The organism is Niallia sp. FSL W8-1348 (genome assembly GCF_038006745.1).
GTDB lineage: Bacteria > Bacillota > Bacilli > Bacillales > Cytobacillaceae > Niallia > Niallia alba.
Window position 1 is genome coordinate 3207571 of record NZ_JBBOVV010000001.1, and the last position, 115343, is coordinate 3322913.

The following is a 115343-nucleotide window of genomic DNA, read 5'->3' on the forward strand; positions in this document are numbered from 1 at the left end:
CGAAGCAAGACCAGCATACCTGTATCATAATCAAAGATAATGGAACAGGAGTCGCAAAAGAAAAAATAGAGAATATTAACAAATTATTGAAAACGCCTTCTTCTGAAAATAAGCTAGAGTCCTCTATTGGAATACATAATGTAAACGCAAGATTGCGCTCCTTTTTTGGAGAAACTTACAGTATGACGTTAAAGACGAATCAATTAGGAGGATTAACAATCGAAATCTTGTTTTAAAGGAGAGGATAATCCTTGTATAAAGTTCTGCTTGTTGATGATGAATACATGATCGTAAGAGGTTTGCAAAAGCTCATACCGTGGGAAGAACTTGGATTTGAAATTGTCGGTACGGCTGGTAACGGACAAGAAGCATTGGAATTTGTAAAAAGGCAAAAAGTAGATATCGTAATAACGGATGTAACAATGCCGATTCTTTCTGGGATCGACTTTTTGAAGCAGTCACAAAAAGAGTCGATTTTTTTTCGTTTTATCGTGTTGTCTGGTTATCAAGAATTTGAATATGTAAAAGAAAGTATTCAAATGGGAGCTGAGAATTATTTAATTAAACCAATTAACAAGGAAGAATTAATGGAAACGTTAAAAAAGTGCATCAAGGAATTTGAAGAGGAAAAGCTGAGAATGCAAGGAGAAAAGTTTTTATTTGAACACCTGCTGAAACGTTGGGTTCATGATGACATTGACTATATGGATTTAAAGAAGATGCTGGCAACCTTTGATAGCTATACAGAGACAAGTCAGTTTCAGGTTCTTATCTTTACCTATGAGAAGGAATATCATGACGCTGTCTATCAGCTGCTACAAAAAAGAAAGGACCTGTATTTTTTTCATCATTACGAGGAAGGGCAATGGGTCATTATCTACTTTGGCGAAAGAATGGGGATTGATCGTTTAATAAAATTGATTCAAGTTCTTTATCGTCAAAAAAAGGTTGCCTTTGGCAGAGGGGAAGAAGTAAAGAGGATGGCCGATGTTTCGATTAGTTATGAACATGCGAAGAGTAGCTTATATCTTTGTGCTTTTTACGAACGGCAGCAACTCCTTGCAGATTCGAAAACAATGGCCTTGTTAAATGAAAGTTTACCTAATTTGTCATTCTCAGCGTTTAAAAAAGCGCTAGGGATAAGAAATATAGATACGATCGAAAAAGAAATAAAGCAAATTTTTGCTGGGCTGATGGAAGCTGCTGCTTCTCCAGAATACACCCGCTATATTATCTTTCTGGTGTTTATGGATATTTATCGGGAGCTTGAAATTCAAGATGAATTAATTTATGAAGAGATGGTTGAGAAAATAAATAAAGCAAGTTCCTTTAAGGAGCTTCAAATGTTGATTACAGATCTTATGTATAATTTAAAGTATAAGAAATTCAAAAGGGAATACAGCAGCAATGTGCAAAATGTCCTGCAAATAATTCAAGAAGAGTTTCGAGAAGATTTAACATTAAAGTCTATTGCGGAAAGGCTACACTTAAATGTCATGTATCTAGGCCAGATTTTCAAGAAAGAAACAAATAAAAGCTTTTCCCAATATTTAAATCATTATCGAATAAAGCTAGCACAGAATTTATTACTCCATTCAGAATTGAATATAAATGAAATATCTGAAAAAATTGGCTATATGAGCCCAGGTTATTTTTATAAAAACTTTAAAAAGTATTGTGGGATTTCCCCGAAGGAGTTTAGGGACAGCTATCAGCAATTATTTCAGCCGATTGATGAGTAAGGAAAGAGATGCCATCGCTGTAACTTGTTTAAATTCTTCAGCGATGGAAATGGAAGAGTTAGTGGAAGCTTATCTTCTTCATTTTAAGTGATGATAGATTGAAATTTTTACAGTAAGTATATTATTATATATAAGAAATAAACTAAAAACCAAGGAGCGGTAACTCCTTACGAGTGGTATACTAAATATTTATTTAGAAGACCTATCCTTTTGCTTTGGTCGGCGCGGGGTAGGTTTTCGTTTGTTCTTTTTTCTGCTTGCTAAGCGATTAGCAAAGCCAGCAGAAAGAGTAGTAAAAAAGATTTTTGCCACATCTCTGAGTAAGTCCAATACGAAATCCATTAGTATGTCACCTCCTTTCCCTCTTAATCAGGAAAAGAGTGCATACCACCCGCACCTTTATAGTTGTGTAAATATTAAATCATAGTACATTTATATTTAGAGCAAAGAAAAAGGTTGAGACATAACTAAATAGCGGCTGCTTTCGCATACTTTTTACAAGAGGAAATATAATTAGTTGGAAAAACAGAGCAGCCGGAATACGCGCAGACTCCTGTGGGATTAGCGAGACAGTCTGAGACCCCGGAGGCGAAGCTGAGGAGGCTTAAGCTTAGCCCCACGGAAAGCGAAGTGTATTCCGGCTGCGGGGGAACCGCACTAAACTTCATGGAAACCTCCTTTTAAAAACAAATAAAAAACCAAACAATTATACGGAACTTTCATTAGCATCTTCGTATAATTGTTCGGATTTATCCTTGGCTGGAATACTTATGTCCCAGCCTTTGATTAAACATTGCTTTTATATTCGGAGGCGGCACTGTCTGTCGACAAGGAATAAGGTAAATCTGTTTCTGCATAGTCTTTATTTGGCGGTACAATGCCAAGCTGAAAGTCGATTGTGCAACCTTTTATAAGTAAATCATGTTCTAAAGTTAGTTTGTTGTATGTTGCGTTATTAACGGTAACCTGATGAACAAAACTAAATTGTGGCTGGTTGAACTTAGTTGAAATCTCGAATTTCTTATCATTTGGAAGATGAATCGTAATGGAATCAAAGATAGGAATTCCAATTACATATTCGCCAGTTCCAGGGCAGACTGGATAGAAGCCCATACTGTTGAAAATGAACCAGCCAGACATACTGCCGTTATCCTCATCACCAGGATAGCCAGTTGGACTACTAGTAAATAACTGTGTCATTAATTGCTTTAATAATACTTGAGATGAAGCAGGATCACCAGCGTAGGTAAATAAATACGGCAAATGAAAGCTCGGCTGATTGGATATGGCAACTTGGCCAAAATCGATTGCCGCCATTTCGCTCATTTCATGTATTTCAAATCCATAGCCTTTTGTTTCAAAAATTGGTTCTTGATTACAAAGCTGTACTAATTTTTCTCTAAAAGGCTTATTACCTCCATAGGTATTAATTAACCCAGCAAAATCATGAAAAACAGCAAAACTACTTTGCCAAGCACTTCCTTCTGCATAATCCTGTCCCCAGCTAAAGCAATTAAAAGGTTCTTCCACTCTGCCTTGTTTATCTTTAGCGCGCATAAATCCTGTTTCTTCATGGAAAATATTAAGATAATTATAAGCCCGTTTTTCAAACATTTGCTCCATTTCTTTATTTCCTAATTCTTTCGCTACCCTGCTAATACAAAAATCGCTATAGGCATAATCCAGTGTATGATTAACACTTTCATGATGGTTGGAAGGTATGTAGCCGTATGTATCATAGTCTTCGATACCTTGCCGTCCGTAAGTAGGCTTTGAGCTTACAGTAGAAGCTGTTTTAACCATTGCTTCAAATAACTCGGGAATGATATCACGAGCAATCCCTTTTTGGGATGCATCAGCAATAACAGCATCAATTAATGTGCCTGGCATTAGACCTCGTTCATCTGGTGATAGCCATTTTGGCAAAAAGCCAGTTTCTCTATAACTGTTTAGAAATCCTCGCAACATTTCCTCGTATTCATCTGGAATAAGAAGAGAATATAGAGGATAGACGGTCCGAAATGTGTCCCAAAAGCCGTTATTTGTATATAGGACACCAGTTTTTACCCTTTTGCTTGTTGTATCATAATGAATCGGCTCGCCCTGTTGATTTATTTCATAAAATTTTTGCGGAAAAAGAAACATACGGTACATACAGTGATAAAAAGTTTTAACTGCTGAAAAATCTTGGTTTTTTACTTCAATTTTATTTAAATAATATTCCCATGCATCTGCCGCTTGCTTTTGGAGTGTATCAAAAGAAAAAGGGGCCAGCTCTTGGTTTAAATTCCACTCTGCTTGATTACTGCTAATAAAAGAAGTTGCAAGTCGGGTTTCTAGCGGTTCCTCCTGGTTTAATAAGAAGCGAATCAAAAAGTGCTGATCCTCACCAGATGCTGAAAGAGCTGGAGTAAATGGATTATCCCCTTGGAAAAATCCGGTATGCTCTTGATCAATGGGATGATTAAAAGTCATGATAAAATACATCTTAAAATTAGGATCTTCACAGCCAGCAAAATTAGAGACATAACCGCTTATCTGTTTCTTATTACTATCTAGTGAAATTTCCCCTTTACCTGGGAGATGTAGTGACAGACCTGGTAGATTGGAATCTCTATAATTGGAACGAAGAATGGAGCCATACGTAGTAGGAACTAGTTCATTCTTAATTTGATAGCGAGCCTGTGTTATTTGTAAATAATGTGGTTGAAATATGGCACTTTCAGGTCGATAGGAACTTTGATAATGGTAAATATCTGCATTTTGAAAAGCACCTGAAAGAGGTGTTAGTAATAAATGGGAGAAATCACCCATCCATGGGCTTGGCTGATGAGTTAATCGAAATCCTTGAAACACCCGATCTCTTGGATGAAAGAACCAACTTCCATTAGTGTGTTTAGTTTGTGGAACAAAGAAATTCATACCAAATGGAAAACCAGTATAGGGAAGGGTATTCCCATTTGAATAGCTATGTTGATTCTCCGTACCTTGTCTTGTATCCATTAATTCTAGCATAGACACCTCTCCTTAATTAGTGGATTCTCTAATCATCATTTCAATAGGAACTACTACAGAATGAATATCTTGGTTGTTATCGATTAATTGAATAAGTTGTTTGGCTGCTTGATACCCAATCTCCTCGAAACTTTGGGCGATGGTGGATAACCCTGGATCAACAAGCTCAGCTGCTTGGATATTATCAAATCCAATAATGGAAAAGTCTTTAGGAATTTGATAGCCACATCTTTTAATTTCTTTCATTAAATGAATTGCATTAATGTCGTTCTCTACTATAAGTCCTGTAATTTGCTCTTCTTTCATTTGATGGATAAAGCTACTGTTATCCTCATCTGGATTTACTACTTTGGAGTCATGATATTCTAAATTTGCTTGGTGTATTGCTTTTAAATAGCCTAAATACCGTTCTCGGATAGTAGAACTTCTTTCTAAATTCTGTGTGGTATAAAAAATAATTTTCTTATGCCCATGGTTAATCAAATGTTGAGTGGCTAGATAGCCACCTTGCATATTGTCTGATGTGATAAAGGGAAATGGGATGCTTTCAATTTTTTTATCAAGCACGACAACCGGAAATTTTTCGAGATATAAGGTATAAAGAATATCTAAATGCGATGTTCCAGCCTCTGGATAAAGGAGGAGACCAGCATACATAGATGATAATTTTTTTGCATCGAGTTGGCTTAAGTAAGCATTTGTTTGTATTTGAACAGTATAGGATGTGTTCGCAATAAAACGGCTAATTCCTTGCGCATAATCTCCTAGTCCGGGATTATTGGGAAAAGGAAGAATAAAGAGAATGACATTAGAATGAGGCTGCTGTTGTTCTGCAACAAAGCTTCCTCTCCCTTGGATTCGTTCGATTAATTGCTTATTTTCTAATTCGGTTAAAGCTCTTTTGGAAGTTATACGACTAACATTGTATTGTTTAGATATTTCTAATTCAGTTGGTACTTGATCCCCTGGCTTTAAATCACCAGCTTGAATTTGTGCCAGTATGTCTGTGACGATCTTTTGATAAAGTGGTTCTTTTTTCATCATAAACTCCTTAAATGATATATCAAATTTATTATAACATGAAAATACTTTCCGTAAAGATTTAAATGGAAAGAAAAGACTGTTTTTAATGATTTTAAATAAAGGAAATAGTTCTGTTCATTGATATCTATCCACTTTTTTTCATAAAATAAGAAAAAGAAAGATTAGACAATAACGAGATTTAAAATTAAAATGATTTTAAATGATATATCAAATTCGAGAGGGGTTTAAAAAATGTCATATCAAAAAACGGCAATGTCATCAGTTAGAGAGTTTATGAAAATGATCACGGAAAAATGTGGAGATGAACATGCGGATTGGGCAGTTAATTTTAATACTTGCTTTGCTAATACATTAGAAACAACAGTTGAAAAGCTGGAGGACGGAACGACTTTTCTTCTTACTGGTGACATCCCGGCGATGTGGCTTAGAGACTCAACTGCACAGGTTAGACCGTATTTAGTGCTAGCAGAAGCGGATGAAGAAATGGCTAATATGATTGCAGGTCTAATCGAAAGACAATTTCAGTATGTTTGTTTGGACCCTTATGCTAACGCTTTCAATAAAGAGGCGGATAATGCTGGACACCAAAGTGATTTAACGACAATGAATCCATGGATTTGGGAAAGAAAGTATGAAATTGATTCATTGTGCTATCCGATTCAACTTAGTTATTTGTTCTGGAAGGCAACAGGGAGAACGAATCAATTTAATCATACATTTCAGGAAGCAGTTCAAAAAATAATTGAAGTATGGACGATAGAACAAGATCATACGAATTCAGCGTATATGTTTGAAAGAGTAACAGACAGAAAAGAAGATACTCTGGTAAACAAGGGAAGAGGACCAGAAGTTGTACCAACTGGAATGACTTGGTCAGGTTTTAGACCAAGTGATGATGCTTGTGTTTATGGTTATTTAGTGCCTTCAAATATGTTTGCTAGTGTAGTTCTTGGTTACTTAATAGAAATATATGAAACTGTTTTGAAAGAAAACACTTTTGTCCCTAAATTTAAAAAGTTACAAGCAGCTATACAAAAAGGGATTGAAGAGTTTGCTGTTGTGCGTAATAAAAGTGGAGAAGAAATTTACGCCTATGAAGTAGATGGAAAAGGCAACTTTAATATAATGGATGATTCGAATATTCCTAATCTATTGTCTGCCCCGTATCTTGGATATGTAGAGGCGAATGATGAACGATATAAAGCAACGCGCCGGACAGTGCTTAGTAATGAAAATCCTTACTATTATAAGGGGAAATATGCAGCAGGTATAGGAAGTTCTCATACACCAGAAAATTATATCTGGCCAATTGCGCTTGCGATGGAAGGACTTACGACAACGGATAAAAAAGAGAAAGAAAGAATACTAGATTTACTCGTATCATGTGATGGGGGAACTCATTTAATGCATGAAGGCTTTGATGTAGATGACCCTTCACAATATACAAGAGAGTGGTTCTCATGGGCGAATATGATGTTTTGCGAACTTGTAATGGATTACTTTGATATTCGAGTGAAGAAAGAATAATAGTTAGGGGCAGTAAATGAAAAAAAGAGGAGCGCTGGAGATGAAAAAAGTGTATATTGTGTCTCATAGTCACTGGGACAGAGAATGGTATTTGCCTTTTGAGCAGCATCGGATGAGGTTAGTTCAGTTAATCGATGATTTACTAGAGTTATTTGAAACAGATCCTGATTTTGATAGTTTTCATTTAGATGGACAGACGATTATACTTGATGATTATCTCGAAGTGAAACCGCAAAATGAATGGAAGCTAAAAAAATATATTCAAGAGGGGAAATTAAAAATTGGTCCCTTTTACATTTTACAAGATGATTTTTTGATTAGCAGTGAAGCGAATGTGCGCAATTTATTAATTGGCTTGGAAGAATGCAAAAAATGGGGTTCACCTGTTAAACTAGGTTATTTTCCTGATACTTTTGGTAATATGGGGCAAGCGCCACAAATTCTCAAACAGTCTGGTATGGAGGTAGCAGCCTTTGGCAGAGGCGTTAAGCCTACTGGATTCAACAATATTGTTATCAAAGATGATCACTATAGTTCCCCATTTTCAGAGATGTGGTGGGAAGGACCGGATCAATCATCTGTTTTAGGAATTCTTTTTGCCAATTGGTATAGTAATGGAAATGAAATTCCAGTAGACAAAGCAGGTGCAAGGCTATTTTGGGATCAGAAAATAAACGATGCACTTCAATATGCATCAACAGATCATCTATTGTTTATGAATGGCTGTGACCATCAACCACTTCAAAAAGATATAACGAAAGCCATTGAAGTTGCAAATGAATTATATCCAGACATAACCTTCATACATAGTAATTTTGATGAGTATATGAAGGCTTTAAAGCAGGATATTCCTGATAACTTGCACACCGTTAAAGGAGAGTTAACGAGTCAAGAAACAGATGGATGGTATACATTAGCAAACACTGCATCGTCAAGAGTTTATCTAAAACAAAGAAATACTGATGTAAGTAGACTGTTAGAAAATATTGCAGAGCCGCTAGCTACTATGGCGTATAACGATAAGGGGGAATATCCGCATGAAATGTTTCAGTTTGCCTGGAAGCAGTTAATGCAAAATCATCCGCATGATAGCATTTGTGGTTGTAGTGTGGATGCGGTGCATCGTGAAATGATGACTCGTTTTGCTAAAGCAGAGGAAGTTGGAAAGTTTATACAAAGTGAAGCGTTGAATAAACTTGCAGAACAAATTGATACTACCCATTTTCCTGATGAAAGCCATCCATTTATTGTCTTTAACACAGCTGGTAGTGCCAAGACGGGTACTGTAGAAATAGAGGTAGAGTGGAAACGGCTACCGTTTTCCAATGGTCGACCAGATGAGTTGTATCGTGAGCTAAAAGAAGAAAAACTGCCAGCTATGAAGGTAATCGATGAACAGGGAGTGGAGATTCCGGCCAGAATGATTCATACGGACATACGTTTTGATTATGATCTCCCCAAGGATCGTTTTCGTCAGCCATTTATCGGTGCCTATGTGCTTGTTGAGCTTGAGCTAGATCAAATGAGTCCATTATCGTGGAAGACATATGCTCTCATCGAAGGAGTGCCGCAGCAGAATAAATATGTTAGTATTGTCCAAAATAATGGGCGGATTTTAGAAAATGAATATGTAAAGGTGCAAATAGAATCAAACGGTACACTAACTATTTTGGACAAATCTACGAATAGTTCGTACACTAATTTTCTCGTTTTTGAGAATACTGGAGATATTGGCAATGAATATATCTATAAAATGCCAAAAGGAGATGAAGCAATTTTATCTTCGGCAGGGAATGCAAAAGTCGAGATTGTCTCTGATGTTGTATCGTACGGGGAAGTGCTCATAATCCAACAAATGGTCATTCCTGAATCAGCTGATGAAAGCTTATTGGAGGAACAAAAGGGATTGATTGAATTTAGAGAACGTAATGCGGGACGTTCGAAAAAGTTGAAAACATTGGAGTTAAAAACAAAAATAAGATTAGAACGCAATAGTAATCAACTTTTGTTTGAAACTTCCTTTGATAATCAAATGAAGGATCACCGATTGCGTGTTCTTTTCCCGACAGGAATTCATGTAGCAGAGCACGAAGCAGACAGTATTTTTGAAGTGGTGAAAAGACCGAACCAAGTGAATACAAGCTGGGAAAATCCAACGAATCCGCAGCATCAGCATGCCTTTGTCAATTTAAATGATGAACTTCGCGGTGTAACGGTTGCGAATTATGGATTAAATGAGTATGAAATAATCGATGATGTTATCGCGGTAACGCTGATGCGAGCGGTTGGAGAATTGGGGGATTGGGGGTATTTCCCGACACCAGAAGCCCAGTGTTTGGGAGAGCAGATAGTGAAATTTGCAGTAGGGTTTCACGGTAGTATGGATAAACTAGAATCCTATCATGCAGCTATTAACTTTCAAATTCCTCTTTCTAGTGTCCAAACAGATATCCATCAAGGGGATTATCCGGCAGAATATGAGTTTATTCAATTAGAAGGGAATGCCTTCCGATTAACGGCGTTCAAGCAGAAGGAAAATAGTAATGAAATAGATCTGCGTGGCTATAATTTAACAGCTGAAAAACAGCCTTTATCTGTATTATATAAAGGAAAATGTCCGAAAAGAGGAAATCTATTAGAAGAAATAGAGAAAGAAGTATTTGATTCCAAGCAAATAACAGAAGAGGAAATTTGTACATTTATTTGGGAATGAAAGTGCAAGGAGTGTTTTACCGTTTGTAATACGGGAAACACTCCTTTTTTATTTTGTTTTTTAGAGGAATAATTTACCTTTTTTTGAAGTCTATAAAAAATAGGTCAAGCAATTATTCTAGACTTTTCCATTGCAAGTAATTATATTATATAACATCTGGTCTCTTGGGAGGGATGTTAGACAAATGAAGAACAAAACAGATTTTCTCATCTTGTTATTGGCAGTAAGCTGTGGAGCTTTAGTCGCTAATATTTATTATACCCAGCCGATTATTCAATATATTTCTGATGATTTACATATTCCGTCAAATGTTTCTGGATTGTTAACTACTTTAACGCAAATTGGTTATGGGGCTGGATTATTTTTCTTAGTGCCTATGGCAGACCTGTATAAAAGTAAGCGAATAATTATTTTATTATTGGGTGTGACAATTCTTTCTTTGGTAGGTGCTTTATTTTCGACAAACGGTATGCTCTTTTTGTTCGTTGTCACTATCATCGGTATTGGCGCAAGTGCTGCCCAAATGTTGGTGCCGTTAACGATGAAAATGGTACCTAAAGAACAAGTGGGGAATTATATTGGAAAAGTGATGAGCGGTCTTTTGATTGGAATTATGGTGGCACGGCCCTTTTCTATCGCCGTTACGGATTGGCTGGGCTGGCGAATGGTATTTCTTTTTTCGTTATTTTTCCTAGTTTCTATATTGCTATTATTATTAAAATTCTTACCGAATTTTGAAGTAGAATCTAATCTTGGGATAACCTATCCAGCTTTATTGCGTTCGATGGTAAGGGTTCTGAAAGAAACACAGCCTTTACAACAAAGAGCATTTTATCATGCTTGTATTTTTGCTACTTTTAGTCTGTATTGGACGGTTATGCCGATTCTATTAAGATCCGAATCTTTGCATTTCTCTAATAATGAAATTGCGCTAATCGGCTTTGTTGCCATTGCTGGTGCGTTATTGACCCCATATATTGGGAAGTTAGCAGATAAAGGGTATATTTTTTTTATGACAAATGTATCAATGGGATTAGTAATCTTATCTATCTTTCTCTTATTTTTTGTAAGGGATCACTCTGGTATAAGCATTGCCCTTATTGTAATCTCTGGACTCGTCTTAGATATCGGTGTAGCAGGAAATATGCTATTAGGACAAAAGGTGATTTTTAGCTTAAACCCGGCTATTAGAAATAGATTAAATGGGCTGTATATGACTATTTTCTTCTTAGGGGGAGCTTTTGGTTCTTGGATAGGAAGCTATAGTTATTATCAATTCAGTCCAGAGACAGCTTTATTGTTTGCGATTGCTTTTCCGTTTCTCGCTCTCATTGTTCATATTTGGAAAGGAAACCGAGCATTTACGAAAGCGATTGGGTAACTTTCAAGCCTCCTTTTTATTAGAGAACTTGACCTATTTTTGATGGTCAAGTTTTTTTATGGGCTTTTTCTTTCCTTATCCAAATTATGTGAAGTTTATAAACCTTTTGAAACAATCTTTGTGAATTTTTATCATATATTTTCAAAAAAATGGTACATTAGCGCTATAATAATTGTAATATCAATACATAGAGAAATGGAAATAACAGGAGAGAAGGGAGATAAAATGGTAGGTGAAAGAATAAGACAACTGCGCATACATAAACAGCTGACGCAAAAGGAATTAACGGAAGGAATATGTTCTATCACTTATTTAAGTAGGATTGAAAATGGGCAAATCAATCCATCAGCAGAATTTTTAAGGAAAGTATCGAAAAGACTTGGCTATGATTTAACGGAATTAAGTGTTCCGAATAGAGATGAAAAGACATTAGAAATTGTGGAAAACTATAAACAAAGTGAAAAAATATCGGAGGAAGATCTTTCCTATCTGCTTGTTCAGACATATGAATTAAATTCTACAAAAATTAATCTACATCTTTATGGAGTTTTGTTGAGATACTATACGACAAAAGGAGAAATAGAGCAGGCTAGAAGCATTTTTAATTTATCTAAAAGATTTATTTCTGGAGAAATAAGTGAGGGTTTAGAGGAAGAATATTTTTATTATTTTTTGGCGTGTGGTAACTATTTTTATTACTTCCAAGATTTTGAACGTGCAAATCACTATTATTCAAAAGGCGAAAGTTTACTAATTGATCGAGATAATTTAGATGCTGCGAAACTATACTATAATCTCAGCTTGGTTAAGCAAAGAACGTATGATAACCAGGAAGTAAGTCTTTATTATTCCCAAAAGGCTTATGATATTTTTAAAAATTATGGGGAGAAAAAATACATTATTACTGTATTAATTACACTTGGTGTTCAATATCAATTAAATAACGAATTAGATACTTCGATGGATTGTTTGAAGAAGGCAGAAGCTATTATAGTGGAGGATAAAGAGAGTGAGAAGTTTGTGAACTATATTGCAATGATTCAACATAATATGGGAAGAATCTTTGAAAGAAAGAGGGATTATCAGGGGGCTGTCACATATTATTTAAAAAGTATAGAATTATTTGAAAGTCATTCGTCAGAGCAACAAAATGTTTATCCATTAAAAAGATTAGTAGAAATTTATATAGAGCTAAAGGATTGGGTTTTAGTAGATAAATATTTAGAAAAGGCAATTTTTATTACAGAAAAACATGGGTTAAAGTATGATTATATTCTACTTAATATCATAAAGTTTTCGGTGAAAAAATTGCAAGGAAATGAAAGTTCTTATGAAAAGGGAATGCAGAAACTTCTTGATACAGCTATGCAATTAAATCAAGGTGCACTAATTCGAAGAATTACGAAAGAACTTGGAAGTCATTTTTATGAAAAAAAAGCCTATAAAAAGGCAGCAGATCTATTAATGAAAGCACTTGATTACGAAAATTAACAAAGAAGTACTCCGTCGTGATAACTAGTTTGTTAAATAGTAGAGGAAAAAAACTATTTAAATACTAGAAAATTTAATAGAATTTTACTTCTTTCACTAAACAATTCCTTTGCGTTAAATTAATAGTAATAAAATATTATGAATTGGAGTTGTTTACATTGAAAAAAGTAGTATTCGCTATTCTAGCTCTTGTAATCTTAACTTTTGGGACTAATTTAGATAAAGCATTTGCTGAGGCTGAGGCACAACCAGGTCCGTTAAGTATTATTAAGGTAACCACGGAGTAAATTGTAAATGGTGGAGATGAATAATCAGTTGATGCAACGGATATTTGTAACTTATCAAGATCAAATGAATTGTGATTATTTACAGCCATCAACTTCTCATATCGTAGCATGTTCAATTGAAAAACACCAAAAAAGTATGTTGAAAACAAGAGATTCACTTTTTCATAAAAATACGCTCGCACAAATTTTATTCGAAGTATTTGATAAGTTTGATTCAGAACTTATTAATGACATTTCTCCTTTGATTATAAAGCTAAATCAAGATGTTGTTACAGGGATACCCAAAAATGGAATTTATAAGTTAGATGTTGAAAATGAAATTTTTGTTCAATTAGATCAGCTTGGAAGTAATCATTACCAAGAGATCTCAATCCATCAAAAGCAACTTGGAATAAAGTCAAATCTAGGAATATCGTATAAACTTTTAAGAAAAGATAAAGAGACATTGGATATGTTAATTAAGGTAATGAAAAAGCTAAATTATTACCTTTCCTTACATGGAGGTGTGGAATCGACGATCGCAATTGCTGATTTATTATCGGAACAACAAGAGAGAAAACTATTGTTGCCGCCTTATATTTTTGTTCAGTGGTTGTATCCCACAGATAGTTTTAGAGATTCATTAATTTCATAGTGTAGAAAATCAGTGATTATGAGGGCGAGTTTGCAATATAGGCATACCGCCTTTTTACTATGGAGGATATTATGAAAAAGAAACTTGGTATAGCTCTGCTTATAATTATTGTTCTAATGATTACTGTAACTACTAAAATTGGCCATTCGGAAAATGAACTTACTATTGATACTATCAATCATCCAGATTTTTTAAAGGATAAACAAGCGGTAGTCTATTTATCGACAACAGCTGATCAAGATATGAATAATAAAGGGATTAGCTATGCAGTTTTTATCGATGACCAAGGAAAAGCATGTGGCTTTCAAATGGCTGGCTTAGAATTAGGAAGCATGGCAATAAGTGATAAACAACTGTTAATAGAAGACAAGCATACAATGAGGTTGATTGGAGAAAAGAATGCTGTAATCGATAGGAAATATCAACATACAGGAGAAAGAACAGGTTATTTAGCAAAACAGGATATCTTTTTCTCTATATATAATTCCGGAACTAATAGCACGGATGGCTATAATTCCAATATTTATTGGGGAAATGACGAAGGATTTCGAGGGGGGAATCTTCCTTATTATATATTGTCATCTGGTTCAACAGAGGAGGAAATTTTTCTTTTAACTGCTGATTTAGAAAAAAATGAATATACGTTAAGGAAAGTGGTTTTGAAAAATAATCAATTAGAAAAAAATGATATAAAAAAATTAGAAATAAAGAAAGGATATCAGTATGCTCCATTAGCGCCTATTTTGAGTGATAATCTCCATTATTATATATTGCTTTCTGAAGTTTCAAATGATAATAGAGAAAATACCGTTTTATTTCTACTTAATAAGAAAACGTTGGAACAAACGAAAGTGGAGTTAAATACGGGGTACATGACAAATGATCCAGCAGCTTTTTCAATTAATTCTAAAAATGGAGCTTATTTGTGGAGAGATGTCTTTTTCTATGTAAATGGCATAGGGGAAGTATTTGCTGTAAGTAAAGATGGACAAGAACAGAATAAATTCCTACTTGAGGATTTTCCGCAAGATGGAATCAGACATAATGAAGAAGCTTATTTTGTAGGTGATCAATTGTTTGTCTTAAGATATGACGATTCCAAAAAAGATAAGTATTATCTAGAAAGTTATTCCTTGGAAAATGGAGAGAAGGTAGAAGAGCAAGGGATAGAAGGACTAGATAAAATCCTATCATCTGTAAAAGGAACCTCTATTTATTCTTATGATTTTAAAATATTGAAATGAAGCATAGGAAATCCTTATGCTTTTTCTAATATAGCAGGTTTTAAAACGGATTCACTTTAATAGAGTCCGAACATAATAGCTAGCGATCTCTGTATTTCTATCTCATTTTCACGTATACTAGGAAAAACTAGACGTGTTGGAGGTTGAATAGTGGATTTACATGATTTTATATTAATTGTTAAGTATTTTATTTTAGGAGCAATCCAAGGGATTGCTGAGCCAATCCCGATTTCTTCAAGTGGTCATTTGATTATCGGTCAAAGGTTACTTGGAATTGAGCAGAGAGGATTATCGTTTGAGATTATTACGAATACGGCGTCTTTAATTGCGATTGTCTTCATTTATCGTAAGGATATAAAGCAACTAATAACGCATAGTTTCTTGTATATAAAAACTCGAAAGGAAAGTTATCGAGCCGATTTCCGATTCTCCCTTTATGTTATTATTGGAACCATTCCTGCCGGTGTCGTTGGTGTACTTTTTGGCGATTATATTGCTGATTATTTTACTTCCTTTTATACTATTTCCATTACACTACTAATTACAGGTGTTGCTTTATGGATCATTAGAAATATGCGAGGTGTAAAAAGAGATAGCGATTTATCCTTGAAAGATGCCATTATTGTTGGGTGTGCCCAAGTGATTGCTCTTATACCAGGTATCAGTCGCTCAGGATCGACTGTTATAGCATCAATTGGATTGGGAATGAAACAAAGCACGGCATTGCGTTTTTCCTTTATGCTCTATATTCCTGTAAGTGTTGGAGGAGCAATTCTTGGAGTAACGGATATGATTAACAGCCCTGATATGAAAACTTTGGCATTGCCTTATTTCATTGCTTTTATCACAGCTTTAGTTTTCACATATTTCTCCATGAAATGGTTAATGGGTATTATGGAAAAAGGAAACTTAAAATATTTTGCTTATTACTGCTTTATCGTTGGTTCGATACTGTTGGTGGTTGCTTATTTACTTTAAACTTTTAGAAAATAATAGATTGCTTGAGGAGTACAATAGGATAGCTATTGTGCTTTTTTAGTGCCAATAAACGATTACTGCTAAGAAAAATCTTATAAGAGAAAATTAACTATAATCGACGATGATTAAACAGCTCTTATATTCGTTTATAAATTTTTTAGTATTTAACAAAACAGGAGAATCCGCTTCAATAGGGACATAAAATTAAATATAATTTTGTAATTGTGTATCCGTTTTCAATTGGATAAGATATTACCATAGAGTTAAGAAAAGAGGTGAAGTAATTTGTGAGTCAGGTCATAAATGAGCGTCATCAAAATATTCTTACTATCTTACGAAAGGAGAAGCGGTACGTGACAGCTGCTGAGTTAGCAGCCTCACTAAAAGTTTCGAAAAAAACGATATATAGAGATATCCAACAAATAATAGAAGCCAATTTAATGCCGTTTCGGATCATTAAAAAGGAGAGTTTTGGTTATTATTTAGAAAAAATCGAGGAAACCCTTGAAAGTGAAACGATAGTATTTGATTCACCAGATGAACGACGTTTAAATCTATTATTATACCTTCTATCGATTGCACCCTGTAAGACTTCAATTCAGAAAATAGCAGAGAAGTACATCGTAAGCCAAAGTTCTATCCTCAATGATTTTAAACATATTGAAAAAGAATTAAAGTTCTATAACTTAAGGTTAGTAAGAACAAATGAAGGAACCTTTTTAAGGGGAGATAAACTATCCATTTATCGTTTGATGGCAGTGATTATCGAGAATTACTTAACTCAAATGGGAGATCCTTTTAGTCAATATGATATTCCTGATTCCATAAAAAAAGTGAAAGTGAAAAATAGTAATTTATTAAAAATTAAGAAATTGCTCCATGAAATTCAAGTGAAACACGATCTAAGTTTAGATCAACCATATTATTTAACATTATTTTGTTCTCTTCTTTCCATAATAGAAAAACAATATAATAAGCTATCGTTAGAAGAAGAAATAGTATTTGAAGAGATAGATAACAGTTCTAATATTTACTGTATATGTAAAGATTTAATTGATGAATTGAAAAAACAGTTTTCTATTCCATTGAAGTCATTTGATATCTCTTCTCTCTATTATATTTTGAAAGCGTATAAACTTAATTCTCGGTTTTTATTGAATCAAGATACTGAGCAGTATAAAAATGAACAGGTGATTCTTTTAACTAATAGATTAATAGCAAGAGTTACAGAAAATAGCGGGTATCGGTTTGATACAGATGATGAGTTATTAGAAAGATTAACCTTGCATATGCACGCGATGATATATCGATTAAGTCATCGAATCTATATAATTAACCCAATTATAAAGTCCATAAAAGCGAACTTTGCCAATATATTTAGCTTAGTGAAGGCTAGCGTAAAACAGTTAATAGAAGAGGGGCATTGTGAAAAGTATATAACAGATGAAGAAATTGGTTATATGACTTTATATTTTCAAATTTCATATGATGATCATTTTGCTAATCAAATTCCTATATTAATTGAATGTACAAGTGGAATTGGCACTTCTCATTTGTTAAGTGAAAAAATAAGAAGAACTTTTCCTAACATCCATATAAAGAAAATAATTGCTCAGCAACGAATAAAACACACTGATTACGAAGATATAGAACTAGTAATTTCTACTGTGAAAACACATAGTATCATTGGTAAGCCTACTATACTTGTGAGCCCCATTCTAAACCAAGAGGATAAATTTAAAATAGACCAATTTATTAAGGACTACTACAATCAACAGCCTATAATCGATGAAAAATGAACAGATAGGAGAGTGTAAAGTGAACATGAGAATAGAAGAATTAGATTTTAATAAGGTCGTAACCGAAGACCTTATAGAGTTAAATTTACAAGGTACTACAAAGGAAGAAGTACTTAATGAGTTAACCAACTTATTATTTGAAAATGGTTGTATTTCAAATAAGGAGGGATTTATAAGGGATGTGATGTTTCGCGAAAACGAAGGTGTTACAGGTCTAGAAAAGGGGGTAGCCATCCCCCATGGGAAATCGAAGCATGTATTAAAGACTTCAATTGCAATTGGGAGAACAAACAACTTTGTAGAATGGGAATCACTAGACGGGAATCCTATTAATATTATTATCTTATTTGCAGTTAAAGATACTGATAAAACAACTATCCATATTAAACTATTACAAAAAGTTGCTGTCTTATTAGCAGATGAAGAGACAATTAGTAAGTTCCAAACACTTCAAACAAAGAAAGAGTTTTTAAAGATATTAACTGAAAAAGATTAAGGTGAATCTTACTGAAAACTTATTAATTTGGAGGGAATTGTTATGAATATTGTTGGTATTTCAGCGTGTACTTCTGGAATTGCTCATACTTATATTGCAAAAGAAAAATTGATTAAAGCTGGTCAAGAACTAGGACATAAGGTTCGTATTGAAACACAGGGAACGATTGGAATTGAGGATGAATTAACGACTAAAGAGATAGCGGAAGCAGATTTGGTCATAATTGCGGCAGATATTAAGGTAAGTGGTAAAGAACGTTTTTTAGGCAAAAAAATTGTAGAGGTACCAACTCATATTGCGATAAAGGCTCCGAAACAACTTTATCAAAAGATTGACGCTGAGTTAAATAAACAGTGAGGAGGTTTAATATATGCTAAAGAAAATGCAAATAAAAAAGCATGCTTTAACAGCTATTAGTTACATGCTGCCACTTGTTGTAGCATCAGGACTTCTAATTGCGATTGGCAATCTTACTGGTGGTTCAGTTATTGAAGATTATAAAACTTCATTCGATATTCCATCGGCACTTGTTTCGTTAGGGGTGCTTGGAATGGGCTTATTAGCACCAGTTATTTCGGGAGCAATAGCGTATTCGATAGCAGATCGCCCAGGTATTGCTCCCGGACTATTAATGGGATTAATAGCAAATGCAATTGGAGCAGGATTTTTAGGTGGGATGCTAGGTGGATTTATTGTCGGTTACTTTGTCTTATTTTTAAGAAAGAAATTAAAAGTACCAAAGTGGGCAGAGGGTTTAATGCCAATGATGATTATACCTTTAATTTCTAGTTTAGTTATCGGATTACTTATGTTTTTTGTGCTTGGAGTTCCGATTGTTTGGGCAACAGAAGGATTAACCTCCTTTTTAACAAGTATGCAAGGTTCCATGCGATTTGTTTTTGGTGCGATTTTAGGGGGAATGGCAGCATTCGATTTTGGTGGACCAGTTAATAAAGTGGCTTCTTTGTTTGCAGATGGTTTGCTATTAGAAGGCATATACGAGCCAGAGGCTGTAAAAATATTAGCATCAATGGTTCCTCCATTTGGTGTGGCTATCTCATGGGGACTTTCGAAATTATTCCGTAAGAAAAGATATACAAAATCAGAAGAAGATAATATTAAAATTGCTCTTCCAATGGGAATATGCATGATTACGGAAGGAGTTATTCCTATTGCAGCGGTTGATATTGTTAGAGTTGTTGCTTCCTGCACAATTGGAGCAGCAATTGGAGGAGGGTTCTCTATGATGTGGGGAGTGGGATCTCCTGTACCATCGGGAGGGATGTTTATTGTTCCTGCAATGACACATCCAATTCTATTTTGCCTGGCATTACTCATCGGCTCATTCATTACAGGAATTATGCTGTTTTTATGGAAAAAGGAACCTGTTGCAGAAATAGAAGAAACATCTAGTGAAGAGGAAGAAGTAGATTTATCAGATATTAAAATTTCATTTTAAAGATGAGTGTAAAAAATTCTATTTTTGATAGAGAAGTATGAAAGGAGGAAAAAGGGAATGTATGTTTCAATGAAGGGCATGCTTGCTCGGGCCAATCAGGGAAATTACGCAGTAATGGCAATTAATTGCTTTAACTTGGAAACAGCAAAGGCGGTGATTGGAGCAGCACAAGAATTAAAAGCACCTATTATTATTGATTTATTACAAGACCATTTAATTCAGCATTTGGGAAGTAAACTGCTGACACGACCCATTATAGAAATGGCAAATGCAGCGAGTGTAGAAGTTGCCATTAATTTAGACCATGGGCAGGATATTGGGTTTGTGAAGAGATGTTTAAAAGATGGGTTTTCTAGTGTAATGATGGATGCCTCTGCTTATCCAATTGATGACAATATTAGAATAACAAAAGAAATGGTAGAGTTCGCACAAATATATGATGCAAGTGTGGAAGGAGAAATAGGCAATATTGGTTCTATTTCTAGTAATCATATGACGGATGATGAAATGTATACCAATCCTGATTTAGCGATTAAATATGCTAAAGAAACAAATGTTGATGCACTGGCTATTTCTTACGGTTCCAGTCATGGGGATTACCCAGCTGGTTATGTTCCAGCTTTCCGTTTTGATATTTTAGAAAAAATTAAAGGGGAAACTGGTATCCCTCTTGTGCTGCACGGCGGTTCCGGATGTGGGGAGGAAAACATAAAAAAATCTATTTCACTTGGTATTAATAAGATTAATGTAGGTTCTGATTTTTTTAAAGCGCAGTTAAATAGTATAAAAGAAAACTTGAATTCTAATGAACTGGATTACTTTGATATTATTCATCAAACCATCACGGCAGGGAAAGCGTTAGTTCAATATTATATTGAATTGGCAGGCTCTAAAGGAAAGTCTTTATAAATTTAAGGAAAAGAGGAGTATATTATGTTATTAAATATGAAGCAATTATTAGAAGTTGCACAAAAGCATCAATTCGCAGTAGGAGCATTTAATGTAGCGGATAGTAATTTTCTTAGAGTTGTAGTAGAAGAAGCGGAGAATAATAATTCACCAGCTATTATTGCTGTACATCCAACTGAATTAGACTTTGTAAAGGATGATTTTTTTTCCTATGTGCTATCAAGAATAAAAAATAGTCATGTTCCGTTTGTGTTGCATTTAGATCATGGTGGGAATCTGGAAGATATTATGCGAGCGATTCATGTAGGATTTAGTTCTGTAATGATCGATGGTTCATTACTCCCACTAGAAGAAAACATCCAGTTGACGAAACAAATAGTGGAAGTTAGTCATGCGCTAGGAGTATCAGTTGAAGGAGAATTAGGAACAATTGGTAATACAGGCACATCTGTTGAAGGAGGGGTATCAGAAGTAATTTATACAAGACCAGAAGATGCCCAAGAATTTGTAGAAAGAACTGGTGTCGATACGTTGGCTATTGCGATTGGAACATGTCACGGTATTTATCCAAAAGATAGGAAGCCAAAGCTTAGAATAGATATTTTAAAGGAAATTAAAGAAACGGTCGATATTCCGTTAGTATTGCATGGTGGCTCGGCTAATCCAGATCAAGAGATTGCAGAAGCTGTTCAAATTGGTATTCAAAAAGTAAATATTTCGTCGGATTATAAGTACGCTTTTTATAAAAAATGCCGTGAAATTTTGGCTGAAACTGAGCTATGGGATCCAAACGCTATTTATCCAGCGTGCATTGATGCAGCCAAAGAGATAGTAAAATATAAAATGAATTTATTTCAATCTATTGGAAAGGAAGAAATTTACAGAGCAGAAAATGTAACTGCATGGCGTAAGGAATTAGTATAAGTAGAAGAAAGAAAGAGAGGGAGGAATCCTCTCTTTTTTTTTGCATTGCTAAACTTCAAATAAATCCTTCTCATTCGTCCCCCAAAAAAATAGTTATAAAATGATAATATTTAGCTTTTTCGATCAATTTCCTTATAATATAGTTAAATAGAAGTAGGATAAAAGAAATACTTCCATATATTGCTTGGCTACAAACTGTTTGTAATTTACAAATTTTAAGCTATCTAACAATAAAGAATTGGTAATGGTGTAAGAAGAGGAGGAAAAAAGTGAGCGGGTTTAAGGATTTTATGCAGAAATTTAAAAAGGATGAAAAAAATCATCCGGATTTTACTAATTATGACCATGCATCTGCCCTTAATGCTGATACTTTTAGAGCTCTTTATGATAATCATCCAGATGCTGTATTTATGTTAGATGTTAATGGAAATGTCCTTGATTATAATAATTCAGTCAAAAGAATCTTTGGATACAATGATAAAGAGCTTTCGGAAAGTTTTCTTCCTTTTTTTGAGAAAAAAGATTTGGAGAAAAGAAAATATAATTTTGACGGTGCTCTAAAGGGGACTGCGCAAAACTATCAAGCCGTTGTATTTCAAAAAAATGGTGAACCCATCGATGTCGAAATCTTTCATTGGAAAAGAATTAAATGAACGTTCTGAAATGATTATTAAGTCCACCATATTTCTTGCAAAAGGCTTAAATATGACAGTTGTAGCAGAAGGCGTAGAGACTATGGAGCAATTAGATTTTTTACAGCGTCATAATTGTGACGTAATCCAAGGTTATCTATTTAGTAAGCCGGTTTCTGAACCGGAATTTAAGGGGTTACTTAAACAGAAAGTTCTATATCCAACTAATCCGGATGAATTGGCCAATATTAAAAATAGAAGAAAATACAATCGTCTCCATTTAACGTTTCCACTAAGTGCGCAGATGACACTAATCTCGATAAATGGACGTAAGGTTGATCTTGGGAAAACAGAAGTATTGGTTAAAGATATTGGTTTTGGAGGCATTAAAATAGTATCAACTTTAGAACTTCCAGTGAGATCTGATTTTATTTTACAGTTTGAGGCAATGATAATGAATCAACAAGTAACATTAAATGGAGTGATTGTTTGGAAGCAGGAGGATAATGATGTCTATCAATATGGAATTAATTTTGATGTGAAACCAGAAGAAAAAGAAGGTTTAATCCAATTGTTAAATAGATTTTCCAGCCAATTGCAGAAGACTCCTTTAGTTGATGGATGTCATTTTATTCAAGAAAATGAAATAACGTATTTGAAGAAATAGAGAAGGGGAGTAAAGCCTCTTTTCGAGTTCAAAAGGTAACAGAGGGGATAGTTTCTGTTACCTTATTTAGTTTACTTTTAATGGCAGTAAGTCCCCAGTTCAAGATGGAAACCCTCTATTAAGGTCTGATAAATGCAACTCGATCAGTGGGGATAAGGAAAAATCCCCACTGATGGAAGTTTTCTTTATTAGTAAAGTCATCATAGAAAATAATATATTTATTTTTTAAACAGTACCTTGCAATGAATAATACTAAGATGTTATATTATTAGCAAGAAGTATTAGTTATACAACAGTACTATTTATTGTAAGGTACTGTATGATAAATATGGGTAGGTGGAAAAGGTGAATGTACAGTTTAAAAAAGGAGTATTAGAGTTGTGTGTACTTGTCCTTTTAGATAAAAAGGATCGCTATGGCTATGAACTCGTTCAAAAGATATCAAATCAAATAGAAATTTCTGAGGGGTCTGTTTATCCGCTTTTAAGAAGGTTAACAAAGGAAGAGTATTTTACAACCTACTTACAAGAGTCTACAGAAGGTCCTTCACGTAAATACTATAAGTTAACCGGTAAAGGAAGAATGTATCTTTATGAACTTATTGCAGAGTGGAATGAATTTTCTAATGGCGTGAATCAATTAATAAAAGAAGGTGTGAATAATGACTAAAGATCAATTTTTAAAACAGTTACGAGCTGGATTACAAAAGCTTTCGATAGAAGAGCAACAGGATATATTGCATGATTATGAAGAGCATTTCTTCAATGGATTGGAAGAGGGAAAAACAGAAGCGGAAATTGCTGCTTCATTAGGTTCTCCACAACAAATCTCTAAGGAGTTATTGGCTACTTACCATCTCGAAAAGGCAGAGAATGCAATTTCAACAGGAAATGTTTTTCGAGCAATATGGGCAGTGATCGGTTTAGGATTTTTTAATATTGTCATCGTTCTTGGTCCGTTTATTGCATTAGCAGCACTTATTGTATCTGGATGGATTGTCGGAGCTTCTTTCCTTCTTTCTCCATTACTTGTCGTTGTGGATAGCATATTACAGCCAAGTGGATTTGCATATTTCCAATTGTTTATGTCCATTTTACTTGTAGGATTGGGAATTTTCATCGTGATTGCTATGTATTATATTACCAAACTTTCCATGAATGGATTCGTCAAGTACTTAAAATTCAATGCTAAATTGGTGAAGGGTGGCTTAAAGAATGATTAATTTGAAAAAATTTATGATAATCGGAATTGTTCTAATTATAATCGGTGCGATAGGTAGTTTGCTTACATTCCGTAATCATGGAATAGACATCTCAGAGGAAAAAGTGTTTAAGCAAAGCAACATTACGACAATAGAATTAGAGTCAAATAATGCAGGAATCGAAATCATCCCAACAAAAGATACAGAAACAAAAGTGGAGTTATTTGGAAAAGGATCCAAGGAAACAATACCAAATTTCACTGCAAAGGTAGAAGGGGAAACACTTGTTGTAAAATGGGAAGAAAGACAGTTCGGTATTATTAACCTTGATTTTTCTTCGCTGACATTAAAGATTACATTGCCAGAGAAGCAATATGAGTCTATGACAATTAACAATGATAATGGAAAAGTTCATTTAGCAGATCTAAATATTAAGAAGCTAAAAGCAGAAAGTAATAACGGCCGAATCAATATCAAAAATATTCTTTCAGAAAAGGTGGAAGTAAGATCGGATAATGGCAAAGTAAACTTAGATCAAGTAAGTGGCGATATTAAAGGGAAAACCAATAATGGAAGAATTTCTCTGAAAACTGCAACTTTAGATATGCCAATACAGCTAGAAACAGATAATGGCAGCATCGAGATTGAGACAGAGAAGGAACCAACAAATGTAACATTTGATGTTCAAGTCGATAACGGTAGCGTCAATATTTTGGATAAGTATAAAGGTAGTACAGTGATTGGAAATGGAGAAAATTTAGTGAAATTGAAAACGAATAATGGAAAGATACAGGTGTTAAATTAGTTGTTCCGTTAATAAAGTTTGTAAGTAGTTCAATCTTAAGCTGCTTATAAACTTTATTTTTTTGTAGATGAAATTGGTATCGCATACAAGCTATATAAAAAATAATTGTCTCCGATATATATATGGTACATTAGAAAAAGGCAATTGCAGCTAAACGTACATAGGGGGATAAAATGAAAATAAAATATCAATTAGCTATTATCTTTTTTGTTTCAATTATTTCTATGCTAGGAATCGGCTTATACAGCAGTAATAGTATGCAATCTTTAATCAACAACAGTAAAGAATTAGAAGATGCAAAAGAAATGCAACGTTTGGTTACGCATTTACAATACCGTATTTCAGGGATTTCTAATGATGAACGTGGCTTTCTTCTTACAGGAGATAATCAATATATCAATGGAATAAATGAGAAAAAATCAGATATCAATAATACATTGAAAACAATGGAGACCTTATCAAATTATCCAATCTATGAAGCAAACATCCAATCCTTTAATTCAAGTTTGCAATCTTATCTGACAATGAGTGATAAAGTGTCAGGACTATATGTAGAAAATCCTTCTTCTGCAGAGAATTTGCATTTTGGAGATTTGCGATCGTTACGAAAAGAAGTACTCGATCCGGCTGTTAATCAGTTGGTAGACCATATAAACAAAGATGTAGTAAAGATAGAGGAATCGAGTCAACAGAATAACGAAATAGCGAAAATAATATTAATAGTAATTATCACTAGTGTTGCATAAATGTTGTTAGAATATTCAGTTTAAATATGTCCCCTGTTAAGAGCCAAAAAAGTAAATACCCAACTAAAGGTGGATCCATCCATTTGGAAATTTTTTTACAATTAGACTTAAGAGACGACGACAATTTGTTTATTAAGGAATGGTTTTTCCTTCAATCTTTCGAAGCCAAATATGTGCTGGTTTCCACAAAGCTGCCCGTAAATATCGGCTAATTTGTAGGGTTTTTCGTTTACTTTTTGTCTCGATTTGTGCGAGAACATGCAGGCAAAAAACAATAAGTGCGATAAACACTTGATTCTGAATTGCCCATTCGCTTTGGCCGTAAAACTTTTTGATATGGAGATGTTGTTTAATCCATTTGAAAAATAACTCAATCGCCCAGCGTGATTTATACATCTTTGAGATTTCTTCAGCACTTAAATCAAAACGATTTGTGATTAAATGAAGCTCATTTCCTTTTGAATCAATCACTTTTAGAAGACGAAAGTAATTTTCGGCACGGTTTTGCGTCGTACCAATCAACACCATTTGATCCGACAAAACAGATGTATTCTCGGGTAGTTTAAAATCGTAAACCTCCCGTATGACTGCGTTTTTTCGCAGCCTAGAAAGGAAAAAGTAGCCGTCATCTGTCATCCGATCAAAGCGTTCGTAGTCTAAGTAACCACGGTCAAACACATACATACATTCCTTGTCATCAACCATTACTTCAAGCTGACCGCGGTCATGTTCTTTGGCCGTTGTCATAATGGCCTTTTCGGGATAGGATATACCTTTTTCCATAAACACAAGGCGTAAGTGCAATTTAACACCCGCTTTTGTTTTGCGGAATTTTGCCCATTTATGATTAGTCAAATTGAGAGGCAATGTGCTTGAATCAATGATTTTTAATGGCATCACAAGTTTCGTGTTGTGCGTTTTGGCATGAATTTGTGAAACTAAATCAAGGAAAAGCTTTTGGAATAAGTCTGGATTCATGCCATTTAAACGGCGTGAGAGTTGGGAAATACTGATAGAATCAAGATCAATGCCCTTTTGCAGTTGATCATCGAAAAGACAATCGCTCAGCGCATGCAGACTTTCGACTTCTTCTAGCTGCGCAAAAAGTAATAATTTTAGAAATGACTCTGTCGTTAGTTTTTTCGTATAGAAATCTAATTTCAACGTTTTCACGTTTTCTTCAAATAATTGAAGATTTATTGGTGAAAACCATTGTCCAAATGAAGTTTTTCGTGTAATCTTGTCCATGCGATAGTCCTTTTTAGTGGATTTGGACGGGTTACCACCTAACTTATCCATTATAAAGGACTTTTTCTTTGCATAAAATGATAAAATTGAACATTTCAAGTATTTTTAATAGTTAAATTAAATTAACGCAACACTAGTGAGTAATTATCATTATATCTATTATTATTAGTGTTGTATTAGGACTACTTTTATTAAAGGCAATCATGGGGCCATTGAATAAAATAAATAATCAATTGCAAAATATTGCTTCAGGTGAAGGGGATTTAACTCAACGAGTAAAAGTAAATGGGAGAAATGAATTTAGCCATTTAGCCAATTCGTTTAACGCATTTGTTGGTTCTCTTCAAACAATGATTGGCAGTGTAGGACAAACTTCTAAAAATGTCGCGCTTGCATCTGACGAATTAGCTTCCAGTATGGAACAATCAACTGTGGCAGCAGAACAAGTTGCAGATGCTGTTCAATCCATTGCTGAAAATGGAAATAAACAAGACATAATTACACAAAATAGTTTAATAGAGGTTAATAACACCTTAGAGAATATTAAGAATGTAGCAAACACTGCTACACAAGTTGCAAACGAGTCTTTGCTTATTAAAGGAAAAGCAAAAGATGGAGAATTAGCATTAGCAGAAATGCATACACAAATGGAAGCAATTCATGCATCTGTCGATTTGGCAGGGAATGGCTTGCAATCTTTAGTTTTACGTACAAATGAAATTATTGATGTCTTAACTAGCATTGAGGATATTTCCAATCAGACTAATTTGCTGGCATTGAATGCTTCCATTGAAGCAGCAAGAGCTGGAGAACATGGAAAAGGTTTTGCTATTGTGGCTGAAGAAGTAAGAAAATTATCGGAGATGACAAGTACTTCTGTGAATCAGATTCATACTCTTATAAGCTCCATTCACGACCAATCCAATTCTACGGAAAAAAATATGTCTTTAGTAAAAGATAATGTAGATTCTGGAATGAAATTATCTGATAAAACGAATGAACATATAAAAGAAATACTGAATCGCGTGGAAGCGATAGCCGATCATATTAAAAATATGGCGGACACGACACAAGAAATTACTACAGAAGTGCAAGAAGTGCAGGAATCTGTTGAAGAAATTGCTCATACTTCTCGTGAAACATTAGAAAGAACAGAAAGTGTAGCTGCAGCAACAGAAGAGCAAACTGCCTCATTCCAAGAAATTTCAAGCTCAGCAATTGCTTTATCGAAAATGTCAGATGAATTACAGGAATTAGTCTATCGATTTAAAATATGACACTATTTAATCCCTTCTTTTGAGGGGATTTTTAATTTTAATAAACTAGATTCACTTAAAACAATTTTTCTTAATATAGATAAAATGTGAACTAACTGATAATTAAATATGAGTATTTTATGACATTTGTAGTTTGTTTAAAGGCCATTCATTATAATTAACTTATAGTTTAGTAGATATAGAGGGGAAAGTAACGAAGCGGATTATTTCATTAATAATCATCTGAAATTTACAACCTTCTAAAGAAATCGGAGATGAAGATATGGCTAGGTTTTTTAATGGGAAAAAGATTGAGCTTTTAGCACCCTCTGGTACGATGGAAACTTTTAGGGAAGTTGTACAGGCGAATTGTGATGCTATTTATATTGGGGGACAAAAACTTAACATGAGGATGATTAGAAAAGGATATATTTTCTAATGAACAAATTTGTGAAGTGTTGAACATTTCTCGTGAAAAAGGCAAAAAGTTATATGTGACAGTCAATAACTTAGTAAGCAATGATGAAATTAATGAAGCAGTCGAATATTTAGATTTTCTCAACAGTATTTCTGTTGACGGAATTATTGTTCAAGATACGGGAATACTCCAAATCTGTCAGGACCATCAATTTAATAATTTGAAATTCACTCGTCTGTCATGATGAATGCACATAACCTTGAGTTTGTTAAAGCATTACAGAAATGTGGCGTTTCAAGAGTAGTGCTGCCAAGAGAAATGGACTTAAAAACCGCTAAGCTCATTCAAAACCACTTAGATATAGAAACGGAATATTTTATTCATGGTGATATGTGTACAGTGAATGGTTCTAACTGTTATTATAGTTCGTTTATATGGGGGAATAGCTCAAACTGTGGAAGATGCTTTAAGCCATGTAGATGGCCATACCGGGTGAAAAAAGACGGTTATGTTTATAAGACAGAATTTCCACTAGCTGCTAAAGATAGGTATATGTATGAGCATATACCTGAATTAATTGATGCCTGTGTTACTTCCTTTAAAATAGAAGGAAGAATGAGGGAAACAGACTTTATTGTTGATTTAGTGAATACATATGGAGATGCAATTGATCGCTATTTGGATAATCCATTAGCATTCCAACGTAAACAAGGTGCCGAAGAATTATATAATAATAGAAAGCGTGATTTTACCACAGCCTATGCTTTTTCAGAGCCCGGATTAGATTTTATTAATACTCGTTATGAAGGTACTGGGAAATTTTATTCAACTGGAAAAGTTTTTTCTACCCCAACAGAAGAGCCTAAGCTGACAGATCGGACAATTAGCAAAATGAAAGAAGAATTTAGTTCTTATAATATAGAAGCGTCTTCTTCGAAAAAGTTATCTGTGAAGGTTAATAATTTTGAGCAGGCAAAAGCCTGTGTAGAGCTTGGTGTGGAGCGAATCTACTTACCAAGTGAGGTTTTATTGCCAGATACTTCTTTAACTAGTGAGCAGTTAAAGCAATTAGTAATCATGAAAAAAGATACAGAATTATATTTGGATTTGCCACAAATGATGGATGAATTACAATTTGACATCATCGATCAGTATTTAGATAAACATGGCATATACTTTGATGGATTATTGGTTTCCAATTTAGGTGCAATTGCAAAATACGGAACGGATTATAAGGTTATTACAGATTATAATATAAATATTTTTAATGCAAAAGCAATGGAATTTTATGAAAAGCTTGGAGCGAGCGAATTTACAGCTTCTATAGAAATGAAATCAGATCAGTTAGCGAATTTCATAAGTACTGCCAATATGCAGGTTGAGTTAATTGTACATGGCCCTTTAAGAGTGATGTATTTGAATCATAATTAATATAAAAATACAGATTATTTCTCTCCTGAGGAAAAAGAAGATAATTTCTATGTAGATAATCAAATTCTAACGCTATGTACAGATAAAGGAGAAAATCCTGTTTATATTGATCAAAATCGCAAAAATCATTTGTATACATCAAAAGAATTTTGTATGCTACCAATCTTAGAGCATCTTCAATTTGGGGAAAAGCTACGCTATCGGATTGAAGGGCAGACTTATACAACAGAAGAGCTAAAAACTATTATTAAAGTATATCAAGAGGCTCTTGCTTACCCTGCAAGTTGTCAGGAACTATTTGCTTCTATAGCATCTGTAAGAGCAGGGTATACTGCTGGGTGCTTAAGTTATAAGAGCACAAAGCAAACTTCTGTATTGCAATAAATAGGATTGTGAGATAGATCACATTTAAAATAGTAAGGAGAGAGTATGATGAGTTTTATTGGACCAGCGAGTATACTCGCTAAAAGAGCAGAATATTTTTTCCCAGCAACAGGTCATTTTTACAAAAATCCTCCCCAGATTGTAAAAGGATATATGCAATACCTATTTGATGAGCAGAATAAAAGGTACACGGATTTTTATGCAGGGGTTTCCTTAGTAAACTGCGGACATTCCAATCCAGAAATTGCAAAGAAAACGAACGAACAAGTAAATGATCTCCAGCATACGACCACCCTGTATTTAACTCAGCCGATGGTCGAACTTGCAGAAAAGCTCGCCCAAATCTTACCGGGAGATATAACAAGAACTTTTTTTTGTGTAACGGGCTCCGAAGCGAATGAAGGTGCCATGGCATTAGCTAGACTGTTCACGAAAAAACAAGGTTTTATTGCATTAAAAGGGGGCTCCATGGAAGAACGGATTTAACTTTAAGTGTGACTGGAATTCCAATGTGGCGCTTAGACAATCAATTAGTGGAAGAGCATATTTATTTTATTGATCGCCCTCATTCTGTAGAAATCAGTACGCAAGAAGCAATGACACAGTCTTTAAAGCAGCTGGAAATGATTCTAAATAAGCATGGAGACAACATTGCTGCGATGATTGTGGAGCCTATTCAAGGCAATGGTGGCATTATTATGTACCCAGAAGAATATTTAAAAAAGGTGCAAGAGCTGTTAGCTGCTTATCAAGTGCTGCTTATTGTTGATGAAGTACAGACTGGCTATGGAAGAACGGGGAAAATGTTTGCGGTCGAACATTATGGGGTTGTTCCAGATATTATTGTGACAGCAAAGGCTTTAGGAAATGGCATCCCAATTTCCACTTTCTCGACTCGAAGTGAAATTGCAGAGGCATTTACAAAACCATCAGCTTCCACTTTTGGTGGTAATCCAGTGGCAGCACAAACAGCTTTAAATGTTCTTCAATATATGGAAAAAAACAATTTAGTCAAACAAGCACAGGAATTAGGTGATTATTTAAAGAAAAAATTACAACAAATAGATTCCCCGTTCATTCAAGAAATAAGGGGGACAGGGTTAATGATAGGAGTACAAATTCAGTCTCCCGATCCATTAATTACATCAGCAGAACGAACAGATGAAATTTTAGAAAAGCTAAAAGATGTTGGATATTTAATTGGAAAAAATGGGCTAAATAGAGATGTGTTAGCTCTTCAACCACCATTAGTCATAACGAAAGAGGACATTGACAGTTTCCTAGCATGCTTAGAAAAAGTGTTGTAGACAATATAAATAAAAAAGAGGGATTGCTTTTCTGCAGTCCCTCACTTGTGAGCTTGAAAATACAGGCTGTTAGTTAAAAATTGTTAAAAGAAAAGGCTATTCGCCTGAATAAAAAACTGGGATTGTTGGTAGTTATACGTTACTTTTGAAAAGTCAAAAGGCTGTCCATTTGTTAAATGAAAGAGGCTTTCTACTAATAATTTAGGGGAATTCTTTTCCAATCCTAAGTATGTTGCTTCTTCCTCATTTAACTTATCTACAAGTAAATAAACATCAGAAAAACCAACCTTTAATCCTAAAGCCTCTGTTATATAATGAAAGATAGATTCTGAAACGATTTCTTTATTTAGATAAGTAATGATCGCTTTATTATAATAGGATTCCTCTAAACAAAGGGTTTGCCCATTTATATAGCGAATTCTTTTCACATAATAAACATCTTCGTTTAGGTCCATATTTAAATGGAGAGCGACTTCTTCTGACGGTTTTCTTACATCTAACTCGATAATTTTCGAAGTAAGTATATAATCCTCTAAATCTTTTTTAAATCCTTGATTAGACAGTAAACTAATATACCCTTTTCTTTTTTGTCTTCTTACAAAAATACCGCTTCCTCTTACTTGAAAAATAATTCCCTTTTTTTCTAGAAGCTCTAAGGTTTTCGTAATGGTGCTTTTACTTACACGGTACTGCTTCATTAATGACTCGATAACAGGCAGCTTACTTCCTTGTTTAAGTTCGTTTTCTTCAATATATTTTTCTATTTCTCCTGCGATTTGCTGGTACTTTAACATATTCATTCCTCGACAATCTAAATGTTATAGCTCGATTATAGCATATAGGATAAAAATGTTAATCTTAATTATTTGTGTATAAAATAATTATATTGTATTTTTATAATTATACCGGTACAATTATAAAAAGAATAATGTTTATTATTAATAATCGTGGAGATAACAAAATAAATAGGATTACGCTAGATGAGAAGGAGGAAGAAATGTGACTAAAATGCCGAAAGATTTCTTATGGGGTGGAGCGTTAGCGGCACATCAATTTGAAGGTGGATGGAACCAAGGAGGAAAAGGACCAAGTGTTGTAGACGTTATGACAGCAGGTGCCCATGGAGTGCCAAGGAAAATAACAGATACAATGGAAGAAAATCAATTCTATCCGAATCATGAGGCGATAGATTTCTATCATCGCTACAAAGAAGATATTGCCTTGTTTGCAGAAATGGGATTAAAGTGTTTACGAACTTCAATTGGATGGAGCAGAATTTTTCCAAAAGGAGATGAACTAGAACCAAACGAAGAAGGCTTACGCTTCTATGATCAAGTGTTTGATGAGTTGTTAAAGTATGGAATCCAGCCTGTTATTACCTTATCTCATTTTGAAATGCCACTACATCTTGCAAGGGAATACGGTGGCTTCAGAAATAGGAAAGTGGTTGATTGTTTCGTACGATTTGCAGAAGCATGTTTCTTGCGCTACAAAGATAAAGTGAAATATTGGATGACCTTTAATGAAATTAATAATCAAATGGATGTATCAAATCCGTTATTCCTATGGACGAATTCTGGCGTAACTGTAAAAGAAGGAGAAAATGCCAAAGAAGTAATGTATCAAACTGCACATCATGAATTAGTAGCTAGTACGTTGGCTGTGTCAATTGGGAAAAAAATAAATCCTGATTTCCAAATTGGTGCAATGGTTTCTCATATCCCTATTTATCCTTATTCTTCTAATCCAGAAGATGTTATGTTAGCAGAAGAAGAAATGAGACAAAGATATTTCTTCCCAGATGTACAAGTTCGAGGCGCTTATCCTAACTATGCATTAAAGGAATTTGAGCGAGAAGGATATTCTATTAAAATGGAGCTAGGAGATGAAGAAATTTTACGAAATGGGACGGTTGACTATTTAGGGTTTAGCTATTATATGTCTACTACAGTAAAGAGTGATGTGAAAAATGACAATGCAGGAGATATCGTAAATGGTGCCTTACCAAATGCGGTAGAAAATCCGTATATTAAAGCGAGTGATTGGGGTTGGTCGATTGATCCAACAGGTCTTCGCTATGTGCTAAATCGCTTGTACGATCGCTATCAAATTCCGTTATTTATTGTAGAAAATGGATTTGGCGCAATTGATACGATTGAAGTAGATGGCTCTATCCATGACAAAGAAAGAATAGAATACTTAAAGGCACATATTGAAGCTTTAGAAAAGGCAGTAACTTACGATGGGGTAGATTTGATTGGATACACGCCATGGGGAATTATTGATATTGTGTCCTTTACAACAGGCGAAATGAAAAAGCGTTATGGCATGATTTATGTGGATCGGGATAATGAAGGAAAAGGATCAATGAATCGTTCAAAAAAAGACTCCTTTTATTGGTATAAAGAAGTTATCCAATCAAACGGGGAAAAATTATAAAGATTGCAAAAGAGGTTGGGACATAACTAAATAGATACGCTGTAAAGACGAACAATCTCTTATTTAGCTAGTAAATAGCGGCTGCTTTCGCATACTTTTTACAAGAGGAAATATAATTATTGGGGAAAACAGAGCAGCCGGAATACACGAAGACGCCACGGGGATTAGCGAGACAGCCTGAGACCCTGCAGGCGAAGCCGAAGCGGCTCAGCGCGAGCCCCACGGAAAGCGAAGTGTATTCCGGCTGCGGGGAATCGCACTAAACTTCATGGAAACATCCTTTAAAAACCAAATAAAAAACCAAACAATTATACGGAACTTTGATTAGCACCTTCGTATAATTGTTCGGAATTATCCTTGGCTGGAATACTTATATCCCAGCCCCTTTTCGGTTTCTTATTTTTTTAATAACTTGCCTCAAGTTCATCTATTAAACTACCAACATAAGCAACGGCTTTTTGGATTGGTTCAGGTGTTGACATATCCACATTCGCTAATTTCATTAGATCAAATGGTTTTAACGTGCCTCCAGATTTTAGAACCTTTAGCCAGCGGTCAACTGCAGGCTGTCCTTCTTCCTCGATCATTTGAGATACGGCAGTAGAAGCTGTAAGTCCTGCGGAGTAAGTATATGGGTAAAGTCCCATATAATAATGTGGTTGCCGCATCCATGTTAGGCCGGCTGCTTCATCAATTTCCACACTATCCCCCCAAAATGACTTTAAGACATCCACATTTTGTTCACATAATATCTTAGCTGTGATTGGAGTTCCTTGTTCTGCTAAGTCATAAATTTTTCTTTGTAAGGCTCCTTCTAAAATATGGGTAACGAAATTATGATAATACGTTCCTAAAGATTGAAGAATGACCCATCTTCTTATTTGATCGTTTGTCGATTTTTTAATAATATACTTGCTTAAAAGCATTTCATTCATAGTTGATGGTGCTTCGATAAAGTAGCGAGATGGTCGTGTGTTTGAAATAATTTGATTTCTGCCAGCCAGAGCAAAATGTCCAGCATGTCCAAGTTCGTGTGCCAGTGTAAACGTATTGCGCATAGAGTTATGCCATGTCATTAAAATATAGGGATGTGCTCCATAAGGGCTGGAGCAGAAGGCACCTGATCGTTTCCCATGGTTATCTGCTAAGTCTACCCAACGATCTTTTAAGCCTTTTTCCATGATTTCCATATATTCTGGTCCCATCACATCAAGTGCCTCTAAAATAAGCTTAGATGCTTCTTCATAGGTGATTTCGGGATCATAGGTAGTATCGAGTGGTGCCTTTAAATCACAATAATGGATTTTTTCTAAACCTAATATCCGTTCTTTTAACTTAGCGTATCTACGCATATGTGGTGCCAATTCTGTGAGGATGGTATCCAGCTGGTTATGATACATTTCTTTCGTTACTTGTTGTTCTTGTAATAGCATATCTGTTACAGATTCATAGTTTCGTAGACGTGATTCGATTACTTGTTTTTTTACCTCTGTTCCATAGATAGCCGCATATGTATTTTTATAGCGATCAAGCCCTTCTGAAAAGGTAGCATATGCTTTTCTTCTTAGTTCTTTATCGGAGGATTCTTCGTATTTTTCAAAGGAATTGAAAGTTAATGGATATTCTGATCCGTCATTTGTTACAAAGGAGGAAAATTCCATATCCGAAGTTTTGCTTCTTTGATAAATCATATAAGGAGAATGATGGATTTCCCCAAATGCAGCTAATACTTCCTCGGTTTCTGGTGTTAACATATGGGGTTTTAATTCCATTAAGTCTGTTAGTGTTTTGGAAAAAACTTGTAGCTCTTTTTCATCCTGTATGTATGTAGTTAGTTTTTCGTTTGAGAGAGCAAGAATTTCCGAATCAATAAAGGAAAGACTAGAGCTTACTTTTGCATAGAGGGAAGAAACAATCGCATCGTTCTCTTGATTAACAGGATTAGATCCATCTGTAGACTGATTAAGGTTTGCGTAGGTGAGAGCCCTTGCTAATCTTTCGCTTAGTGCATCTCGTGCTTTCAGACAATCCAATAATGTTTTTGCATCCTGGCCCAATTTTCCTTTATATTGAGTGACAGTAGGAATGTCTTCTTCAATGGATAGTAATTCTACTTTCCACAATTCTTCACTTTCGAATAAATCTCTTAAATCCCAGGTGTGCTCTACAGGAACCTCTGAACGGTAAAGTGTTTTTTCCATCTCTTTATTCATTATCATTCTCCTCTGCTAGTAATTTATCCCACTCTTAACGGACAGTAAGACTCAACCGTAAGCTTATGAGAATACGTGGAAGAGAGGTGGGATATCAACTGCCCGTAAAGGTCCGATTGGTTCACTAACCATCAGTGAGAGAAGAAGAAAAACCCCACTGATGGAAGTTCCATTTTATTTCGTTTTTCGAAACGATTAATTTGATTATACAATAAACGAATGAAAAGTGGGAATAGTTTGTTTATTTTCTCTGGAGTAAAGATAAAAAAACTACGCTTCCTCCCATAAATAATTGTATAATGGATAAAAACCGCTCACCAATTCACTAAATTTTACATTTTGAGGTAAAAGGAAAATTTGCTGAAATTGGAATAAACAAAAAGGAATGAATGGAAATTGCCCTTGAAAATCTCCCGTAAAAAAAGATTTTATTTATTATTTTTTATCTGTATTACCTCCATGTTTATTATCTTTCTCTTCTCCCATATGCCATATGAGGAACAAGATATAAAGCCATTCTTAAGAGATAAAATAGACCTTTCAAATGTTCCTATCCCCTCCATTACCTTTGAGTACGATGGACAGGTTATTTCCTCAGATTCTGATCCTTACGGTTTTATCGAATTTTTGTTTCGGAAAGCAGGGCATGTACTTGGCTATTGCCTCCTAACTCTTCTGCTTTTTCTCACCATTATGCAAACAAAGCTTAAACGAGCATGGGTATATATACTAAGCGGTGCTCTTGCAATATTTTACGCTTTAACAGACGAATGGCACCAAAGCTTTGTCCCCGGAAGAACAGGACATTGGCAAGATGCTATTATTATTGATGGAATCGGTGTAATATTAGGGTTACTTATAGGTTATATAGGAACCTTCCTTTTTAAAAAGAGAGAAACAAAGAGGATGGGACCTAACTAAATAGATACTCTGTAAAGACGAACAATATCTAATTTAGCTAGTAAATAGCGGCTACTTTCGTATCCTTTTTACAAGAGGAATATAATTATTGGGAAAAACAGAGCAGCCGGAATACACGAAGACGCCACGGGGATTAGCGAGACAGCCTGAGACCCTGCAGGCGAAGCTGAAGCGGCTCAGCGCGAGCCCCATGGAAAGCGAAGTGTATTCCGGCTGCGGGTAATCGCACTAAACTTCATGGAAACATCCTTTAAAAAACGAATAAAAAACCAAACAATTATACGGAACTTTGATTAGCACCTTCGTATAATTGTTTGGAATTATCCTTGGCTGGAATACTTATATCCCAGCCTTGTTCACTTATACCTTCTTATACTGTCGATAGGCAAGTACAGCTGTGATTAAGGCAATGGTTGATATCGTTATGGATGAATAAAAGTAACCTAATACAAGTAACCCTGCACTAATAAATATCCATATTTGGACGATCGCTTTCATTGTCTTTACTCCTCTAGATTAAATTGATATTCTTTGTTCTCATCCATTTTTTTTATGTTTAGTGCATCAAAAATGAGTGCTTTTGCAGCGACATATGCGTTATACTCAACGCGCTCTAGCATGTCGTATGCTTTTCGTAAGGTCTTATCAAGTACCAAAATTCCATGTTTATTTAACAGCATTGTTTTCGGTATTGCTTCTTCTTTTAAACTGGCAACATACTCTTTCACTATTAGCGCTAACTCCATGGATGTCGCTGGAGCGAAAGGGAGGACTGGGATTTGGCCAAGCTTTTGAGTGGCTTCTGTTAAATTAGGAAGATCCATTCCAATCGTCGCAAAAACCATTGATTCTTTTGGATGAGCATGAAGAACACAGCCAATGTCACTTCGCTCCCGGTAGCAAGCCATATGCATATTAATCTCCCTCGTTATTTTGCCATCTCCTTCGATTTTTTGCTCTTGCATATCGACGACTAAAATTTCTTCTGGGTTTAAGTCACAGTGCTTAGCTTGTGACATTAATGTAGGGGTCATAATAATATGATTTTCATTCATTCGAACACTAACGTTTCCACCAGCTGCATTTGTTTCAAATCGATCAAACATTGTTTTGACAACTTTACATAAATCTTCTCGCTCTTTACGATACAACATCCTCATCGCTCCCTAATTTTTTTATCGAAATTCTATTAAAATAACTTTCTGCTTCCTTTATGTCAAAATCAGTAGAATTGTGCTTGGTAACCTTTGAGGCTGAACAGCCTGTCGCATATTTCATGATAGTCTTCAGATCTTTTCCTTGAACGAATTGAGCGATAAATGATCCTACGAATACATCACCAGCACCTGTATCATTTCGTTCTTTGACAGTTGGAGAAGTAACTTGGTAAAGGTTATCCTTGTGTGCGACATAACTGCCATCCTTGCCTAAGCTAACGACGACATAATCAATCTTAATCGCAAGTTCTTTTATTTTTTGAATAAGTGTAGTCTGGTTATTTTGAAAAAGTACTTCCACTTCGTATTGGTTCGGTTTAATAAAATTTATGCCCATATCTACAACGGCAGCAAGAGCTTCTCCTGACAAGTCACAGGCGATAAAACATTTCTTGTTCTTAATGGTATTAATAATTTCCAGCAATTGTGCTATAGTGTAATTAGGCGGCATAGAGCCGGCAATAACAACAATATCTTTTTCTGTTAAAAACTGATGGAGAAAATCAATTAGTTTAGAATGGTTTTCTTTCGAAACGTGGAAGCCATTTTCTGTTATCATCAAACTCCCTGCATTGGTGTCGTCCATTACAACTATGCATTCTCTCGTTGAAGCGCCATCTTCAACGAGAAGGTGATGACAGATATTCTTCTTAGCCAAAATACTCTCCATTAATGGTCGATTTGTTTCTCCGATGTAACCGAGTGCTTTATTTTCCATATTGAATTTTGTTAATACATTGGAGACGTGCAACCCTTTTCCGCCTAAATCGTATTCTACTTGATGAGCTCGATTCGTTCGTTTTTTTGTTAGTGTTCCTTTTACTTTTATGAGCCGATCGATTGCCGGATTAAGAGTTATAGTGTAAATCATCTTTTCACCCTCTTTTTAGGCAGCAGAATTTTGTTCTTCTTCCTTCTCAAATTTCTCTGTTCGTTTTTTCATCATTTTATAGTAAGCGACAAATAAAGCGAGCCATACTGCTACCATAATAATTCCGATAATATTTCCCTCCGATGCACTTGCAAAAATATAGCGGAACACTGGGTATTCAAGTGTACTCCAGGAAATTAATTGTCCATCTTGAACGGTAACTGCACCTGTATCGTTCGCTAATTTTGTAATAGTGGAAGCAAAGCCAGTAGCAACATATAAGAATACTGGGGTTGTAATTACACCCAGAAGGAGCATGCGAAGCAAGTTGCCTCCTGTAATAATTAAAGCTGGTACTGCTAAGGAAATATTGATAATTCCTGCGAATGGAAGGATATTATTTCCTGGTAGAATAATTGCATAAATTAAGGTGATTGGGACCATCAAAATCATTGCTACCCAAGCTTCATTACTACCAGCTAAAATAGGCCAATCTAGTCCAATAAATAATTCACGGTTTTCAAATTTACGCTTCATAAAATCAGAAATAGCTTCAGACAACGGAGATAAAGCTTGCATAAACAATTTTGCTACCATTGGGAATAAAGTTAAAGCTGCGGCTGCCTGTACGGCGAGCATTAATATGTCTTGGAGTGAATAACCTGCAAAGATGCCCAGTAGCCCTCCAATAATAAAACCCATGACATGATTTTCTGCAAAGATTCCAAGTTTATCTTTTAATGTATCAGCATCAACATGTTTATCTAAGAAAGGTATTTTACTTAATAGCCAATTGAAAGGAAGAAGGAAAACAGCAAATATCATCATGCTATGAGAACAGGTAATACCTGGAATACCAGTGATTTTTTCTATCTGTTTTTGGTTTACGTCGGCTAAAAGCAATTCAACGACCATTTGAATGGCAGCAACGATAAAAGCTAAAACAATACTTCCGCTAACTCCTATAATTAAGACAGCTGTCAAAATCTTGCCCCAAACATTCCATAAATCAACATTTAATGTTTTCGTTTTATTAAGCACCAGTAAGATAGCGTTTACAAGCATTTGCAAGGGAAACATTAAGAATGCTAATGGCCAAGCCCATGCAAGAGTTGCCATGGAAGTCCAACCACCATCTATTATGTTTAATTGAATTCCCGTTTTTTCTACAAGAGACTGTGCAGCAGGTGTTAGTGCATCAAGCATAAATCCTATTACAATCCCCATTCCGATGAATGCAACTCCTAAGATAATCCCAGAACTTAAGGCTTCACGGAATTTCATTCTTGCGATGACCCCGACGATAATCATTAGTAAAGGAACGAATACTGCTGCTCCAAAATCTAAAATATATTGAAAGAAACTTTGAATTACATCCATTTCTTTTCACCTCATATTATTTTAATAGAGAGATTAACTTTTCTGTTTCTTCTTGTAATCCCATCCCAGTTAGAAAGGCAATTCCATTTAATGTCGGAATATCATATTGTTTTTTTGCTTTCGTGATGGCAATATAGACATCACTTGATTTAACATGTAAATCTAAAGATTTAATATCGACTGCTTCAACATTTGCGCGAACTCCGTTTTTCTCTAAGATTTTTTTAACCTTAGAAACTACTGTTTGGCTAGTTGCAACTCCTGAACCACAAGCTACGATTACTTTTTTCATTTTGAATCCTCCTTAAAGAGATGTTTGTAAAAAGGTAAATAAATCGCTTCCTTCATATTTTTTCAGTTTTTCAACAAATGGAGGCGTATTAAAGCGTTCCATTAAAGTCTGAAGAAGTGAAATATGGCCATTTGGATCGGTAATGCCGAGGATAAAGAAACAATCAATATCAATAATATGATCATCTGTCCCCATATGAACAAAAGGAAGTTTATATTTATTTTTGACAACAGCAACAAAAGGTTGTTTGATATGCACAGAGTCTGTATGGGGAATGGCAACATTAAATTCTTCCAAAGCTAATCCTGTTGGGTATTCCTTTTCTCGATCAATTACTGCTTGGATAAAAGTCGACTTTACATAATCAAGTGCAAGAAGTTGATTACCGATGAAGTAAAAGAGCTCTTGGGACGTCTTTGCCTCTATGTTTGTAAAAATTAGCTCTTCTTTAATTAGGCCAGTTTTAAGCATATAATTTCACCTCCTTTCAGTAGCAGAATTTAAGCAATTCAGTATTTCGTCTGGCTGCGTTGCTTGGTAAAGAATTTCTGCCCTGTGTTCATCTAAAAATAATTCATTCAGTGCTAGTAGTGTAGGGACATGATGGTTGTTATCTTCAGGTGCTATTACTACAATCATTTTCGCAAGTTCTCCATCTGGCATATAGATAGGGTGTTTACATACTAGGAGACTAAAGTCTTCTTTTAATACGCCCTCAGAAGGTTTGGCATGGGGGAGATAGACAGATGGACCAATCATCATTCGACTACTGTCATTTTCAAATAGCTCGATGACTTTTTCTCCATAGCGTTCTGTTATTGAGCCCCGTTTTTGCATAGGTTCTAAGGCTATATTTAATGCGGATTTCCAGTCCATTTCCGTTTGAGTAAACAGAATGTTTTCAGGATAAAAAGTAAATAATTGCTCTGTATCGTTTACATGTTTCTCTATAACTGGTTCTGCCATTGTTTCTTGATAAAAATCTACTATTTTATTAGAAACTTTTTCATAATCATCGGTATTTAAATATTTTTTTATATGGTGAACTAACTCTTTAGCCTTTTTGTTTATATCCTTTTCAATTGATGTTCTTATTTGTTTTTTCAGTGCAAGGCGGTCTTCTTTGTTTAAGACTGGGTTTACAATCACTAGTTTTTTTGTTGTATTTAAGGGAACGGTAGCAAAGATGAAATCTACCTCATCTTCATAATTTTTAAAATTTCTTTCTGCAAAAGCGCCAAGAAATCGGAAGGTGGGAAACATGCCCTTTAAAGTCTCTAATAGAAATTTAGAGACAGATGTCCCGTTGCGGCATACTACCATTGCAGAAAAAACGTATTCTCTATCATCTTGTGTTTTATAGAGCCACGCTTGTATATGCATCGCAAGATAGACGATTTCTTCTTTGGAAAAAGGTTTTCCAGCAAAATTTTCGAGCGGGTACACCGATTTGGAAATAACAGCGAAAAGGGAAGAATATTCTTCAATAAATTGTTCAATAATAGCATTTTGAATATTTAATCGCATCCAAGATCGATAGATAGCTGGTCTTAAATGGACAAGTAACTTTTCCTTCATTTCTTTTTTTCGGATAAGGTCAATTGCTAAATTTTGTTCTACTACATCTAGAAACTCATCTATAGCAAATTGTAAATCTTCTCCTCGAGACAAATCCAAAGCTGATTCCAACATATTAGAGGATAAAACTTGAAGGGCCAGATAAAGCTTATCCTTCTCAGATAAGTCTGTTAAGTCCCAGAATATATTTTTTAATATTTCTAATTCATTGGTATTCTCTAAATCAAATCTTTTAATTTCTGAAAACCATTCCCGATTATAGGCCTTCATTCTTTTTATCAAGAGGGTTAGTATAATGGGAAGGTGTTCAATTTGTTCATCCGTGAATGAAATTTTAAGTGCTTTTTCGACTTTCAATAGTCTTTGTTCTAATAAGAAAAGCTCATTTCGAACAATAAATTTCTTTTTTTCTAACAGTGGAATAGCAAAATCATGAAGTAGTAGTGTCTTTAATTCAGTAACTAATAATTTGCGAAGGTTATATTCTGTACCGATAATTTTATATCCCTTTGTTCTTGAATATTCAACTTGTACGGAATAACCTTTTACTCGTTCCTTGATTATTTTGATATCATTCAATAACGTATTCTTACTAACGTCAACGAAATCAGCTAAGCCTTGGAGAGAATAATAAGATGAACTTGTAAGCAATAATAAAATAATTAAACTCATCCTTACTTCTGGTGATAAATAATCTAGATTGATAAATTTTGATGATTTAAGAATGTGATAAAGATATTCTCTTGTTTTATCTTCTAATTTAACACGACCATCGTAGTCAATCGAAATGGGTGGTATTTTATTCGTCCTCAAATATTTATTAATAAAATGAATTTGTTCTTTAGGTGATATTTTCTTATCAGGAACATCTCCTTCAATCCGCGTTAAAGAAGTAGATTGGTTGACTAAAAGATGAAAAATAATTTCATTTAATTCACTCTTCAATGTTTTCACCTCCATATCTATCTGTTATATTACTTGTATTACGCTACCGTTAATTTCATTATACACAATAAAAATTCCCTGGAAGATTAGTTAATCACAATTATGTAAATGCTTACATTTTGCTGATTGTGTTTTAAGTAAGCATGGACTACAGAGGGACGGTTTTAAAAAGAGAGGAGAGTTAAAGATATTGTATCAAGATAAAGAATTGACATTAAGACCGATTATGGAAGAGGATCTTTATCGTCTTTGGACGCTGGCGTTTAAAGAGGAAGCCCCAGAATGGAAAAAGTGGGATGCTCCGTACTATCCTTATAAACCAATAAGTTATGAAGATTTTTTAACAAAAAAAGAACAATATGTAGATAGAGATGATCGCTGGTCAATTATTGTAAATGAAAAGTTGATTGGTATCATCGGTTATTATTGGGAACATGAACCATCAAGATGGTTAGAGATGGGAATTGTTATTTATGATCCAAATTATTGGAGCGGTGGATATGGAACAAGAGTGATAAAGATTTGGATGGACCATCTATTTAAAGCATTGCCCTTAGTTCGAGTTGGATATACAACATGGTCAGGGAATGAGCGAATGATAAAGGTCGGAGAAAAGCTTGGAATGACGATGGAAGGGCGGATGAGAAAGTGCCGTTACTATAATGGAGTATACTATGACTCCATTCGAATGGGAATATTAAGAGAGGAATGGGAAGCTTTAAGAGCAGGAAGCAAATCAATTTAATGGAAACGAGAATGTTTAATAATCAAACAGAACTGCTAGCGATCATTTTATCTATATGTGCTTTCTAGCATAGTTAGGCAAAAGTTGCATAAAGTTATGTCCTAATATTCATTCTTTTCTATGCAGGCAAGGAGTATAATGGAAGAAAAGCTGAAGAGCAAGCTGTATATGTAGTAAATGTCAAATGGAATCAAGTAAGCGTGAAAAATGAATGAATGGAGTGAGGTCCATGAAGAAAAAGGTTGAATACGTATTCTTCTGCCAGCATTGTGGATTGCCTCAACGTATTCCAGCGTTTGTGCTAAAAACGTATTTATGTGATGACATGGTAAAACAATACTATTGCAACAATTGCAGCCGAGAAAATCTAATTCCTCCATATATAAAAAAGCTGAAAACAGAACTTTAATGGATGATGTAATCATATCTAGAAGAGGCTGGGACATAAGTATTCCAGCCAAGGATAATTCCGAACAATTATACGAAGATGCTAATGAATGTTCCGTATAATTGTTCGGGCTTTTATTTGTTTTTCAAAGGATGTTTCCATGAAGTTTGGTGCGATTCCCCGCAGCCGGAATACACTTCGCTTTCCATGGGGCTCGCGCTGAGCCGCTTCGGCCTGTGGCCTGCAGGGTCTCAGACTGTCTCGCTAATCCCATAGGAGTCTTCGTGTATTCCGGCTGCTCTGTTTTTCCAACTAATTATATTTCCTCTTGTAAAAAGTATGCGAAAGCAGCCGCTATTTACTAGCTATATTAGAAATTGTTCGTCTTTACAGAGTATCTATTTAGTTATGTCCCATCCTCTTTTTTCTGAAAGAGTAATTGTTTAGACCAATATAGTTGAACAGAACGAAAGATTTTCCATTTTTAATGAGTAATAACCAATAGATTGTACAAACTATTTAAAGTAGAACAGTGGCTCATTGTTGGTTAGTGGAATAAAAAGGTCTCTTTAGCTTTACTTATTGGAGATGCTCATTACATCTTCAATCATGGAAACTTTTAAGTAGTAGTTGAATAAAGTGAATTACAAGGAATACTGGGACAAAATTAATGAACAGAATGGCATATTGCATTCTTTATATAGTTCCTATTGGCATAAATACTCGGATTTTTCTACATGGCAGTTTTGGGTCATTCTTATTTCATTACTTTTACCATTATTAATCCTTTATTTTGTAGTAGATAGGAAAAGGCTATTCGAAATATTTTTCTTTGGCTATACTGTTCATTTATTTTGGGCATATATTGATATAGCGCTTAGTAGAGGAACCTATTTAACCCATACATATTTTCTTTTTCCGTTACATATTACAGGATCCTTTCTTCCAGTTGGATTTCTGTTGGTATACCAATATGCCACAAACCATAAAAAAATTTTTTATATCCTAACAATACTGTTAAGTGCTGCAAATGCTTTTATATTTGCCAATATCGAAGAGGCAGTTGGTTTAGTAACATTTCATAAAGGGTTTAATTCTTTTCATTTATTCCTTTTGGATTTGGTAATTGTGTTTGTAGCATACTGGTTTACTAAGCTAATGTTACGATTTAGAATTCATACGAAAGAAGAAGAGTAAGATAGCACTTTTTTTAATGAGACTGGGACATAAGTATTCCAGCAAAAGATAAATCCGAACAATTATACGAAGATACTAATAAAAGATCCGTATAATTGTTTGGTTTTTTATTTGTTTTTAAAACATGTTTCCATGAAGTTTAGTGCAATTCGCCGCAGCCACCTCACTTCGCCTCCGGAGAAACTAGTTTCATAAGGAAGAGGAAAAGAGGAAAGCCAAAAATCGAAGAAGCAACGAGAAAAAAGGCGTTCATAAGGAAGATGAAAGCCAAAAATCGTAGAAGCAACGAGAAAAAAGGCGTTCATAAGGAAGATGAAAGCCAAAAATCGAAGAAGCAACGAGAAAAAAGGCGTTCATAAGGAAGAGGAAAGCCAAAAATCGTAGAAGCAACAGAAAAAAGGCGTTCATAAGGAAGAGGAAAGCCGAAAATTGTAGAAGCAACAGAAAAAAGGTGGCCATAAGGAAGATGAAAGCCAAAAATCATAGAAGACTCCAGAAAAAGATCGTTCATCTCCCAACTCTTTGCAAATAGCAAATAATCTAAAACAATGCATTTGAGCGAAAACGAAACGAGGTGTATACTTGCCAAAGGAGATTATTAAAGGAGGAATTTATTTTGTTACAAAAGCCAAAGGCTATTTTTCTGGATATGGATGGGACTATCTTGAATCATCAGAATCAGGTAAGCCTAAAGACAAAAGAGATTATTGATGATTTACGAAAGGATGGTTTCTTTGTATTCATTGCAACGGGAAGATCCTTTGATGAAATTGCATCTGTTGTGCCAGAAGGGTTTGAAGTGGACGGATATGTTACTTCTAACGGCATGGCCGGCTATATAGGAAAGGAGCCTGTTTTTCAGCACACGCTCCCTCTAGAATTGGTTAAAACAATTATTGATAAGGCAAGAGAACATAAAGTGTATTACGAACTTTTCCCTTATGACGATCCTCGGATGGTATTAAATCAGGATAAAGAGTATGTTATCCATGAAATTAGGGACCCAAAACCAGACAGTGTTGGAATTAACGAATGGCTGTCTCGTAAAGAAGCTATTAGCGGAAAAATTGCTTGGAAGAATACAATTGAAGGAAAAGAATTTTCGAAGTTTTATTTTTTTGCTCGTACAAGAGAGCATATTAATCAATGGAAACACGTATTAGAGGAACTAAGAAAAGAAGTAGATTTTACTGCCTCTACTTCTTCTGCACATAATGTAGAAGTAATGGTTGCGAATGTAAATAAAGCCACTGGTATTAAGCAAATGTTAGAGAAATTTAATCTTTCAGAAGAAGAGACAATGGGAATTGGCGATAGTGATAACGATATCCAAATGCTTCAATTTGTTTCCATGCCGGTTGCTATGCAAAATGCACCAGATCACATTAAAGAATTAGCAGCAGAAATAACAGAGTTAACCTGTGATGAAGATGGGGTTTGTCATTTCTTAACATCTCGATTTAAGTAATGAAGCTGCATTTTTAATTCCTGTTTTTACCATATTAATGATTGCTCGATCTGGAAAACCTACTATAGGTAAAAGAAAGGAGCATGAAAAATGACAAAGAAATTTAATAATGGTAGTAAGAATCAAAACGCACCTAGAGGAAACCAGTCTAGTGTTAGTGGCGATAATAGCAAGGGAAATAAGCGGAACAAAGATCAAAGTGATAAAACAGAAGATTAAGTAAAAGCCAGCTTCATATGAGCTGGCTTTTACTTAATAATAGGTTCAAACGCGTTCTTGCAGCTTTTGAATATTTACAGAATGAAAAGGCTAACCCCCTGGTTCATCCACCACACTAGATGGATTTCCATCCAAGTCGTAAAAATCAAAAATATTTCATGCCCTCAAAATCATTGATTTCCATCATTTCCCCTCCGGTGTTTGTAGCAATATTTTATCTCACTCTTAACGGATAGTAAGTTTCAACCGTAAGCTTATGAGAATACATGGAAGATCAACTGTCCGTAAAGGTCCGAATGGTTCAACTAACAGGGGATATAGGAAAAACACCACTGATGGAAGTTTAGCTTTATCCAATTTTAAACGTAAATATATTGTTATTTTAGGAATTTAATAGCCACTCGGAATTTGTCGAGGATTATCTTGGGTTTTTAAAAGGGTTTTAGTAGAAATGGCTCGAATTATAAATTAGCTAAAACTACTTAGAAGGGCTGGTTCTAAATTGTTGGCTTTTCCTAATATCGAACAATTATCGTATCATTTATTAGTAATTATCTTACCGATCGTTTGGTACCTTTTAGTAAGTAAAGAAGATGTTTCTCAACGAAAAAAACTAATTTCTAATTTTTCTCTTATCCTTTTTATCATGCTTTTTTTCACTATGGTGCATCCAATTCAAATGGAAGAGGGCTTGTTTTATGATCTTAAAGTGGTTCCCATTCTATTAGCTCTTGTTTATGGTGGATTAAGCACGAGCATTCTCTTAACTGTCATTTTGATTGGTTATAAATTTTTCATACTAGGAAACGGTTTTTACATATATATTTTAAATTATTCTATTGCAGGAGCCATTATCCTCTTTTTAAAAAATAAATTGGTAACTCTTACATTTGGAGCGAAATGGAAATTGATAATGGGTGTTTATTGGCTTTGTGCTTTGACACGAGTTATATTTGTTTTTATAACAGAACAAGTAGCCCAGCTTCCTTTCGTATTGATTTATTCATTTACTACGTGGGGAGCATTATTTATCGTTACCAGCATTATTCAATATAATGATGAGAAAATTCTCAATCAGAAAAAAGTTCAAATAGCAGAGCGATTAAATGCGGTAAGTCAATTGGCTGCTTCTGTTGCCCATGAGGTACGGAACCCGATGACGTCGGTAAAAGGATTTTTGCAACTAATAAGTGGGGACAACAATTTATCTGGAAAACAAAGGAAATACATAGAAATCTCCTTACAAGAATTAGAGCGGACAGAAACAATCATCAGTGATTATTTATCGATGGCAAAACCAGTTTCAAAAGAAGAAGAAGAAAATTTAAATATTACAACAGAACTAAGAGGCGTTATTGAAGTAATGACTTCTTATACTAATACTCATAATATTATAATCGATGCTGTTATCTCTAATCAGCTATATTGTAAAGGAAAGAAAAATGAATTTAAGCAGGCAATGATTAATATGATGAAAAATAGTGTAGAAGCCATGAATGGAAACGGCGTTTTAAAGGTTCGTGCATATGCTTTAGGAGAAAAGATTTTTATTGAGATCGAGGATAATGGGATAGGGATGACGAACAAACAGGTCAAACAACTAGGCACTCCTTATTATTCCACGAAAGATAAAGGAACAGGTATTGGCTTAACCTTAGTATACCGAATTATTCGAGATATGAAGGGGGAAATATCTGTTGTCAGCAAAAAAGGGCAGGGAACAACGTTTAGGATAGCTTTGTTGAAAACAATTGTTTGATAGAAAAGTCGGTTCTCCACTAAATAGAATCGACTTTTTTATTGTTTTTCCTTGTCAGCTCAATGATAAAATAGTCGATCCAAGTAATGAGTGGGATGAAAAAAGGAAGTATATAAAAAGAAGTATGCCCAATCCCAAATAATCTTACTTCGTCATTAAGTAAATAGATAATCCACGTAACACCTACTAAAAAAACTGTATTCCAACAGAAAGTCACTAGCAATGCTATCCATTTATTTTTTGTTTTGGTGAAAGTAAAAATAGATAGGGGAACAGAAAACAAGAAAGATATTAAAATGAAAAGTATAACCAACAGATTCCCTCCAAATTTTTCTAATTTAAATATATTTTAACATGATTGTTCTTAAAATATGGTTCCTAATAAATCAAAAATTTACATTCCTTTACTAAAATTATAAAAAAGGTTAAAAGGGAGTGAAAAGTAAGATTGTATACTTTATTTATTGAGATTAGAATCCCCTTCTTGTTTGTTTCCAAGTAGTTTTGGTTTAGTCCGTCCGGAATCTTTTACATAAGGAGTTTTGATAGATGAATATAACAGTGGCAGGTACAGGGTATGTTGGCTTAGTAACAGGTGTTTGTTTAGCAGAAGTGGGTCACCAGGTTACTTGTGTTGATGAGGTTAAAGAGAAAATAGTTCTTCTAAACTTAGGGATTTCCCCTATTTATGAGCCGGAATTAGATACATTAATAGAAAAAAATGCAAGTGCAGGGAAATTGACATTTACAACCGATCACGAACAGGCATATGCGCATTCAGATGTTATTTTCATAGGGGTAGGAACTCCAGAAAATGAAGATGGATCAGCTAACTTAAATTATGTTTTTCAAGTTGCAAAACAAATTGCTGAAAGTGTAACCCATGATTGTTTAATTGTCATTAAATCAACTGTTCCTATTGGGACAAATGATCGTGTTGAAACTTATATTAAAAATCACTTGAAACATAAAGTAACTGTTGAGGTTGCGTCAAATCCAGAATTTCTTGCCCAAGGCAGTGCAATTAAAGATACGTTGCACGCGTCACGAATTGTGATTGGGGTAGAAAGTGAGCAAGCGAAGGAAATATTGACAGCTATATATGAACCTTTTCAACAACCGATTTTAACGATGAATCGCCGCAGTGCAGAAATGGTGAAATACGCATCAAATGATTTTCTTGCCCTAAAGATTTCTTTTATTAATGATATTGCTAATTTATGTGAAGCAGTTGGAGCAAATATAGAGGATGTAACAAGTGGGATGAGTTATGATGAGCGTATTGGAAAAAAGTTCTTAAATCCTGGTATTGGGTATGGCGGTTCTTGTTTCCCAAAGGATACAAAGGCTTTGCATTGGCTTGCAGAAGAAGAAGGTTATATTTTACGGACGGTAAAGGCTGCTATAGAAGTAAACGAGAAGCAGAAATTTAAGTTGATTTCAAAGGCACGGAATGAATTTTCCTCATTCAATGGATTGAAAGTGGCAGTATTAGGACTTACCTTTAAGCCTGGAACAGATGATTTACGGGAAGCTCCTTCTATCCCAAATGTACGATTATTATTAAACGAAGGAGCTAGAGTTCATGTATATGATCCAGTTGGAGAAGAGAACTTTAAAAAGCACTTTTCGACAGAGGTTGTTTATGAAAAAACAGCAGAACAAGCATTAGAGGAGGCAGATCTTTGCTTCATTTTCACCGAATGGGAGGAAATTAAAGCTATTGATTTATCCTTTTTTAACAAAATGAAAGTACCGTTTGTCTTCGATGGAAGAAACTGTTTCTCACTAGAAGAGGTAAGAAAGGCGAAGATTAATTATTTTTCTATTGGACGACCAGAAATTAGAATGATGGAAGTTGGAGGAAGAGGTGGAGACGGTTTTCTAGTTACCTAGTGTAATGATAAAAAACAGCCTATATTGTGGGCTGTTTTTTAATTTTTCTTAGTACAGTGTTTTAGGTAATTTAATTGTAAATGTTGTGCCAACATCTACCTCACTTGTTACACTGATAGTTCCTCGAGGACTTTCGATAATCTAAAAGCAAATCATAAGGCCGATTCTTGTTCCTTTGGATTTTATTGTAAAAAAGGCTCGCCAAATTTACTTAGCACCTCTTTTGAATTCCTTTTCTTGACCCACCATTCAATTTATATAGATAGGATCTAAATTGAATGGATTCTAATAAAATACATTCATATTTTTAATGAGATCGATAAAGAGTTGCTTTATTTTAATCATTGACTAAAACACTTATTGTAAGATAATGAAGGTAGTCTAAATATTTTAAAAATTATCTTAAAAGGAGGGTTTTTATGTTCTGGACAGAGAAAAAGTTGGATGCACGAATCAAGGAGCTAGAAAAATACCGCTACCGAGAAGCTATTTCATTAGAATCCTTTCAGATGCAATTAGATAAAGAAGGAGAAATTGGCGCGAGACCACCGGAAAATGGGGAATGGACAACTATTCGTGTTGGAAATAATTGGGCAGGAAGGGATCATTATGCTTGGTTAAAGGCAGAGGTATCAATACCTGCTAACTGGAATGATAAACAAGTATTGGGATATTTTGATTTTGGTGTAACAGATGGTGGTACGAATTCTGGCTTTGAATCACTATTGTATGTAAATCAGAAAACGTATCAGGGCGTAGATGCCAATCATCGAGAAGTATTTTTTAAAGAAGAACATTGTGGAACAAATATCAGTTTGATTTTTCGTTTATGGTCTGGCTTAGAAGGCGGCGGTGAACCACGCATCCAAGAACATAAAATAAAAAAGGCAGAGATTGGATGGCTCGACGAAGCGACAGATGATTTATATTATACGGCTAAAGCAATAATCCAAACGATACATATTTTAGATGAAAATCGACCAGAATATCAAACTCTTCTAACTGCTTTAAATCGAGCTTTTTATGAAATAGACTGGACGGAGCCAGGCTCTGATCTATTCTATGAATCTATAAGCAAAGCAAATAATCATTTGAATACTTCATTAGAAAAAATGGATAAACATACTGCTGTTACCATTCATGCAATTGGTCACACACATATTGATGTTGCGTGGCTATGGCGATTGAAGCATACCAGAGAAAAAACAGCGCGCTCTTTCTCAACAGTATTGCGCTTAATGGAGAAATATCCAGAATACTTATTTATGCAATCACAGCCACAGCTATACGCGTATATCAAAGAGGACTATCCAGAGATTTATACCCAATTGAAGGAAAGAGTAGCAGAGGGAAGATGGGAGCCAGAAGGCGGGATGTGGCTCGAGCCTGACTGTAATTTGCCATCTGGGGAATCCTTCGTCCGTCAATTATTACACGGAACAAGATTTTTAAAAGAAGAGTTTGGTGTAACGAGCAAGTATCTATGGTTACCAGATGTCTTTGGTTATAGCTGGTCGTTGCCGCAAATTTTAAAAAAATCAGGTATTGAGACATTTATGACGACAAAAATTAGCTGGAATCAGTACAATAGGATGCCACATGATACCTTCCAATGGCGAGGCATTGATGGGACGGAAATTTTGACTCATTTTGTTACGACTCCATATCCGAACAGTAGAGGCTGGGCATATGACTATAATGGAGAAATGCAGGCAGATGTCGTTCAAGGCGCTTGGGATAACTATAAAGACAAAAATATTACTCAGGATTTACTTCTGTCATATGGCTATGGAGATGGTGGTGGTGGAGTAAACCGAGATATGCTGGAGATGCGGAGAAGATTTGACCGAATTCCTGGTCTGCCAGCTGTGAAATCGACAAAAGCAGGAGATTATTTTGACGCCCTTCATGAGAAAGTGAATAACACAGAGGAATATGTCCATACATGGGACGGAGAACTTTATTTAGAATTTCACCGAGGAACTTATACTAGCCAAGCATATAATAAAAGAAGTAATCGAAAAAAAGAATTATTGTATCGGGAAACGGAACTGCTGAGTGTATTAGCTAGTATATTTACTGAAGATTGGTCTTTTTATCCGCAGGAAGAGCTTCACAAAGGCTGGACGATTTTATTAAGAAATCAGTTCCACGATATCATTCCTGGTTCATCCATTCGTGAAGTATATGAAGATAGCATTTTAGAATATGAAGAAGCAGAAGCGCTAGCATTTGAAGCGCAAGAAAAAGTTTCAACTAGTATAATAGAAAAAAGTATCTATCACTATACAGTGATAAATGACTCTTCTTGGACACGTTCAGGATTGGTAGAAATTCCAGACAAGCCTGAGTTAGAAGAGGGACAATGGCTATCGGAAAAAGAGAAAGTATTGCAAGCTGAAAAAGTGGCTGGAAAGTGGCTTGTGCAGGTGGAAAAGATTCCATCTCATGGATTAGCTAATCTTTTATTTAAATCGACTAAAGCTAGCGATAGGAATAAACAATCTTCTTTTGTGATCAATGAATCTGGGATAGATACACCTTTTTATAAAATTCTTTGGAATGAAAAAGGCCAATTAATTCGAATTTTTGATAAAAAAGCCAAAAGAGAGATCTTAAAAGAAAAGCAAGCAGGAAATGTACTACAAGTATTTGAAGATAAACCATTAAGATGGGAAGCTTGGGATATTGATATTTTTTACCAAGAAAAGCATCACGAGATTTCAGCTCTTGAAGAGATTGAAATAGTGGAAGATAATTCTTTACGAGCAGTAATACGATTTACCTGGACATATCACCATTCTAAAATAGAGCAAGAGCTTATTCTCTATTCAGAAAACCAAAGAATAGACTTTAAGACATTTGTTGATTGGCATGAACAGCATCAGCTATTAAAAGTGGCGTTTCCTGTTGAGATTCGTTCTACTCAAGCTACCTATGATATTCAATTTGGAAATGTCCAAAGACCAACTCATTGGAATACAAGCTGGGATTATGCAAAGTTTGAAACCGTTGGACATCAGTGGGCTGATTTATCGGAGCATGGTTATGGAATAAGCCTATTAAATGATTGTAAATATGGCTATGACATCAAAGATTCTATGATGCGTCTATCTCTCATTAAGTCTGGTACTTATCCAGATTATTTGCAGGATCAAGGAGCACATACATTTACTTATTCTCTTTTCCCACATGAAGGAGACTGGAGAGAAGGCGGTACAGTTCAAGAAGCATGGGATTTGAATCAGCCATTAAAAGGTTTGGAAGGAAAGTTAAAATCTAAAGATTTCTCTTTATTCCAATTAGCGTCTGACCATTGTATGATTGATGCTGTTAAAAAAGCAGAAGATGAAAATAAAATCATTGTTCGTTTACATGAATTTATGGGGAAAAGAGGAGCGGTAGAATTAACCTCAGATGCTTCTATAAAATCGTGGCAGGAATGTAACCTTATGGAGGAAACAATGGATGAAAAACAGGAAAATGAAGAGATAACATTCGAAATAAAACCATATGAGATTAAGACATTGATAGTGGAAATTTAAATTTTAAGGAGGCAGATTTTAAGGTGTTAATAACACTTTAAAATCTGTTTTTTGTATGTTTTCTATAGCGATGCTTATACTAAAGTGGAAAAAATCTATAGTGAGGATTTAGTTAATATGAATACAAATAGAAGGAACGACAAGAAATAATCTATGCTGTTACAAAAAAAGAAGTCCAATGCTACAGAGGTGCTATTTATATAGAAATGAAAAAACTTGTGTCTATAATAACGAAACGAAGTTAATGTACTTTTTTCTTTGTCCGTTGTAAGGTCTTTTCTAAGGCGGTTATATCTTTTTTAATTATCTTTAAATCGGAGTGGCATTGTTTTAAGAGTTTCTGTATTTCATTCCATTTATTGTTTGGATTCATTCATGGTTCTCCTTACATAATTATGATAGTAATAAAAATTATGTGGAGTAGTGAAAAATTATTCATATTAAAGGAGATTTTCTTTAGGGTGAGACATACTTTTCAAGTTTTACTAAAAAGGCAAGTTTGCTAGAAGTAATAGTATCCGATGAAGGAAGTAAAGGCTAAGAAGAATACTACTAAAAAGACTCGCCTGGTGAAAAGTGTTCTGCCATAGCTGTTTTGCGATTACTTCATGCATGTTAAGCCTCATTCAAATTATTGAAAGTAAGAAGAAAATGGAGATTTAAAATCACTATCTTTGACAAAAGATACTTACTAATGGTAAGTTAGTTCTTGAATATAATGAACTAATTAGTTGGGGGAAGAATAATGTCACAATTAGAACAAGTTATGAAGAGTCGTAAATCGGTTAGAGCGTATGATTCCACATACAAAATAGAAAAAAAAGAATTAGAAGAAATCATTGAATTAGCAACGAGTGCTCCATCATCTAGTAATTTGCAGTCTTGGAGATTTATTGTGATTCAAGATCAAGAACTAAAAAAAGAGCTAAGAGAAATTGGAAACAATCAAGCACAAATAGAGGATTCTTCTGCTATTATTGCTGTTTTAGGAGATACGGAGGCTTATAGAAATGTAGAGGAAATCTATGAACAAAATGTATCCCTTGGATATATGGATCAAGCGATTGCAGATAGAACGGTAAATAATACGCAAAGCTTATATCCAAATCTACCAAAACCAATTCTTACACAAATTGCTAGCTATGATGCAGGATTAATTTCTATGCAGATTTTATTACTAGCAAAAGAACGCGGGTATGATACAGTTGTGATGGGTGGCTTTGATAAAGCTGCATTTGCGAAACGTTTTGAATTGCCAGAAAATCAATTTCCTATTACACTAATTGCGATAGGGAAAGCAGCTGCGCCAGCCTTTAATACAAGCCGATTGCCACTAGATAAAATTACGAAATTTTATTGATTAATAGAGAAAAAGTGCCTTGATTCTTGAAGGAAAAAGGCACTTTTCTAAAAAAATTATTCTATCTCACTTGCAGAGGTTTCACCAGCTATACGGCCAAATACGATAATGTCAGCAACTGCATTTCCGCCAATTCTATTCCCTCCATGAACACCACCAGTAACTTCACCAGCAGCATAAAGTCCTTTAATTGTATTGCCCTTTTTATCTAGAACATGAGTCTGTGTATCAATTTTTAATCCACCCATAGTATGATGGATACCTGGAGTTACAGGAATAATATAATATGGTCCTTCTTCTAACGTTTGGGTTAGATGAACTCGGTCAAACTCTTCGTCTTTTTTATTTTTAACGTATTTTGTATAATTTTTTAAAGTAGTAGCAAGGGTGCTGCTGTCTATTCCACTCTCGCTTCCTAAAGATTCTATTGTTTCTCCTTTTGTAGCGTAACCATCTTCAATATATCCCGCTAATGAGGCATTTTCATCTGCCATTTCTTGATTTACGACAAGATAAGCTACTTTATCTGTTTGTGCCAAAATATTTTTGGAAACAACATCACGTGTCAATAATTCATTGGTAAATCTTTTTCCTTCTTTGTTTATTAAAATAGCTCCGTCACCACGTAATCCTTCTGTAAATAGATATCCTGTTTCTGGATCGGTTGTTGGATGTATTTGGATTTGGTCTATATCGACGAGATCAGCCCCAACTTCTTCTGCCATAACAATTCCTGATCCTGTTGCTCCAGCATGATTAGTTGTAGAGAAACCTTCCAAGTTTTCATTGTATTCAATAACCATTTCAGCATTTGCACCAAAACCACCAGTTGCTAAAATAACAGATTTTGCAGTAACGGTGAATGGATTCATATTTTTATCGGTAGCTTTTACTCCTACGATCGCGCCATCTTTTTCAATTAAACTATCAGCTGTAGTGTTTAATCACTTATACTGCCTGTTTCTCCATCTGCACTGATTTCAATTTTCTCAATCTTATCTTTTGAAACCGTTACAGTGGCTTTAATTTCTCCTCCATGACCATTGGAAACGCCTTCATATGTACCAGCATTAAATTTTCCTTTTTCTTCTGTATTCGTACTGTTGCTACATCCTGCTATTATGAGCATAAATATAGCGATAAGGACGAGCGATATACTAGACAATTTTCTCATAAAAATTAACCCCTCTCTTTTTATTGTTCAATGTTTCACAATGTCTATCATAGTGAAAATGTCCAACTACTCGTTATGTAAATATCAATGTTCAAAATAAGTTCATAAGTCTATGAAGGTTTTGTGAATATTTGTATCCCACTCTTAACGGACAGTAAAACTCCCCCTCAAGCTTATGAGAATACGAGGAAGATAGGTGGGAGATCAACTGTCTGTATAGGTCCGATTGGTTCAACTAATCATCAGTGAGGGGAAGTTTCACTATATGGTATACAAAGCCGTTCTTTTGTAATTCATTACAAAGAGGAAATATAATTAGTTGGGAAAATAGAGCAGCCGGAATACACGAAAACTCCTATGGGAGCTGCGAGACAGTCTGAGACCCTGCAGGCCATAGGCCGAAGCGGCTCAGCGCGAGCCCCATGGAAAGCGAAGTGTATTCCGGCTGCGGGGAATCGCCCCAAACTTCATGGAAACATCCTTTGAAAAACAAATAAAAGCCCGAACAATTATACGAACATTCATTAGCATCTTCGTATAATTGTTTGGAAATATCCTTGGCTGGAAGACTTATGCCCCAGCCTCTTTTACTTTTGTTTACAGTTAAGAACTTATAAGTTTTCTGAAGTTAATTTGGTGCCCTCTGTTTTCTTAACTATTAGAAAGGATTTGTTCCTATAACAGTAGCTGCTTTTACATAGATTCTTGGATGTAATTTTAACTGTGAAACAATCAGTTCAGCAATATCTTCTGGCTGCATGTACTTCTCTGCACTGCCTTTAATCAAATCTGTTTGAACAGCTAACTCTGTGGCAACTGTGCTTGGTGTTAAGGAAGTAACACGAATATTGTTTCTACGTACCTCTTGTGCCAATGATTCTGTCATTCCGATTAAACCGAATTTAGAAGCGCTGTATGCACTGGATGTTGCTGCCCCATTCAAGCCATTTGTGGAAGAAATGTTGATGATGTCTCCCCCATTTTTTTCGATTAATTGTGGTAAAACAGCTTTTGTTACATAGTATGGTCCCATTAAGTTTACATCAATAATCTTTTTCCATTCTTCTGGGTTCATTTCTAAAAGTGACTCGAATTTACCAATTCCTGCATTATTGATTAAAATATCTGCTTTTCCTAGCTCGTTTGTTAATGTAGAAATTGCTTGTTCTACTTCTTCTAAGGATGATACATCAACCGTTGCATATGCAGCTTTAACACCAAGAGCTTCAACCTCTTTAACGACTTCTTTTAACGCTTCTTCTGTACGAGCAAGTAAGCCGACATTTACGCCCTCATTTGCTAATGCAATCGCTACTGCTTTCCCAATGCCTCTACCTGCTCCCGTAATGAATGCTATTTTTCCTTTTAAAGATTGTGCCATTATAAGTAACTCCTTTCAACCTATTGATTCTGTATATGATACTTTGTCTATTTTATTATTTTCAATACGCGATAGCAAGAAAGCCGCTTATAGGAAAGATATTTTCATTTTTCGTTGTATGTGGGGGGAAAAACAATGATAATAAAATCACATAGTATCCACTAAAAAGGAGGATTTTAAATGTCTTTTTCCTTGTCTCCAATTGGTATTTTTCTTGCTATAGGCTTACTCGTACCGAATATCCTATTTATTCTCTTATTTCCACCAAAAAATATACCTTCAAAATCAAATAAAACACCATGGCTTTTTGTTGTTTTTGAAAGGGTAGGACAAATAGGCTGCCTATGTTTAGTAATCATTACTAAAAATCCTGCTGGAGAAATAATTAATAGCTGGCTTCTCTTATCCTTTCTTTCTCTTATTCTATATTATCTACTATGGGTGAGGTATGTTAGAAGTGACCGAGAATATCGGTTTCTGATGAAGTCTTTTCTCTTCATACCCATTCCGTTAGCAGTCTTGCCATGCTGTATTTTTATTACTGCAGCTATTTGGGGACATTCTTTTTGGTTAGGAATAGCAGCTATTGTATTTGCGATTGGTCATTTAAAAGTGAGCTCAGATAATAAGGAATAGAAGTCCTAACTTATTGGGAAATTTCCCGTTGGTTGGGACGTTTATCTATAAATGATAGAGTTTACCTAACTGCTTTGAGTTTATTGAATCCGCTTTCATCTGATATTTAAATAGAAATAGAAGTTAACAAAATACAGAAAAATAGTTATAGAGAGGTAATTTATATGATGCAAAAGCTTCAGCGATATGGGGGATCTATGTTTACACCAGTACTTTTATTTGCCTTTTCGGGAATTGTACTTGCAATAACTATTATGCTAAATAATCCTCAAATTGTAGGAGGTATAGCAGAAGAAGGTACCACATGGAATAGTATCTTAAGTATTTTGGAAAATGGAGCATGGACTGTATTTAATCAGATGGAATTGTTTTTTGTAATAGGTATTGCACTTGGATTAGCTAAAATAGCTAATGCAAGTGCTGTAATGGAAGCAGTCGTCGTATATCTAACTTTTAATTATTTTCTTTCAGGTATATTAGAATACTTTGGATCAACATTCGGAGTTGATTTTAGTCAAAATGTTGGCAGTACTAGTGGAATGAAGCTAATTGCTGGCATAAAAACATTGGATACAGGGATTATCGGAGCCATTGTAATTTCTAGTTTAACTGTATGGCTACATAATAAGTATTTTGAAAAGAAACTACCCGAATGGCTTGGCATTTTTCAAGGTTCTGCTTACGTGGTAATCCTTGGTTACTTTATGATGATTCCAATCGCAGTTGTCGTTGCCTGGGTTTGGCCGATTGTTCAGTCTGGAATCGGTTCTCTTCAAGGGTTTTTAGCTAGTTCGGGAACAATGGGTGTTTGGTTTTATCATCTTTTTGAAAGAGCATTAATCCCAACAGGTTTGCATCATTTTATTTATACACCATTTATGTTTGGTCCAGCTGTTGTAGAAGACGGAATTGTGAAATATTGGATGGGGAATCTTGGTAGCTTTGCGCAAAGCACGGAATCATTAAAGGCAATGTTCCCAGCTGGTGGCTTTGGGTTATATGGAAACTCCAAAATGTTTGCAGCACCCGGTATTGCATTAGCTATTTATTTCACTGCTAAGAAGGAAATATTCTCTCAATGTAATAGAATAGCAGAATTAGGTTCCACAGAAGGATCAGAGTTAGAAATAGATGAACATGCTTCTTATATCGTAGACTTAGCTTGTGCAATTGCATATGACACACAAGAAAGAATGCTTTTAATTGTCGAAAATAATGGAGCGATTCAAAATTTTGATCCAACTGCAATGGTAGAAGTACCTTGTATTGTTGGAGCGAATGGTCCAGAACCATTAGTGCAAGGAACTATTCCAAGATTCCAAAAAGGATTAATGGAGCAACAAGTAGCCGTAGAAAAATTAGTAGTGTAAGCTTGGGAAGAACATTCCTATCAAAAACTTTGGCAAGCCATTACATTATCTAGAATGGTGCCAAATGCTAAAATAGCTAAACAGATCTTAGACGATTTACTGGAAGTGAATAAAGAATATTGGCCAGAGCTTAATTAAGCAAATGGACTGAGGTTGGGACATAACTAAATAGATACGCTGTAAAGACGAACAATTTCTAATTTAGCTAGTAAATAGTGGCTGCTTTCGCACACTTTTTACAAGAGGAAATATGATTAGTTGGGAAAACAGAGCAGCCGGAATACACGTAGACGCCACGGGGATTAGCGAGACAGCCTGAGACCCCGGAGCTGAGGAGGCTCAGCACGAGCCCCACGGAAAGCGAAGTGTATTCCGGCTGCGGGGAAACGCACTAAACTTCATGGAAAACTCCTTTTAAAAACAAATAAAAAACCAAACAATTATACAGAACTTTCATTAGCATCTTCGTATAATTGTTCGGATTTATCCTTGGCTGGAATACTTATGTCCCATCCTCGTTCGTTGTAAGGAATAGGCATGTTTTTTAAGATGCATTCATAGTTTAGTATATATACCAATTTTAAAGGAGAGAGCTACATTGAGTATTACTAGACTAGCAGATCGCTTTTGGGACGGCATGACTTTAACGTATGTAAACCACAAAGGAATCATTTATCCTTACTTCGCTTTTATGATTACTGCGTTTCTATTTGAATTATTTCTTACAGTGTTAATAGGTATATCTATTTATTTCTTTTATCAATCAGGGTATTATCCTAATGTCCTGTTTTATATTGGATGTTGCGTTGTTTTTTTGCTACTTATCATGACAATGGTTACGATAAAATCTATCTATCTAAAGATTAAGTATGCATCAAACAGCCATTAGAGAATCTCGTTCTTTTTACGTAAATAATAGTATAAAATCAGACAGCAAATGGAACAAAGTATAGATAGTAATGCAATAAATCCATAGCCTGCCTGTTGGCCAATGACACCATTACTGGAATAAAACAAACGATTTATCCCATCTATAATTACGCCAATTAGCAGGTTGCCGAGTACACTAGCGATTCCCATTAAAGTAACAGTAAAGGTGATAGCTGTACCAGTTCCTTTAGGATATCGTTTGGCAAGCAGTGCCATGACGGTTGGATAAATGGGGGCAATACCAACTCCTGCGATAGCAAAAAGAATGGCACCTTTTTCTCCAATAATAATGCCAGCAAAGCTACAAATACCGGAAAAAGCAGCAAAAATCATAATAGAAATGGTATAGCCAATTTTATCTGTTAAAGGGCCAAGAAATAGTCTAGACAGCATAAAAAACAGGAAAAATATCGATAGCATACCAGATGCTGTTTCTACATTCCATGAATACGCTTTAATTAAAAAGTTAACTAACCATCCTCCTACAGCCAATTCCGATACTACCCCAAAGGAGAGAATCATGACAATAAGCCAAGCAACTGGATCCCGGAGTAAAAATCGATAAGAAACTGTCTCATCATCGCTTGTTTCTTCCTCTGGGAATTTACCAAAAAAAGAAGGGATGATGGGCAAAAGGGCTAACAACAACACAATGAAGTACATTCCTCGCCAGCCTAATTCTCCTCCTGCAATTGTCCATCTCATCATCCATGATGCAATAATCGGCGCTATCATTGAACTTAATCCATAGAAAAAATGAGCCAAATTCATCATAAAGCCAGTATTTTTCGTGAAAATACGAGCCGCCATTATTCCAAGGCCGATTTCAAGCATTCCGTTTCCAATATATAAAAGAAAGTAAGAGGAAGAAAGGGCGAAATACTTTTCTGAGAAATAAAGACAAATCCCAGAGATAGCCATAGAGGCAAAAGCAACAATACCAGTCCATTTAATACCAATTCGATTTGCGAGAGCAGCAGTAAAGGTACAGGCAATTAAATAGCCAAGTGAGTTGATAGCAAGTAAAAAACCTATTTGTGACTCACTTAAAAGGAAATCGGCTTGAATAATAGGAATGGCAGGACCTTTGACATTCTCTGATAATCCGAAAATAAGGAACCCGCCAAAAATAATAACAAGTAGAACATAGTAATTGAATTTCGCTTGTTTCTTACTAAAAGTATTCACACAATCCATAGATAATCCTTTCTTTTTTCTAACGTTGTAAGTAGTGAGTTTCTAAGGAAATATTATTTGTGATAACGAGAATGTCGAGAAGGAAGGTTGCTATCTTCCGTTGGACTATTATTATCACTATTAGATGGAAGCTTTTGTTTATTAACGATTTTTTTAATGCCTTTAAAGAATAAGGTAATGACTAGATATATTCCGAAAAAAAGGAGAAAGCCATTAATCCCTGCAACAGCATCTGCGAATTCCATATTACCCCTTCCTGTAATCCCTTGTTGGATTTCAATTGCAAATACTAATACAAGGATAAGCGTAAATGTATAGATAAAAGAAATGCTTTTGATGCTCCAAGCTGCTAATCGTTTAAAGATAAATTGAACAATAAAAAATGATATAATCCCAATGATACCGATAATCCATAAATGTAAATCCTTGTCTGTAGCTTGCCAGCCAAGGATTGTAGCGACGTCCATAATAATATCGTGAAAAATGTTGACAATCTCAGCGATAATTTTAAAAAACTCTACCATTATTTTCCTCCTTTTGGGAAGTTCCTTTCATTAAATTATACTTTACGATAAGAAATAATAAAATAAGTAATCAATTATTCTATCATTAGTAAACCCTCTTCAAGTTAAAGTATAAAAATGTTAATATAGGAGAAAAGACGTTCAATTGAACGAACAAGTATAGAATTTATTTCGTTGAAGGGGCAATGTCTATGCTGCTTTGGGATCGTAATAGGCAAATATGGGGACAAATTACGTTAGTTTCTATCTCCATATTATTTACTACTTATCAATTTGTGATAAATCATGAACCATTTTTCAACATTGATTTTTTCCTGTTTACGATAATAGCATGGATTGTTGGCTGGAGGTATGATGTATCTAAATACTACGAAAAGAAAGCCAAGGATAGTGAAGAAAGCTACCGTCTTCTAATGGATTCATTACCTGAATCTATATTTATTCAATCATATCCAGAAAATAGGTTGATTTATGTTAATCATGCTGCTGTTAGAATGATGGCGGCAGAGAGTAATAAAGAGTTAATTAATCGTTCATTTGGAGAATTTGTAACAGCTGATTATATGGAACGATGGAAAATGAGAATAAAGATTGCGTTAGAAAAAAAAGGCCACTCTCGCATATTGAATATAAAATGAAGCGTGTGGATGGAAGTGTTTTTTTCTATGAGGCATCTTGTTTAGCGATTAAGTTAAATGGTAATGACGCAGTATTATCAATAGGAAAAGATGTCACTGCGAGTAAAGAAGAAACGATGAATTTACTACAAAAATCAGAGAAACTAGCGATTTTAGGAGAGATGTCAGCAGGAATTGCTCATGAAATTAGAAATCCATTAACATCAATAAAAGGATTTATTCAACTTGCCAAGTCAGAAAATCCGAAGAACAAGTATTTTGAAATTGTATTGTCAGAAATTGAAAGAATTAATAGTATTGTTGGAGAATTACTATTTCTTGCTAAGCCTACAGCTGATGTTTTCTTAGTTAAAGATATTCGCAGTATAATTAAAGATGTAGTTACGTTAATACATACTCAATTGAGCTTACATAACATTCAGATTAAGGAAGTATATGAATGGGAAATGCCAATGATTTTATGTGAAGAAAAACGCCTAAAACAAGTATTTATTAACCTCTTGCAAAATGCAATCGAAGCCATGCCAGAAGGTGGCTATATTTCAATTAAGGGAACGTCCTTGGGAGATGGTAATATATCGATTGAAATTATTGACCAGGGAGTAGGAATTTCGGATGAAAGAATTAGTACACTTGGGGAACCATTTTATACAACAAAGGAAAAAGGGACAGGCCTTGGTTTAATGACTTGTTATAAAATTATTGAAAGCCATAATGGTAAATTGATTTTCCAAAGTGAATTAAATAAAGGAACAAAAGCAACGATAATCTTTCCAGCTGCTACACAGGACACTTTACTTGGTACTGTTTCTAAAGGTTGAAAGAGCTAGATGTAAGACCCTCACTGATTAGTGGGGGTTTTTGTATGAAGCGGAATTTTAGGTTTTGGAACAAGTCTTATAATAATATTACTCCTCTATGGAAAAATCGATAGACTTCTTCAAGGTTAATTCTTTTGAGGGAAAGACAAAATTTATAGTATAAGAACCATGAGGTAACTTTTTCACTGAAACGTCATAGACAACTGTTCCCCCAGGTTTCAAGAATAGAGTTGAAGGAAGCTTTTTATTGGTTGTCATTTTTAGCTCTTTCACAACTTCTCCATCCGCTTTTCGAATAGTGAAAGTGTATTGTTGCATTGTATCAAAATGAAAAGTAAATGGATGCTTGGCGTTGTTGGTTATTTGAAAAACAAAAAGTAAGACATCTTTCTCTTGGGTATAAGAAATAGAAGCTTCTATCATGCTTAAAACATTCTTGTCCCCATCTTGGAAGTCGAAATCATCTTTTGCAGGAATAGAAGCCTCTATATTTTTATCGATTTTCACTGATTTATGTGATGGCAATTCAATAGATGATTCACTTTGTTTGCTGGAAGGTTGTTCCTGAGTTTCTGTTATCTTTCCGTTTGAACAAGCTGTTAATAATAGGATGATGGAGAAAATAATTCCTTTTTTAAGCGCCATGAAAAAGCTCCTTTTCTTATTTTGATTTAAGCATAGAAAGAATTACAGAACATTATAGTGTTACACAATATCAATTTTATTATAATAGTATTATATTAGCGGGTAAGAAAAATGAGTAAAAAGTAAGAAATTTTCAATAATTATAAAAATATATTCTTTTTCCCTATTGTTTTTGTTATAGTATTATTCAGACATCTCAGAATATTCCTATATCTATATTTATTATACAGTGACAGAGCTAAAGAGAGGGACATTAAATCTGTCATAAAAAACATTGGGGGATATGAAATGGTAAATTGGAAGAAAGTAATGGGAACGTTCGTATTATCGGCAAGTTTAGTTTTTACTTCCTTTGCTTCATTATTTGGATCAGTTAATAAAGTAGAAGCAAAGTCCACCCCAGTATTACATACTCATGATGATTCAGCTCTACCTTTTGTGAGCAAACATGCAAGTGGTCCATTTGACATTGGAATGGTAAATGAAGAAAAAGTACTTGCATCTTTAATTGAACAAGGAATTATTAGTAAAAATGCCTCGAAAGAAGAACAACAAAAGAAATTATTATCCTATTTAAAGAAGCGTGCTGATAAAGCGGAGGCATTAGTTGATGATCCGAAAGAAGTACGAAATGGTATTCAAAAGAAAGCAGGACTAGGGCCTGTAGCGGCAGGTACTCCGAAAGAGTCAAAAAAAGAGAAAATTGCAGCGAAAAAGACATCACCAGACTCTATTATAGAAGAAAATTGGGATGGTGAAGTAACTACAGATGAAGTATTAGTATTACTTATTGACTTCCCTGATTATCCACATAGCAGTATTACTAAAGAGGATAATCCTGTTCTATTATACGATGACTACACAAAAGAACACTATGAACAAATGGTCTTCGGAGACTCTACATACAAAGGTGGAAATGACGAAAATTTCATTTCAATGAAAGCATACTATGAAGAACAATCAGGTGGGAGTTATACAATTGATGGCGTTGTATCTGACTGGTATACTGCAAAGCACCCAGCTGCTTATTATGGAGGAAACTATCCTACAGCAGATGGAAGTGACATTCGACCGAGAGATCTAGTTCAAGAAGCATTAGAAGCTGCATCAAAAGATCCTAATATTGATTTGTCACAATTTGACAAAGAGGATCTTTACGATTTAGATGGAGATGGCAATTACCGTGAGCCAGATGGAATCATTGATCATTTAATGATTGTGCATGCGGGCACGGGTGAAGAAGCTGGCGGTGGTGCTATTGGTGCTGATGCTATTTGGTCTCATAGCTGGAGTTTAGCAGAGCCTACTGTTATTCCTGGTACGGAAGGACAAGCAGAAGTTCCTTACTGGGGTGGAGGGTTAACTGCTTATGACTACACCGTTCAACCTGAAGATGGTGCAACAGGCGTTTTTGCCCATGAATTTGGACATGACTTAGGTTTACCTGATGAATATGATACGAATTATACGGCTGGTGGTGTAGGTGCTCCTACAGATTACTGGACGATCATGGCCTCTGGAAGCTGGGCAGGGATCATTGGGGGTACAGAGCCTACTGGATTTAGTCCATATGATAAGGAGTACTTGCAAAATAAATGGCCAAATTCTAACTGGTTCAAACCAGTAGAATATAGCCTAGAAGATATTATAGATGGTACAAAAACACTTAATATCGACCAAGCAAGTATGAAAGGGACAAACGCAGATGCAGTAAGAGTGTCTCTTCCTAATAAGAAAACAGTTATTAATACACCAACTAGTGGGCAATATGAGTATCATAGTGGAAGTGGAAATGATTTAAATAATGATCTTGTTACAACAGTAGATTTAACGAAAGCAACACATGCTGAATTTACCTTTAATGCTAATTACGATATTGAAGAAAATTGGGATTACGGATCTGTCCAAGTAGATGACGGGTCAGGATGGAAGGCAATACCAGGTAATATAACAACAGATCAGGATCCAGAAGGATATGGACAAAATCCAGGGCATGGTATTACTGGAACATCGAATGGATGGGTAACTGCTTCATTTGATTTATCTGCATACGCAGGTAAAACAATTAAACTGAAAATTAATTACTGGACAGATAGTTATGTTGCGATGCCAGGTTTATATGTAGATGATTTAGTTGTAAATATTGATGGAGAAGACGTTATTGTAGATGATGTAGAATCTGATGATGCAGCATTTACGCTTGAAGGTTTTACTAAAAGCGATGGTTTAAAAGAGTCAGAGCATTATTACTTAGTGGAATGGAGAAACTGGGCGGCAGCGGATACAGCGTTAGGCAGAATAACACGCGGTAACTCTGTATTGACACTTGATCCAGGAATGGTTGTTTGGTATGTGGACAATCTATATGACAATAACTGGGTAGGAGATCATCCAGGTGACGGATTTTTAGGAGTAGTAGATGCACATCAAGCAACCGCAGCTTGGTCTGGTGGAGAAGTAGCTTCTACTAGATACCAAATCCAAGATGCAGCATTTTCTTTAAATCCAACCGATAAAATGTTTATCGACTATTTAGCTGTTGATAATACAAGTATCACGTTACCTTCTCAGCCAGCAGTTCCGACTTTTAATGATTACAAAGATTATTCTAATCCAGGTCAAATATACTCTGGACGAAATGTGCCGAAATATGGATTAAATATTAGTGTACTTTCACAAGCGAAGGACAACAGTGTAGCACAGATTCAATTATCTTATGATGATCATAATCCAAAAGTAGAAGTTAGTGGCTTGAAAGAAACTTATTCAAGCAATGAAGGCTATAATACCCTTGATTTATCTGTCATTAGTGACGATGAAGCATTAGATCAAGCTATTACTGTAACAGCAAAAGTAGTAAATAATAAGAAAGATACGGTTGTTTCTGCGGAACAAAAGTATGTCTCTGATTTAGAAGAGAAAGAGTTAAACTTCCAGCTGACTCTTCCTGAAAAATTAGAATCTGGTCAATATACGCTAGAAGTTACCGTAGCAACAACAGACAAAGTAATCGTGTCAAAAACAGATACATTTACGGTAGATAATGAAGCGCCAATTCCAGATGTTGGAGAAAATAATGGTTCAACAGAGCCAATTAATCATGTTTCAGTAACGGTGAATATTCCAGATGCGAAGGATGATACCCTAGAATATTTATGGTCTGAATCGAAAGAGTTAGATTCTGTAGAGTCCGTAACGGCAAAAGGAATGAGAAACTCGGTAACAGAACTAAATGCGTGGAAACCATTTAAGAATGGAGATACATTAACCTTAGAAGGACATAGTGGAACATACTATCTTCATGTTCGAGGAAAGGATGTAGTAGATAATACAATTAAATGGACCTCTAACGCATTTATTGTGGATACAGATGTACCGGTTATCACTTTAGAGGGAGATAATCCATTAGTCATTCAAGCTGGTACTGAATATGTAGAACCAGGATATACAGCAGAAGATAATATCGATGGAGATTTAACCTCTTCGGTTGAGGTAAAAGATTTAGAAACACTGGATATAACGAATCCTGGAGAATATGTATTAACTTACACAGTAAGTGATACAGCTGGAAATATGGGAGAAGTTCAAAGAAAAATCCATGTTGTCGATGAAGAAAAGCCTTATATTTCCTTAACTGATGGTACGATAGAAGTAGAAGCTGGAGCTGAATATACAGAACCAGGATATACTGCCATTGATAATGTCGATGGAGATGTTACAGATAAAGTAGAGGTTACTGGTGAAGTTGATACATCAAAACCAGGTGAATATACGTTAACCTATACAGTTAAAGATTCCAGTGATAACAGCTATTCTGTTACACGCCTAGTAAAAGTAATAGATACAACTGCACCAAATCTAGCTTTAGAGGGTGGAGAAAAAATCGTCATTGAAGGCGGGACAGAATATGTAGAACCTGGCTATACTGCTACGGATATTGTAGATGGAAATCTTACTGAATTTGTTGCGGAATATGGAAGCGTAGATGTAACAAAAGTAGGAGAATACGAATTAAAATATCATGTAATCGACTCTAGTGGTAATGAAGCGATAGCGACTCGTACGGTTACGGTTCAAGATACGATAGCACCAGTAATTAAGCTTTCTGGTGAAGACACGATAACCTTAGATTTAGGTCAAGCCTATTTAGAGCCTGGATTTACCGCTACTGATACGTTAGATGGCAATATTACGGATCAAGTAGTAGTATCTGGAACACTTCGCTTTGAAGTGGGAACTTATACAATTATGTATACAGTGACAGATGCTGCCGGAAATGAATCAACTGCTAAACGTACTGTTAAAGTCGTTGATAAAACGGCACCAGAGTTAACCTTAAAAGGTAGCCATTCTATTACGCTTATAAAAGGAGAGAAATATAAAGAGCCTGGTTACAAAGCGAAAGACAATGTCGATGGTAATATAACTGATAAAGTAGTGATTTCTGGACGAATAGATACGAATAAAGTAGGAGCCTATACACTAACTTATACAGTTGCTGATTCTTCTGGCAATAAAATTTCTGTAGAAAGAATCATTATTGTCAATGAAAAACCGGATATAGTTAAGGATGATAATGACGGATCAGATAATGGTACACCATCCGATTCTACTAAAGATGGAACTGCAAATAATGGTCATTCAAATGGAACAAAAACCACAGGGGGTACAAACAGTAGTTCCGGTAGTAATCTGCCTAACACGGCAACTTCGACCTATAATTGGATTTTAGCAGGTGTGATTATTATTGTTGCTGGTATAAGTTTATTCATTATTCAAAGAAGAAAAAAAGCGTAAATAATGTATGATTTCATACTGTACAGAGAAGAGATAGTATCTTTTCTCTGTATAGTATTTTTTTTAGAGTTTTAGTTGAATGAACGTTTTAGGAAATGTTAGGAACAGGTATTTTGGTTGTTCTCCATGTTATAATGGCTTCAAACTAGAAAAAGGATGGTGGATGTAGTGATTAATAACTTCGATGAAGTAGTAAATCGACGGAATACGTATTCCATTAAATGGGATGGTGGAAAGATTATTAAGCAGATGGGGCTAACAGAGCGATATGATGAAGAAACTATTCCGCTATTTACGGCAGATATGGATTTGCCTGTGCCACAAGCCTTAGTAGATGCATTACATAAAACGGTTGATAATCGCATATATGGATATTCTATTTTTCCTGATGAGTATTATGAAGCGATTCAGCATTGGTTCAAGAAAAGACATAATTGGGAAATAGACAGAGATTCTATTGTCTACAGCCCAGGAACGGTTCATGCTATTAACATGGCTGTTCGAGCTTTTTCAGAGATTGGAGACGGTGTAATCATCCAACGTCCAGTGTATCCACCATTCACTTCTGCTATTGAAAGAAATGGAAGAGTGGTTAGAAATAATGCATTACTTGAAGATGAAGAAGGATACTATACAATAGATTTTGCCGATTTTGAAGCAAAAGCAAAAGAAGAATCAACGAAGCTGTTTATTCTTTGTAATCCCCATAATCCAACTGGGCGCATTTTTACAGTGGAAGAACTTACGCGTTTAAATGAGATTTGTGTTAAACATAATGTGTTAATTATTGCAGACGAAATCCATGGTGATTTGATCAGATGTAATCAGAAATTCACTCCAATTGCTATGGTAGCAGCAAATAATGATCATTTGATTACATGTACGGCTATCAATAAAACATTTAATGTGGCAGGACTCCACTGTACTAATTTAATTATTCCGAATGTAAAGTTGCGAAAGGCTTTTAATAAAGAAATGGGTCACCAATTGGCATCACCTTTTACGATCTCTGCACTTATTGCAGTATATAATGATGGAGAAGAATGGCTCGAGGAACTAAAGGAATATATTGACGGAACAATGGAATGGGTAAAGGCATACATAGATGAACATATGCCAAAGGTGAAAGTGACGATTCCGGAGGGAACCTATATCATGTGGATGGATTTCAGTGGTTATGGGATTACACCAGAAGAAGTACATGAGCGTATTTATCATAGAGCCAATGTGTTACTAGAAGATGGAAGTATGTTTGGAGAAGAAGGCATTACTTATCAACGAATTTGTATTCCTTCGCCTAGACCAATTATAAAAGAAGCGTTAGAAAGAATCGCGAGAGAGTTTGCTGATTTGAAATAAGTTAGTCTATGTGTAGGGTCTGATTAATTAAGATCCTTTTAACATAAGTGTACTTGAAATGAATACACTTGTTTAAAACGTATCTTTTATGATTAGGCCCTTTTCCTTGTATTCGTTTTTTTACTTATATAGATAGATTACATAGCTATCCTACTGTATAAAAAATGAATAAGTGCTTAAGCTGGTATTTATTGAGCAGTACACGAGAATGAAAAAAATACCAAAATATATTTAGATAGTTTTAAAACAATCAAAATGCAGCATATTCTTATATTTAACCTTTAAAAGTTTTTTTATAAAACGTGACGTATTCTTTACCAATAGGCTAAGGATAATATATAATAGAGAGGAAGGAATTCCACTTTTTTGTGGACTTGCTATATTTTTTCTACTAAATCGAAAGGATGATTTTTATTGTTATTCAACAGGCAGTACAAACCGAATTAATTAAAAAGTATTGGGAAATGTATGAAAGTAAGAAAGAGAGGACGTATATTGTAAAGCCCTCGATGCCAATTATGTATTTTGGTAATAGTAAGAAATATTTTGAATCCCCTATCCGCATCATTACTGTAGGTCTAAATCCGTCTAGACGCGATTTCCCTGACCCTGACCCTTTCCAAAGGTTTCAATCGATGAAACGAGACCATCACTATCAATTCAATCAACAGTATATTACTGCACTTGACCAGTATTTTGAAAAAGACCCATATAAAGCATGGTATGAGCCTTCTTTTGAACCGTTATTGAATGGAATAAATGCAAGCTTTTATGGTAACAAAGAAAATACGGCATTGCATACAGATATTTGCTCACCGCTTGCAACAAATCCTACTTGGGATAGTTTAAGCAAAGAAGCGAAGAAAGACCTTCAAGCAGAAGGTGTAAAATTATGGCATGAACTTATTGAATACTTACAACCAGATGTTATCCTTATTTCGGTTGCGGGAGAACATTTATCAAAAATTAAATTCGAGACAGAGAGTGATTGGGAGACAGTTTATACGGTTCCTAATTCACGTTATTTAATTAATAGTAAAAAAATAAAATTGGCTAATAAAACAGCTAATATTTATTATGGAAGATCAGCGGAAATTCCTTTTGGCCAAGTTTCCCCAGAGAATAAGGTGAAGATTGGTGAATATATTAAGGTGATTACAGAGAAAAAAGATCAGGCAATTGATTTCAGAACCTTTCATCATGCGGTTTTAGAATCGGAACAGAGAGAGAATGAACTTTTTGGCTGGAGCCAGGAAGCAAATTAATGAAAAAAGGAATCAGACATTTTTGTTTGATTCCTTTTTTCATCCACATTAAATACATGTATTCAATGAAAAGCACAAATTTAAATTTTGAAGTTCCTCGTTAGATTCAAACGAGACGATAAGATGATATTTGGGAAGCTTGAATGACACCAAAGCATTCGGCATCAATGAAATCCGTCATACAAGAATAAGCGGTGCGTCTTCTCGGCGTATTGCTACCGAAAAAGTATAAGGTATCCAATTCAACTAGGATGTAGGGATTTGAAATTTCTTTAGAAATGGCAAAAGGTTAAATAACTATGCCAATAAGCAAATGGATGATCGATGGGTTTTTACCTATTCTAATGAAACCAAATAAATGCGACAGTTATTTAAAGTGAAAAAGCCGGAAACTTTCACCTTTTTAAAATTTTAGTTTTCATTTCAGCGAAAATCCGTTATAATCCATTATGTTGTCAAATAATCAAACAATATAAAACTCGTATAATAGCAGGAATATGGCCTGCAAGTTTCTACCAGATGACCGTTAATCGTCTGACTACGGGTAAGCGTATAAAATGGAGATATACTGATCTATGCATAAATAGAGCAGTCTATTTTGCTCGAAAAAGCACAGTCGCTTACTCATAGAGTAAGTAACTGTGCTTTTTTTTGTATTATTTAAGGATAGTCGAGCATCTCTTTGCTGCTAAAAACTGTCCTCCAAAAAAGGAGAGAGTCTAGTAATGGAGTTATTGAAGAAAAAAATTGAAGCAGAAGGTATTGTTTTAAGTGATAATGTATTAAAAGTAGATTCTTTTATTAATCACCAAATGGACCCTCATCTGATGAAAGAAATTGGCCTAGAATTTGCGAACATTTTTAAAGAGGCAGGCATTACTAGAATATTAACGATAGAGTCATCTGGGATTGCACCAGCTATCATGGCTGGTCTAGCATTAGATGTTCCCGTAATCTTTGCAAGAAAAAGAAAGTCGCTTACGTTAACAAGTGACTTATATACTGCAACGGTTTATTCCTTTACAAAACAAGAATCGAATGAAATAACTGTTTCCAAAAAGTATATTCATCCTAATGATCATGTTCTCGTAATTGATGACTTCTTAGCTAATGGACAGGCTGCTTTAGGCTTAGCAAATATTGTCGAGCAAGCTGGTGCTAAGGTAAGTGGGATTGGGATATTAATCGAAAAGTCATTTCAGCCTGGAGCTGATGATTTAATTGCTAAAGGCTATCGCTTAGAATCATTAGCCAGAATAGCATCCTTAAAGGATGGAAAAGTTACATTTGCGGAACAACGAACACATGAAGGCATTTATGCAGGAGGATATTAAAATGGAAAAAATGACAGTAAAAACGTGGTCTGTAGGTCTGCAGCATGTGCTAGCAATGTATGCTGGAGCTGTACTAGTGCCTTTAATAGTTGGTGGAGCATTAAAATTAACACCTGAACAACTAACCTATTTAATTTCGATTGATCTTTTAACTTGTGGTGTGGCTACATTGCTACAGGTGTGGAAAAATAAATTCTTTGGGATTGGTCTTCCCGTTATGCTTGGCTGTACATTTACTGCTGTTGGTCCGATGATTGCAATAGGGAGTAAGCATGGAATAACTGCAATTTATGGCGCCATTATTGTTTCTGGTATTATTGTTGTACTTATTTCTTCTATTTTTAGTAAACTAGTAAAATTCTTTCCGCCGGTAGTAACTGGTTCTGTAGTAACAATCATTGGTCTAACTTTGATTCCTGTCGCTTTTAATGATATGGCGGGAGGACAAGGAAGTGCAGACTTTGGTAATCTAAAAAACTTAGTTCTTGCTTTTGGAGTACTAGCTATTATTATATTGCTTAATAAATTTACAACTGGATTTATCAAAACAATTTCTATCTTACTTGGTATTATTATTGGCACGATTGTTGCAGCGTTTATGGGGATGGTTCATTTTTCAGAAGTAGGAGACGCAAAGTGGATTCATGGAATTACTCCGTTTTATTTTGGAGCACCAACTTTTGATTTAACTTCTATTATTACGATGACCCTTGTGGCGATCGTAAGTTTAATTGAATCAACAGGCGTTTATTTGGCACTTGGTGATATTACAAACAAAAAGGTTTCAGAAGAAGATTTAGGAAAGGGATACCGTGCAGAAGGGTTAGCATCTGTTATTGGTGGAATTTTCAACTCATTTCCATACACTGCGTATTCTCAAAACGTTGGTCTAGTTCAGCTAACTGGTGTAAAAACGAAGAATGTCATTTATGCTGCTGGTACAATTTTAGTTATTTTAGGATTTATTCCTAAAATTGCAGCTATTACAACATTAATTCCTACAGCAGTACTTGGAGGAGCTTCGCTTGCAATGTTTGGAATGGTTGTGTCCTATGGAATTAAAATGTTAGGAAAGGTTGACTTTAATCAACAAGGAAACTTATTAATTCTTGCCTGTTCAATTGGAATGGGTCTTGGTGTTACGGTCGTTCCTAATATTTTCATGGAATTCCCAGAAAACATCCGTATTCTTTTCCAAAGTGGTATCGTAGCAGGTGGAATAACCGCTATAATCTTAAATATTTTATTTAATATTATTCCAAGTTCCCGTGCAAAAACAGCACAAATAGAAGAAAAGACAGTAGCTTAATTTTAGACGCTAAAATAGAGTGTTAAAAAAAGACTTTTCCAAAAATAGGAAAAGTCTTTTTTGTCAGAAAAATTAATGGTTCTAGAGGAAAAGAGAAAAAAGTCTGTCAGATAATATTACAAAGTACTTTTCAAAGCAACCAACTTAATATATTATGTAAACTACACGGTATAAAGTTAGAAAATTCAGAAAAATAATCTTCCTTTCTTTCTTTCATTTACCACTTTTTCACAAACAAATTTAATCATTAAAATCATATGGCATTAACTAATAAAGGAGGTATGTATTATTACTAAAGTAGTCACGTTAAATGATACCATCTCATTTGGAGATAAAGCTCCATTTGTTCTAATTGCCGGCCCCTGTGTTATAGAAGATGAGAAACTTGTCATGGAAACAGCAGAGCAGTTAAAAGAGGTAGCAACGAAGCTAAACATTCCATTTATTTTTAAGGCTTCCTATGACAAAGCAAATCGTTCTTCTATTCATTCATTTCGAGGACCGGGAATGGAGAACGGGCTAAAAGTTTTAGCCAAGGTAAAGGAGACATTTGATGTTCCAATCACATCAGATGTACATGAGCCAGCACAAGCAATAGTCGCAGCAGAAGTGTTAGATATTCTGCAGATTCCTGCTTTTTTATGCAGACAAACAGATTTATTAGTAGCGGCAGCAAATACTGGGATGATAGTGAATGTAAAAAAAGGACAGTTTTTGGCACCGTGGGATATGAAAAATGTTGTTACAAAAATAAGGGAGGTTGGAAATGAACAGATTCTATTAACAGAGCGTGGTTCTACATTTGGCTATAATAATTTAGTTGTGGATATGCGATCTCTTATCACGATGAAGGAATTGGGAGTTCCATTTGTTTTTGATGCGACCCATAGTGTCCAGATACCTGGTGGAAATGGCACGACGACTGGCGGGAAAAGTGAGTTTGTCCCTTATTTGTCCAGAGCCGCTGCTGCGGTTGGGATTTCGTCGATTTTTATGGAGGTTCATCCTAATCCAGATGAAGCAATGTCAGATGGACCAAATATGGTGAAATTAGCTGAGTTAGAGGAAGTGTTAAAGCCGATTGTCGAGATTGATGCATTGGTGAAAAATCTGTAAAGAATGGGAGTGGTTGATATGCAAGAAATTAATTTGCCAAAATTCGATTATACAGATACTTTAGCAATCGTTCTAGAAAAAGAAGCAAAGGCAATCTTGGATTTAAGAGATATATTGGATGAATCAGCAGAAGATGCTATTCAATTAATTTTAGCCTGCAGAGGAAAAGTGGTTGTAACTGGGATAGGCAAGTCGGGGATTATCGCTCGAAAGATAAAGGCGACTTTCTCAAGTACTGGAACGCCATCTTGTTTTTTACACCCATCTGAAGGCTTACATGGGGATTTAGGAATGGTGACGTCTGATGATATTGTGCTTGCTATTTCCAATAGTGGAGAAAGTGATGAAGTAGTAAGATTACTTCCATCCATTGAAACAATTGGGGCAAAGTTGATTGCTATTACGAAAAATGTGTTTTCTACTCTAGGGATGAAAGCCGATGTTACATTATGTTTAGGAGAGTTTGAAGAGGCTTGTCCGTTAGGATTAGCACCAACAACAAGTACAACGGTAACACTTGCATTAGGTGACGCACTTGCAATTGCCTTACTAGAGGCACGCAAGTTTAGGCCAGAAGATTTTGCTCTTTATCATCCGAACGGTTCGTTAGGAAGAAAATTATTATTAAAGGTAGATGATGTTATATTTCACACAAGAAAAAATCCAGTTGTCCACAAAGGAGATAAAGTAAAGGACGCTTTATTTACGATGACAGATCAAGGACTAGGAGCCGCATCGATTGTAAATGAGAAAAATGAATTAATCGGTGTCCTTACAGATGGTGACATTCGTAGAGCATTTGCGCTCTCAATGGATGTCCTGAATGAAAATGTGGAAAATTTAATCTCTGCCCCTTCTATAGTAGTTGAAAAAGGAGCTTTAGCTGCTGAAGCTCTACAATTAATGGAGGAAAAAGAAATTACCGTATTGCCAATCATTGATAGCCATCATAAGCCCGTTGGAATGCTTCATCTTCATGATTTAATGAAATTAGGTATATAACGTAATTAATGAGGATTAAGCTAATTGTATTAGACGTTGATGGTGTACTTACAGACGGGAGACTATATATTGGTTCAGATGGTAACGAGTATAAGGCATTTCACACACAAGACGGTATGGGCATTAGTCTGGCAAAACAAGCAGGGATAAAGACAGCTATTATAACAGGAAGGAAGTCGAAAGCAGTTAGAAAAAGAGCAGAGGAATTGAGCTTTGACTATGTTTTTGAAGGAATTCACGATAAATTAGAAACACTTCAGAAGATAATCGATGAAATAGGAATAGGCTTTGAGGAAGTATGTTATATGGGTGACGATCTCAACGATATTCCTATTTTAACAAAGGTAGGATGGCCATGTGCTCCAAAAAATGCAATGGATATGGTAAAAGATCAAGTCATGTTTGTTGCAGATTCAAATGGAGGGGATGGGGCAGTTCGAGAAATGATCGATTCTCTTCTCCTACAAAAATATAGTCAAGAAGAAATAGTACAGCTTTTTTTATCAAAACAAGCAGAGATAACTCAATAGAACGAAAAGGAAAGTGCTAATGGAAAAATAGCACTTTCCTTTTTTATAAAAAATATTATTCCGATTTATTTAGTGTGTATTAATGGATTTTTATTATATTTATATATAGTTAGATTCTTAGGTATAAGGAATTTTTTCGTATGGGTGAATCTTTATTTAGTAATATTGAGCAGTCAGCATACACATAGAATCTTGTGGGATTAGAGAGACAGATTAGACCAATCAAGAGTGAAACGACGGCGAAGCGGCTCAGCGCGAGCCCTATGGAAAGCGAAGTGTATGCTGACTGCGGGTATGGTGAAAAAGATATGTTGATATAATTTAAAAATAGGTTTTTTTATAAAAAATTTAGCGAAAAAAAACAAAAAAATAAAAAAACATAGTTGACAATTTATTTATCTAGTTTTATAGTTGTTATCAAATCTTACAAAATTAAATAAAAACATTTTTCTTATCCAGAGAGACGGAGGGACAGGCCCGAAGAAGTCTCGGCAGCGGATTTATTTAAATACCGTGCCAATTCCTGCAAATGCTAAATTAGCATTTGAAAGATGAGAAAAAGTAGTTTCTTTGTCTTATAAAGGCCCTGCTTTTTCTTTCTGGAAAGAAGAAGCAGGGCCTTTTTGTATCTCTTAATAGACCTGTTTCTTCTTCACAAGATACTTATGTTTTTGATACTGCATAGGAGTGAGGGGCAATGATTGAATTTCAGAAGGTAGCTAAGACCTTTAAGCTTGGCAGTCGTGAAGTAAACGCGGTTAAGGATGTATCGATATCCATTGCACAAGGGGAAATCTTTGGGATTATTGGTTTTAGCGGAGCAGGCAAAAGTACCTTATTACGACTTGTCAATTTATTAGAAACACCGACAAACGGAAATATACAAGTTCAAGGAGTAGATGTTTCGTCCTTATCTCAAAAAGAAATCCGTAAACTTCGCAGAAGAATTGGGATGATTTTTCAAAACTTTAATCTTTTTTCTTCTCGAACGGTAGCAGGGAATGTTGCTTATCCTTTAAAGCTCGCTGGTGTACCGAAAAAAGAAATAAAAGAAAGAGTGGCAGAGCTTCTGCAATTTGTGGGTCTATCCGATAAAGCAGACGATTATCCAGAACAGTTATCAGGGGGACAGAAGCAACGAGTTGGTATTGCACGTGCCCTAGCAACTTCTCCAGATATATTAATTTGTGATGAAGCAACCTCTGCACTGGATCCTGATACAACTGGGGAAATACTGCGTCTATTAAAAAAGGTAAATAAGGATTTAGGCATTACTATTCTATTAATTACGCATGAAATGCATGTTATTCAAGAAATATGTGATCGAGTGGCAGTAATGGAAAATGGAGAAGTAATAGAGAATGGTTCCGTTTTTGAAGTATTCACAAATCCGAAACATCCAACCACGCAGCGCTTTATTCAGTCTGTACAGCAGGATCGTCCTTCTGACTCCTTATTAGCGGAATGGAGGAAAAAGGGTGGTAAACAGTTATACAGAGTAATCTTTAAAGGTGAAATTGCAAGTGATCCAGTACTTTCAAAGGTCACAAAAAAGTTTAATGTCGATGTAAATATTGTTTATGGCTCAGTTCGTGAATTGCAAGAAAAGTTCTACGGCAATCTGCTCGTATCCTTTGAAGGAAGTAAAGAAAATATTTTATCTGTTCTTAATGAATTAGAGACATTAGTCACAGTTGAGGAGGTGCTTATTTAATGAAGGTCGATTGGAGTACTTTTTGGCCACGCATTGTGGAATCAACAGGAGAAACAATATTAATGGTTATCATGACGCTTATTTTAGGCTCTATTATAGGAATTACTATAGGTTTACTCCTTTTCGTAACAAGAAAAGGCAATATTTTAGAAAATAAATTAGTTTTCCGTTTGCTTAATATTTTAATTAATATTATCCGCCCTATTCCATTTATTATTTTTCTAGTAGCAATCAGCCCGTTAACAAGAGCGATTGTAGGTACTACGATTGGGACATGGGCAGCGATCTTCCCAATGACTATTGCAGCCTCTTTTGGAATTGCTAGAGTAGTAGAGAATAACTTAGTTAGTATTGATCCAGGTGTTATTGAAGCTGCTAAAGCGATGGGAGCAAGTCCTTTGCAAATCATTTTTACAGTGTTAATTCCTGAAGCGTTAGGACCACTTATTCTTGGCTTAACTTTTGTAACCATCAGCTTAATTGATTTTTCTGCGATGGCTGGTACCGTTGGTGGAGGCGGACTGGGACATGTCGCGATGACATATGGCTATCAACGATTTGACGGCAGTGTAATGCTTGTTACCGTTATTATCTTAATTATTCTCGTCCAAATCGCTCAATGGATTGGAAATACATTATCAAGAAAAATAATGAGACGTTAAGGGGGATATTGCTTTAACGGAGGGATTTTTATAACTATTTAAAGTTAAAATTATACAAAATTTACTAATTAAGGAGAATGTGTGATGAAGAAATATTTTGCTATTTTACTATTATTAACGACAATTTGGGCACTTGCAGCATGCGGGTCGGAAAGTACATCTGGTGGGGATAAAACGGTGAAGGTGAAAATTGGTGTAACTGGATCTGATGGAGAGGTTTGGCCAATTTTGAAAGAAAAGGCGAAAGCAGAAGGGATTGAAATTGAGCTTGTTGAGTTTTCTGACTATACATTGCCAAATCAAGCTTTAGCGAATAACGAAATTGATATTAATTCGTTTCAACATATCGCATTTTTAAGTCAATTTAACCAAGAAAATAAGACCGACTTAACGCCAATTGGAGCAACTGTGATAGCGCCGATGGGGATCTATTCTGAAAAGGTGAAAGATGTAAGTGAAATTAAAGAAGGCGATAAAATTGCTATTCCGGACGATCCTTCTAACCAAGCGCGTGCTCTAAAATTACTTGAATCAGCTGGATTAATTACTTTAGCAGATGACTTTGGACTATTTGGAGATCCATCTAAAATTGTGGAAAATCCAAAAAATCTCGATATCTTACCGATTGTTGCACAGCAAACGCCAAGAGTATTACCTGATGTTGCAGCATCTGTTATCAATAATGGTGTTGCCGGTCAAGCTGGCTTTGATCCTGTAAAAGACCCTATTTATTTAGAAGATGCAGACGATGAAAATGCATTGCCATATGTAAACATCTTTGCAGCTCGTACAGAGGATGCAAATAACGAAACATATCAAAAAATTGTGGAGCTTTATCATGAAGAAGATGTGATTAAAGCAGTTGAAGCAGATACAAATGGTGGTTCCATTGTAGTAGATATTGACAAGGACGAATTACAAAAACAATTTAAAGGACTTTAAGGAGGAGAGGGAAAATGAGTAACACTTTATCTGGTATCAATCTTATTCACGAATCCATTCTTGCAAATAAAGAACTGTATATTGAAACAAGTCAATCGATTCATGCGAATCCTGAAATCGGGAACCAAGAATTTTTCGCAAGTAAAAAGCATGTAGACATTTTAACAAATGCTGGATTCAAAGTGGAAATTGCCGTAGCTGGTCATGAAACATCTTTTTATGCAGTAAAAGATAGTGGGATATCTGGTCCAACCATTGCTTTCCTCGCTGAGTATGATGCACTCCCTGGATTGGGTCATGCTTGTGGGCATAATATTATTGGAACAACAAGTGTAGCAGCTGGAATTGCACTTTCCCAAACACTTTCCGAAACAGGTGGAAAGGTTGTTGTCTTAGGGACACCAGCGGAAGAGGGAGGACCAAATGGAAGTGCAAAAGGAAGCTTCGTGAAACATGGTTATTTAAAGGATGTTGATGTGGCCTTAATGATTCATCCTGCTGGTCAAACATCATTAACCAGTGAAACGCTTGCTGTAGATCCACTCGATTTCCATTTTTACGGGAAAGCGGCACACGCATCAGGTTCACCTGAAAAAGGGATAAACGCTCTTGATGCAGTCATCCAATTATTTGTTGGCATAAATGCGCTTAGACAACAGCTTCCTGATGATGTAAGAATTCACGGGATTATCACAAACGGGGGAGATGCACCTAATATCATTCCGGAATATGCGTCTGCACGATTCTACATTCGAGCAGAAACATGGAATAAAACAGAAGAGGTTGCTACAAAAGTTCGTGCGATTGCTGAAGGAGCTGCCCTTGCAACTGGAGCAACTGTTAAAGTGGAAAGATTCCAAAATGAAGTGAAGGATTTTGTATTAAACCCAATTTTAGATGAGATATTAAAAGAAGAGCTAGAGGCAGTTGGAGAGACGGTTGTAACAAAAAGATCTCGTGGAAAAGGATCAACAGACGCTGGGAATATAAGCTATGAAGTACCAACAGCACATCCGCATATTAAAATAGGACCAGATGATTTGATTGCACATACGAATGAATTTAGAGAAGCAGCGAAATCTTCAATCGGAGATGAAGCTATTATTAAAGGTGCTCAGGCGCTTGCTACAACGGGATATCGTTTGCTTTCAGATAGCGTGCTTTTAAACCGTGTTAATAAAGCATTTGAAGCTGCGAAGATCGAGAAAGACAGCTCGCTTTAAATAAATATATATAATAGAAAAAAGGCAATTTGAGGTATCAATACCCCAGTTGCTTTTTTATTTGCCATCATTTTTAAGAGATTATTTAGAATGATGGGAATTAAATATATTTAGATAATATTTTGAAAGGTTTAAATTTTATTAATTTAATTTGTTAATCAATTAATGGATGACAACGTCCTTAATATAAGGTAACATCTAAAACTGTATATCTTTTTTAATGTATTAACAATGTTTTTCAAATGTATATTAACTATATTGAAATAGTTTGATGTATTCGATGAAGGATTGTTATTGCTTTTTATTTAGGAGGAATTTTCTATGTCAATATTAGTTGGGATATTAGGTATCATCGTAACGATAGCTATCTCCTTTTTATTATCAAATGATAAAAAAAGGATTAACTATAGAGCTATTATCGTATTATTTGTGCTGGAATTTATTGTAGCGCTAATAATGTTTAAAACCACTGTTGGGCTAAAAATTGTAGAAGCTACATCAAATGGAGTTTCCAATGTGCTCAATTATGGATATGAAGGCGTTAATTTTGTTACCGGGGGCTTAGTTCCAGAAGGTGGAAGTGTCTTTTTTATAAATGTATTGATGCTGATCATTTTTACTTCTACTTTATTATCTTTATTAACGCATATAAAAGTATTGCCATTAGCTATTAAATATATTGGCGGGGCATTGGCAAAGATTACAGGGTTATCAAAGGTTGTAACATTTAACAGCATTAACTCCATCTTTTTCGGTCAATCGGAATCACTTATTGCTATTAAATCACATTTAGATTCGATGAATGCTAATAAGTTATTTATTGTCTGTACATCTGCAATGGCATCTGTTTCTGCTTCTATAATGGGAGCATATATGGAAATGATTCCACCTCAATTTGTACTTGCAGCGATGATTTTAAATGCATTATCAGCACTAATTATAGCAACATTAGTTGCACCTATTAGCAAAGAGGAAGATGAAACCATTAATGTCAAAGATGTTTCCAATACAAATTCTGTATTTGGCGCGATTTCAGCTGGTGCGTTAGATGGTGGTAGAGTTGCTTTAATTGTTGCTGCAATGTTAGTAGCATATGTCGGTCTACTTGCTTTAATTGATGGTTTCTTCACAAGTGTCTTTGGAATTGGGTTTACCGGAATATTAGGTTATATATTTGCTCCGGTGGCATGGATAATGGGTATTCCGGTTAGTGAGATTGTAACAGCAGGCTCAGTAATGGGAACGAAACTGGCTGCAAACGAATTTGTGGCAATGCTGCAATTCCAGCCATTAATCGGGGAGCTTTCAGAGAAGACAGTAGGAATTGTTTCGACATTCCTTGTTTCTTTTGCAAACTTCTCTAGTATTGGAATAATTGCTGGGTCTATTCAAGCAATTAATGCCAAAAAAGCAGATATCGTTGCAAAATTTGGTTTGAAAATGTTATTAACAGCAACATTAGCTTCTATTTTAACAGCGACAATTGTAGGGTTATTTTTATAATAATGAAAAAAGGGACTGTTTCTAGTCCCTTTTTTTCATTATAGTCTCTTAATTTATTTTTTTATCAATATCTGTTGTATCCACTTTATTACCAAACCATTCTGCAAGCTTTGTTCTTGCTTTTGATTTGATATCATCGTCAATATACATCGCTACTTGAAATAAGGCAATTCCTAATGCGCCAAGATCATCTGTGTAGCCTATTCCTACTAGAAAATCAGGTATCAAATCAATTGGCAGGATGAAATAGCCTAAAGCTCCAATAATTGTCGCTTTGACTTTTTTAGGTACATTTGGTTTTTGTAAGGTGTAATACAAAAGCAACACCGCGTAGACGACAGAAGAACCAGCCTTTTTAGCATACCGAGCGAGTTTTGCCCAAAATTTTTCTTCAGAGAAATGCTTTCCTGATACAGTTATTTGTTGTTCTAATTTTTCTTTTGAATCTTCCATTATGAAAGCTCCTTTCCTAATGGTTTTTATGCCTATTCTTATAATGATTATATGCTCTTGCTGCGTATAAGTAAAATATTTGCCTATCGTTTCAATCTATTTACCAATAAAAGTAATAATAATCCGAAGCCATCCAAAAAAAGAAATCCATAAAGGAATGCTGATGAGCATGCCAAAAAATAAACCTTTTCCTATATTTCCGGTTTCTGGTATTTGATAGCTATGATCCTTTAAAAGTACTGATTGTTTTACTAATAATTCATTATTATTTTTTTGTCTCACTTTTATAGTCCCCTTCATTTGCATCGTCGAAGGTGTATTCGGTAGCTGGCTGGCATGAGTAGTTGAATGATTGGGAAAAGGTTTTGTCCTTTTTAGTCTAGCCCGAAGCCCCTATAGCTTTGCGTCACCATTTTTCAATGATTTTGCCCTTTCGTCGATTGGTTAAATTATATACTTAAGATTAGTGCTAAGTAGTTCATTATACCAGTTACTAAAGTCCTGAAAACTATGATTTTTTTCCATCTTCCTTTTTAGTGTGTTTCTTTTGTCCTTTTATCTTTCTTTTCCCCCACTTAAGAATAGATTTTCCATTCATTAATCCCCATATGATGATAGGGGATAATATATTAAATGCCAGAACAAAAATAACAATAATCCACAAAAGCCACTCTGTGTTTAAAACATGTTGATAGAGCCAAGTATGATAAAAATTCAAAATATCTCCGCCTTTATTGATGCCACTAGTCTCTTTTTTATACGAAAAAAAATGCTTTTATACATTTTTTTGATATACGAATAGAATTTCTTTTACTTGGTTAAGAAGATAATAGTAAAAAGTAAGGGTGGACGATATGGAAACAACAAGTAAAGACATGAGGTTCACGACAGAGTTAGAAAAAAATATAGCTAAAATTAAAAAGCATTTGGGAGATAGTGTCGATCTTGTAAAAAGGAAAATTTACTTTTTAGGGAATAGACAAGTTTCCTCTGTTTTATTTTATATTGATGGGCTCGCCAGCGTAGAGCATGTGGAAAAAGTAATTGATGCAATGATGTATGAAGGAAATGAATTTATTAAAAGAAACCAATTAATGATCTCTGATTTGGAAACTTTAATCGAACAACATGTTTTAATGAATACTTCTTTTTCCATGATTACAGAAGTAGAAAAGGCTTTAGTAGCAATCCTTTCTGGTGATAGTATGCTTTTTGTAGATGGATGTGAAAAAGCTTTCCACATCCAAACAAAGGGTTGGGACACGAGGAGTGTTGATGAGCCGCAGACAGAACAGGTTGTCCGTGGCTCAAGAGATGGCTTTACGGAAAATATACGAACAAATACTGCATTAGTTAGAAGAAGACTCCGCGATCCTGAGCTGCGATTAGAAACAATGAGTATCGGAGTACGATCAAAAACGGATATTAATATAGCCTACATTACAGGAACGGTAAAAAAGGGATTAGTAGATGAAGTAAAGAAGCGATTAAATAATATTAAAATTGATGGAATTTTAGAAAGTGGCTACATAGAGGAAATGATTGCAGATTCGCCATTTTCCCCGTTTACAACGGTAATGAGTACCGAGAGACCCGATAAAGTAGCTTCTGCATTATTAGAAGGAAGAGTAGCGATTTTCGTTGATAATACCCCATTCGTTTTAGTAGTTCCTACTTACTTTTGGCAATTTTTGCAAGCTAGTGATGACTATTATATGGGATTTATGGCAGGCAGCTTTTTTCGAATCATTCGCTATATAGCCTTTGTAATTAGTCTGACGCTTACTTCCATCTATGTCATGTTAGTAAGTTTCCATCAGGAGATGATTCCAACGCCTTTAGCATTGACCATTGCATCTGGTCGAGAAATTGTTCCTTTTCCCGTTCTTTTAGAAGCTTTATTAATGGAAATAACTTTTGAGCTAATGCGTGAGGCTGGGCTCCGAATGCCAAAACCAGTTGGGCAGGCTGTAAGTATTGTTGGTTCACTTGTTATCGGACAGGCTGCGGTCCAGGCGGGCATTGTCTCTCCGTTTATGGTAATTGTTGTAGCAGTTACTGGAATTTCATCCTTTGCAATACCGAATTATTCTGCCTCCTATTCCATACGCTTAATCAGGTTTCCGTTATTGATTGCTTCGGGAACATTAGGGTTGCTCGGCTTTTCCGTTATGTTCTCTCTATTAGCGATTCATGCTCTAAGTATTCGTTCGTTTGGTGAATCTTATTTGGCGCCAGCAACTCCTTTTCAGCCAAATGATCAAAAGGATACTCTCATTCGGTTTCCTTGGTGGGCAATGAAAAAAAGGCCACAGCTTGCAGATGGAGATACGATAAAGTTAGGTGATCATCAGAAGCCTTCTCCGCCTGATAAAGTAAAGAAACCTTTAAAGCTGAATGACGAAAATCAATCTGAATCAGAAAAGACGAAAAATGATGAAGATAATAACAAAGATTACGAGGATATTACCGGATTAAGAAGATGGAAAAAGAAAAGTGGAGGTAATAAAGGAGAGAAAAGAAAGGAATGAAGCGAGCTAATTTAATTATTCTCATTATTTTTAGTACTTTGCTCCTAACTGCTTGTGTGGGAAAAAGAGAAATAAACGATCTTGCTCTTGTAATGGCAGTCGGAATTGATAAAGGATCAGAGGATGGAAAGATAAAAGTTACTGTGCAAGTTTCTAGACCAGGTGATGCCAGAGGACAAACTGGTGCTCCTACGGGCCAATCAGGAGAAACGACATGGAACGTAGAAGCAGAAGGAGAGTCCATTTTTGAGGCGATTCGTAATTTAACTGGTGTTGCGTCGCGAAGAGTATTTTGGGCTCATAATTTTATTATCGTTATAAATGAAGAAGTAGCCAAAGAAGGGATTGGAGACATAGTTGATTTTTTTACAAGAAATCCAGAGCTTAGGATGAGAACATTGGTTGCTTTAACCCCCGATAAGGCTAGCGAACTAACCTCTACGATAACAAGTTTGGAGGTTACGCCTGGAGAAGCATTAAGTAAATTATTTCGGTATACAAATATCTCAACACTTGCCCCGTATACGGAAATAACAGATTTGTTAGCTGCTTATTTAAGTGAATCTTCTGAGCCGCTACTTGCAAGAGTATCTTTGAAAGAAAGAAAAATTGATGGACTTAAACCAGAAGAAGGGGCAAAAGGGAAACAAGTAGAACTATCTGGTGCTGGGGTATTTGAAAATGATAAATTGGTAGGAATCTTACAAGCAGATGAATTACAAGGAATTATCCTTTTTAGAGATAATATTGACTCGGGAGTAGTGGTTGTTTCATGTCCCAAAGAGAAGAATAACAATATTAGTGTTGAGTTAAATAAGCAAAAGTTTGAAGTAAAACCAACTTACAAAAATGAAGAGGTAGGTTTTAATGCTAAGCTGGACGCTTCGGTTACAGTGGTTGAAGCGGGCTGCTCCTTTTCCATTAGTAATAAAGATGATGTGGAACAATTAGAAAAAGCGGTAGAAGCTAAATTAAGAGAAGATATCAATAAGTCTATTGAAAAAATCCAAAAGGAATATAAAACGGATGTACTAGAATTAGGAAAAGTTTTTCAAAATAAATACCCTTATGAGTGGAGGAAGGTAAAGAAAGACTGGAAAAATAGTTTTTCAGCTGCCGACATAAATCTTACCATTCATGCAAGTGTAGACAGTGGTTCATTATTATTCCAGCCAACTATATCTGGTAAAGAAGAAAGGAAGGAAAAATAATGAAGGTTCAAATAACGAATGGTATGCTAATGGCATTAATTATTAATATGCTTTATGCAAAATCTATCGGAATGACACAAGGTATAATGGCACGGGAAGTAAAAGGCGATATCTGGATATCAACGTTTTTCTCCACATTTCAAGGACTGCTAATTATAGCATTAATCGTTATAGTGATGAGGCGTATACCAGAGGGAGATTTAATTGATCAATTCCACCAAATTTTAGGGAAATTTCCTGGGAAATTTGTCGCTATTTCTGTGTTTGTCTTTTTTATAGGAGCATATGGAAGTATTATGGCAACATTTGTTTATCATTTAAGAGATTATTTTTTACCAGAGGCTCCTACAGTATTATTTATATTGGCTGCTTTTTTAATAGGCATTTATGCTATCCATTTTGGAATAGAAGTGGTCGCAAGAATGGCATTGATAGGCGTATTTTCTATCCTTGCTTTAAATATTTTATTAATGTTAGGCTCTCTTAGTAATTTTGATATAAAAGAATTACTTCCTGTTTTTCAATCAGGATTTACAGAGACGGTATGGGCGAGTAGACACCATAATACAGATTATGCAATGACTGCGATGATGGTTTGCATGATCCTTCCGTTAGTAAGAGATAAGCAGACTTGGATGAAATCTTCTACTGCAGGTATGTTTTATGGTGGAATGATTGTAGTTATGTGGCCAATACTTGAAACAGGTGTTCTTACGGCAGATGTTACAGCACAATATATTGTTTCTTGTATGCAAATGGCAAGAAGTGCGGAAATTGGGCTATTTATTCATCGTTATGAAATGGTTATGGTTGCCTTTTTTGCATTATCAATTTTAACCCAAATTATTATGACATTTCTCTGTTCAGCTATTGCTGTACAAAAACTTTTTGGATTAAAAGATTATCGTCCAGTAATTATCCCAGTTGGAATCGTTTTAAGTATAACTTGTTATTGGTTAGTAAAAGATCATCATCGAGCTATGCGTTTTATTGAAGGCCCGTGGGTGTTATTAAGTATCGGAACCGTTGTCGGGTTAGTCGTTATATTATGGCTTTCTGGTTTTGTCTTCCGCAAGAAATGGAAAACAAATCATGAAGTGAAGCAATAATTTGTAATGTCCATAGGAGATTTATTTTTAGGATGAAATCAATTAAGACCTTGCACCTCAATTGGGCGAATTGCATAGAGTAATACATCAAAAACGAAAGGGGAAAACTGATGTATTTTCAGCCGTATTATCCTTACTATGGACAACAAGTAAATTCACAACCACAAAGTAGACTTATCATCTCACCAATAGGTGGTGGAACTGGTATAAATCTTCCACCAATTGGCGGAGGCACTGTTCCAAGTTTACCTCCAATTGGTGGGGGGGTATTGCCACCATTTCCTGGAGGTCAAGTTCCGCCTATAGTAGGGGAACCACCAGCTTTTCCGGATGGCCCACATATTGGAGGAGGAGCGGACCATGGACCACCAACAACACCACCGCCATCCTATACACCACAATCAAACCAGTCACTTGTAAGTACATTTGCGATTGATTCTGGATCCATGCGACCTTGTTTGTTCCGCTTTACGTATGTTTGGCTAGAAAATGGCCGCGGATTTTGGTTCTATCCAACCTTTGTTGGCCGCCAATCTATCGCAGGATATCGCTGGCGGATGAATCGTTGGACTTATTACGGAACAGATACTAACCGCATCCGTTCTTTTCAATGTACTTAAAGAAGCAAGGAGGTGAACTTTACTAGGTTCACCTCCTATTTAAATGGAAATGATTGAGTTTAGCTTGATAGAAGCTATTGGTGGTGAGTGTGTTCGACAAAAAATGTGAATTGGAAAATCAATTTTTTTATGGAAGATGATGTTGAATGTACAGGAAGTAAAGGGAAAGAGGTCTTCATATTGAAGATGGAAGCTGAAACTTTAATTTCAATATGATGAGACTCACGAATAAAGGGGAAGTGGGATGATTCAGTAGTTCATTATTTTGAATTGATTTCTTATTATCAAGAAAAAATTTGTTCTATAAAAGAAACAAAAAAGTAAAAGAAGTAATTGACTATGTATAGATTATAATGATAATATGTTCTTAAATAAGAACTAATGGAATATAAAACAGAGGTAAATTATTATTTTTTGCTTAGTTGTTCTTTTTAAAGAACAACTAAATTGATAGAAAAGACACCCTGATGAAGTCTAACATGTAGTGATCATGAAAGGTTGTTTTCTAAAGGATTGTTGTTTTTTCAATTGAAAAAAAGAATTAGTTGGAAAAATAGAGCATCCGGAATATACGTAGACTCCTGTGGGATTAGCGACCCCGGAGGCGAAGCTGAGGAGGCTCAGAGCGAGCCCCACGGAAAGCGAAGTGTATTCCGGCTACGGGTAATCACAACAAACTTTATGAAAACAGCCTCAAGAAAAAAGAAAGTTGGTGGATTCATTGTCCTTAGTAGTAGAAGAGGAAAAAGGAAGTATATCGTTTTTTAGCATGCCTGGAGTAAAGAAATCGTATATGAAACCGAGAATTGTCGCTTTAATTCCCGCTCATAATGAAGAAAAATCGATAAGGGATTGTTTAGCTGGATTAAATGATCAATTGCTTCCAAAGGGAGTAGAGTTAGATGTCTATGTTATTGCAGATAACTGTACGGATCGCACCGAGGAAAAAGCGATAAAGGCAGGAGAAGAATTTGGCCTAAATCTTAAGGTGATTGTTACAGAAGGAAATAAGCTTCGTAAAGTAGGAGCTTTAAATAGTGGGTGGAAATTACTGTATGGCGACATTATGGATTTTTATCATATCCAATTAACCGAATCCCAAGAATTATATAAACAAAGTATTAAAGCGATTCTTGGGATGGATGCAGATAGTCGTTTAGCTCCTAACTGTTTAAAGTATCTGTGGGAAGGCTTAATGAGTGGTCGTAACATTGGCGGAGTTATGGCAAAGTATACAATGAGGATGCCGAAAAAGAAAAGCTTATTAAGTAAAAATGATGTCTATTATGAAGAAAAATTAGCAAGTGGTGAATATGGTGGTCCAATTAGTAGATGGTGGACTCATCAACAAAAACAAGATATGGCAAGCTGGTTATTAGATCTTCAATATCATGGAGGGAGTACATATGTACTTGGAGGGCAAGCAACATTGTTTCGCCCAGAAGCCCTGCAAGAAGTAGTTAATCATAATAAATTAGATGGACCTTGGCAAAATGATAGTGATGTAGAAGATATGCTGCTTACATGGCAATTACAGAAATCGGGATGGAAGACGCTTATTAGTCCAAAAGGACGTTGCTTTGTTGATGCAATGCGTTCCTACCATACCTTTAGAGAACAACGAAATAAGTGGAATTCAGGAACAGTAGATTTATTAACCAATAAAGATTTAAGTATTCATACGCGCCATAAGGGAAAAATTTGGCGAAACCAGTTGAAATCCTTATCGGACTTAGTAATCCGAGTTCTTTTCGTTGTTTTGTTAGGGATAGCTCTAGCAACAGACCAATTCTATTGGTCTTGGATTTGGTTAACACCGATCGCCTTGGCATCCGTCCTGAACACTATTCTAGCTCTAAAAACACCGATGTATCGGCCGATCGATATTATCCTTGCCACGTTATTAATAGGACCAGAAATTTATTTATGGGTGAACTTAATAACATTTAGCCAAGTGTGGCTCCAAAAGCTTTCCGCTAATAAAAAGGATGGTTGGGCCAATCAATATGCAGCAGAGTCTGGGAAAACACGTAGTAAATTAGCACAAGGAATATTAGTTGCCATTATATGTGTCTTAATTATCGGATATGTGTGCTTCTATTATCGTGATTATTTAACTAGTGAGGCTGTTCAACAATCAATTAATCCATATTTAATGGGCGGATGGATAACGTTAACTTACTTAACAATTATAAAATCTCTCATGATGGTTTATCAGATTTGGACATTGCGTGGGCGGCATACAGCTTAAGGATATAATAAAGAAAACTTCCATTAGTGGGAGTTTTCTTTATCTCTGCTTGTTCTTAGTTGCACTCACTTCCCAGTAAGAGCGGGAAAGTTAATTGGTTTTACTAATTCATTTAATGGGGGAGAGTTATCCCCCCATTGTTTGAAGTTTTCCCTTATCATGAATTAGGATTTGCTTGTTTCCGATTAATGTAAGGATTCCTTTGTCTACAAGTTTTGCAAGTTTTCTACTAATGGTTTCTCTAGTAAGACCTACATAACTGGAGATTTCTTCTCTTGTAATGGGGAGCTTAATAAGCACTGTATTTTGGTTTTCTGATCCAAATTTCTCACAAAATTCTAGAAGCATATCAGCAATTCTTACTTCAGGGTCTTTTGTTGCTAAAGTTCTTGCTAAATCTTCTGTATGGGATAAACGCTTTGTGATTGTTTTTAGCAATTTGAAAGAGATGTCCGGATTATTTGCCATTATTTGATCAAAATCTGTTTTCTTTAATAAACAGATCTTTGTATCTTCTAAAGCGTGGCAACTTAAGTTCATGACGATGTCATCATGGAAGAGGTTGCTTTCTCCAAAAAAATCACCATCAGTTAATAAATGGACAATTTGTTCTTTCCCCTGAACGGTTAATTTAGATAGTTTGACTTTCCCACTATGAATAATAAAAAGGGATGTAGAAATTTCCCCTTCCTCTATAATCATCTCGCCTTTTTTAAAAAGTCTATGGTGAACAACATCTGTTATTTTTTTTATTTCTAATTCGGATAAAGAATGAAAGATAGGCACCCGTTTTGGGCACGGGATAATTATATGTTGTTGCATAATTAACACCACCAATATGTTTGTGTATTTTTTCACAATTAATACAATGAATATCTAATTAAATTATAACAATGTTTAATCTGTGATTTCAATCCTATTTTATCTTGTCTTTATCTTCTATACTGTAGCTATTCTAATAAAGGAGAGTGGCGATATGAATTCCATTTTTACAGATGATACAAAAACAGGCGATATTATTATTAAGTTCCCGGCAGCTAGTAAGCTCTTTAAAGAATATAAAATTGATTTTTGCTGTGGAGGAAATCGTCCGATAGGTGAGGTTATTAAATCTCTACAACTGGAAGATAAGGACCTAGTAAAAGTTCTTAATATTATGTATGAACAAATGCAGACCACGGAAGAAATAGACTGGATGAATATGCCATTAGCAGAATTAGTGAATCATATCATCCACCATTATCATGCAAAAACGAGAGAGTTATTAGAAGAATTAGATGGATTTGTGAGTAAAGTATATCGTGTACATGGAGAGAGAGATTTATATTTGAAAGAAGTGTACACTCAGTTTTACTTATTAAAGGATGAATTAGAACAACACTTACTTGGAGAAGAGCAACGAATTTTTCCAAAAGTAATAGAATATGATGCAAATAATGAACTAGAAAGCCTTGAAGCAGCTAGAGCTGAAATAGCTATATTGGAAGAGGAACATGAAGGAGCAGGGGAAATATTAAAGAAAATCCGTCAAGCTACGAATGATTATGAGCTTCCACTGAATGCATGTAATACGTATCGATTAACGTATTTAAAATTAGAAGAGTTGGAAAGTCTGACATTCGATCATATTCATCTGGAGAACAATGTATTATTTAGAAGATTGTAAATGATAAAGTACTTCCTTAATTTTCTTAAACTATTTATTAAAGTGAGATAGGATTAATATCTGAATTAATTGAAAATATATGATAATATGAATATATCTCAATGATGAAGAGTTCACTTTGTAAATTAGTGGAGGGAAATGATGGAGAAGGTTAATTTAGCTGAAAAGTTTGCGTTATTTCATGATTATTGGAATCCTAAAATTGTTGGTGACTTGAATGAATCTTATGTTAAGCTAGCGAAGTTCAAAGGAGAGTTTGTTTGGCATCAACATGAAAATGAAGATGAAATGTTTTTGGTAGTGAAGGGAAATTTATTGATTAAATTTCGCGATCAAGATGTTTGGGTAAAGGAAGGCGAATTTCTTGTTGTTCCAAAAGGTGTTGAGCATATGCCAGTTGCGGAAGAAGAAGTTCATGTTCTATTGTTAGAACCCAAAACCACATTAAATACAGGAAATCAAGTGAACGAAAAAACGGTAACTGATTTAGAGTCGATATAGAAATAGAGGAAGCCTATTAATTATAGAATAGGCTTTTTTTAATGCTCTTTTACTATTCAAATGCTTTAATTAACGTATTTTAAAAGCACATATGGTAAAATGTGTATGAATATTACAAAGAAAGGACGGGATAGCTGCATGAAATTAGGTTGGATAGGATTAGGAAATATGGGAATTCCAATGGCTTTGAATCTAGTAAAGGCTGGTTATGACTTAACGTTTTATAATCGTACACCGGATAAAGGAGAGGAACTACTTGTTGCTGGTGCAAAACAGGCTCAATCGTTAACAGAACTAGTCGATAACTGTGACTTAATTTTTACGATGGTGTCTGATGATAATGCTGTGAAAAGTATCTATCTTGAAAATGGAATTTTATCTCATGCTAAAGCTGGAAAAGTATTTATTGATATGAGTACGGTTTCCTCGCAAACGTCTCAATTCATCTATAAGACTGCTTTAGAAAATGGAGTGAAGTTTCTTGATGCTCCTGTATCAGGAAGTGTACAGCCGGCTAAGGACGGCAAACTGCTTGTTTTAGTTGGCGGAGAGGAACATGTGTACGAACAGATCAAATCTGTATTGGAACCGATGAGTAAGCTCTCTATTTATCTCGGTCCATCTGGGTCTGGAAGTAATGCAAAACTTGCCATTAATCTATTATTAGGAATCACTGTACAAGGGATTGCTGAATCCGTCCTTTTTGCGGAGAAACAAGGGATTAAAAAGGAAAATATGTTAACCATTATTAACGAAAGTGCAGTTGGTACAGCTATTTCCAAAATGAAAACACTATCCATTTTGAATGATGAGTTCCCAGCAGCATTTGCATTAAAACATATGGCAAAAGATTTACGCCTAGCAAGTGAAACAACGGAATTAAATGCTATCGGGGCTTCTGCAAATAAAACATATCAGTCTGCTCTTGAAAATGGGTTAGGGGAATTAGATGTGATGGCTGTTTTAAAAGAGTTAAAAGGAGATGGACCAACATCGCTTTAAGCGATGTTGAGTTCCGTCCCTTTTTTTAGTTTCTTATATCTGCTTAATGCTAGTTAGGCTTTCGAGGACGTTCATTGCCGCAATAACCTCATCTGCACCATAAGAACCCATAAGCTGAAGAGACTCTTTCGGATTAACAGCATGAGTAGCAATTTTTTGTAAGGCATCTGTTTGGTTGTCAACAATATTTAAATCCGCTAAATTAGTTGGAAAACCAAGCTGTTGATAAAATGGCAACAATGCTTCGATTTCGTCTATCCGGTTTTCTAAAGCAAGCTGTACTAAAATACCATAAGCAACTTTTTGACCATGAAGAATTGTGTGTGTTTCTTCGATAAAGCTTAGACCATTATGAATCGCGTGTGATCCAGACATTCTACCATATCGTCCACCGAATCCACCCACTGTTCCTGCCAAAGTAATAACGGCTTCCACCGTTTTTGTAAAGCTTGGTGTCACTAAACCAGATGCACTGTTTTGTACTGCTTCTATGCTTTCCTTTAATAAAATATCACGGATGAAAATAGATTGGCTTAATGCTGCTTGTACAAATAAAGAGTGAGATCTTTCATCATTTGCATTACGAATAATGGCTTCTGCTTCATACCACTTTGTTAAAGTATCGCCAATTCCGCTTTTTAAATAATCAATTGGTGCATGAATTAAAAATGCTGGATCGACCAATGTTAAATAACTAGAACGATGATGATAAGCTACTCTTTCAAATGCTCCTTCTGGAGAATAAATAACACTTAATGGAGTGCTTGCCGCACATGTTCCAGCAACGGTTGGAATTAAAATAACTTCGATATTTAATGTATCTGCAACAGCTTTAGCGGTATCTAAAATAATTCCACCTCCGATGCCGATAATAACATCGGTTGCTGTACAGGATGGGGTGATTTGATCAACTGCTTGTTGAGAACTGTAGCCTCCATGCTGAATAATTTTCCAATGAGTAGGAATAGAATCGACATACTGCGAAAAAGCTTGAAAAGACTTATAGCCTGTTATGATTGTAGGAGTTTGAAAAGGGGACAGTAAACTGTCTAATTCCTTTAGAATTTCTTCTTTACAAATATATTGATTCGGACCACTTCTAACAATATCCTCTGGTTGAATGTGCATGATTTTTTCCTCCTTACAGATAGTCTCTATGAATAAATTCTATTATTCTAAAAATTATACAACTTTCAGTAAACGAAATGTAGGTATTCTTTGCAAATAATCTAATTAACTAGATGAAGTAATAGAAAAACAGCAGTATAAATTTGCTATAGTTAAGAGAAGAATAATCTATTTGGGGGATAATGATAATTATTGAATTAATGGTACATTGCGTTCAGTAATAATGACAACAGCCTATGAGTTAGAGAAAAGAGCGAAATAGTATTTGTTACAGGATTTTGATATGTATGTATAAAGAATTCTCCGAAGCCCTTCCAATTCCTTATCACTGATTAATAAAGCACTCTCCTTCCTGCGGGAGGGAGAGCGATATAAGAATATTAAGCCCATCTTCTAAGACCGAAAGTAACATGTGGCCCTATATATGGAAATAAAGCAGGGAAAGTTTCAGTTCCAGATGGCGCAGGGCTAATAGAATAGTGAGTACCACCAATCATATAATGATAGGGGCTATCTCCTAATATTTGTTGATTCCATGCGCCATAGTAGGGCAGAGCGAAATTTTGATATATTGGTCCATTCAGTCCAGTAATTATTGTTGGTTGCTTAACCTATACCTCCATTAATTTTTTGTTTTAGTCCACTTATTTGTATAAGATGATTGATTGCATAATAGGCTAAAGCAGATTAACTTATTTAAGGAAAGTTTATTGAAACAGAATAGATAATACTGGTTAAAATAAACAAAGAATTTGGTGATACCGTTTGAAGGATATTATTTTTCGGCTATTAGATTTTATTAATAATCATAAAACAAAAGATACGAATTATTTCATTGCACTGGCTTTATTAAAAGATGTGCAACAGATTGCTAATATGAATATTTCTGTTTTAGCAGAATCCTGCTATACCTCACCAGCAGCAATTACAAGGTTCTGCAAAAAAATTGGCTATGCTTCCTTTCAAGAATTTAAAGATATTGCTAAAAAAGATAGTATAGAAAATTCAATCGATGAATATATTGAGCAAGGATTGCAAGTGAATGAAGTAGCAAAAGTGCTTCACAAACAGTTTTATCAGAAAATGGTTGAGTGGCTGCATACAATGGAAACAGGGATGAATGTTAGTGATGTTAGAGAGATTTTAGAAGTAATCCATGACGCAGAGAAAGTTTCTTTCTTTGGAACGCAGCTATCTCAAGCAATGGCTCAAGATTTTCAGTATCGTTTAGTGAAGTATGGAAAATTCGTTCATGCTTTTTCAGATATCCAAGAACAAATGGAGAATATAGCAGAATTAGATGACCAATCCGTTGCTATTATCACAAGCCCCTCTGGAAGATTTATAGAAGGGAATGTGGAATTGATGCGACTTATTCAAAAGAGTAAAGCAAAAATAATTATTATAACCCATAATGATGAGATTCCTTTTATAGAGAAAGCTGATATTGTATATCGACTGCATGGAAAAACATATGATCGAACAGGATTCTCTTCCGAGCGTTTTGGTCTCATGTATTTTTATGATTTTGCGATTGCTTTCTATCAAAAGTTATATCCAGGCGATAAAAGTTAGAAGGCGTAAATGGTCATCGCCATATGTAGGAGGAAATCTGTATTTTTACTATAATCATAGGGTAATTCCTTTGCTTTGACCTGTTATTTTTAAATTGGTACTATGAGTACGAGGTGAATTAAAAATGAAAAATAATTTCCAAGCAGTCGTAGTTGATAATAAAGATAGTAATTTTTCAGTAGAAACAAAGCAGTTGGGGTTGGAAGACTTATCCGCTGGTGAAGTAGTAATAAAAGTTCATTATTCTGGAGTAAATTATAAAGATGGGCTTGCTAGCACTCCTGATGGCAAAATCGTGCGTTCATATCCACATATTCCAGGAATTGACTTGGCAGGAATTGTTGTTTCATCAGAAGATAGTCGCTTTAAAGAAGGAGACGCAGTCATCGCTACTAGCTATGAAATTGGTGTATCTCATTCTGGGGGATATAGTGAATATGCTCGTATTCCAGCAGATTGGATTGTTCCACTACCAGCTGGATTAAGCTTAAAAGAAGCAATGATCATTGGAACAGCAGGCTTTACCGCAGCTCTTTCTGTGCAACGATTGCAGGATAATGGCTTGAAGCCAGAGAATGGACCTGTATTGGTTACAGGTGCTACTGGTGGTGTCGGTAGCTTTGGTGTGGCGATGCTTTCCAAATTAGGCTTTGAGGTTGTAGCAAGCTCTGGGAAAAAAGAAGCTGCAGACTATTTAATAAGTATTGGAGCATCAAATGTTATCGGAAGAGAAGAAGTATATAACGGCAAAATAAAGGCGTTGGACAAGCAAGTATGGGCTGGTGCAGTTGATCCTGTCGGTGGTGAATCTTTGGCAGCCATTATTAGCAAAATAGTATATGGTGGATCCGTTGCAGTAAGTGGATTAACAGGTGGCGGAGCAGTGCCAACAAGTGTATTTCCATTTATTCTGCGAGGAGTAAACCTTCTTGGAATCGACTCTGTTTATTGCCAAATGGAGATTAGACAAAAACTGTGGGGAAGAATTGCAACCGACCTTAAACCAGAGGAACTATCTTCATTTATTTATAAGGAAGTATCCTTACAGCAATTACCTGAAGAATTGCCAAAAATATTAGAAGGCGGTATAACAGGAAGAATTATTGTTGCAGTAGAATAAAAAAGAGAGGCTGTTCTTACGGAATGGCCTCTAAGAAAAGATAGAAAGAATGAAATAAATTAGTATGCTTTATAAACCTCGTGCCGTATCTCCAGAAATCCTCGTTTTACGATCCCTGAATCTGCGATATGAACTAAATTTAAATGAAAAACAGTATTTAGTTCATCTGCAAAAAGGCTGGGAAGGAGAAAAAATGTTTGATTACTTCACAGAAAATCTTTTAGAGGACTGTTATATAATCAATGATTTACTACTGCAAATAAATAACACTACCTTTCAAATGGATGCCACTATTATTAGCTCTGAAGGAATTCACCTTTTTGAAATAAAGAATTATGAAGGGGATTATTACTATCAAAATGATCGAATGTATACGATGAATCATAAGGAAATCAGTAATCCGCTTAATCAAATCAGGAGGAATGAAACGCTATTTCAACAGTTACTTCAAAAGAATGGTTGGGGAAATAAAACAATTACTTCCTCTGTTGTTTTTATTAATCCCGAGTTTACCCTCTACCAAGCCTCCTTATCTTTACCATTTATTTTTCCAACGCAAGTTCAGCGATATTTAAAAAGAATGGATTATCCTTCCTTAAAGCTAAACAAGATTCAGAAGCAACTGGCTGGAAAATTAACATCATTGCATATTGACAATTCCCCTTTTCAAAATTACCACCATATGACTATAAAGAATTACAGAAAGGAATATTCTGTGAAACATGTAATTCATTCGAAGTAACAGAAGCAGGAATGAATGTGGTTTGCGAAGAATGCGGCCATGAAGAAACAGTCGAAACAGTGGTATTACGCAATGTAGATGAACTTAAATTACTTTTTCCTCAAGAGAAAATAACAACGCCCTTATTATATGATTGGTGTAGGATCATTCATTCCAAAAAAAGAATTCGTAGAATATTAGAAAAGCACTATAAGCTAACCGGATTCAATCGTTGGACTTATTTTGAATAATCTTGGAAGAATAATAGAGTTTATTAATTGTCAGTGGGAAAATGAAAGAAAGGAGAGAGTGTAAGCACATTTTTTATTGGAAATTGTATTAGAAGGTAACAGAGAGTATGCTCTGTACCCTTAAGTAAGAAATGAAAGGGAGAAAGGTAACAGAGGAGCTGAGTCTGTTACCATAAGCAAGAAATAGAAGAGAAAAAAGTAATAGACAGCACGTCTTTCTTGTTCTATCAAGAATATTCAGTAGCATATGGAGGAGAATAGATAGAGCGATAGTGCTAATCTGATTTAAAACTTTTAGGTTGTGGAATTTTTTCGATGATTTATGGATTTAAGAAAAGAATTTCTATATTTATTTGAAAAGTGTAGCGAAGTTGGTTTTTAAAAAAACAGCATGCCTGTATAATACAGGTATTAGCTGTTTTTTTATTTTTCTAAAACCTAAATTAAAGAATGAGAGGAATGGAAGTTTCTCTTTATATTGAAAATAGTAATTATAGTGATGAATATAAACATTTTATTTAATACCTCCCCTATATAAACTAAAAAAATTGCTTAAAGGGAGAAAGAAAGGAGAGAGGCTAATGGGAAAAAGCCTGATACAACAACAAATAGTAACGAAGGATAGTAAAGGTCTTTTTCTTACAGGTGATGGGTTTGATACAATTGCCGTCTCGCCGAATGTTAATGAAAGGTTCGTAAAAAAATATTTAAATCCTATTAATACTTATCACATACCAAGTGACTTAAAGAAAAGTGGCGAAAAAGAAATAGCTGCCTATCCGCCGCTATTTACATTTATACAGCCTGAAACAGGTGAATTAGTGCTAGGAAAAGCAAATTTTGCCCCTGCAGAAAGCGCGAAACAAAAGAACCGTCTTTTTGTACATAATTATATTATTCCGGCTATTCGAAAAGAGGAATGGATCCATCACTCATCCAAAATCTTTCACATCGAACATTTTTACGGCTTGGAAGATACAGAGCATTTAAAGGAAGAACTAGAAGAAATAGAGCATCTCGCATATACGAAGGAAAATATATTTGCTAAAAAGCAAGAACTGTTTCATGTTTTGCAACTAGATGAAAAGAAATTCAAAGAACTATTGTTTGCTTGTATTACTGCTGTTGCCGAAAACAAAAGAGTATATATATCGTTTCAAGCTTCACATGATATGCAACATAAATATGCAATGTGGCTATTGGAATTGCTATTTCTTTATATGCCCTATGAAACAAGAAGGTTGTTTGGTGCGACCACTTTTCATAATGAGCCAGAGATTATGGAGAATATTCATGTGATGTTTGTAGAACAAGGATCAATTCGTCTCAGAAATAAAGCAGTGGAAAATCAATTTACTTTTGATTTAAGCCAGGATAAAATTAATGGTTTGAATTTCAAGGAAGAAGAACATGATTATCTTCATTTTGCCTATGAAGCCCTTGTAACAGCGACAGAGCTTGACGAATTTTTCATTTATTGTGAACGGGCCTTAAAAGGCTTGGATAAACAGACAAAACTAACGATTCAAACGTATAATAGCTTATTTCTCTTATTTTATATGGAAAAGCTAGATTATTATTTTTACGATAATGATAAAGTTGCTACCCTAGAAATGCTGTTAGTTTTTCTTCAAAAAAAACATCGGGAAAAGCTTGAACTCGTACATATTTTCAAACAAGTGCTGCATAGAGAAGAGCTGATGAAAGATGCTTCCATTGTTCAGGACTATCTGAAATTAGTTTTGGAGATTCAAAAGGTAGTAGAACATGTCGATGTTGTTGAATTTATAGTTAAAACGATTGCCTACTATGAAGGAGAAGCTGTCTGTCAATCACTATGGGAGATACTGGAGAAGTATCCAGATACGTATCAGCAAGTTTTATCTTATATGAGCGATATTTTTTCTTATGCGGAGATCATTGAGGATTATTTAAAGCATCAATTTAGTTTTCAGCATTCCTTATCAAAAGTATTGATTAATATAAAAAATTTATTGCAAATTAATTCTTCTTTTGAGCACAACGGGACTTTCTTAAAATCAACGAAAAATAGACTTGTGTATGAGGTCAAAAAAAATAGCCATCCTATTTCTATTGTTTTTGAAATAGTTACCTATTTTCAAAGATCCCTTCCTTTTGAATCGTATAAACGCATGGTGCTGCCTGATGTAAAGGGACAGCTTTTAGTGCAATTACAGTTAGAAAAAGTAAATCTTGCAGATGTTAAACATTTTGGAGAGATATTTTTACTCGAGAAAGAGGAACGTAGCTTTGAGATAAAGGGCTGGGAAAAAGAAAAGTTTGAAGTACTAGAGTTACTGTATACCTACTTTTATCTAGCGTTTGAACAAACACAATATGTTTTTCGGATGGCAAGTGCGCCAATTACAGCGAAAGCATGTGAATTAGCCCAGGATATTATAAAAGAAAATGGTTTATTTAAACCATATGAACGATTTCTGCTTCTATTCCCAGGCGGAATGGAAGGTGTCGAACATCGTCAAGTATTTTCTTATATTGCTATATACGGCTCTGAGGATGAAATGCTTAATTATATTGAATGGTCGCTGAAAAAATTTGGAACAAGTCCAAGATTCAGTCATGCCTTAAAAAATTATTTAATCACTGATCGAAATTCTATTTGGAAGAAAAAAGAAATGAAGAGAGAATTAGCAAGCATTCGTTCACAATCCTTGAAAAAACTATTAAAAGAGGTGCGCGAACAAACCGCAAATCCAGGAGTGAAATTCTTTCGGAAATACGGAGTGCTTTTGATAGTAGTTGTCATTCTTGGTGTTGTAGGATATTTTTATCCCACTCTTAACGGACAGTAAGACTCCCCCCTCAAGCTTAGGAGAATACGAGGAAGATAAGTGAGAGATAAAGGTCCGATTGGTTCAACTAACCATCAGTGGGGAGGAAGGCAAACCCCTACTGATGGAAGTTTCACTTTATGTGCATTAATGGAAAGACAGAGTATTCTTTAAAAAAGGCTCTGTTAAATTTTAATGTTGATAATTCAATAAAAATTGAGGAAACTCGTTCGGGTTTCCTCAATTTTAATTTTCTATGGTTCAGAAATTCCATTTGCCAATAGTAACAGAAATAACCATATTGATAGTGGTATCATAAATGCAATGTTTGAAAGGATACTGAATACTTTTACAGTCTTATTTTTAGACTTGATTCCCAATATTAAAGACACAATAAATCCTACATCTATCAAAATATATAAGAAAATGGGAATCCATAGATTAATATTTGGGAATATCCGACCATTAAAGACAAAGAAAACAAGTAGTGCAACTAAGAACAATACTAAAGTTAAAATTATTGGATAAAATTCTTTTTGTTTTTTCAAGATACTACCTCCTTTCATCTATTCACGTTCCAATTGTAACAGAAAAATGTGATAATTTTGTAAATTTTTGTAATTTCTACTTCGTTAATTGAATAAGGGCTACACATTAAATTTTGATAGCCTCAAACTATCATATGTGTCAGTCATTTCAAACACAAATGATGTTAATAGGAACTCTTTTAAATGTTGATTAGTGCTTTCGTTACTACGACTATCGACAAATAACAACCAAGCAAGGTAATTATCAAGATATTTCGTAGCCACACCTTTAAAGCGATTTATCCATTGTTTTAAACGAGAATGGAGACCATTGACGTTCTGGATGTGATATAAGCCCTTAATAACGTGTTTTCCATTATCAGATTTTATCCGATAATGCTCTAAACCTTTTTCTTTTGCATAGGTTTTATAGGCTCTCCACGCATCGGTTACAATCACATTCTCGTTTGAAAGTTTAGAACCAATCAAGGCATCGACTTTCGGTTTTACAATACGCCCCATACAGGCAACTTTGGAGATAGTTGATTTAGTTCGGTCTCTGGCAACGAGAACACAAACCTGTTCGTGGCTGATTCCTCTGAGCTTGGATTTACCGCCACGTTTGCGAGGTTTACGGTCAGCGATGCCACGTTGCCCCTTTTGAGAGTATAGGAAATAGGTCTCGTCAATTTCAACGATACCTTCAAAAATGTTCAACATCCATTTGTTTTAAAGCAGTCAGTAGTTTATGCCGCCAGTAAAAAAGCGTAACCCAAGTTACCCCAACGATGTCAGCCGATTTTCGTAGGGAATATCCTTTGAACATACAATCAACAAATGTAATCCATTCGTTACCTTTTCGTGTGCGATAAAGAACTGTATTAGTTGTATCTGTAAAGGTCTTTCTGCAACTTTTGCAACGATACCGTTGATGACCCTTAACTTTGCCGAACCGAACAACGTGTTCCGATGAACAATGAGGGAGACACGATTCAAATCCTTCCTTGAATCGTGTCTCCCTCATTTCATTGATTAACCGACCACCAGCCGAGGAAGAAGGGTCAACATAGCGTTTAACCCATTGATACACTTGTTCTTTTTGGGTGTGGTAATTTGTCTATATGCTTTAACAAGTTGCTAAACGCTTTGCTCACCTTGATAACCTCCCCGAATGTTTGTTCTTGTGTTGATTATATCAAGATTTGCGACAGGTATCAAATATCAACATTTACCTTAAACAGAGCCTTAAAAAAAGATGCTCTGTTTTTTTTATAAGAGTCGTAATCTAAATTTAATTGTATGTCGAGACAAAGCTAATCAAGTGGAATTAGCGAAAATCTTTGTTATGATAAGAAAACAACATTGGAGAAAGGAGAATGAAAATGCAGTATATGAATGGGGAATGGCGTCATTCAGTCTCAGGGGAGTCTTATTCTGTCTATAATCCAGCTACAGGAGAAGTTATTGAACATGTAGCAAGAGGAGGAAGAGAAGACGGACATCTGGCGATCGATGCAGCAAGTAGTGCGCTACCTTTATGGGCGAAGAAAACAGCTAAAGAACGTTCTAACTATTTAAAAACGGTAGCAGATAAGCTCCGGGAAAAAACAGAGGAATTAGCAAGAATCATTACGACTGAAATGGGAAAACCGATTGCAGAATCAAAGGGTGAGATTAACTTAGCTGCTGATTATCTGGAATGGTATGCCGAAGAAGGAAAACGAATCTATGGTGATACGATTCCTGCTAGTTCTGAAACAAAGCGGATTATTGTATTAAGACAGCCGGTAGGTGTAGTTGGTGCGATTACACCATGGAATTTTCCAATTGCTATGCTTGCCAGAAAAATTGCTCCAGCACTGGCTGCAGGGTGTACGGTTGTTTTGAAACCAGCTGAATCGACTCCTTTAACAGCAATCGAGGTAATGAAGGTTTTTCATGAAGTCGGACTGCCAAAAGGAGTGTTGAATTTAGTCCACGGTGATGCAGCTTCCATTGGAGATGCGATGATGGAAAGACAAGAAGTAAGAAAAATAACCTTTACAGGATCAACAAAAGTTGGAAAAGAGCTAGCAGCAAAAGCGTCTGCAACGATGAAGAAGATTTCAATGGAGCTGGGTGGACATGCTCCTTTTATTATTTTCGAGGATGCTGATTTAGAAAAAGCAGCTGAAGGTGTTATTGCAAGTAAGTTCCGTAATGCAGGACAGACATGTATATGCACCAATCGCATTTATGCTCAGAAAACAATTGCAGAGCGTTTTGCTGATATCTTGGTAACAAAAATGAAGAAATTGGTTGTTGGAAATGGTCTGCAGCCGGAAGTAACAATTGGACCACTTATTAATGAAGCAGCTGTTGCGAAAACAGAGGATCATATTCAAGATTCTATTAATAAAGGGGCTCAAGTAGTATATGGAGGAAAAAAACCAGCAGGCGAAATGTTTGAAAAAGGTCATTTCTATGAACCGACGATTTTATTACATGCCACCCACGAGATGAAAATTGCGACAGAAGAAACATTCGGACCGGTAGCGCCAATTTTTGAATTTGATACAGAAGAGGAAGCATTACGCTTAGCCAATGATACTTCCTATGGATTAGCAGCATATTTTTATACAAAAGATGTATCTCGAGTCTTTAGAATGTCTGAAGGACTTGAATATGGAATAATTGGTATCAATGATCCAGTACCTACTACTGCGCAAGCACCATTTGGCGGAGTAAAAGAATCTGGAGTGGGCCGTGAAGGTGGAAAATATGGATTAGAGGACTATTTAGAATATAAATTCCTTTCTTTAGAACTTGACATCTAAGTAGTTTACCTGGGTTTTACAATCTGCTATAAAAAATAGAGTAAGAAAATCTGACAAAATGAAAGAAAGTCGTACAAAGATATGGTATTATCCAATAAACAGAATATTCTATTTTTATACAAGTAGATTAAGTTTTGCTTATGTGCTTGGAGCATTTGATAGGCAAAGGAATGACTCATTCGTTCTGCTATATCTATTGGGGGTGATAATTATATTAGTTGATCAACTACCAAGAACACTAGGAGAATTGAAACAAAGCATCATGAGGGAAAACAATCTTGTAAATCAATTGATTTTTAAAGTTGGTCTAACCGAACAGCAGATTAGTCTAATGGATAATAAAATTATCATTATTGCTAAGCATAAGCGTATCCCTGTACTGGAAATTATCGAAAGTTCAAGTGATAGCCTAGCGGAGATCATTGATCGTCTACTAATTGACAAATACAAGGAGTTGCTTTTGCGTAACTTAGAGGAAAAACTACACTTTAACGTGCAGTTAATATTAAAGGATTATGATTCCATGAAAGAAATAAGTGGAACGATTATCGTCTTGGACAAGAAAATTGAATCCTATTTGGCTGGTTAAATGAACTCCTTACAAGAGAGCAGGAAAACCGTCAGAATTACACTGAGTTATAACACTCAGGAAATTCTGGCGGTTTTTTTTATTGGGATTAGCAAGTTCAAGCAATGAAAATTAACGTGGTGTATTTAAAGAGAACAATATTCTTAATGGAAGGGAGCTCATTTATGTATAAACTAGAAGTTCGCCATACGAATAAGATTTTTAAAAAAGAAGGAAAGGAAGTAGTGGCCTTAAAGGATGCCAATTTGAAAATCACAGAAGGAAAATTTATCAGCTTAATTGGTCCAAGTGGATGTGGAAAATCGACATTATTTAATATTATTGCTGGTCTAATTAAACCCACAAGTGGTGAGATTCTCCTCGATGGCAAAAATATTGTCGGCAAAAATGGAAATGTAGGCTATATGCTTCAAAAAGATTTACTTCTACCGTGGAGAAGTATTTTACAAAATGTGATTTTAGGATTGGAAATCAAGGGGGTGAGTAGGAAAGAAGCAGTTGAACGAGCAATGCCGCTTCTTCAAAAATACGGGTTAGAGGGATTTGAACATCATTATCCAGATGAATTATCTGGCGGAATGAGACAAAGAGCTGCATTATTACGCACACTTTTATATGACCAAGATATTATTTTGCTCGATGAACCATTTGGTGCTTTAGATGCACAGACACGATTATTGATGCAAACATGGTTGCTCCAGATTTGGACTGATTTTAAGAAAACGATTCTGTTTGTGACCCATGATATTGATGAAGCGATATATTTGTCAGATGAAATCTATGTGTTATCTCCAAGACCTGGACGAATAAAAGAAAAGGTAGAGGTACATTTACCAAGACCAAGAAATGAAAATACGTTATTACAGCCAGCATTTATTGATTTGAAACAGCATTTATTTGCGTTATTAAAGGAAGAAGTTCTGCTAGAAAAATAAATGTAGGGTAGGAGGAATAAATATGCGCGACAATTCAGAGCAAATCATCTTCCAGCAGGAGCTAAAAATGCAAGAGGTAGAAGCATTTCCCGTTATTATGGAGGATGAAGAGCTGAAGGAGAAAAGGAGAAAGCGAATAACTATTATTGGGCAGATTTTAATAGGGATCCTCTTTTTTATGTTTTGGGAACTGCTGGCGAAGTGGAAAGTAATCGATTCTTATTATTGGAGTAGCCCGACGATTATATGGGAAACAGCCGTTATTGCCTTTACGGAAGGAACTTTATGGAGTGATCTTATATATACTTCAGGTGCTACTATTATCGGCTTTCTTTTAGGGACATTTTTTGGTGCGTTGCTTGGATTATCTTTTTGGTGGTCTTATTTTTATGCAAAAATAGCCGAGCCTTATTTAGTTGCCTTTAATGCCATACCAAAACTAGCGTTAGCTCCTGTTTTAGTTATTCTTTTTGGGATTGGTTTTAGTTCAAAAGTGGTTTTAGCACTTATGATGACCGTTATTGTAACAGCGATAGCTGCACATAGTGGGGTAAAAAGTGTTGATGCTGATTTAGAAAAGATGCTCTTTTCCCTCGGAGCGAAAAAATATCATATTTTCATGAAAGTCGTTATTCCATCAGCAATGCCATGGATTGTCAGCAGCTTAAAAATCAATATTGCTTTAGCCTTAGCTGGGACAATTGTAGGTGAATTTATTAGTTCAAGACAAGGAATCGGCCGCATGATTTTATATGCTGGCCAGATTATGAATATAAATTTAGTTTGGGTAGGAGTTGTTGTTTTATCTATATTATCTGTACTTATGTATGGAGGCACCGTTTGGTTAGAAAAACGCTTATTGAGAGGAAATCGAATTAGAGAATAAATGCTATTAGCTTTATCAAATGTATATAAAAAGTGTGCATATAGGGGGAGAGTTCACATGAAAAAGAGTGGTCACTTTAAAGTTGGAGTTTATCTGTTACTTCTTTTAATGATTTTGAGTGGATGTTCGTCAACCAAAGGAGCAAGTGAAGAAAAATCGTCTGGAAATGGAACAAAGAAGCTTGTCATTGCAGAGCCGGTTCACTTAATAGGCTACTTGCCTTTATATGCAGCGATTCGAGAAGGTTTTTTTGAGGAAGAGGGGCTTGAGGTCGAAGTAATTACAGCAACAGGTGGCGCTCATGTTACTTCTGTAGTTAGTGGTGATGCCTGGGGAAATATCGGTGGTCCAGAATCGAATCAAATGGCAAACACAGGGAACTCTGATCCAATTGTTTCGGTAGTAAATGTCGTAAATCGAGCCAATGTATATTTAATGGCGGATACAGATCAAACAATAGCAAATACTAGTAAGGAGGGCCTTGCTGACTATTTAAAAGGGAAAACAATTGCAGCGGGACGTTTCGGAGGAAGCCCCAATTTACTAACTCGATGGTTAATAATGGATGTAGGATTAGATCCTGAAAAAGACGTCAAACTAGAAGAACCAGCAGATGCAAGTGCTGTCGTTTCATTAGTAGAATCAGGGCAAGCAGATATAGCAAATGGAGCAGAACCCCAGATTACAGAAGGAATAAATAAGGGAGTCTGGGCTGAACCATTTTACAGCTTTGCCAGTCTCGGCGATTATCCCTATTCTGTATTAAGTGTAAAAAAGTCGACAATAGAAGAACAACCAGAGACGGTAAAAAGCTTTGTAAGAGCTGTGATGAAAGGACTAAAGGCGATAGATGAGGATCATGAGTTAGCAATGGAAATTTTAAAACAGGAATTTCCTTCTACTACAGAAGAAAGCTTGAAGGCGTCACTTGATCGAGCATATGCAGATAGCCTTTGGAGTAAAGATGGATTTATTTCCGAAGAAGCCCTTGCAAAACCAATGGAGGTTGTCGAAAAAACAGGCGTTTATACAAATGGATATAGCTATGATGAATTAATTGACATGCAATTTGTGGAGGAGCTTTCTAAATAACTGGTAATCATTTTTGAAAAGAAGGCATATGGAATGAGGTAAAAATCACGAAAATGAAATTGTCTGGAAAGGATGAAATGGATGAATCAGCTGGAATGGGATCCTAAACATAGTGCTCTACTAATTGTTGATGTTCAGAATGATTATTGTCATAAAGAAGGAAGTTTAGCTAAACAGGATTTGGATGTATCTATGGTGGATGAAATGATGCCAAATCTGAAAAGCATGATTACTTCCATGAAAGAAATAAATGTCCCCATTATTTATATTCAAACCATCCATGAGGATAGTACCGATTCAGAAACGTGGATTAAACGATTAAAAGGAAAAAATCAGAAGAACCTTTGCAGAAAGGATACGTGGGGAGCAGAATTTTATCAATTAGAACCAGAGAATAAAGATGTAATCGTGATAAAACATAGATATAGTGCATTTATTAATACAAGATTGGATTCCGTATTGAGAGCTTTGAAAATCCAAACTCTTTTAATGGCAGGTGTTAGTACAAATATTTGTGTGGAATCAACAGCAAGAGACGGCTTTATGCTTGATTATGATGTTATTTTCTTATCTGATTGTACTGCCGCCTTCTCAAAAGAGGCACATGATATGACTTTGCAAACAATCAATCAATTCTTTGGAACAGTTGCTACAAGTAAAGAAGTTGTTAAATCTATTCATGCTTTACCAGTAGGAAGCGAATGATTTTATTGTGAATGGATGGAGTGGAATAGACTTGATTTCTGCCGAAAGTGGGTGAAGGCAAGAAGCTCCCATTCCTCCCATAGGAATATTGTAGATTTAGCGGTATGAAAGGATATTACCAACTATGAGAGAATAGTTGAACGTCATATTATAGAGAACACAGATGTTCACCATCATAAAGGATGATTCGAATGGTAAAAAACAAAGTAACTTATTTCGAGGCTAGGGATGGCACCAAAGCGGAGGACCATAAATTCCAATCCATACTTTTATTGATATCTGTCTGTACTGGGGCATTTTTGTCCCATTTTTCTGCTGGATTTGTCAATATTGCCTTAACAGATATATCAATAGACTTTTCTGCAAAGCTTTCCGTTACACAATGGATTGTCAATGGCTACCTTCTATCGATTATGTTATTTTTACCTCTAATGGGGAAACTAGCTGATCAGTTTGGCAAGAAACGTATACATAATCTTGGTTATCTTATTTTTGCAGTGGGAGCATGTGGAGCAGCTCTATCTTTCAATATTCCTCTGTTAATTATTGCAAGAGTAATCCAAGGCAGTGGTGCTGCTATGCTCCAAGCAGTTAATATGGCGATTGTTACAGATGCTTATCCAGAAAAACATCGTGGAAAGGCGCTTGGGATTATTAGTACCTCTGTTGGGATTGGTGCATTATTAGGTCCATCTGTTGGTGGTTTTTTCATTGAAGCTTTTTCGTGGCATAGCTTATTTTGGACTGTGGTGCCAATAAGTATTGGGGCATATTTTTTAGCGCAAAAATTTGTTCCAATGGATCGAAGCTTTGAAAATTCTAGCTTTGATTACAAAGGAAGCATCTATTTTGGTGTGGGAATCGTAACTTTTGTTTTTGTACTTAATTCGATTGGAGAAGGCGTTTATAAGGTATATTTATTAGTAATAGCTTGTGTCAGTGTTGCCTGTTTTCTTTTCTTTTTTTTCCATAGCAAGAAAGAAGAGTACCCATTTATACAGCCATCGATTTTTTCATCTCCGATTGTTAAAGCAGGTGGATTAATATTAATGGCAAGCTATTGTGCTGCATTTGCTTCCACTGTTATTTTGCCATTTTATTTAAGGGGTGTTTTGGGATTTTCTGCCGAGCAATCGGGGCTATTATTGATGTGCTATCCTTTGTTTCTTGCTGTTCTTGGACCAATCAGTGGATCTTTATCAGACAAGTTTGGAGGAGCAAAGGTAGTAGTTGTCGGCTTAGGACTGTTGTGTATTACGATGCTAGGTTTAAGCATTTTATCTCCTGGGACATCTTTATCCACTTTAATTATTTTGCTTAGCTTATTAGGCTTTTCTATGGGGATTTTAACCTCACCTAATTACAGTATTATGATGCTATATGTGCCCCTGCAATATTTAGGAATGATGAGCAGTACGATTGCTTTACTTAGAAATATAGGAATGGTTATCGGAACAGCACTTGCGATTACCTTTATGAATACATGGTTAGACGGAACGATAACCGATTGGATGAATGATACTAGGCGCTCAGAATTTGAGGCAGTGATGTTAGGATTTCATTATTTATTTTTACTTTTATTTATTCTTCTAGTGTTGATTGGTATTTATTTTCTTTATTCGGTATTTCGAAGAAAAGAACGAGATGCAGAGGGAATTTTTTAAAGACTTGTTTGTGTAAAGCTGTTTTTTTTATTTATGCTTCAATAAATAAATATTATTAGATAAACGCATCGAGATATCAGCCAAAAAGAAGTTATATTAGTGAAATATATGGAGATAGGAGTCAAAAAGAAGTTAAATCAGTGAAATATATGGAGATAGGAGTCAAAAAGAAGTTAAATCAGCCAACCCAATCGAGATATCAGCCAAAATCAAAGTATATCAGCCAACCCAATCGGGATATCAGCCAAAATCAAAGTATATCAGCCAACCCAATCGAGATATCAGCCAAAATCAAAGTAAATCAGCCAACCCAATCGAGATATCAGCCAAAATCAAAGTATATCAGCCAACCCAATCGGGATATCAGCCAAAATCAAAGTATATCAGCCAACCGCATCGGGATATCAGCCAAAATCAAAATATATCAGCCAACCCAATCGAGATATCAGCCAAAATCAAAGTATATGCCAACCCAATCGGGATATCAGCCAAAATCAAAGTATATCAGCCAACCCAATCGAGATATCAGCCAAAATCAAAGTAAATCAGCCAACCCAATCGAGATATCAGCCAAAATCAAAGTATATCAGCCAACCCAATCGGGATATCAGCCAAAATCAAAGTATATCAGCCAACCGCATCGGGATATCAGCCAAAATCAAAATATATCAGCCAACCCAATCGGGATATCAGCCAAAATCAAAGTAAATCAGCCAACCCAATCGGGATATCAGCCAAAATCAAAGTATATCAGCCAACCCAATCGGGATATCAGCCAAAATCAAATATATCAGCCAACCCAATCGGGATATCAGCCAAAATCAAAATATATCAGCCAACCCAATCGGGATATCAGCCAAAATCAAGTTAAATCAGCCAACCCAATCGAGTTAAATTTCTCACACCAAAAAAAAGAGTATAGAACAATCACCCAGATTATTCTATACTCTCCTTAACATTAAAATTTAAATTTCTTCTTTTTGATTAAACTGGGACACAATTTCCATTAATTCTTCTGCCATACTGGATAAGGATTCAGCAGAAGCTTTAATTTCTTCCATAGATGCCATTTGTTCTTCTGTAGAGGCAGCGACTTCTTCTGTACTGCTCCCGTTTTCTTTAGAAAGAAGGGCAATCTCATTAGCAACCCTTACGACGTCTTTGATCTGTGTCGTGATCGTAGCCACCGTTTGGGCAACTTCTTCTATGGCTGGAGCTACTTTTTGCGTGTTTGTTACAATCGTGGAGAAGGATTCAACAGTATTTGTTGATATACTTACTCCTGTCTTCGCTCGATCTAATGTCTCGTTTAACATCGTGACTGCTTCTGATGTATCTTGTTGAATTCCCTGTAAGGATTGCGAAATATCTTGTGTGGAAGCTTGTGACTGCTCCGCTAATTTCCGCACTTCATCTGCTACAACAGCAAATCCTTTTCCGTTTTCTCCTGCTCTAGCCGCCTCGATTGCTGCATTCAACGCTAACAGATTAGTTTGATTAGCGATATTGCTTATTAATTCAATCATTTTTCCAATTTCATTTGAACGATCCGCTAGGGAAGCAATAATCGAATTGGAACGCTGAACAGAATCATAAATGAACTCCATTTGCGTTAAATTATCATGAATTTGCTTTGTCCCCTGTTCAGCATTCGTAAAGGCAACTTGCGATAATGAAGAGACGTAATGGGAACGGTCTTTTATCGCCTCTACTCCACTTAAGATTGAATCCAAGGCAAGGGCATTATCAGAAATTTTCCCAAGTGTATGCTCATTGCTCTCAGCAATCGACTGAATGGAAGAGGCTATCGTAGTAGAGGCATTGCTTGATTGTTCTGCACTTGCATGTAATTGTTCAGCTGATGCTGCTACCATATTTGAGCTCTCCGACATATTAGAAATCATTTTTGATAAATTGTCTTTCATTTGTTCAAAAGCTTCATTTAAATGATAAATTTCATCTTTGGCTTTAATAGAGAATTTAGCTGTATGTAAATCTCCTTTTGCAACCTTCTGCATATTTGTTTGTAATTTTTGAATCGGTTTCGTAATAAGAGAAGATTGAATGAAACCAATCGTCAATGAGATAGCAGTTACTATTGCACTAAAAATTACAACAAGAAACATTCTTTGTTCAGACTCTCTCTGGGCATTTTCAATTTCTGGCTTCAAAATATCATTTGTAAGCAAATTATTTAAAATATCAGCCTGATCCGACAAAGTATCTGATAGAGCAGTAACCTCATCTAAAGCAGATTGAGAAGGGCTATTGCTGTTCATCAGTGCGTTTCCTTTATGTGTAAGTTCTTTGTTTAAAGCCGCTAATTCCGTTAATCGTTTTTCTATATCTCCGTCAGCGGAAATTTCTACCCCCTTGTCAACAAAGGTATTGATATTACTGCTAGCACCATTGAATCTGTTTTTGAAACTAGGCGTAGAGTAGACAAAATACCCCCTTAAGTAGGAGATTTGTCTCGCTGCATTCGTTTTAATTTGTTCTGAAATAGAGCGCAGTTCTGTAACTGTTTCGATTAGGTAATCATATGTTTCTACTGTTTCCTTTGTACTTTTATAAGAATAATAAGACAGTATGATAAATAAAATGGAAACAATCAAAAAACTTACAGATAATTTATGTTTAATGGATATTCTCATTCTATTCTCCTTTCTTTTGATAAAACATTTTTGTTAAGGTGCTTTAATTAGCTCCCAAACATAGGTACATCGAATTATATCGGCGGAAATTTCCTTGTTTGTAGTAGAAAGGTAAAAGTCGGAATTAAAAGAAAAGTGGTAATTATTGAAAATAATGGTGCAAGTTCATAGATATAGAAACAAAGGAATGATTTAAGAAGAAGGAGGGTATATAGTAATATCACAACAGATAGAGAGGTGTGCATACATGGCTAATCCAGATATTACAATGTATTATTTT

At 35.3% G+C, this 115343-nt stretch carries 99 protein-coding genes, 5 pseudogenes and 3 riboswitches (2 of these 107 only partly in view); of the genes and pseudogenes, 77 read left to right on the forward strand and 27 right to left on the reverse strand.

Features of this window, described 5'->3' with window-relative positions; translation table 11 throughout:
- Both NST60_RS15165 and NST60_RS15170 read left to right on the forward strand, forming a co-directional pair.
- Positions 1–236, forward strand: the 3' end of a protein-coding gene (locus tag NST60_RS15165) for a sensor histidine kinase (RefSeq protein ID WP_169189201.1). 934 nt of this gene lie to the left of the window's left edge; only the last 236 of its 1170 coding nucleotides appear in the window; its start codon lies beyond the left edge, outside the window; its stop codon occupies positions 234–236.
- Between the two features lie 15 nt (positions 237–251).
- On the forward strand, positions 252–1742 hold the full coding sequence (locus tag NST60_RS15170; RefSeq protein ID WP_169189200.1) for a response regulator transcription factor: 1491 nt from the start codon (positions 252–254) through the stop codon (positions 1740–1742).
- A gap of 189 nt (positions 1743–1931) precedes the next feature.
- On the opposite strand, the gene NST60_RS15175 is transcribed toward NST60_RS15170, so the two are convergent.
- From NST60_RS15175 to NST60_RS15185, 3 genes are all read right to left on the reverse strand, one after another.
- Entirely contained in the window at positions 1932–2084 is a 153-nt protein-coding gene (locus NST60_RS15175; RefSeq protein WP_169189199.1) for a hypothetical protein, read from the reverse strand.
- 444 nt (positions 2085–2528) lie between these two features.
- Positions 2529–4757, reverse strand: a complete 2229-nt coding sequence (locus NST60_RS15180) for a GH92 family glycosyl hydrolase (protein ID WP_341099252.1) — start codon at positions 4755–4757, stop codon at positions 2529–2531.
- Positions 4758–4769: 12 nt separating this feature from the next.
- Positions 4770–5801 carry a GntR family transcriptional regulator gene (locus NST60_RS15185; RefSeq protein ID WP_169189197.1) on the reverse strand — a complete coding sequence of 344 codons (1032 nt, stop codon included), beginning with the start codon at positions 5799–5801 and terminating at the stop codon, positions 4770–4772.
- Positions 5802–6032: 231 nt separating this feature from the next.
- On the opposite strand from NST60_RS15185, the gene NST60_RS15190 reads away from it, so the two are divergent.
- The 20 genes from NST60_RS15190 to NST60_RS15285 all read left to right on the forward strand — a co-directional run bounded on the left by NST60_RS15190 (position 6033) and on the right by NST60_RS15285 (position 25694).
- Positions 6033–7328: a glycoside hydrolase family 125 protein gene (locus tag NST60_RS15190; protein ID WP_169189196.1), complete on the forward strand. Its 1296-nt coding sequence runs from the start codon at positions 6033–6035 to the stop codon at positions 7326–7328.
- A gap of 40 nt (positions 7329–7368) precedes the next feature.
- Positions 7369–10041, forward strand: a complete 2673-nt coding sequence (locus NST60_RS15195) for an alpha-mannosidase (protein ID WP_341099254.1) — start codon at positions 7369–7371, stop codon at positions 10039–10041.
- Positions 10042–10225: 184 nt separating this feature from the next.
- Entirely contained in the window at positions 10226–11422 is a 1197-nt protein-coding gene (locus tag NST60_RS15200; protein ID WP_328020406.1) for an MFS transporter, read from the forward strand.
- A 225-nt stretch (positions 11423–11647) separates the two neighbouring features.
- Positions 11648–12913, forward strand: a complete 1266-nt coding sequence (locus NST60_RS15205; RefSeq protein WP_169189193.1) for a helix-turn-helix domain-containing protein — start codon at positions 11648–11650, stop codon at positions 12911–12913.
- A gap of 158 nt (positions 12914–13071) precedes the next feature.
- Complete coding sequence (locus tag NST60_RS15210; RefSeq protein ID WP_263479752.1) at positions 13072–13200, forward strand: hypothetical protein; 129 nt, start codon at positions 13072–13074, stop codon at positions 13198–13200.
- 7 nt (positions 13201–13207) lie between these two features.
- Positions 13208–13834, forward strand: coding sequence for a hypothetical protein (locus NST60_RS15215; protein ID WP_224427443.1), 627 nt, complete (start codon positions 13208–13210; stop codon positions 13832–13834).
- Positions 13835–13905: 71 nt separating this feature from the next.
- Positions 13906–15078: a hypothetical protein gene (locus NST60_RS15220; protein ID WP_016202090.1), complete on the forward strand. Its 1173-nt coding sequence runs from the start codon at positions 13906–13908 to the stop codon at positions 15076–15078.
- Positions 15079–15228: 150 nt separating this feature from the next.
- Complete coding sequence (locus NST60_RS15225; protein ID WP_341099261.1) at positions 15229–16056, forward strand: undecaprenyl-diphosphate phosphatase; 828 nt, start codon at positions 15229–15231, stop codon at positions 16054–16056.
- 287 nt (positions 16057–16343) lie between these two features.
- Complete coding sequence (locus NST60_RS15230; protein ID WP_169189190.1) at positions 16344–17855, forward strand: BglG family transcription antiterminator; 1512 nt, start codon at positions 16344–16346, stop codon at positions 17853–17855.
- A 25-nt stretch (positions 17856–17880) separates the two neighbouring features.
- Positions 17881–18351 (forward strand): PTS sugar transporter subunit IIA, encoded by a 471-nt coding sequence (locus tag NST60_RS15235; protein ID WP_169189724.1) that lies wholly within the window; start codon positions 17881–17883, stop codon positions 18349–18351.
- Between the two features lie 42 nt (positions 18352–18393).
- Positions 18394–18708: a PTS fructose transporter subunit IIB gene (locus NST60_RS15240; protein ID WP_169189189.1), complete on the forward strand. Its 315-nt coding sequence runs from the start codon at positions 18394–18396 to the stop codon at positions 18706–18708.
- Between the two features lie 13 nt (positions 18709–18721).
- On the forward strand, positions 18722–19810 hold the full coding sequence (locus tag NST60_RS15245; RefSeq protein ID WP_169189188.1) for a PTS fructose transporter subunit IIC: 1089 nt from the start codon (positions 18722–18724) through the stop codon (positions 19808–19810).
- A 57-nt stretch (positions 19811–19867) separates the two neighbouring features.
- On the forward strand, positions 19868–20719 hold the full coding sequence (locus tag NST60_RS15250) for a class II fructose-bisphosphate aldolase (RefSeq protein WP_169189187.1): 852 nt from the start codon (positions 19868–19870) through the stop codon (positions 20717–20719).
- A gap of 24 nt (positions 20720–20743) precedes the next feature.
- Positions 20744–21643, forward strand: a complete 900-nt coding sequence (locus NST60_RS15255) for a ketose-bisphosphate aldolase (protein ID WP_169189186.1) — start codon at positions 20744–20746, stop codon at positions 21641–21643.
- Between the two features lie 269 nt (positions 21644–21912).
- A complete protein-coding gene (locus tag NST60_RS15260; protein WP_016202092.1) occupies positions 21913–22296 on the forward strand; it encodes a PAS domain S-box protein in 384 nt (127 codons plus the stop codon).
- Positions 22262–22942 (forward strand): PilZ domain-containing protein, encoded by a 681-nt coding sequence (locus tag NST60_RS15265; RefSeq protein WP_169189185.1) that lies wholly within the window; start codon positions 22262–22264, stop codon positions 22940–22942. The genes NST60_RS15260 and NST60_RS15265 overlap by 35 nt, the downstream gene beginning before the upstream one ends.
- Positions 22943–23287: 345 nt before the next feature.
- Entirely contained in the window at positions 23288–23611 is a 324-nt protein-coding gene (locus NST60_RS15270; protein WP_016202094.1) for a PadR family transcriptional regulator, read from the forward strand.
- Entirely contained in the window at positions 23604–24164 is a 561-nt protein-coding gene (locus NST60_RS15275; protein WP_101729411.1) for an HAAS signaling domain-containing protein, read from the forward strand. Before NST60_RS15270 ends, NST60_RS15275 begins: the two co-directional genes overlap by 8 nt.
- Positions 24157–24948, forward strand: coding sequence for a DUF4097 family beta strand repeat-containing protein (locus tag NST60_RS15280; protein WP_016202096.1), 792 nt, complete (start codon positions 24157–24159; stop codon positions 24946–24948). Before NST60_RS15275 ends, NST60_RS15280 begins: the two co-directional genes overlap by 8 nt.
- A 173-nt stretch (positions 24949–25121) precedes the next feature.
- On the forward strand, positions 25122–25694 hold the full coding sequence (locus tag NST60_RS15285; protein ID WP_341099271.1) for a CHASE3 domain-containing protein: 573 nt from the start codon (positions 25122–25124) through the stop codon (positions 25692–25694).
- 132 nt (positions 25695–25826) lie between these two features.
- Here the strand turns inward: NST60_RS15285 and NST60_RS15290 are convergent, their stop codons facing one another.
- A complete protein-coding gene (locus NST60_RS15290; RefSeq protein WP_100525938.1) occupies positions 25827–26942 on the reverse strand; it encodes an IS4 family transposase in 1116 nt (371 codons plus the stop codon).
- 200 nt (positions 26943–27142) lie between these two features.
- On the opposite strand from NST60_RS15290, the gene NST60_RS15295 reads away from it, so the two are divergent.
- The 5 genes and pseudogenes from NST60_RS15295 (at position 27143) to NST60_RS15315 (ending at position 31738) form a co-directional block, all read left to right on the forward strand.
- Positions 27143–28219 carry a methyl-accepting chemotaxis protein gene (locus NST60_RS15295; RefSeq protein WP_341099873.1) on the forward strand — a complete coding sequence of 359 codons (1077 nt, stop codon included), beginning with the start codon at positions 27143–27145 and terminating at the stop codon, positions 28217–28219.
- A 473-nt stretch (positions 28220–28692) separates the two neighbouring features.
- Positions 28693–28860: a U32 family peptidase gene (locus NST60_RS15300; RefSeq protein WP_341099273.1), complete on the forward strand. Its 168-nt coding sequence runs from the start codon at positions 28693–28695 to the stop codon at positions 28858–28860.
- A complete protein-coding gene (locus NST60_RS15305) occupies positions 28860–30047 on the forward strand; it encodes a U32 family peptidase (RefSeq protein WP_341099875.1) in 1188 nt (395 codons plus the stop codon). Before NST60_RS15300 ends, NST60_RS15305 begins: the two co-directional genes overlap by 1 nt.
- A gap of 153 nt (positions 30048–30200) precedes the next feature.
- The gene (locus NST60_RS15310) at positions 30201–30431 is read left to right on the forward strand and encodes a hypothetical protein (RefSeq protein WP_235678837.1); all 231 of its coding nucleotides are present in this window, start codon (positions 30201–30203) and stop codon (positions 30429–30431) included.
- 153 nt (positions 30432–30584) lie between these two features.
- Positions 30585–31738: pseudogene (locus NST60_RS15315) on the forward strand (aspartate aminotransferase family protein).
- 83 nt (positions 31739–31821) lie between these two features.
- Here NST60_RS15315 and NST60_RS15320 read toward each other — a convergent pair.
- Positions 31822–32532 carry a GntR family transcriptional regulator gene (locus NST60_RS15320; RefSeq protein ID WP_212118553.1) on the reverse strand — a complete coding sequence of 237 codons (711 nt, stop codon included), beginning with the start codon at positions 32530–32532 and terminating at the stop codon, positions 31822–31824.
- A 205-nt stretch (positions 32533–32737) separates the two neighbouring features.
- Here NST60_RS15320 and bglA point away from each other — a divergent pair, with 205 nt between their 5' ends.
- The gene (gene bglA / locus NST60_RS15325; protein ID WP_224427451.1) at positions 32738–34177 is read left to right on the forward strand and encodes a 6-phospho-beta-glucosidase BglA; all 1440 of its coding nucleotides are present in this window, start codon (positions 32738–32740) and stop codon (positions 34175–34177) included.
- A 404-nt stretch (positions 34178–34581) separates the two neighbouring features.
- Here the strand turns inward: bglA and pepF are convergent, their stop codons facing one another.
- On the reverse strand, positions 34582–36390 hold the full coding sequence (pepF, locus tag NST60_RS15330) for an oligoendopeptidase F (RefSeq protein ID WP_224427452.1): 1809 nt from the start codon (positions 36388–36390) through the stop codon (positions 34582–34584).
- Positions 36391–36786: 396 nt separating this feature from the next.
- On the opposite strand from pepF, the gene NST60_RS15335 reads away from it, so the two are divergent.
- A complete protein-coding gene (locus NST60_RS15335) occupies positions 36787–37311 on the forward strand; it encodes a VanZ family protein (RefSeq protein ID WP_101729406.1) in 525 nt (174 codons plus the stop codon).
- 360 nt (positions 37312–37671) lie between these two features.
- Here the strand turns inward: NST60_RS15335 and NST60_RS15340 are convergent, their stop codons facing one another.
- Genes NST60_RS15340 through NST60_RS15370 form a run of 7 tightly spaced genes read right to left on the reverse strand, consistent with a single transcriptional unit; the run spans position 37672 to position 43594 of the window.
- On the reverse strand, positions 37672–37809 hold the full coding sequence (locus tag NST60_RS15340) for a hypothetical protein (protein WP_169189179.1): 138 nt from the start codon (positions 37807–37809) through the stop codon (positions 37672–37674).
- 5 nt (positions 37810–37814) lie between these two features.
- Positions 37815–38465, reverse strand: a complete 651-nt coding sequence (locus tag NST60_RS15345; RefSeq protein ID WP_169189178.1) for a class II aldolase/adducin family protein — start codon at positions 38463–38465, stop codon at positions 37815–37817.
- Positions 38452–39399: a 1-phosphofructokinase family hexose kinase gene (locus tag NST60_RS15350; protein ID WP_169189177.1), complete on the reverse strand. Its 948-nt coding sequence runs from the start codon at positions 39397–39399 to the stop codon at positions 38452–38454. Before NST60_RS15350 ends, NST60_RS15345 begins: the two co-directional genes overlap by 14 nt.
- 15 nt (positions 39400–39414) lie before the next feature.
- The gene (locus NST60_RS15355) at positions 39415–40779 is read right to left on the reverse strand and encodes a PTS galactitol transporter subunit IIC (RefSeq protein ID WP_101729405.1); all 1365 of its coding nucleotides are present in this window, start codon (positions 40777–40779) and stop codon (positions 39415–39417) included.
- A 16-nt stretch (positions 40780–40795) separates the two neighbouring features.
- Entirely contained in the window at positions 40796–41071 is a 276-nt protein-coding gene (locus NST60_RS15360; RefSeq protein ID WP_016202105.1) for a PTS sugar transporter subunit IIB, read from the reverse strand.
- 12 nt (positions 41072–41083) lie between these two features.
- On the reverse strand, positions 41084–41542 hold the full coding sequence (locus NST60_RS15365) for a PTS sugar transporter subunit IIA (RefSeq protein ID WP_016202106.1): 459 nt from the start codon (positions 41540–41542) through the stop codon (positions 41084–41086).
- 6 nt (positions 41543–41548) lie between these two features.
- Positions 41549–43594: a BglG family transcription antiterminator gene (locus NST60_RS15370; protein ID WP_341099284.1), complete on the reverse strand. Its 2046-nt coding sequence runs from the start codon at positions 43592–43594 to the stop codon at positions 41549–41551.
- A gap of 190 nt (positions 43595–43784) precedes the next feature.
- On the opposite strand from NST60_RS15370, the gene NST60_RS15375 reads away from it, so the two are divergent.
- From NST60_RS15375 to NST60_RS15395, 5 genes are all read left to right on the forward strand, one after another.
- Entirely contained in the window at positions 43785–44339 is a 555-nt protein-coding gene (locus NST60_RS15375; protein WP_169189174.1) for a GNAT family N-acetyltransferase, read from the forward strand.
- 1027 nt (positions 44340–45366) lie between these two features.
- Positions 45367–45924, forward strand: coding sequence for a hypothetical protein (locus tag NST60_RS15380; RefSeq protein ID WP_169189173.1), 558 nt, complete (start codon positions 45367–45369; stop codon positions 45922–45924).
- Between the two features lie 616 nt (positions 45925–46540).
- Complete coding sequence (locus tag NST60_RS15385) at positions 46541–47392, forward strand: Cof-type HAD-IIB family hydrolase (protein WP_016202111.1); 852 nt, start codon at positions 46541–46543, stop codon at positions 47390–47392.
- 90 nt (positions 47393–47482) lie between these two features.
- The gene (locus NST60_RS15390) at positions 47483–47611 is read left to right on the forward strand and encodes a hypothetical protein (RefSeq protein WP_016202112.1); all 129 of its coding nucleotides are present in this window, start codon (positions 47483–47485) and stop codon (positions 47609–47611) included.
- 502 nt (positions 47612–48113) lie between these two features.
- The gene (locus tag NST60_RS15395) at positions 48114–49370 is read left to right on the forward strand and encodes a sensor histidine kinase (RefSeq protein WP_224428494.1); all 1257 of its coding nucleotides are present in this window, start codon (positions 48114–48116) and stop codon (positions 49368–49370) included.
- 19 nt (positions 49371–49389) lie between these two features.
- Here NST60_RS15395 and NST60_RS15400 read toward each other — a convergent pair whose 3' ends face one another.
- Entirely contained in the window at positions 49390–49683 is a 294-nt protein-coding gene (locus NST60_RS15400; RefSeq protein ID WP_016202114.1) for a hypothetical protein, read from the reverse strand.
- A 236-nt stretch (positions 49684–49919) separates the two neighbouring features.
- Here NST60_RS15400 and NST60_RS15405 point away from each other — a divergent pair, with 236 nt between their 5' ends.
- The 3 genes from NST60_RS15405 (at position 49920) to NST60_RS15415 (ending at position 56171) form a co-directional block, all read left to right on the forward strand.
- On the forward strand, positions 49920–51266 hold the full coding sequence (locus NST60_RS15405; protein WP_224427807.1) for a UDP-glucose dehydrogenase family protein: 1347 nt from the start codon (positions 49920–49922) through the stop codon (positions 51264–51266).
- 419 nt (positions 51267–51685) lie between these two features.
- Positions 51686–54811 (forward strand): alpha-mannosidase, encoded by a 3126-nt coding sequence (locus NST60_RS15410; protein WP_016202116.1) that lies wholly within the window; start codon positions 51686–51688, stop codon positions 54809–54811.
- Positions 54812–55556: 745 nt separating this feature from the next.
- On the forward strand, positions 55557–56171 hold the full coding sequence (locus tag NST60_RS15415; protein ID WP_341099299.1) for a nitroreductase family protein: 615 nt from the start codon (positions 55557–55559) through the stop codon (positions 56169–56171).
- A gap of 56 nt (positions 56172–56227) precedes the next feature.
- Here NST60_RS15415 and NST60_RS15420 read toward each other — a convergent pair.
- The 3 genes and pseudogenes from NST60_RS15420 to NST60_RS15430 all read right to left on the reverse strand — a co-directional run.
- Positions 56228–57100, reverse strand: a pseudogene (locus tag NST60_RS15420) (FAD-dependent oxidoreductase); the annotation flags it as partial.
- An 11-nt stretch (positions 57101–57111) separates the two neighbouring features.
- Complete coding sequence (locus NST60_RS15425; RefSeq protein WP_016202119.1) at positions 57112–57345, reverse strand: FMN-binding protein; 234 nt, start codon at positions 57343–57345, stop codon at positions 57112–57114.
- Between the two features lie 658 nt (positions 57346–58003).
- Positions 58004–58726 (reverse strand): 3-ketoacyl-ACP reductase, encoded by a 723-nt coding sequence (locus tag NST60_RS15430; RefSeq protein WP_016202120.1) that lies wholly within the window; start codon positions 58724–58726, stop codon positions 58004–58006.
- Between the two features lie 180 nt (positions 58727–58906).
- Between NST60_RS15430 and NST60_RS15435 the strand changes: the two genes are divergently transcribed.
- From NST60_RS15435 to NST60_RS15450, 4 genes and pseudogenes are all read left to right on the forward strand, one after another.
- Complete coding sequence (locus NST60_RS15435) at positions 58907–59362, forward strand: hypothetical protein (protein ID WP_224427808.1); 456 nt, start codon at positions 58907–58909, stop codon at positions 59360–59362.
- A gap of 164 nt (positions 59363–59526) precedes the next feature.
- Positions 59527–60429, forward strand: a pseudogene (locus tag NST60_RS15440) (PTS transporter subunit EIIC); the annotation flags it as partial.
- Positions 60430–60870 (forward strand): annotated as a pseudogene (locus NST60_RS15445) (6-phospho-alpha-glucosidase); the annotation flags it as partial.
- Between the two features lie 460 nt (positions 60871–61330).
- Positions 61331–61621, forward strand: coding sequence for a hypothetical protein (locus NST60_RS15450; protein WP_016202125.1), 291 nt, complete (start codon positions 61331–61333; stop codon positions 61619–61621).
- On the opposite strand, the gene NST60_RS15455 is transcribed toward NST60_RS15450, so the two are convergent.
- Together NST60_RS15455 and NST60_RS15460 are read right to left on the reverse strand one after the other, a co-directional pair.
- The gene (locus NST60_RS15455) at positions 61618–62859 is read right to left on the reverse strand and encodes an MFS transporter (RefSeq protein ID WP_169189169.1); all 1242 of its coding nucleotides are present in this window, start codon (positions 62857–62859) and stop codon (positions 61618–61620) included. The genes NST60_RS15450 and NST60_RS15455 overlap by 4 nt on opposite strands.
- A 53-nt stretch (positions 62860–62912) precedes the next feature.
- A complete protein-coding gene (locus tag NST60_RS15460) occupies positions 62913–63383 on the reverse strand; it encodes a hypothetical protein (RefSeq protein ID WP_169189168.1) in 471 nt (156 codons plus the stop codon).
- 191 nt (positions 63384–63574) lie between these two features.
- Between NST60_RS15460 and NST60_RS15465 the strand changes: the two genes are divergently transcribed.
- Positions 63575–64021 (forward strand): PAS domain-containing protein, encoded by a 447-nt coding sequence (locus tag NST60_RS15465; RefSeq protein ID WP_254415741.1) that lies wholly within the window; start codon positions 63575–63577, stop codon positions 64019–64021.
- Complete coding sequence (locus NST60_RS15470) at positions 64018–64842, forward strand: ATP-binding protein (RefSeq protein WP_224427810.1); 825 nt, start codon at positions 64018–64020, stop codon at positions 64840–64842. Before NST60_RS15465 ends, NST60_RS15470 begins: the two co-directional genes overlap by 4 nt.
- A gap of 87 nt (positions 64843–64929) precedes the next feature.
- Here NST60_RS15470 and NST60_RS15475 read toward each other — a convergent pair whose 3' ends face one another.
- Positions 64930–65487 carry a BsuPI-related putative proteinase inhibitor gene (locus NST60_RS15475; RefSeq protein WP_101729393.1) on the reverse strand — a complete coding sequence of 186 codons (558 nt, stop codon included), beginning with the start codon at positions 65485–65487 and terminating at the stop codon, positions 64930–64932.
- 288 nt (positions 65488–65775) lie between these two features.
- Between NST60_RS15475 and NST60_RS15480 the strand changes: the two genes are divergently transcribed.
- From NST60_RS15480 to NST60_RS15540, 13 genes are all read left to right on the forward strand, one after another.
- Complete coding sequence (locus tag NST60_RS15480; protein WP_169189167.1) at positions 65776–70284, forward strand: immune inhibitor A domain-containing protein; 4509 nt, start codon at positions 65776–65778, stop codon at positions 70282–70284.
- 156 nt (positions 70285–70440) lie between these two features.
- Positions 70441–71643: a MalY/PatB family protein gene (locus NST60_RS15485; protein WP_205835660.1), complete on the forward strand. Its 1203-nt coding sequence runs from the start codon at positions 70441–70443 to the stop codon at positions 71641–71643.
- Positions 71644–72047: 404 nt separating this feature from the next.
- Complete coding sequence (locus NST60_RS15490; protein WP_224427814.1) at positions 72048–72908, forward strand: hypothetical protein; 861 nt, start codon at positions 72048–72050, stop codon at positions 72906–72908.
- A 459-nt stretch (positions 72909–73367) separates the two neighbouring features.
- Positions 73368–73469: riboswitch (purine riboswitch) on the forward strand.
- A 164-nt stretch (positions 73470–73633) separates the two neighbouring features.
- A complete protein-coding gene (locus tag NST60_RS15495) occupies positions 73634–74242 on the forward strand; it encodes a xanthine phosphoribosyltransferase (protein ID WP_224427815.1) in 609 nt (202 codons plus the stop codon).
- A gap of 1 nt (position 74243) precedes the next feature.
- Positions 74244–75551, forward strand: a complete 1308-nt coding sequence (locus NST60_RS15500) for a nucleobase:cation symporter-2 family protein (RefSeq protein ID WP_101729388.1) — start codon at positions 74244–74246, stop codon at positions 75549–75551.
- A gap of 288 nt (positions 75552–75839) precedes the next feature.
- Complete coding sequence (gene kdsA / locus NST60_RS15505) at positions 75840–76667, forward strand: 3-deoxy-8-phosphooctulonate synthase (protein ID WP_224427818.1); 828 nt, start codon at positions 75840–75842, stop codon at positions 76665–76667.
- Between the two features lie 18 nt (positions 76668–76685).
- A complete protein-coding gene (locus tag NST60_RS15510; protein WP_169189163.1) occupies positions 76686–77669 on the forward strand; it encodes a KpsF/GutQ family sugar-phosphate isomerase in 984 nt (327 codons plus the stop codon).
- 8 nt (positions 77670–77677) lie between these two features.
- A complete protein-coding gene (locus NST60_RS15515) occupies positions 77678–78199 on the forward strand; it encodes a KdsC family phosphatase (RefSeq protein ID WP_016202137.1) in 522 nt (173 codons plus the stop codon).
- Positions 78200–78647: 448 nt separating this feature from the next.
- A riboswitch (SAM riboswitch) is annotated at positions 78648–78757 on the forward strand.
- 139 nt (positions 78758–78896) lie between these two features.
- Positions 78897–79913, forward strand: coding sequence for a methionine ABC transporter ATP-binding protein (locus NST60_RS15520; RefSeq protein WP_016202138.1), 1017 nt, complete (start codon positions 78897–78899; stop codon positions 79911–79913).
- Entirely contained in the window at positions 79913–80575 is a 663-nt protein-coding gene (locus NST60_RS15525; protein WP_016202139.1) for a methionine ABC transporter permease, read from the forward strand. Before NST60_RS15520 ends, NST60_RS15525 begins: the two co-directional genes overlap by 1 nt.
- Before the next feature lie 84 nt (positions 80576–80659).
- Entirely contained in the window at positions 80660–81517 is an 858-nt protein-coding gene (locus tag NST60_RS15530) for a MetQ/NlpA family ABC transporter substrate-binding protein (RefSeq protein ID WP_224427816.1), read from the forward strand.
- A gap of 14 nt (positions 81518–81531) precedes the next feature.
- Positions 81532–82740: a M20 family metallopeptidase gene (locus NST60_RS15535; protein WP_101729384.1), complete on the forward strand. Its 1209-nt coding sequence runs from the start codon at positions 81532–81534 to the stop codon at positions 82738–82740.
- A gap of 321 nt (positions 82741–83061) precedes the next feature.
- Entirely contained in the window at positions 83062–84243 is a 1182-nt protein-coding gene (locus NST60_RS15540; RefSeq protein ID WP_169189160.1) for a NupC/NupG family nucleoside CNT transporter, read from the forward strand.
- Between the two features lie 48 nt (positions 84244–84291).
- Here the strand turns inward: NST60_RS15540 and NST60_RS15545 are convergent, their stop codons facing one another.
- Both NST60_RS15545 and NST60_RS15550 read right to left on the reverse strand, forming a co-directional pair.
- Positions 84292–84696 (reverse strand): YkvA family protein, encoded by a 405-nt coding sequence (locus tag NST60_RS15545; RefSeq protein ID WP_016202144.1) that lies wholly within the window; start codon positions 84694–84696, stop codon positions 84292–84294.
- A gap of 96 nt (positions 84697–84792) precedes the next feature.
- Complete coding sequence (locus NST60_RS15550; protein WP_016202145.1) at positions 84793–84978, reverse strand: hypothetical protein; 186 nt, start codon at positions 84976–84978, stop codon at positions 84793–84795.
- A 37-nt stretch (positions 84979–85015) separates the two neighbouring features.
- Positions 85016–85136, reverse strand: a riboswitch (cyclic di-GMP riboswitch).
- A 414-nt stretch (positions 85137–85550) separates the two neighbouring features.
- Here NST60_RS15550 and NST60_RS15555 point away from each other — a divergent pair.
- The 5 genes from NST60_RS15555 to NST60_RS15575 all read left to right on the forward strand — a co-directional run bounded on the left by NST60_RS15555 (position 85551) and on the right by NST60_RS15575 (position 92418).
- Positions 85551–87227: a spore germination protein gene (locus NST60_RS15555; RefSeq protein ID WP_169189158.1), complete on the forward strand. Its 1677-nt coding sequence runs from the start codon at positions 85551–85553 to the stop codon at positions 87225–87227.
- Positions 87224–88438, forward strand: a complete 1215-nt coding sequence (locus NST60_RS15560; RefSeq protein ID WP_169189157.1) for a Ger(x)C family spore germination protein — start codon at positions 87224–87226, stop codon at positions 88436–88438. Before NST60_RS15555 ends, NST60_RS15560 begins: the two co-directional genes overlap by 4 nt.
- Positions 88438–89547 carry a GerAB/ArcD/ProY family transporter gene (locus tag NST60_RS15565; protein ID WP_224427817.1) on the forward strand — a complete coding sequence of 370 codons (1110 nt, stop codon included), beginning with the start codon at positions 88438–88440 and terminating at the stop codon, positions 89545–89547. The genes NST60_RS15560 and NST60_RS15565 overlap by 1 nt, the downstream gene beginning before the upstream one ends.
- 110 nt (positions 89548–89657) lie before the next feature.
- The gene (locus NST60_RS15570; protein ID WP_101729379.1) at positions 89658–90167 is read left to right on the forward strand and encodes a hypothetical protein; all 510 of its coding nucleotides are present in this window, start codon (positions 89658–89660) and stop codon (positions 90165–90167) included.
- A 769-nt stretch (positions 90168–90936) separates the two neighbouring features.
- Positions 90937–92418, forward strand: a complete 1482-nt coding sequence (locus NST60_RS15575; protein WP_101729574.1) for a glycosyltransferase family 2 protein — start codon at positions 90937–90939, stop codon at positions 92416–92418.
- Between the two features lie 126 nt (positions 92419–92544).
- On the opposite strand, the gene NST60_RS15580 is transcribed toward NST60_RS15575, so the two are convergent.
- Positions 92545–93240, reverse strand: a complete 696-nt coding sequence (locus NST60_RS15580) for a Crp/Fnr family transcriptional regulator (protein ID WP_224427717.1) — start codon at positions 93238–93240, stop codon at positions 92545–92547.
- 154 nt (positions 93241–93394) lie between these two features.
- Here NST60_RS15580 and ric point away from each other — a divergent pair, with 154 nt between their 5' ends.
- The 3 genes from ric (at position 93395) to NST60_RS15595 (ending at position 95587) form a co-directional block, all read left to right on the forward strand.
- Positions 93395–94084 (forward strand): iron-sulfur cluster repair di-iron protein, encoded by a 690-nt coding sequence (gene ric, locus NST60_RS15585; protein WP_016202154.1) that lies wholly within the window; start codon positions 93395–93397, stop codon positions 94082–94084.
- A 138-nt stretch (positions 94085–94222) separates the two neighbouring features.
- Entirely contained in the window at positions 94223–94585 is a 363-nt protein-coding gene (locus tag NST60_RS15590; protein ID WP_212118633.1) for a cupin domain-containing protein, read from the forward strand.
- 138 nt (positions 94586–94723) lie between these two features.
- Positions 94724–95587, forward strand: a complete 864-nt coding sequence (locus tag NST60_RS15595) for an NAD(P)-dependent oxidoreductase (RefSeq protein ID WP_328020473.1) — start codon at positions 94724–94726, stop codon at positions 95585–95587.
- A 33-nt stretch (positions 95588–95620) separates the two neighbouring features.
- Here NST60_RS15595 and NST60_RS15600 read toward each other — a convergent pair whose 3' ends face one another.
- Entirely contained in the window at positions 95621–96709 is a 1089-nt protein-coding gene (locus NST60_RS15600) for an iron-containing alcohol dehydrogenase family protein (protein WP_254416351.1), read from the reverse strand.
- Positions 96710–97480: 771 nt separating this feature from the next.
- On the opposite strand from NST60_RS15600, the gene NST60_RS15605 reads away from it, so the two are divergent.
- The 4 genes from NST60_RS15605 to NST60_RS15620 all read left to right on the forward strand — a co-directional run bounded on the left by NST60_RS15605 (position 97481) and on the right by NST60_RS15620 (position 103216).
- A complete protein-coding gene (locus tag NST60_RS15605) occupies positions 97481–98290 on the forward strand; it encodes a MurR/RpiR family transcriptional regulator (RefSeq protein WP_169189153.1) in 810 nt (269 codons plus the stop codon).
- A 124-nt stretch (positions 98291–98414) separates the two neighbouring features.
- Entirely contained in the window at positions 98415–99410 is a 996-nt protein-coding gene (locus NST60_RS15610) for an acrylyl-CoA reductase family protein (RefSeq protein WP_101729375.1), read from the forward strand.
- Between the two features lie 193 nt (positions 99411–99603).
- Positions 99604–100152, forward strand: a complete 549-nt coding sequence (locus NST60_RS15615) for a nuclease-related domain-containing protein (RefSeq protein ID WP_341099336.1) — start codon at positions 99604–99606, stop codon at positions 100150–100152.
- Between the two features lie 811 nt (positions 100153–100963).
- A complete protein-coding gene (locus NST60_RS15620) occupies positions 100964–103216 on the forward strand; it encodes a GAP1-N2 domain-containing protein (RefSeq protein WP_341099338.1) in 2253 nt (750 codons plus the stop codon).
- A 233-nt stretch (positions 103217–103449) separates the two neighbouring features.
- On the opposite strand, the gene NST60_RS15625 is transcribed toward NST60_RS15620, so the two are convergent.
- Positions 103450–103743, reverse strand: coding sequence for a hypothetical protein (locus tag NST60_RS15625; RefSeq protein ID WP_224427721.1), 294 nt, complete (start codon positions 103741–103743; stop codon positions 103450–103452).
- A 99-nt stretch (positions 103744–103842) separates the two neighbouring features.
- A pseudogene (locus NST60_RS15630) lies at positions 103843–104876 on the reverse strand (IS1595 family transposase).
- A 228-nt stretch (positions 104877–105104) separates the two neighbouring features.
- Here NST60_RS15630 and NST60_RS15635 point away from each other — a divergent pair.
- The 8 genes from NST60_RS15635 to NST60_RS15670 all read left to right on the forward strand — a co-directional run bounded on the left by NST60_RS15635 (position 105105) and on the right by NST60_RS15670 (position 113365).
- On the forward strand, positions 105105–106538 hold the full coding sequence (locus tag NST60_RS15635) for an NAD-dependent succinate-semialdehyde dehydrogenase (RefSeq protein ID WP_016202161.1): 1434 nt from the start codon (positions 105105–105107) through the stop codon (positions 106536–106538).
- Between the two features lie 58 nt (positions 106539–106596).
- Positions 106597–107127, forward strand: coding sequence for a Na-translocating system protein MpsC family protein (locus tag NST60_RS15640; RefSeq protein ID WP_341099341.1), 531 nt, complete (start codon positions 106597–106599; stop codon positions 107125–107127).
- A 164-nt stretch (positions 107128–107291) separates the two neighbouring features.
- Complete coding sequence (locus NST60_RS15645; protein WP_101729371.1) at positions 107292–108062, forward strand: ABC transporter ATP-binding protein; 771 nt, start codon at positions 107292–107294, stop codon at positions 108060–108062.
- A gap of 67 nt (positions 108063–108129) precedes the next feature.
- The gene (locus tag NST60_RS15650) at positions 108130–108948 is read left to right on the forward strand and encodes an ABC transporter permease (RefSeq protein WP_101729570.1); all 819 of its coding nucleotides are present in this window, start codon (positions 108130–108132) and stop codon (positions 108946–108948) included.
- A 57-nt stretch (positions 108949–109005) separates the two neighbouring features.
- Positions 109006–110040 (forward strand): ABC transporter substrate-binding protein, encoded by a 1035-nt coding sequence (locus NST60_RS15655; protein ID WP_016202164.1) that lies wholly within the window; start codon positions 109006–109008, stop codon positions 110038–110040.
- An 81-nt stretch (positions 110041–110121) separates the two neighbouring features.
- Positions 110122–110745 (forward strand): cysteine hydrolase family protein, encoded by a 624-nt coding sequence (locus tag NST60_RS15660; RefSeq protein ID WP_016202165.1) that lies wholly within the window; start codon positions 110122–110124, stop codon positions 110743–110745.
- 191 nt (positions 110746–110936) lie between these two features.
- Complete coding sequence (locus NST60_RS15665; RefSeq protein WP_224427723.1) at positions 110937–112409, forward strand: MFS transporter; 1473 nt, start codon at positions 110937–110939, stop codon at positions 112407–112409.
- Positions 112410–112549: 140 nt separating this feature from the next.
- Positions 112550–113365: a hypothetical protein gene (locus NST60_RS15670; protein ID WP_341099347.1), complete on the forward strand. Its 816-nt coding sequence runs from the start codon at positions 112550–112552 to the stop codon at positions 113363–113365.
- Between the two features lie 9 nt (positions 113366–113374).
- Here NST60_RS15670 and NST60_RS15675 read toward each other — a convergent pair whose 3' ends face one another.
- The gene (locus NST60_RS15675; RefSeq protein WP_224427725.1) at positions 113375–115063 is read right to left on the reverse strand and encodes a methyl-accepting chemotaxis protein; all 1689 of its coding nucleotides are present in this window, start codon (positions 115061–115063) and stop codon (positions 113375–113377) included.
- Positions 115064–115310: 247 nt separating this feature from the next.
- On the opposite strand from NST60_RS15675, the gene NST60_RS15680 reads away from it, so the two are divergent.
- On the forward strand, positions 115311–115343 hold the beginning of the coding sequence (locus NST60_RS15680) for a cupin domain-containing protein (protein WP_016202169.1). Its footprint extends 474 nt past the window's final position; 33 of the gene's 507 nt are visible here — the first part of the coding sequence; it begins with the start codon at positions 115311–115313; the stop codon falls past the right edge of the window.

Bases quoted from the DNA above. Each gene is read 5' to 3' on its own strand.
- NST60_RS15645 (WP_101729371.1), top strand. From the start codon at position 107,292: ATGTATAAACTAGAAGTTCGCCATACGAATAAGATTTTTAAAAAAGAA.
- NST60_RS15580 (WP_224427717.1), bottom strand. From the start codon at position 93,240: ATGCAACAACATATAATTATCCCGTGCCCAAAACGGGTGCCTATCTTT.
- NST60_RS15280 (WP_016202096.1), top strand. From the start codon at position 24,157: ATGATTAATTTGAAAAAATTTATGATAATCGGAATTGTTCTAATTATA.
- NST60_RS15615 (WP_341099336.1), top strand. From the start codon at position 99,604: ATGTTTGATTACTTCACAGAAAATCTTTTAGAGGACTGTTATATAATC.
- NST60_RS15470 (WP_224427810.1), top strand. From the start codon at position 64,018: ATGAAGCGTGTGGATGGAAGTGTTTTTTTCTATGAGGCATCTTGTTTA.
- NST60_RS15405 (WP_224427807.1), top strand. From the start codon at position 49,920: ATGAATATAACAGTGGCAGGTACAGGGTATGTTGGCTTAGTAACAGGT.
- NST60_RS15640 (WP_341099341.1), top strand. From the start codon at position 106,597: ATGAAAGAAAGTCGTACAAAGATATGGTATTATCCAATAAACAGAATA.
- ric (WP_016202154.1), top strand. From the start codon at position 93,395: ATGAATTCCATTTTTACAGATGATACAAAAACAGGCGATATTATTATT.
- NST60_RS15180 (WP_341099252.1), bottom strand. From the start codon at position 4,757: ATGCTAGAATTAATGGATACAAGACAAGGTACGGAGAATCAACATAGC.
- NST60_RS15475 (WP_101729393.1), bottom strand. From the start codon at position 65,487: ATGGCGCTTAAAAAAGGAATTATTTTCTCCATCATCCTATTATTAACA.
- NST60_RS15350 (WP_169189177.1), bottom strand. From the start codon at position 39,399: ATGATTTACACTATAACTCTTAATCCGGCAATCGATCGGCTCATAAAA.
- NST60_RS15435 (WP_224427808.1), top strand. From the start codon at position 58,907: ATGTCTTTTTCCTTGTCTCCAATTGGTATTTTTCTTGCTATAGGCTTA.
- NST60_RS15495 (WP_224427815.1), top strand. From the start codon at position 73,634: ATGGAGTTATTGAAGAAAAAAATTGAAGCAGAAGGTATTGTTTTAAGT.
- NST60_RS15430 (WP_016202120.1), bottom strand. From the start codon at position 58,726: ATGGCACAATCTTTAAAAGGAAAAATAGCATTCATTACGGGAGCAGGT.
- NST60_RS15655 (WP_016202164.1), top strand. From the start codon at position 109,006: ATGAAAAAGAGTGGTCACTTTAAAGTTGGAGTTTATCTGTTACTTCTT.
- NST60_RS15290 (WP_100525938.1), bottom strand. From the start codon at position 26,942: ATGGACAAGATTACACGAAAAACTTCATTTGGACAATGGTTTTCACCA.
- NST60_RS15275 (WP_101729411.1), top strand. From the start codon at position 23,604: ATGACTAAAGATCAATTTTTAAAACAGTTACGAGCTGGATTACAAAAG.
- NST60_RS15545 (WP_016202144.1), bottom strand. From the start codon at position 84,696: ATGGAAGATTCAAAAGAAAAATTAGAACAACAAATAACTGTATCAGGA.
- NST60_RS15575 (WP_101729574.1), top strand. From the start codon at position 90,937: ATGCCTGGAGTAAAGAAATCGTATATGAAACCGAGAATTGTCGCTTTA.
- NST60_RS15520 (WP_016202138.1), top strand. From the start codon at position 78,897: ATGATTGAATTTCAGAAGGTAGCTAAGACCTTTAAGCTTGGCAGTCGT.
- NST60_RS15220 (WP_016202090.1), top strand. From the start codon at position 13,906: ATGAAAAAGAAACTTGGTATAGCTCTGCTTATAATTATTGTTCTAATG.
- NST60_RS15200 (WP_328020406.1), top strand. From the start codon at position 10,226: ATGAAGAACAAAACAGATTTTCTCATCTTGTTATTGGCAGTAAGCTGT.
- NST60_RS15635 (WP_016202161.1), top strand. From the start codon at position 105,105: ATGCAGTATATGAATGGGGAATGGCGTCATTCAGTCTCAGGGGAGTCT.
- NST60_RS15665 (WP_224427723.1), top strand. From the start codon at position 110,937: ATGGTAAAAAACAAAGTAACTTATTTCGAGGCTAGGGATGGCACCAAA.
- NST60_RS15285 (WP_341099271.1), top strand. From the start codon at position 25,122: ATGAAAATAAAATATCAATTAGCTATTATCTTTTTTGTTTCAATTATT.
- NST60_RS15345 (WP_169189178.1), bottom strand. From the start codon at position 38,465: ATGTTGTATCGTAAAGAGCGAGAAGATTTATGTAAAGTTGTCAAAACA.
- NST60_RS15305 (WP_341099875.1), top strand. From the start codon at position 28,860: ATGAATGCACATAACCTTGAGTTTGTTAAAGCATTACAGAAATGTGGC.
- NST60_RS15360 (WP_016202105.1), bottom strand. From the start codon at position 41,071: ATGAAAAAAGTAATCGTAGCTTGTGGTTCAGGAGTTGCAACTAGCCAA.
- NST60_RS15465 (WP_254415741.1), top strand. From the start codon at position 63,575: ATGCTGCTTTGGGATCGTAATAGGCAAATATGGGGACAAATTACGTTA.
- NST60_RS15310 (WP_235678837.1), top strand. From the start codon at position 30,201: ATGCTACCAATCTTAGAGCATCTTCAATTTGGGGAAAAGCTACGCTAT.
- NST60_RS15500 (WP_101729388.1), top strand. From the start codon at position 74,244: ATGGAAAAAATGACAGTAAAAACGTGGTCTGTAGGTCTGCAGCATGTG.
- NST60_RS15650 (WP_101729570.1), top strand. From the start codon at position 108,130: ATGCAAGAGGTAGAAGCATTTCCCGTTATTATGGAGGATGAAGAGCTG.
- NST60_RS15590 (WP_212118633.1), top strand. From the start codon at position 94,223: ATGATGGAGAAGGTTAATTTAGCTGAAAAGTTTGCGTTATTTCATGAT.
- NST60_RS15570 (WP_101729379.1), top strand. From the start codon at position 89,658: ATGTATTTTCAGCCGTATTATCCTTACTATGGACAACAAGTAAATTCA.
- NST60_RS15340 (WP_169189179.1), bottom strand. From the start codon at position 37,809: ATGAAAGCGATCGTCCAAATATGGATATTTATTAGTGCAGGGTTACTT.
- NST60_RS15485 (WP_205835660.1), top strand. From the start codon at position 70,441: ATGGTGGATGTAGTGATTAATAACTTCGATGAAGTAGTAAATCGACGG.
- NST60_RS15195 (WP_341099254.1), top strand. From the start codon at position 7,369: ATGAAAAAAGTGTATATTGTGTCTCATAGTCACTGGGACAGAGAATGG.
- NST60_RS15525 (WP_016202139.1), top strand. From the start codon at position 79,913: ATGAAGGTCGATTGGAGTACTTTTTGGCCACGCATTGTGGAATCAACA.
- NST60_RS15530 (WP_224427816.1), top strand. From the start codon at position 80,660: ATGAAGAAATATTTTGCTATTTTACTATTATTAACGACAATTTGGGCA.
- NST60_RS15490 (WP_224427814.1), top strand. From the start codon at position 72,048: ATGATTTTTATTGTTATTCAACAGGCAGTACAAACCGAATTAATTAAA.
- NST60_RS15235 (WP_169189724.1), top strand. From the start codon at position 17,881: ATGAGAATAGAAGAATTAGATTTTAATAAGGTCGTAACCGAAGACCTT.
- NST60_RS15190 (WP_169189196.1), top strand. From the start codon at position 6,033: ATGTCATATCAAAAAACGGCAATGTCATCAGTTAGAGAGTTTATGAAA.
- NST60_RS15660 (WP_016202165.1), top strand. From the start codon at position 110,122: ATGAATCAGCTGGAATGGGATCCTAAACATAGTGCTCTACTAATTGTT.
- NST60_RS15245 (WP_169189188.1), top strand. From the start codon at position 18,722: ATGCTAAAGAAAATGCAAATAAAAAAGCATGCTTTAACAGCTATTAGT.
- NST60_RS15515 (WP_016202137.1), top strand. From the start codon at position 77,678: ATGAGGATTAAGCTAATTGTATTAGACGTTGATGGTGTACTTACAGAC.
- NST60_RS15480 (WP_169189167.1), top strand. From the start codon at position 65,776: ATGGTAAATTGGAAGAAAGTAATGGGAACGTTCGTATTATCGGCAAGT.
- NST60_RS15455 (WP_169189169.1), bottom strand. From the start codon at position 62,859: ATGGATTGTGTGAATACTTTTAGTAAGAAACAAGCGAAATTCAATTAC.
- NST60_RS15365 (WP_016202106.1), bottom strand. From the start codon at position 41,542: ATGCTTAAAACTGGCCTAATTAAAGAAGAGCTAATTTTTACAAACATA.
- NST60_RS15425 (WP_016202119.1), bottom strand. From the start codon at position 57,345: ATGAGAAAATTGTCTAGTATATCGCTCGTCCTTATCGCTATATTTATG.
- NST60_RS15175 (WP_169189199.1), bottom strand. From the start codon at position 2,084: ATGGATTTCGTATTGGACTTACTCAGAGATGTGGCAAAAATCTTTTTT.
- NST60_RS15540 (WP_169189160.1), top strand. From the start codon at position 83,062: ATGTCAATATTAGTTGGGATATTAGGTATCATCGTAACGATAGCTATC.
- NST60_RS15675 (WP_224427725.1), bottom strand. From the start codon at position 115,063: ATGAGAATATCCATTAAACATAAATTATCTGTAAGTTTTTTGATTGTT.
- NST60_RS15320 (WP_212118553.1), bottom strand. From the start codon at position 32,532: ATGTTAAAGTACCAGCAAATCGCAGGAGAAATAGAAAAATATATTGAA.
- NST60_RS15255 (WP_169189186.1), top strand. From the start codon at position 20,744: ATGTTATTAAATATGAAGCAATTATTAGAAGTTGCACAAAAGCATCAA.
- NST60_RS15555 (WP_169189158.1), top strand. From the start codon at position 85,551: ATGGAAACAACAAGTAAAGACATGAGGTTCACGACAGAGTTAGAAAAA.
- NST60_RS15535 (WP_101729384.1), top strand. From the start codon at position 81,532: ATGAGTAACACTTTATCTGGTATCAATCTTATTCACGAATCCATTCTT.
- NST60_RS15410 (WP_016202116.1), top strand. From the start codon at position 51,686: ATGTTCTGGACAGAGAAAAAGTTGGATGCACGAATCAAGGAGCTAGAA.
- NST60_RS15510 (WP_169189163.1), top strand. From the start codon at position 76,686: ATGCAAGAAATTAATTTGCCAAAATTCGATTATACAGATACTTTAGCA.
- NST60_RS15595 (WP_328020473.1), top strand. From the start codon at position 94,724: ATGAAATTAGGTTGGATAGGATTAGGAAATATGGGAATTCCAATGGCT.
- NST60_RS15215 (WP_224427443.1), top strand. From the start codon at position 13,208: ATGGTGGAGATGAATAATCAGTTGATGCAACGGATATTTGTAACTTAT.
- NST60_RS15415 (WP_341099299.1), top strand. From the start codon at position 55,557: ATGTCACAATTAGAACAAGTTATGAAGAGTCGTAAATCGGTTAGAGCG.
- NST60_RS15565 (WP_224427817.1), top strand. From the start codon at position 88,438: ATGAAGGTTCAAATAACGAATGGTATGCTAATGGCATTAATTATTAAT.
- NST60_RS15560 (WP_169189157.1), top strand. From the start codon at position 87,224: ATGAAGCGAGCTAATTTAATTATTCTCATTATTTTTAGTACTTTGCTC.
- NST60_RS15185 (WP_169189197.1), bottom strand. From the start codon at position 5,801: ATGATGAAAAAAGAACCACTTTATCAAAAGATCGTCACAGACATACTG.
- NST60_RS15205 (WP_169189193.1), top strand. From the start codon at position 11,648: ATGGTAGGTGAAAGAATAAGACAACTGCGCATACATAAACAGCTGACG.
- NST60_RS15460 (WP_169189168.1), bottom strand. From the start codon at position 63,383: ATGGTAGAGTTTTTTAAAATTATCGCTGAGATTGTCAACATTTTTCAC.
- NST60_RS15355 (WP_101729405.1), bottom strand. From the start codon at position 40,779: ATGGATGTAATTCAAAGTTTCTTTCAATATATTTTAGATTTTGGAGCA.
- pepF (WP_224427452.1), bottom strand. From the start codon at position 36,390: ATGAATAAAGAGATGGAAAAAACACTTTACCGTTCAGAGGTTCCTGTA.
- NST60_RS15610 (WP_101729375.1), top strand. From the start codon at position 98,415: ATGAAAAATAATTTCCAAGCAGTCGTAGTTGATAATAAAGATAGTAAT.
- NST60_RS15265 (WP_169189185.1), top strand. From the start codon at position 22,262: ATGTCGAAATCTTTCATTGGAAAAGAATTAAATGAACGTTCTGAAATG.
- NST60_RS15250 (WP_169189187.1), top strand. From the start codon at position 19,868: ATGTATGTTTCAATGAAGGGCATGCTTGCTCGGGCCAATCAGGGAAAT.
- NST60_RS15390 (WP_016202112.1), top strand. From the start codon at position 47,483: ATGACAAAGAAATTTAATAATGGTAGTAAGAATCAAAACGCACCTAGA.
- NST60_RS15240 (WP_169189189.1), top strand. From the start codon at position 18,394: ATGAATATTGTTGGTATTTCAGCGTGTACTTCTGGAATTGCTCATACT.
- NST60_RS15620 (WP_341099338.1), top strand. From the start codon at position 100,964: ATGGGAAAAAGCCTGATACAACAACAAATAGTAACGAAGGATAGTAAA.